The organism is Roseateles aquatilis (genome assembly GCF_002205645.1).
GTDB lineage: Bacteria > Pseudomonadota > Gammaproteobacteria > Burkholderiales > Burkholderiaceae_C > Roseateles > Roseateles aquatilis.
Window position 1 is genome coordinate 165,024 of the sequence record NZ_NIOF01000003.1, and the last position, 115,343, is coordinate 280,366.

96 protein-coding genes and 4 tRNA genes (2 of these 100 cut by a window edge) are annotated in these 115,343 nt (G+C 69.2%); 50 read left to right on the plus strand and 50 right to left on the minus strand.

Going from position 1 to position 115,343, the window contains the following annotated elements:
* The 6 genes from CDN99_RS09030 to CDN99_RS09055 all read left to right on the plus strand — a co-directional run.
* Nucleotides 1–222, plus strand: partial view of an AAA family ATPase gene (locus tag CDN99_RS09030; protein ID WP_088384536.1) — the 3' end only. 921 nt of this gene lie to the left of the window's left edge; 222 of the gene's 1,143 nt are visible here — the last part of the coding sequence; the start codon falls outside the window, past its left edge; the stop codon is at nt 220–222.
* A 47-nt stretch (nt 223–269) separates the two neighbouring features.
* A complete protein-coding gene (locus tag CDN99_RS09035; RefSeq protein WP_141100710.1) occupies nt 270–707 on the plus strand; it encodes a hypothetical protein in 438 nt (145 codons plus the stop codon).
* 98 nt (nt 708–805) lie between these two features.
* Complete coding sequence (locus CDN99_RS09040; protein WP_238139434.1) at nt 806–2,101, plus strand: DUF445 domain-containing protein; 1,296 nt, start codon at nt 806–808, stop codon at nt 2,099–2,101.
* A gap of 237 nt (nt 2,102–2,338) precedes the next feature.
* Nucleotides 2,339–5,104, plus strand: a complete 2,766-nt coding sequence (locus CDN99_RS09045; protein ID WP_141100711.1) for an Ig-like domain-containing protein — start codon at nt 2,339–2,341, stop codon at nt 5,102–5,104.
* 180 nt (nt 5,105–5,284) lie between these two features.
* Nucleotides 5,285–7,510 carry a patatin-like phospholipase family protein gene (locus tag CDN99_RS09050; RefSeq protein WP_158218792.1) on the plus strand — a complete coding sequence of 742 codons (2,226 nt, stop codon included), beginning with the start codon at nt 5,285–5,287 and terminating at the stop codon, nt 7,508–7,510.
* 73 nt (nt 7,511–7,583) lie between these two features.
* Nucleotides 7,584–8,108, plus strand: coding sequence for a DUF1697 domain-containing protein (locus tag CDN99_RS09055; RefSeq protein WP_088384824.1), 525 nt, complete (start codon nt 7,584–7,586; stop codon nt 8,106–8,108).
* A gap of 150 nt (nt 8,109–8,258) precedes the next feature.
* On the opposite strand, the gene CDN99_RS09060 is transcribed toward CDN99_RS09055, so the two are convergent.
* From CDN99_RS09060 to CDN99_RS28625, 3 genes are all read right to left on the minus strand, one after another.
* Nucleotides 8,259–10,181, minus strand: a complete 1,923-nt coding sequence (locus tag CDN99_RS09060; RefSeq protein WP_238139435.1) for a GGDEF domain-containing protein — start codon at nt 10,179–10,181, stop codon at nt 8,259–8,261.
* 64 nt (nt 10,182–10,245) lie between these two features.
* On the minus strand, nt 10,246–12,453 hold the full coding sequence (locus CDN99_RS09065; RefSeq protein WP_088384541.1) for a putative bifunctional diguanylate cyclase/phosphodiesterase: 2,208 nt from the start codon (nt 12,451–12,453) through the stop codon (nt 10,246–10,248).
* Nucleotides 12,450–12,857 carry an Hpt domain-containing protein gene (locus CDN99_RS28625; protein ID WP_158218793.1) on the minus strand — a complete coding sequence of 136 codons (408 nt, stop codon included), beginning with the start codon at nt 12,855–12,857 and terminating at the stop codon, nt 12,450–12,452. Before CDN99_RS28625 ends, CDN99_RS09065 begins: the two co-directional genes overlap by 4 nt.
* Before the next feature lie 259 nt (nt 12,858–13,116).
* Between CDN99_RS28625 and CDN99_RS09075 the strand changes: the two genes are divergently transcribed.
* Nucleotides 13,117–14,817: a sensor histidine kinase gene (locus CDN99_RS09075; RefSeq protein ID WP_141100712.1), complete on the plus strand. Its 1,701-nt coding sequence runs from the start codon at nt 13,117–13,119 to the stop codon at nt 14,815–14,817.
* Between the two features lie 12 nt (nt 14,818–14,829).
* Here CDN99_RS09075 and CDN99_RS09080 read toward each other — a convergent pair whose 3' ends face one another.
* The 16 genes from CDN99_RS09080 to flgB form a co-directional block, all read right to left on the minus strand.
* Complete coding sequence (locus CDN99_RS09080; RefSeq protein WP_238139436.1) at nt 14,830–15,444, minus strand: response regulator; 615 nt, start codon at nt 15,442–15,444, stop codon at nt 14,830–14,832.
* Nucleotides 15,445–15,539: 95 nt separating this feature from the next.
* Nucleotides 15,540–16,829, minus strand: coding sequence for a type II toxin-antitoxin system HipA family toxin (locus CDN99_RS09085; RefSeq protein ID WP_088384544.1), 1,290 nt, complete (start codon nt 16,827–16,829; stop codon nt 15,540–15,542).
* A complete protein-coding gene (locus CDN99_RS09090) occupies nt 16,819–17,151 on the minus strand; it encodes a helix-turn-helix domain-containing protein (protein WP_158218794.1) in 333 nt (110 codons plus the stop codon). The genes CDN99_RS09085 and CDN99_RS09090 overlap by 11 nt, the downstream gene beginning before the upstream one ends.
* An 87-nt stretch (nt 17,152–17,238) precedes the next feature.
* Complete coding sequence (locus CDN99_RS09095; protein ID WP_158218795.1) at nt 17,239–19,788, minus strand: sensor histidine kinase; 2,550 nt, start codon at nt 19,786–19,788, stop codon at nt 17,239–17,241.
* 207 nt (nt 19,789–19,995) lie between these two features.
* Nucleotides 19,996–21,141, minus strand: coding sequence for an HDOD domain-containing protein (locus CDN99_RS09100; protein ID WP_088384547.1), 1,146 nt, complete (start codon nt 21,139–21,141; stop codon nt 19,996–19,998).
* Nucleotides 21,142–21,154: 13 nt separating this feature from the next.
* The gene (gene flgL / locus CDN99_RS09105) at nt 21,155–22,402 is read right to left on the minus strand and encodes a flagellar hook-associated protein FlgL (RefSeq protein ID WP_088384548.1); all 1,248 of its coding nucleotides are present in this window, start codon (nt 22,400–22,402) and stop codon (nt 21,155–21,157) included.
* A 35-nt stretch (nt 22,403–22,437) separates the two neighbouring features.
* Entirely contained in the window at nt 22,438–24,414 is a 1,977-nt protein-coding gene (gene flgK / locus CDN99_RS09110; protein ID WP_088384549.1) for a flagellar hook-associated protein FlgK, read from the minus strand.
* A 42-nt stretch (nt 24,415–24,456) separates the two neighbouring features.
* Nucleotides 24,457–25,344 (minus strand): flagellar assembly peptidoglycan hydrolase FlgJ, encoded by an 888-nt coding sequence (gene flgJ, locus CDN99_RS09115; protein WP_088384550.1) that lies wholly within the window; start codon nt 25,342–25,344, stop codon nt 24,457–24,459.
* A gap of 1 nt (nt 25,345) precedes the next feature.
* Nucleotides 25,346–26,500: a flagellar basal body P-ring protein FlgI gene (locus tag CDN99_RS09120; protein ID WP_088384551.1), complete on the minus strand. Its 1,155-nt coding sequence runs from the start codon at nt 26,498–26,500 to the stop codon at nt 25,346–25,348.
* A 46-nt stretch (nt 26,501–26,546) separates the two neighbouring features.
* Entirely contained in the window at nt 26,547–27,269 is a 723-nt protein-coding gene (locus tag CDN99_RS09125) for a flagellar basal body L-ring protein FlgH (protein ID WP_238139437.1), read from the minus strand.
* Between the two features lie 67 nt (nt 27,270–27,336).
* Nucleotides 27,337–28,119 carry a flagellar basal-body rod protein FlgG gene (gene flgG, locus CDN99_RS09130; RefSeq protein WP_088384552.1) on the minus strand — a complete coding sequence of 261 codons (783 nt, stop codon included), beginning with the start codon at nt 28,117–28,119 and terminating at the stop codon, nt 27,337–27,339.
* A gap of 48 nt (nt 28,120–28,167) precedes the next feature.
* Nucleotides 28,168–28,896, minus strand: coding sequence for a flagellar basal-body rod protein FlgF (gene flgF, locus CDN99_RS09135; RefSeq protein WP_088384553.1), 729 nt, complete (start codon nt 28,894–28,896; stop codon nt 28,168–28,170).
* A 25-nt stretch (nt 28,897–28,921) separates the two neighbouring features.
* Nucleotides 28,922–30,325: a flagellar hook protein FlgE gene (gene flgE / locus CDN99_RS09140; protein ID WP_088384554.1), complete on the minus strand. Its 1,404-nt coding sequence runs from the start codon at nt 30,323–30,325 to the stop codon at nt 28,922–28,924.
* Between the two features lie 71 nt (nt 30,326–30,396).
* Entirely contained in the window at nt 30,397–31,056 is a 660-nt protein-coding gene (locus CDN99_RS09145) for a flagellar hook assembly protein FlgD (RefSeq protein WP_088384555.1), read from the minus strand.
* Between the two features lie 36 nt (nt 31,057–31,092).
* Nucleotides 31,093–31,509, minus strand: a complete 417-nt coding sequence (gene flgC / locus CDN99_RS09150) for a flagellar basal body rod protein FlgC (RefSeq protein ID WP_088384556.1) — start codon at nt 31,507–31,509, stop codon at nt 31,093–31,095.
* 36 nt (nt 31,510–31,545) lie between these two features.
* The gene (flgB, locus tag CDN99_RS09155) at nt 31,546–31,935 is read right to left on the minus strand and encodes a flagellar basal body rod protein FlgB (RefSeq protein ID WP_088384557.1); all 390 of its coding nucleotides are present in this window, start codon (nt 31,933–31,935) and stop codon (nt 31,546–31,548) included.
* Nucleotides 31,936–32,100: 165 nt separating this feature from the next.
* Here flgB and flgA point away from each other — a divergent pair, with 165 nt between their 5' ends.
* The 3 genes from flgA to CDN99_RS09170 all read left to right on the plus strand — a co-directional run bounded on the left by flgA (nt 32,101) and on the right by CDN99_RS09170 (nt 33,795).
* Nucleotides 32,101–32,904 carry a flagellar basal body P-ring formation chaperone FlgA gene (flgA, locus tag CDN99_RS09160; RefSeq protein ID WP_088384558.1) on the plus strand — a complete coding sequence of 268 codons (804 nt, stop codon included), beginning with the start codon at nt 32,101–32,103 and terminating at the stop codon, nt 32,902–32,904.
* Nucleotides 32,905–33,024: 120 nt separating this feature from the next.
* The gene (gene flgM / locus CDN99_RS09165) at nt 33,025–33,342 is read left to right on the plus strand and encodes a flagellar biosynthesis anti-sigma factor FlgM (protein ID WP_088384559.1); all 318 of its coding nucleotides are present in this window, start codon (nt 33,025–33,027) and stop codon (nt 33,340–33,342) included.
* A 63-nt stretch (nt 33,343–33,405) separates the two neighbouring features.
* Nucleotides 33,406–33,795, plus strand: coding sequence for a hypothetical protein (locus tag CDN99_RS09170; protein WP_088384560.1), 390 nt, complete (start codon nt 33,406–33,408; stop codon nt 33,793–33,795).
* A 255-nt stretch (nt 33,796–34,050) separates the two neighbouring features.
* On the opposite strand, the gene CDN99_RS09175 is transcribed toward CDN99_RS09170, so the two are convergent.
* Genes CDN99_RS09175 through kefF form a run of 3 tightly spaced genes read right to left on the minus strand, consistent with a single transcriptional unit; the run spans nt 34,051 to nt 37,017 of the window.
* Nucleotides 34,051–34,491 (minus strand): DUF1841 family protein, encoded by a 441-nt coding sequence (locus tag CDN99_RS09175; RefSeq protein ID WP_088384561.1) that lies wholly within the window; start codon nt 34,489–34,491, stop codon nt 34,051–34,053.
* Between the two features lie 25 nt (nt 34,492–34,516).
* On the minus strand, nt 34,517–36,385 hold the full coding sequence (kefC, locus tag CDN99_RS09180; RefSeq protein WP_088384562.1) for a glutathione-regulated potassium-efflux system protein KefC: 1,869 nt from the start codon (nt 36,383–36,385) through the stop codon (nt 34,517–34,519).
* A complete protein-coding gene (gene kefF / locus CDN99_RS09185) occupies nt 36,385–37,017 on the minus strand; it encodes a glutathione-regulated potassium-efflux system oxidoreductase KefF (RefSeq protein ID WP_088384563.1) in 633 nt (210 codons plus the stop codon). Before kefF ends, kefC begins: the two co-directional genes overlap by 1 nt.
* Before the next feature lie 61 nt (nt 37,018–37,078).
* Here kefF and CDN99_RS09190 point away from each other — a divergent pair, with 61 nt between their 5' ends.
* Nucleotides 37,079–37,708 (plus strand): ParA family protein, encoded by a 630-nt coding sequence (locus tag CDN99_RS09190; RefSeq protein ID WP_088384564.1) that lies wholly within the window; start codon nt 37,079–37,081, stop codon nt 37,706–37,708.
* 28 nt (nt 37,709–37,736) lie between these two features.
* On the opposite strand, the gene CDN99_RS28630 is transcribed toward CDN99_RS09190, so the two are convergent.
* From CDN99_RS28630 to CDN99_RS09215, 4 genes are all read right to left on the minus strand, one after another.
* Nucleotides 37,737–38,576: a hypothetical protein gene (locus CDN99_RS28630; protein WP_088384565.1), complete on the minus strand. Its 840-nt coding sequence runs from the start codon at nt 38,574–38,576 to the stop codon at nt 37,737–37,739.
* Nucleotides 38,566–39,273, minus strand: a complete 708-nt coding sequence (locus CDN99_RS09200; protein WP_141100715.1) for a hypothetical protein — start codon at nt 39,271–39,273, stop codon at nt 38,566–38,568. The genes CDN99_RS28630 and CDN99_RS09200 overlap by 11 nt, the downstream gene beginning before the upstream one ends.
* Before the next feature lie 100 nt (nt 39,274–39,373).
* Nucleotides 39,374–43,951: an Ig-like domain-containing protein gene (locus tag CDN99_RS29620; protein WP_158218796.1), complete on the minus strand. Its 4,578-nt coding sequence runs from the start codon at nt 43,949–43,951 to the stop codon at nt 39,374–39,376.
* 13 nt (nt 43,952–43,964) lie between these two features.
* Entirely contained in the window at nt 43,965–45,260 is a 1,296-nt protein-coding gene (locus tag CDN99_RS09215) for a MotA/TolQ/ExbB proton channel family protein (RefSeq protein ID WP_141100717.1), read from the minus strand.
* 271 nt (nt 45,261–45,531) lie between these two features.
* Between CDN99_RS09215 and CDN99_RS09220 the strand changes: the two genes are divergently transcribed.
* Nucleotides 45,532–45,984 carry a MaoC family dehydratase gene (locus CDN99_RS09220; protein ID WP_088384569.1) on the plus strand — a complete coding sequence of 151 codons (453 nt, stop codon included), beginning with the start codon at nt 45,532–45,534 and terminating at the stop codon, nt 45,982–45,984.
* 330 nt (nt 45,985–46,314) lie between these two features.
* On the plus strand, nt 46,315–47,061 hold the full coding sequence (locus CDN99_RS09225; RefSeq protein ID WP_088384570.1) for a response regulator: 747 nt from the start codon (nt 46,315–46,317) through the stop codon (nt 47,059–47,061).
* A gap of 105 nt (nt 47,062–47,166) precedes the next feature.
* On the opposite strand, the gene CDN99_RS09230 is transcribed toward CDN99_RS09225, so the two are convergent.
* The 4 genes from CDN99_RS09230 to CDN99_RS09245 all read right to left on the minus strand — a co-directional run bounded on the left by CDN99_RS09230 (nt 47,167) and on the right by CDN99_RS09245 (nt 51,528).
* Complete coding sequence (locus CDN99_RS09230; RefSeq protein WP_238139467.1) at nt 47,167–48,009, minus strand: segregation and condensation protein A; 843 nt, start codon at nt 48,007–48,009, stop codon at nt 47,167–47,169.
* A gap of 61 nt (nt 48,010–48,070) precedes the next feature.
* Nucleotides 48,071–48,274 carry a DUF3460 family protein gene (locus CDN99_RS09235; RefSeq protein ID WP_088384572.1) on the minus strand — a complete coding sequence of 68 codons (204 nt, stop codon included), beginning with the start codon at nt 48,272–48,274 and terminating at the stop codon, nt 48,071–48,073.
* 68 nt (nt 48,275–48,342) lie between these two features.
* On the minus strand, nt 48,343–50,388 hold the full coding sequence (gene metG, locus CDN99_RS09240) for a methionine--tRNA ligase (protein ID WP_088384828.1): 2,046 nt from the start codon (nt 50,386–50,388) through the stop codon (nt 48,343–48,345).
* Nucleotides 50,389–50,478: 90 nt separating this feature from the next.
* Entirely contained in the window at nt 50,479–51,528 is a 1,050-nt protein-coding gene (locus CDN99_RS09245) for a bile acid:sodium symporter family protein (RefSeq protein WP_202820244.1), read from the minus strand.
* A 910-nt stretch (nt 51,529–52,438) separates the two neighbouring features.
* Between CDN99_RS09245 and minC the strand changes: the two genes are divergently transcribed.
* From minC to minE, 3 genes are all read left to right on the plus strand, one after another.
* A complete protein-coding gene (gene minC / locus CDN99_RS09250; protein WP_088384574.1) occupies nt 52,439–53,383 on the plus strand; it encodes a septum site-determining protein MinC in 945 nt (314 codons plus the stop codon).
* Between the two features lie 220 nt (nt 53,384–53,603).
* Nucleotides 53,604–54,416, plus strand: coding sequence for a septum site-determining protein MinD (minD, locus tag CDN99_RS09255; protein WP_088384575.1), 813 nt, complete (start codon nt 53,604–53,606; stop codon nt 54,414–54,416).
* Between the two features lie 17 nt (nt 54,417–54,433).
* Nucleotides 54,434–54,697 (plus strand): cell division topological specificity factor MinE, encoded by a 264-nt coding sequence (minE, locus tag CDN99_RS09260; RefSeq protein WP_088384829.1) that lies wholly within the window; start codon nt 54,434–54,436, stop codon nt 54,695–54,697.
* Between the two features lie 476 nt (nt 54,698–55,173).
* On the opposite strand, the gene CDN99_RS29625 is transcribed toward minE, so the two are convergent.
* Together CDN99_RS29625 and CDN99_RS09270 are read right to left on the minus strand one after the other, a co-directional pair.
* Nucleotides 55,174–56,721, minus strand: coding sequence for a methyl-accepting chemotaxis protein (locus tag CDN99_RS29625; RefSeq protein ID WP_202820245.1), 1,548 nt, complete (start codon nt 56,719–56,721; stop codon nt 55,174–55,176).
* A gap of 250 nt (nt 56,722–56,971) precedes the next feature.
* Entirely contained in the window at nt 56,972–57,328 is a 357-nt protein-coding gene (locus CDN99_RS09270; RefSeq protein ID WP_088384831.1) for a 2Fe-2S iron-sulfur cluster-binding protein, read from the minus strand.
* Nucleotides 57,329–57,398: 70 nt separating this feature from the next.
* On the opposite strand from CDN99_RS09270, the gene CDN99_RS29245 reads away from it, so the two are divergent.
* From CDN99_RS29245 to CDN99_RS09295, 5 genes are all read left to right on the plus strand, one after another.
* Complete coding sequence (locus tag CDN99_RS29245) at nt 57,399–59,309, plus strand: M3 family metallopeptidase (RefSeq protein WP_238139438.1); 1,911 nt, start codon at nt 57,399–57,401, stop codon at nt 59,307–59,309.
* Between the two features lie 16 nt (nt 59,310–59,325).
* Complete coding sequence (locus tag CDN99_RS09280) at nt 59,326–59,850, plus strand: YgjP-like metallopeptidase domain-containing protein (protein WP_238139439.1); 525 nt, start codon at nt 59,326–59,328, stop codon at nt 59,848–59,850.
* A 250-nt stretch (nt 59,851–60,100) separates the two neighbouring features.
* A complete protein-coding gene (locus tag CDN99_RS09285) occupies nt 60,101–61,177 on the plus strand; it encodes a tRNA dihydrouridine synthase (RefSeq protein ID WP_088384832.1) in 1,077 nt (358 codons plus the stop codon).
* A 56-nt stretch (nt 61,178–61,233) separates the two neighbouring features.
* Nucleotides 61,234–63,510, plus strand: coding sequence for an alpha/beta fold hydrolase (locus tag CDN99_RS09290; protein ID WP_158218797.1), 2,277 nt, complete (start codon nt 61,234–61,236; stop codon nt 63,508–63,510).
* A gap of 23 nt (nt 63,511–63,533) precedes the next feature.
* The gene (locus tag CDN99_RS09295) at nt 63,534–63,878 is read left to right on the plus strand and encodes a translation initiation factor Sui1 (protein WP_088384578.1); all 345 of its coding nucleotides are present in this window, start codon (nt 63,534–63,536) and stop codon (nt 63,876–63,878) included.
* A gap of 22 nt (nt 63,879–63,900) precedes the next feature.
* Here the strand turns inward: CDN99_RS09295 and CDN99_RS09300 are convergent, their stop codons facing one another.
* Nucleotides 63,901–64,182 carry a hypothetical protein gene (locus tag CDN99_RS09300; protein WP_088384579.1) on the minus strand — a complete coding sequence of 94 codons (282 nt, stop codon included), beginning with the start codon at nt 64,180–64,182 and terminating at the stop codon, nt 63,901–63,903.
* A 204-nt stretch (nt 64,183–64,386) separates the two neighbouring features.
* Here CDN99_RS09300 and CDN99_RS09305 point away from each other — a divergent pair, with 204 nt between their 5' ends.
* Nucleotides 64,387–64,635, plus strand: a complete 249-nt coding sequence (locus CDN99_RS09305) for a hypothetical protein (protein ID WP_238139440.1) — start codon at nt 64,387–64,389, stop codon at nt 64,633–64,635.
* On the opposite strand, the gene CDN99_RS09310 is transcribed toward CDN99_RS09305, so the two are convergent.
* On the minus strand, nt 64,617–65,231 hold the full coding sequence (locus CDN99_RS09310) for a DinB family protein (RefSeq protein WP_238139441.1): 615 nt from the start codon (nt 65,229–65,231) through the stop codon (nt 64,617–64,619). The two genes, CDN99_RS09305 and CDN99_RS09310, sit on opposite strands and share 19 nt — an antisense overlap.
* A 70-nt stretch (nt 65,232–65,301) precedes the next feature.
* On the opposite strand from CDN99_RS09310, the gene CDN99_RS09315 reads away from it, so the two are divergent.
* Nucleotides 65,302–65,547, plus strand: coding sequence for a DUF3297 family protein (locus CDN99_RS09315; RefSeq protein WP_088384580.1), 246 nt, complete (start codon nt 65,302–65,304; stop codon nt 65,545–65,547).
* Nucleotides 65,548–65,550: 3 nt separating this feature from the next.
* On the opposite strand, the gene CDN99_RS09320 is transcribed toward CDN99_RS09315, so the two are convergent.
* The 7 genes from CDN99_RS09320 to CDN99_RS09350 form a co-directional block, all read right to left on the minus strand.
* Entirely contained in the window at nt 65,551–66,933 is a 1,383-nt protein-coding gene (locus tag CDN99_RS09320; RefSeq protein ID WP_088384581.1) for a sensor histidine kinase, read from the minus strand.
* Nucleotides 66,933–68,273, minus strand: a complete 1,341-nt coding sequence (locus CDN99_RS09325) for a sigma-54-dependent transcriptional regulator (protein ID WP_088384582.1) — start codon at nt 68,271–68,273, stop codon at nt 66,933–66,935. The genes CDN99_RS09320 and CDN99_RS09325 overlap by 1 nt, the downstream gene beginning before the upstream one ends.
* A 134-nt stretch (nt 68,274–68,407) precedes the next feature.
* Nucleotides 68,408–69,640, minus strand: coding sequence for an ABC transporter permease (locus tag CDN99_RS09330; protein WP_088384583.1), 1,233 nt, complete (start codon nt 69,638–69,640; stop codon nt 68,408–68,410).
* 10 nt (nt 69,641–69,650) lie between these two features.
* Nucleotides 69,651–70,964: an ABC transporter permease gene (locus CDN99_RS09335; protein ID WP_088384584.1), complete on the minus strand. Its 1,314-nt coding sequence runs from the start codon at nt 70,962–70,964 to the stop codon at nt 69,651–69,653.
* A gap of 13 nt (nt 70,965–70,977) precedes the next feature.
* Nucleotides 70,978–72,306, minus strand: a complete 1,329-nt coding sequence (locus CDN99_RS09340; protein ID WP_088384585.1) for a TolC family outer membrane protein — start codon at nt 72,304–72,306, stop codon at nt 70,978–70,980.
* Nucleotides 72,307–72,330: 24 nt separating this feature from the next.
* Nucleotides 72,331–73,053 (minus strand): ABC transporter ATP-binding protein, encoded by a 723-nt coding sequence (locus tag CDN99_RS09345; RefSeq protein ID WP_088384586.1) that lies wholly within the window; start codon nt 73,051–73,053, stop codon nt 72,331–72,333.
* 93 nt (nt 73,054–73,146) lie between these two features.
* Entirely contained in the window at nt 73,147–74,415 is a 1,269-nt protein-coding gene (locus tag CDN99_RS09350; RefSeq protein WP_088384587.1) for an efflux RND transporter periplasmic adaptor subunit, read from the minus strand.
* A 407-nt stretch (nt 74,416–74,822) separates the two neighbouring features.
* Between CDN99_RS09350 and CDN99_RS09355 the strand changes: the two genes are divergently transcribed.
* Nucleotides 74,823–76,571 (plus strand): Ig-like domain-containing protein, encoded by a 1,749-nt coding sequence (locus CDN99_RS09355; RefSeq protein WP_088384588.1) that lies wholly within the window; start codon nt 74,823–74,825, stop codon nt 76,569–76,571.
* Between the two features lie 153 nt (nt 76,572–76,724).
* Here CDN99_RS09355 and CDN99_RS09360 read toward each other — a convergent pair whose 3' ends face one another.
* On the minus strand, nt 76,725–78,566 hold the full coding sequence (locus tag CDN99_RS09360) for a glutamine--tRNA ligase/YqeY domain fusion protein (RefSeq protein ID WP_088384589.1): 1,842 nt from the start codon (nt 78,564–78,566) through the stop codon (nt 76,725–76,727).
* 185 nt (nt 78,567–78,751) lie between these two features.
* On the opposite strand from CDN99_RS09360, the gene CDN99_RS09370 reads away from it, so the two are divergent.
* Nucleotides 78,752–82,282, plus strand: a complete 3,531-nt coding sequence (locus CDN99_RS09370; protein ID WP_238139442.1) for an Ig-like domain-containing protein — start codon at nt 78,752–78,754, stop codon at nt 82,280–82,282.
* Between the two features lie 57 nt (nt 82,283–82,339).
* On the opposite strand, the gene CDN99_RS09375 is transcribed toward CDN99_RS09370, so the two are convergent.
* From CDN99_RS09375 to CDN99_RS09400, 6 genes are all read right to left on the minus strand, one after another.
* Nucleotides 82,340–83,158, minus strand: a complete 819-nt coding sequence (locus CDN99_RS09375; RefSeq protein WP_088384592.1) for a LytR/AlgR family response regulator transcription factor — start codon at nt 83,156–83,158, stop codon at nt 82,340–82,342.
* Nucleotides 83,159–83,250: 92 nt separating this feature from the next.
* Nucleotides 83,251–84,375: a sensor histidine kinase gene (locus CDN99_RS09380; protein ID WP_238139443.1), complete on the minus strand. Its 1,125-nt coding sequence runs from the start codon at nt 84,373–84,375 to the stop codon at nt 83,251–83,253.
* A gap of 104 nt (nt 84,376–84,479) precedes the next feature.
* Nucleotides 84,480–85,001 (minus strand): DUF6622 family protein, encoded by a 522-nt coding sequence (locus CDN99_RS09385; RefSeq protein WP_088384593.1) that lies wholly within the window; start codon nt 84,999–85,001, stop codon nt 84,480–84,482.
* A gap of 254 nt (nt 85,002–85,255) precedes the next feature.
* A complete protein-coding gene (locus CDN99_RS09390; RefSeq protein WP_088384594.1) occupies nt 85,256–87,691 on the minus strand; it encodes a hypothetical protein in 2,436 nt (811 codons plus the stop codon).
* Complete coding sequence (locus CDN99_RS09395; RefSeq protein WP_088384595.1) at nt 87,688–88,452, minus strand: hypothetical protein; 765 nt, start codon at nt 88,450–88,452, stop codon at nt 87,688–87,690. The genes CDN99_RS09390 and CDN99_RS09395 overlap by 4 nt, the downstream gene beginning before the upstream one ends.
* 7 nt (nt 88,453–88,459) lie before the next feature.
* Nucleotides 88,460–90,064, minus strand: a complete 1,605-nt coding sequence (locus CDN99_RS09400; RefSeq protein WP_088384596.1) for a helicase HerA-like domain-containing protein — start codon at nt 90,062–90,064, stop codon at nt 88,460–88,462.
* A gap of 104 nt (nt 90,065–90,168) precedes the next feature.
* Here CDN99_RS09400 and CDN99_RS09405 point away from each other — a divergent pair, with 104 nt between their 5' ends.
* The 9 genes from CDN99_RS09405 (at nt 90,169) to rng (ending at nt 98,034) form a co-directional block, all read left to right on the plus strand.
* On the plus strand, nt 90,169–90,894 hold the full coding sequence (locus CDN99_RS09405) for a YebC/PmpR family DNA-binding transcriptional regulator (RefSeq protein ID WP_088384597.1): 726 nt from the start codon (nt 90,169–90,171) through the stop codon (nt 90,892–90,894).
* A complete protein-coding gene (gene purD, locus CDN99_RS09410) occupies nt 90,891–92,171 on the plus strand; it encodes a phosphoribosylamine--glycine ligase (protein ID WP_088384598.1) in 1,281 nt (426 codons plus the stop codon). The genes CDN99_RS09405 and purD overlap by 4 nt, the downstream gene beginning before the upstream one ends.
* A gap of 39 nt (nt 92,172–92,210) precedes the next feature.
* Nucleotides 92,211–92,918 carry a 1-acyl-sn-glycerol-3-phosphate acyltransferase gene (locus tag CDN99_RS09415; protein ID WP_202820246.1) on the plus strand — a complete coding sequence of 236 codons (708 nt, stop codon included), beginning with the start codon at nt 92,211–92,213 and terminating at the stop codon, nt 92,916–92,918.
* Entirely contained in the window at nt 92,915–93,850 is a 936-nt protein-coding gene (hemF, locus tag CDN99_RS09420; protein WP_088384600.1) for an oxygen-dependent coproporphyrinogen oxidase, read from the plus strand. The genes CDN99_RS09415 and hemF overlap by 4 nt, the downstream gene beginning before the upstream one ends.
* Nucleotides 93,850–94,464 carry a nicotinate (nicotinamide) nucleotide adenylyltransferase gene (gene nadD / locus CDN99_RS09425; protein WP_088384601.1) on the plus strand — a complete coding sequence of 205 codons (615 nt, stop codon included), beginning with the start codon at nt 93,850–93,852 and terminating at the stop codon, nt 94,462–94,464. The genes hemF and nadD overlap by 1 nt, the downstream gene beginning before the upstream one ends.
* Nucleotides 94,465–95,277 carry a ribosome silencing factor gene (gene rsfS / locus CDN99_RS09430; protein ID WP_088384602.1) on the plus strand — a complete coding sequence of 271 codons (813 nt, stop codon included), beginning with the start codon at nt 94,465–94,467 and terminating at the stop codon, nt 95,275–95,277.
* A 4-nt stretch (nt 95,278–95,281) separates the two neighbouring features.
* Nucleotides 95,282–95,752, plus strand: a complete 471-nt coding sequence (gene rlmH / locus CDN99_RS09435; RefSeq protein WP_088384603.1) for a 23S rRNA (pseudouridine(1915)-N(3))-methyltransferase RlmH — start codon at nt 95,282–95,284, stop codon at nt 95,750–95,752.
* A 14-nt stretch (nt 95,753–95,766) separates the two neighbouring features.
* Nucleotides 95,767–96,447 (plus strand): Maf family protein, encoded by a 681-nt coding sequence (locus tag CDN99_RS09440; RefSeq protein ID WP_088384836.1) that lies wholly within the window; start codon nt 95,767–95,769, stop codon nt 96,445–96,447.
* A 102-nt stretch (nt 96,448–96,549) separates the two neighbouring features.
* Nucleotides 96,550–98,034, plus strand: coding sequence for a ribonuclease G (gene rng / locus CDN99_RS09445; protein WP_088384604.1), 1,485 nt, complete (start codon nt 96,550–96,552; stop codon nt 98,032–98,034).
* A 117-nt stretch (nt 98,035–98,151) separates the two neighbouring features.
* On the opposite strand, the gene CDN99_RS09450 is transcribed toward rng, so the two are convergent.
* Nucleotides 98,152–98,907 (minus strand): type 2 periplasmic-binding domain-containing protein, encoded by a 756-nt coding sequence (locus tag CDN99_RS09450; RefSeq protein WP_088384605.1) that lies wholly within the window; start codon nt 98,905–98,907, stop codon nt 98,152–98,154.
* Nucleotides 98,908–99,151: 244 nt separating this feature from the next.
* Between CDN99_RS09450 and tolB the strand changes: the two genes are divergently transcribed.
* The 8 genes from tolB to apbC all read left to right on the plus strand — a co-directional run bounded on the left by tolB (nt 99,152) and on the right by apbC (nt 104,925).
* Nucleotides 99,152–100,519, plus strand: a complete 1,368-nt coding sequence (tolB, locus tag CDN99_RS09455; protein WP_088384606.1) for a Tol-Pal system beta propeller repeat protein TolB — start codon at nt 99,152–99,154, stop codon at nt 100,517–100,519.
* A gap of 233 nt (nt 100,520–100,752) precedes the next feature.
* Nucleotides 100,753–101,289, plus strand: coding sequence for a peptidoglycan-associated lipoprotein Pal (gene pal / locus CDN99_RS09460; protein ID WP_238139444.1), 537 nt, complete (start codon nt 100,753–100,755; stop codon nt 101,287–101,289).
* Nucleotides 101,290–101,305: 16 nt separating this feature from the next.
* Nucleotides 101,306–102,115 carry a tol-pal system protein YbgF gene (gene ybgF, locus CDN99_RS09465; RefSeq protein WP_310732470.1) on the plus strand — a complete coding sequence of 270 codons (810 nt, stop codon included), beginning with the start codon at nt 101,306–101,308 and terminating at the stop codon, nt 102,113–102,115.
* Nucleotides 102,116–102,229: 114 nt separating this feature from the next.
* The gene (locus tag CDN99_RS09470; protein WP_088384609.1) at nt 102,230–103,171 is read left to right on the plus strand and encodes a tRNA threonylcarbamoyladenosine dehydratase; all 942 of its coding nucleotides are present in this window, start codon (nt 102,230–102,232) and stop codon (nt 103,169–103,171) included.
* 54 nt (nt 103,172–103,225) lie between these two features.
* Nucleotides 103,226–103,301: transfer RNA gene (locus CDN99_RS09475), tRNA-Lys, on the plus strand.
* A 24-nt stretch (nt 103,302–103,325) separates the two neighbouring features.
* Nucleotides 103,326–103,401, plus strand: a tRNA-Lys gene (locus CDN99_RS09480).
* A 188-nt stretch (nt 103,402–103,589) separates the two neighbouring features.
* Nucleotides 103,590–103,665, plus strand: a tRNA-Lys gene (locus tag CDN99_RS09485).
* A 156-nt stretch (nt 103,666–103,821) separates the two neighbouring features.
* Nucleotides 103,822–104,925 (plus strand): iron-sulfur cluster carrier protein ApbC, encoded by a 1,104-nt coding sequence (gene apbC, locus CDN99_RS09490; RefSeq protein WP_088384610.1) that lies wholly within the window; start codon nt 103,822–103,824, stop codon nt 104,923–104,925.
* On the opposite strand, the gene CDN99_RS28210 is transcribed toward apbC, so the two are convergent.
* A complete protein-coding gene (locus CDN99_RS28210; RefSeq protein WP_141100719.1) occupies nt 104,880–105,086 on the minus strand; it encodes a hypothetical protein in 207 nt (68 codons plus the stop codon). The genes apbC and CDN99_RS28210 overlap by 46 nt on opposite strands.
* 157 nt (nt 105,087–105,243) lie before the next feature.
* On the opposite strand from CDN99_RS28210, the gene fdnG reads away from it, so the two are divergent.
* The 8 genes from fdnG to CDN99_RS09535 form a co-directional block, all read left to right on the plus strand.
* Nucleotides 105,244–108,315 carry a formate dehydrogenase-N subunit alpha gene (gene fdnG / locus CDN99_RS09500; protein ID WP_141100720.1) on the plus strand — a complete coding sequence of 1,024 codons (3,072 nt, stop codon included), beginning with the start codon at nt 105,244–105,246 and terminating at the stop codon, nt 108,313–108,315.
* A 3-nt stretch (nt 108,316–108,318) separates the two neighbouring features.
* Entirely contained in the window at nt 108,319–109,275 is a 957-nt protein-coding gene (gene fdxH, locus CDN99_RS09505) for a formate dehydrogenase subunit beta (protein ID WP_088384612.1), read from the plus strand.
* Nucleotides 109,276–109,295: 20 nt separating this feature from the next.
* On the plus strand, nt 109,296–109,919 hold the full coding sequence (locus CDN99_RS09510; RefSeq protein WP_088384613.1) for a formate dehydrogenase subunit gamma: 624 nt from the start codon (nt 109,296–109,298) through the stop codon (nt 109,917–109,919).
* Entirely contained in the window at nt 109,916–110,995 is a 1,080-nt protein-coding gene (fdhE, locus tag CDN99_RS09515; RefSeq protein ID WP_088384614.1) for a formate dehydrogenase accessory protein FdhE, read from the plus strand. Before CDN99_RS09510 ends, fdhE begins: the two co-directional genes overlap by 4 nt.
* A 287-nt stretch (nt 110,996–111,282) precedes the next feature.
* Nucleotides 111,283–112,680, plus strand: a complete 1,398-nt coding sequence (gene selA, locus CDN99_RS09520) for an L-seryl-tRNA(Sec) selenium transferase (protein WP_375134431.1) — start codon at nt 111,283–111,285, stop codon at nt 112,678–112,680.
* Nucleotides 112,677–114,806 (plus strand): selenocysteine-specific translation elongation factor, encoded by a 2,130-nt coding sequence (gene selB / locus CDN99_RS09525; RefSeq protein ID WP_088384615.1) that lies wholly within the window; start codon nt 112,677–112,679, stop codon nt 114,804–114,806. Before selA ends, selB begins: the two co-directional genes overlap by 4 nt.
* A 17-nt stretch (nt 114,807–114,823) precedes the next feature.
* Nucleotides 114,824–114,919: transfer RNA gene (locus CDN99_RS09530), tRNA-Sec, on the plus strand.
* Nucleotides 114,920–115,097: 178 nt separating this feature from the next.
* Nucleotides 115,098–115,343: the 5' portion of a putative selenate ABC transporter substrate-binding protein gene (locus CDN99_RS09535; protein WP_088384616.1), read on the plus strand. 645 nt of this gene lie beyond the right edge of the window; 246 of the gene's 891 nt are visible here — the first part of the coding sequence; it begins with the start codon at nt 115,098–115,100; its stop codon lies beyond the right edge, outside the window.

Sequence of the window (115,343 nt, forward strand, 5' to 3'; positions counted from 1 at the left end):
GGGAAGTCGCCGGGCGACCGCGCCGCCCAGTTGTTGTTCAGCACGCATCAAGGCGACATCATGGATCTGTGCGGTCGCTACCGGACCACCTTCGTCAACAAGGAGCACAACCGCAGCTATGCGTATCGGCTCGACGAGATCCCCGGCGACTTGCTCCGCAATGACCGCACGCTCGTGACCCCGTACAACGACCGCAAGATCGGCGGTGTACCGCGGCTATGACGCGCTTCGGGAATTCGGGCAAGCAGCGCTTCCTGGCGGGCTTTCCGGTGGCCAGCCTGGAGGCGCCCGGCAGCGACCACGCGGCGCGCTGCAAGTTCAACTTCTCGTATTTCTGCCACGACCCTGCGGGCCAGCGTTTCTCCGATTGGTCGCACGACAAGCTGGCCGGCCTGCTCGACAAGCTCGCGCACTTCGGCAAGCAGACGCTCGATCACTGGAAGCAGCAATCGATCGGCAAGAGCGGACGGGTGCTTTCCATCTATGGCGGGTTTCCGCCCCATTCCGATTTCATCCCACCGAAGCACGTGCCCCATCAGGCGCAGTGGGGACGCTTTCGGCTCGATTGGGCCGGGCGCCTGTGCGGCTTCGTCGTGCCGCGGGACCTCGACGGCGTCGAGCATCCGCAGGGGGGACGCTTCTGCGCGAACACGTTCTATGTCGTGTTCCTGGACGAGCACCATCGTTTCTACAAGGGCCGCGACTGAGCCCGTTCCACGTCGCGCGGTGATAAAACCGGCACCTGTCGCACCGCTCCGCGGGTTCCGCCCCAGGCACCGAACCTGCCCGCCCGCCGCCGATGCCCGTGCTCAAGAACGCCGACCCCCTCGATCCCCGCGCCGCCGATCTCCGCCGCATGAAGCTGGTGGCGCTGGCCTGCCTGCTGCTGTCGCTGGCGGGGCTGGCGCTGAGCCTCGCGATGGGCGCACGAGGGCCGTGGGCTTGGCTCAAGGCGTTCTGCGAGGCGGCCGCCATCGGTGGCCTGGCCGACTGGTTCGCCGTGGTCGCGCTGTTCCGTCACCCGCTCGGCATCCCGATCCCGCACACGGCCCTCATCCCGCAGGGCAAGCGCCGCATCGCCGACAGCCTGGCCGGATTCGTCCGCGACAACTTCCTCCACCCCGACGTCCTGCTCCTGAAGTTGCAGGTTCTCAACCCCGCGGAGCGCCTGGGCCGATGGCTGCGCGAGCCGCGCAACCTCGCGCAGATCACCGGCTCGGTGCGCGCCATGGCGGTCGAGGCGCTGTCGCTGCTCAACGAGCAGGTCGTGCGCCGGGCCCTGGGCGAGTTCCTCATCGCCCGCGCGTTGTCCTGGAACGCCACCACCACCGCCGCTTCCGTGCTGGATGTGCTGACCAAGGCGGGTCGGCATCAGGATGTGCTGGACGGCGCCTTGTCCAAGCTGCGCGACTACCTCGCCACGCCGGAGGTGCGCACGCTCGTCGCCGCGCGGCTGGTGAAGTTCGCGCGTGCCCAGTGGCCCAAGGCCACGTCGCTGGTCGACACCATCGCCAACGTCGACAAGATGGCGGATAGCCTGTCCGACAAGCTTGCGTTGCAGTTGGTCGAGGAGGTCCAGACCGCGCTCTCGCAGCCCGATCATTCGGTGCGGCGCCAGTTCGACACCTGGATCGAGGAGTTCGTCGGGCGCCTGCGCGAGGACCCCGACTTCGCCCGCGACGTCAACGCGATGAAGGACCGCATCGTCCAGAGCGATGACGTCCGCGCCTACCTGAACGGTGTCTGGACCGAGGTCCGCGCGACCCTGGAGACCGACCTGCATCGCGACGATTCGGTGCTGATGCGGCACCTGGACCAGTCGCTGGGCGCATTGGGCGACCGGCTCAGCCGCGATCCCGGTCTCGTGCAGGCGATCAACGAGCACGTCATGTCCGCCGCCACCCGCATGGTCGACGGCATGCGCGAGGGTGTCACGCAGCACATCGCGTCGACGGTCAAGTCCTGGGACGATCCCAGCCTCGTACGGCAGATCGAGCTCAGCGTCGGGCGCGACCTGCAGTTCATCCGGTTGAACGGCACGCTCGTGGGCGGAGTGATCGGCGTGGGGCTCTATGCGATCACGGTGGTGATGCAGGGTTGATGGATCGCGTCGGACGTTGCCGAACAGGCGGCGCCTGAGGCGCATTCCGAAGCACGTGTTGCCGAACGGACAACGGGCCCGCGTTTGTGACGGGCATCATCTTCCAATCCTTTCGCCCATCCCGTGACCCCTTCGGGTGAAAGATGCCTGTCGACTCGGCACGCATGGGCTATCGAAGACCCAGAGCCTGCGGGCGAGACTGACTCATTCATTCCAGCGATTCAAGAAGGGTTCGTCATGTCCAAGCATCACAGCCGGTCGTCCGCACCGGTGCCGGGTCGTGTCCTCGACACGCCGTCGGCCCGTCGTCCGGGGCGCGGTGTCCCCGGATCACCTAGCGAGCCCGGCGTGGGGGTGGACGATTTCGATGGTGAGGCGGTCCAGGGAGACGTCGCCGTCGAATCAGACGCCGACGTCTCGTCCCCAGCGGAGCCTGCCGATGGCGATGCGCTGCCGATCTCGCCGGCTATCCCGGCAGAGTCCTTGCCCGCACTGGAGGCGAGCGGCGGTGCGAAGAATGGCGTCGCGGCCGGTTCGGCCACCCCCAGCACATGGACCTACGTCGGTGGTGCCGCGCTGATGGCGCTGGGCGTCGCCGGTGCCGCGTCGGGTGGCGGTGGGTCGGGCGCTGCCGCACAAGCGAAACCGGAAGAGAAGCCCCCGTCGGAGAAGCCCGAGGAGAAGCCTCCCGCCGACAAGCCCGACGAGCAACCGCCGGTGGGCAAGCCCGACGAAAAGCCACCGGTCGAGAAGCCCCCGGTCGGCAAGCCCGAAGAGAAGCCTCCCGTCGACAAGCCTGACGAGCAACCGCCGGTGGGTAAGCCCGACGAAAAGCCACCGCTCGAGAAGCCCCCGGCCGACAAGCCCGAGGAGAAGCCTCCCGTCGACAAGCCCGACGAGCAACCGCCGGTGGGCAAGCCCGACGAAAAGCCGCCGGTGGAGATGCCCGGCGACAAGCCGCATGACCCCGCGCCCGTTCGCCCGCCGCCGCCGAAGATCATCGTCCACCGCGATGGTGCCGTGGAGATCGGCGATCTCGTTGTTGGCGCCGTCTGGCAGTACCGGCTCGGCGGCGATTCGGCCTGGCGCGGCGGCGCTGCCGACGGCGTGATCCCCGCGTCGGCGCTCGGGCCGGACGGCCCCAAGGTGATCGAGGCGCGGCAGACCCTGACCGGCTTGGCCAGCCCATCGGCCATCGCCACCTTCATCCTCGACACCACGCCGCCCGAGGCACCGGTGGTGACCTTGATGCACGACTCGGGCATCAGCGGCTCCGACGGCGTGACGTACGACGCATCCGTGCGGGTGTCGGGCATCGAGCGCGGGGCCAACTGGCGCTATTCACTCGACGGCGGCGCCCATTGGTCCGCGGGCGTGGGCGACATGATTCCCGCCGGCCTGTTCGCCGCGGACGGACGATGGGCGGTGTCGGTGGTGCAGACCGATGCCGCCGGACACGACAGCCCCGTCGCTCGACTCGAGTTCACGCGAGACACGATCGCCGCGCCATTGACCGTGGCATTGCTCGACGACACCGGAGCGCCGGAGGCGGTGGACCCGGACGGGCGGTCGCTCACGGACCGTATCACCCGGATGGCCACGGTCATCGTCACGGGCATTGAGTCCGGCGCGACCTGGCAATACAGCCTGGACGGCGCACACTGGGTCGAAGGACATGGCGAAACGATCGATGCCAAGGTCTTCGGCGAGAACGACGGCGCGAAGGTCGTGCACGTCCGCCAGACCGACGTCGCCGGCAACATCGGCGAGACGCAGACGCTGAATTTCGTCCTGGCGAAGCAGGCCGGCGATGCGCCCCGCATCTCGCTCGTCGGGGACCACGGCGAGAGCTCGTCCGACAAGCTGACCAACTTCGCCCAGCTTCAGGTGGACGTCGAGAAGGGGGCGTACTGGACCTACGAGTTCGATTCCGGACATGCAGGCATCGGCGTCGGCACGATGACCGACGCGCAGATCCGCCCGCCCGACGGCGAGCGGACCGTGGTCGTGCGGCAGTACGACGGCGCCGGCAACATGACGACGTCGAGCTTCAACTTCACGATGGACGGAACGCGGCCCGCCAGGCTCGGCATCGAGCTCGTGAACGACACGGGGGCCAGCGCGCACGACGGCATCACCCAGGACGGGACGATGCGGGTCAGCGGGGTCGAGGCGAACGCGCGCTGGTGGTACAGCATCGACGAAGGCCAATGGTTCGATGGCGACAGCACGATGCGCATCGCTTCTTCCGCGCTGGGCCAGGACGGGCGCAAGCGCATCGACGTGATGCAGCGGGACCTCGCCGGGAACTTCAGCGAGAAGCAGTCCCTGTGGGTGGACCTGGACCGCGAGGCGGATGCGCCGCGTCTGCGACTCAAGCACGACACCGGTGGCAGTGCGATAGACAACGTCACCGCCGATTCGACGATTCTGGTGACGGGCATCGAGCATGGCGCCACCTGGAGCGGGTATGGAAATGTCGATATGGCGAGCTTCGAGGCCACGGGCACTGACTTGCAGTTCGAAACCAAGGCGCCTGGGGCGGGGCGGATGGACTTCCGTGTGCGGCAGACCGATCTGGCCGGCAACCTCAGTGACTGGGGCATGCTCCGCTGGCTGGGGACATCCGATGCGGTCGCCGACGCGCAACGCCCAACACTCGTCAGTCAGACGGATGTCCAGAACTTTCTGATGAGCGGGACGACCGGCGCCGATCATTTTGTCTTTCCTGCGAAAACCATCAGCGGGACCGCGAGAGGCGCCGTCACCAACTACTCGGGGGCCGAAGGCGACATCCTGGACCTGCGCGAGATCCTGACCGTGGCCCCGGGCAAAACGATCTCCGACTACGTGACCAAGTTTGAGTATCCGCCCACGGAGGGGCTGGCGCTGTTCCTGCATGAGGCCGGGGATCGCGCGCTGACCTACCGGATCGAGCTATGGAACGTGCACGCGGCCGACCTCATTCGGGTCCAGACGGCGGAGGGCATCTTCACGCTCTGAGCATGGCGGCCCCGCGGGCACTTGCGCGTATCCGAGGGTGGCGCCCAAGGTATCGTCGTCCTGCCCGGGCCCTGGTCAGCCCTGGTCCGGTCGAGTGGACGATCGAAAAGGAGCGGCATGACGGAGGCGGCGCGGGGATGTTGGGGGCATGCTCATGGCGCGGGCATCACGCACCATGTGATGGCCGGGTTGGTCGTGGCGCTGGCTGTCTTCGCGCTGCTCGTGCCTGCGGCGTCACGCGCCGATGACGAACTGGTCCCGCCACCGCGGCTGCCCGACGGGCGCCGCCCGAAGATCGGCCTGGTGCTGTCCGGAGGCGGTGCCAAGGGGGGCGCCCACCTGGGCGTGCTGAAGGTGCTGCGGGACCTGCGCGTGCCGGTGGACTTCATCGTCGGCACCAGCGCCGGCTCGATCGCCGGCGCGGCGTACGCGAGCGGCATGTCGCTGGAAGAGCTCGAAGAGCAGCTGCGCCCGCTGACCACGGCGCTGCTGCTGCGCGACGTCGACCGGCAAGATTTGCCCATGCGCCGCAAGGGCGACGACGCCATCAATTACATCGGTCCCGAGATCGGCATCAACGACCGCGGCCGGCTCGCGCTGCCCAAGGGCGCGGTGGCGGGGGTGTCGCTGGAAGCCGTGCTGCGGCGCTTCACCGTGCGGCAGCGTTCGCGTTCATTCGACGAGTTGCCGATCCCGTTCCGCGCGGTGGCCACCGACCTGACCACCGCCGAAATGGTCGTGCTCGACCACGGCGACCTCGGGCTGGCGATCCGCGCCAGCATGGCGCTGCCCGCGCTGGTGAATCCCGTCGAGATCGACGGCCGGCTGCTGGTCGACGGCGGCGTGAGCCGCAACCTGCCGGTGGACGTTGTGCGCGCGATGGGCGCGGACGTGGTCATTGCCGTCAACATCGGCACGCCGCTGCAGACGCGCGAAGGGCTGACGTCGCTGCTGTCGGTGTCGGAGCAGATGGTGCGCATCCTCACCGCGAAGAATGTCGCGCAGTCGCTGACGGAACTGCGCGAGTCCGACGTGCTGATCACGCCCGAGGTGAGCGGTATCGCGCTGACCGACTTCGACCATCTGCTGGACGCGTCGGTGGCCGGCGAGGCGGCGACCCGACGTCTGGCGCCGCGTCTGCGCGGCTTGTCCGTCGATGAGGGCACTTACGCCGCGCTCGAACAGCGGCGCCTCACCGATCGCGTCGCGGCGGGGCGCATCGACGCGATCGAGATCGACGGGCTGAACCGCGTCAACGAGGCGACGGTGCGCGCCGGCATGGACAGCAGGGTCGGAACCGACTTCGACGCCACCACGGCCGACGCGGACATCAAACGCCTGTTCGCGCGCGGCGATTTCGAGCGCGTCGGTTACGCCTACAGCGACATGCCGGATGGCCGGCGGGTACTGTCGGTGTCGCTCAACGAGAAGAGCTGGGGGCCGCAGTACCTGCGTTTCGGCCTGGGGCTATCGACGGACCTGGCGGGCAGTTCCTACTTCGACCTGCGCGTGGGGCACCGGGCGACCTGGCTCAACTCGCTCGGCGCGGAGTGGCGCAACGACTTGCAACTGGGCCACACCGACCGGCTGAGCACCGAGTGGTACCAGCCGTTGGTGCCGAGCCAGACGCTGTTTGCCTCCGCCAGCGCGCAGGTATCGCGGGAGCCCTTCGATCTCTATGACGACAGACTGCGCATCGCCCGCTACCGCAAGGAGAGCGAAGAGTTGCGCCTGGACGCCGGTGTCGCGCTGCGCAACACCGGCGAGTTCCGCATCGGCCTTCGCCGCGGCACCCTCCGGCTGGGCACCGATACCGGCCTGATCCCCGGCCGCGACCTGGTGCCGACGACCGACATCGGCGGCGTCGAGACACGCCTGCAACTGGACACGCTGGACAGTCTGCGGTTCCCGCGGCAGGGCTACGCGGTGGACCTGCGGCTGTATCGATCGCACACCGCGCTGGGCGCGGCGGACACGTACAGCAAGCTGGACCTGGCGTTGCGCGGTGCGATGTCGTGGGGCCCGCACTCGCTGCGCGCCGCGTACTTCGGCAGTCACGGGCTGGGCAGCGGCACCTTGCCGGACTACGAGCTGGAACAGCTCGGCGGCTTCCTGCGCCTGTCGGGCTACCGGACGGGGCAGTTCGTGGGCACCGGCATGCGCATGGGACGGTTGGTCTACAGCTACCGCGTGACCTCGCCGGGGCTGCTCGACGGCATCCACGTTGGCGCCTCGATCGAGGTCGGCCGCATCCTCGACCCGGCGGCGCTCACGCCGCGGACCGGCACGCTGCGCAGCAACGCGATGTACTTCGCCGTGGACACGCCGATCGGGCCGCTCTACATCGGCTACGGCCGGGCGAGCGCGAAGGACAGCGCGGTGTATGTGTTCCTGGGCGCGCCTTGATGACGCCAAGTCCGGGCCGGAAGTTTCCTGCAGAATCGCCGCCATCCCATTGCCGGCCACGGGCCCCGTCGACATGACCAGCACACACCGCTACGTTGCCTTCCTGCGCGGCGTCAGCCCGATGAACGCCAAGATGCCGGACCTGATCCGTGCCTTCGAGGCAGCCGGCTTCACGAAGGTGAAGACGGTGATCTCCAGCGGCAATGTGGTCTTCGACCACCCCGGCGCGCCGGTCGACGAGCTGGAGCGCCTGGCCGAGCAGGCGATGACCGACACGCTCGGCAAGAGCTTCGGCACCACCGTGCGCCCGGTCGAGCACCTGCGGGCGATCGTCGACGCCGAGCCGTTCGAGGTGTTTTCGCCGCCTGACAACGCGAAGCGGCTCATCACCTTCCTGAAGCGTCCGCACGAGCAGCCGGTGACCCTGCCCATCGAGGGCGATGGCGCCGCGATCGTCAAGCTCGACGGCGTGGAGGTGCTCAGCTACTACGTGCCCAACGACAGCGGCCCGCTGTTCATGGCGAAGCTGGAGAAGACCTTCGGCAAGGCCATCACCACGCGCACCGTCGACACGGTGCGCAAGTGCATCAAGGCCTGAACCTGAGCCTGACGCTGCGGGCCAAGACCTGAGACCTGAGACCTGAGACCTGAGACCTGACGTGAGGGGCGCGGCCGGGCGAGGCGGACCCGCCGGCGATGCCGATGGTGAAGGGGTGAGGGCGGTCCGGACGTCCGGGGCCTGTTGACCTCAGGCCACGCACGCCCGGTTCTTGCCGGTCCGCTTGGCCTCGTAAAGTGCCTCGTCGGCGCGGTCCAGCGCCTGCTCCATCGTTTCGCCAAGGCGGAACAGCGTCACCCCCGCCGAGAACGTGACGAACACGTCGCGCCCCTCGTGCATGAACAGGCTGGCCGAGAGCGAGCGCTGCAGGCGCAGCAGCACCGCCTGCGCCTCTTCCAGCGGAGCTTCCGGCAGGATCAGCACGAACTCCTCGCCACCCCAGCGGCCGACCTTGTCGCCCGGCCGCAGCAGCCCCGAGACACGCGCGGCGAGCGACTTCAATGCCTCGTCGCCGGCCGCATGGCCGAGGTTGTCGTTCAGCTTCTTGAAGTTGTCGATGTCGAGCAGCGCCAGCGCCAGCGGCTTGGGGTCGCGCTCCAGCTTGGCGCGCTCGGTCTCGAAGGTCGAGATCAGGCCGCGCCGGTTGGCGATCTGCGTCAGCTGATCGGTCTGCACCTCGCTGGACAGCTTGCGCAACTCGCCCTCCAACTGCTCGACGCGTTCAGCCAACTGGCTGGCGCGGTCGTGCTCGTCGCGCAGGCGGCCCTGCGTGCGCTGAACCAGCGACTGCACGCTGCGGCTTTCCTCGACCATCTCGCGCACGACACCGGCCAGGCTCTCCAGCGTGTCGGCCTGCTCGATGACCTCGGCGTACTTGCCGACGCTGTCGCTGAAGCGGTCGGTGTGCTGGCCGAGCTCGCCCAGCTCCTGCAACATCCGATTGATCAGGCCCTTGAGCGCGTCGCGGGCACGGCCGCGTTCCGCGCGCAAGCTGTGCTGGCGCTCGCGGGTGCTGTGCAGCAACTCGCTGACCGAGCGCACGCTGCGCGCCGTCAGGCCCTGCGCCAGCGTCTGGCCCATCGCCTCGCACTGGCCCTGCGCCCAGGAGTCGTCCTCGGCCAGATCGGCCAGGCTGCCGGTCAGCTCGGCGCAGAGCTTGCCCAGCTCGGTGAACGCGTGGCCGCGGTGGTCCAGCCAGCGGCGCGCGCGGATGCACAGCGCGTCCATCTGGGCGGCGCGCTCGGGCGTAGCACCGTCTCGGACGATCTCGGCGTGCGCCTGCGCCAGCTCCGTGATCAGCTCCTGCGCGCGGACATCGTCGGAGGCCAGCGCATGGCGCACCGTGCCGTTGAGGTGGGTGGCGACCTCGGGCCAGGACTGCGCGCCTGGTCCGTTCGAGCCGATCAGCGTGTCCAGCCCGCCGTAGCGCGCGCCCGATGCCGCGCCGGCGATGCTGGCGGCGACTTCGGCCGGCGCCTGGGCCGCTTCCTCGTCGTTGAAGAACTGGCTGGGCGTTCCGGCGCGGTCGTCCTCGTCGTCGTCCTGATCGGCGGCGTCGCGCGCGGCATCCCCCGGGCCGTTCCCCAGACCGTCGTCGAGCGGCGCCGGTTGCGTCTCTACGCGCACATCGCTGGTGTCGCCGTCCCAACTGCCCACCAGTTGCCTCAGGCGCAGCGTCAGGCGCTGCGGGTCGCTGCGGTTGCTGGACAGCACGCGTAGCACGCCGTCTTTCTTGCGCGCCAGCGTCCACTGCCGGCCGCCGCGTTCCAGGCCGCGCATCAGGCGTTCGATCAACTGCGCCAGTTGCTCCGCCTGGGCGCCGGGCCCGTGCGTCTGCTGCAGCGCTTCCAGCGCGCGCTGCAACTCGTCCCAGCGGCCGTCGCGCATCTGCGTCGCCAGGCCCTGGCGCTGCTGCGCGTCCGGCACCGCCAGGCCGAGCAGGCGCGCCATCGAGGCCTGCGCGCGCTCCGGCATCGCGCCGTTGTCGCGCGCGGGCTCGCCGGCTTCCTGCGCGTAGGCGCGGGCGTAGTTCTCGGGGGTTGGTTCCAGCTTGTCCAGCGCCAGTCGGCGCAAGGCCGCCTTGGCCAGGAGAGCGGGGGGCTGCTGCGGCATCGGTCGGGCTCGGTAAGACGTGAAGGGAGGGGAATTCGGTGGCGGGCCTGGACCGTCGCGCGGCTCAGCGCGGCGGGATGTCCTCGCCGACCTCGGAGGCGGGCAGGATCCAGGGCGCCTTGCGCGGCAGCACCGTCTGCGCGAGCCAGCGCTCCAGGTCGTCCGGCGGCAGCGGCTTGCTGAACAGGAAACCCTGCATCAGGCTGCAATCGAGCCGGCGCAGCACTTCCATTTGCCGCAGCGTCTCGACGCCCTCGGCGATCACCTGCAGCCCCAGCGACCGGGCCAGCGCGATGATGGCGGTGACCACGGCGGAGCTCTGCGGCGTGATGCCCAGGTCGCGCACGAAGCTGCGGTCGATCTTCACCTCGGAGATCGGCAGCGTCGTCAGATAGGCCAGCGACGAGTACCCAGTGCCGAAGTCGTCGATCGAGATCTCGACGCCGACCTCGTTGAGGCGGTGCAGCGACGGAATCACGCTCTGCAGGTCCTTCATCAGGCCGGTCTCGGTGATCTCCAGCTGGATCGCGCGGTGCGGCACGCCCCATTGGCTGACGAACTGGTGGATGTGCTCGACCAGGTCGGAGCGCTCGAACAGCCGGTTGGGCAGGTTGACCGCGATCGACTCGGAGAACCCGAAGTTCAGTTGCCAGACCTTGGCCTGACGCGCGGCCTCGCGCAGCGCCCATTCCGACAGCGGCACGATCAGGCCGGTTTCCTCGGCCAGTGGGATGAAGTCGCCGGGCGGCACCAGCGTGTTGCCGCGGCGCCAGCGCATCAGCGCCTCGGCGCCGACCATGCGGGCGGTGCGCACGTCGATCTTGGGCTGGTAATGCAGCACCAGCTCGTCGCGCTCGATCGCCTTATGCAGCGCGGATTCGAGCTCCAGTTTCTCGCGGCCCCGGCCAGCCAGCATCGGCGTGTACAGCGCGGACGCGTTGCGGCCCTGGTTCTTGACCGCGTACATCGCCACGTCGGCGTTGCGCAGCAGGTCGGCCATGGTGAGGCCGTCGCGCGGATAGAGCGAGATGCCGACCGAGGCCGTCACGAAGCATTCCTGGCCGGCGATGAAGATCGGCTCGCGCAGCGCCTCCAGCACGCGCTCGGCGACGCGTTCGGCATCGCCCTCGTCGCCGACCTCGGGCAGCAGCGCGACGAACTCGTCGCCGCCCAGGCGGCCCACCGCCTCCAGCGTGCGGTGCGAGCGCGTGCCGACGGACTCCAGCATGCCTTCCATCACCTGATCGGAGTGGCGCACGCAGGAGCGCAGGCGGCGGCCCACTTCCATCAGCAGGTCGTCGCCGGCGGCATGGCCGAGCGTGTCGTTGATGACCTTGAAGCGGTCCAGGTCGATCAGCAGCAGGCCGACCTCGTGGCCCATCCGGCGGCCGGCCTCGATGGCGCGCTCGGCGCGCCAAATCAACTGGCGGCGATTGGGCAGGCCGGTCAGGGCGTCGAAGTTGGCGAGCTCGCGGATGCGGTCCTCGGCCATGCGGCGGTCGGTCACGTCCTGGATGACACCGGTGTAGCCGCAGGCGTTGCCGTGCTCGTTGAATTCGGGTTCCGCCTCGATGTGGATGACGCGCTTGCGGCCGTCCAGCAGCGTGAAGGGCAGGTCCGTCACCAGCACCGAGTTGTGGGCGACGACGTCGCGCAGCAGGCGCATGAAGAGCAGCCGTTCCTCGCGCGGCACCATGCGCATCACGCCGATGAAGTCCAGCGGATCGAGCGGGCCGCGGCCGAAGACGCGCAGCGCCTCGTTGGCCAGCTTGAAGCCGTGGCCGGTCTGCCACTCGAAACTGCCCATGCGGGCCAGGTCTTGCGCGCGGGCCAGCTTGGCCTTGCTGCGCTCCAGCTCCTGGCGGGTGCGCGCGCTGCGCAGCAGGTAACGCAGGCGCCCGGCCAGCAGCCGCCATTGCGTCGACTTGACGAAGAAATCGGTGGCGCCGGCCTGGTAGGCGCGGTTGATGGAGGCCTCGTCGTCCAGGCCGGTCAGCATCAGCAGCGGCGCGTTCTCGAAGCCGGGCATCGCGCGCAGCCGCTCGCAGGTCGCGAAGCCGTCGAGCCCGGGCATCAGCGCGTCCAGCACGATCAGGTCGGGTGTCCACTGCGCGACCAGTTGCAGCGCTTCTTCGCCGCCGGTCAGGGCGGTGACGTCGAAGCCGTGCTCCTGCAGCGCGGCCTCGATCAGCATCAGGTTGACCGGGTCATCGTCCACCAGCAGGACGCGCGGCCGTTCGATCAGTTCGCCTTCCTTCACATCGCGGCTCATCGTGACGGACTGACCAGTTGCAGCATCGCCAGCCGGGCGGCGGCGATGTCGTCCAGGGCGCCTTCCAGCAGCGCCTTCAGGCCGTCCTCGCGGCCGGAGCGGGCCAGCGCCTCGATCTCGGCGCAGCGCTGCGACAGGGCGGTCGCCCCCAGGCTGGCCGCGGCCGACTTCAGCGTGTGAGCGACATGGCGCAGGGCGTTGAGATCGCGCGGCGCGTCCACGCCCTGGGACAGCACCAGCTCCTGCTGGTCGAGCGACTTCAGGAAGGCCGCCACGACACGTTCCAGCAGATGGTTCACGCCGTCCGGATCCAGCTCGCGCAGACGGGCGAGCGCTTGCTCGTCCAGCGCGGCGGGTTCGGGCTGCGGGCGGGATGGCATGGTCGTGACGTGGTCTGGTGACATCTTCTGATCATGGCGCCGCGCGAACGCTTTCACGCGGAGTTGCGGACCATTGTCGTTCACCGCAAGGATGGGATCGTGGGAAAAAGCAGTCAATTCTGGTGTTCTTGGAGAGGTGCCTCGGGGTAAGTCCCGGGGCGGTTGTGGCGTCCGCGCCCCGTCGGGGAGCCGCCGCGGCGGCCCGGGGGGATGAGGTGTCCCGGCAACGGGGGGCGGAACGGCGAGGGCCGTTGCGTCGAACAGCCTACATACAATGGCCCGCATGAACAGGTCGGGGGAAGCCGCCGCACGTCGGCGGCCATGGAAGGGACTCGCGCTGGCCTTGGGCCTGGCGGTGCTCGTCCTGTTGCTCCTGCTGGCGCTCAACCTGGACCCCACCGGCCCCGGGCTGGTGCTGACCTCGGTGCTCGCGGGCGCGGCGCTGATGCTCTTCGTCGCGGCGCTGACCTGGCACCTGGCCGTGCGGTTGGCGCGGGCGCAATTCGGTGAGCTGCTGCGCGAGACCCGTCAGCAGACCCAGGCGCTGACGCAGCTGGTGCCGGACTGTCTCTGGCAGACCGACGCCCATCACCACCTGATCCGCTGGCAGGCGTCGCAGGGCGCGCCCGCGTCCAACTGGGCCGGCACATCGATCAACGGCGCGGTGACGCAGATGCTGTGGGAACGCTTCGAGCCGCTCGAAGCCGGCGCGGACCTGAAACGTCGCGTGGCGTTGAGCCAATCCTTCGACGGCGTGCGGGTGCGCGATGCGCAGGGACGGCGCTGGGAACTGCGCGCGCAGGCGGTGACCGACGCGGCTGGCCGTTTCTCCGGCTATCTTGGGGCGGCGCGCGTGCTCGAGGAGGTCGAGGCCGGCATCCCGTCATCGTCCGACTCGGCGGTTTCCGCCGCGGCACCCGCCTCGACGCCGGCCGTCGCCTTGATCGCGACGTCGACGGAGCAGGAGCCGGCCTCCACCGAATGGCTGCAGGCCCTGCCCGGTCCGGCCTGGCTGATCAGCGATGTCCAGCCGGGCGCGCAGACCCGGTTGATCGATTTCAACGACGCGGCCGCCCAGATGATGGGCGGCTCCGAAGCCCGCGGGCAGCTGTGGCGTGCCTGCGAGGAGCGCCTGCCCGAGGAGCTCCGCGAGGCGCTGGCGCAACCCGACCTGCAATCCGGCAGCGCCTGTGGCGCGTGGTGGCTGTGCCTGACGGCGCTGCCGCATGGCGGGCAGACCTTGCTCAGCCTGTGGCCGCAGGGCGCGGCGGACACCGTGCCGGCCGCGCTGGCGATGCAGGCGGCGGAGCAGGCCCGGGCCGACCAGGCGTCCTTCAGCTACACGGTGTCGCACGACCTGCGGGCGCCGCTGCGCGTGGTGGAGGGCTTCACCCGCATCCTCAAGGAAGATTACGGCCGACTGCTGGATCGCGCCGGCAACGATCACCTGGACCGGGTGCTGGGCGCGTCGGCGCGGATGCACAGCATGATCGACTCGCTGCTGGCGCTGTCGCACCTGTCGTCGCAGACGCTGCGGCACGAGACGGTGGACCTGTCGCTGCTGGCGTCGCAGGTGATGGACGAGTTGCGCCGCGCGTCGCCGCAGCGCCAGATCGACGCGCAGGTGCAGCCCGGGCTGCGCGTGCAGGGCGATCCGACCTTGCTGCGCATGGTGCTGGAGAACCTGCTGGGCAACGCATGGAAGTACAGCGGCAAGCGCGACCAGGCGGTGATCCGCTTCGAGTCGCGGCAGCAGCAGGGCGAGCGGGTGTTCGTCGTGGCCGACAACGGCGCCGGTTTCGACATGCGTTTCGCCGACCGTCTCTTCGGCGTGTTCCAGCGGCTGCACAGCGCCAGCGACTTCCAGGGCACGGGCGTCGGCCTGGCCTCGGCGCGGCGCATCGTGCGCCGGCATGGCGGCGACATCTGGGCCGAATCGGAAGTCGGGCAGGGCGCCCGATTCTTCTTCACGCTGCCGGGCTGAGCCCGGGCCGGCTCAACTGCCGAGCGCCAACTGCTCGACCGCCTCGACCAGGCGGCGCGCCTGTTCCCCGAGGTCGATCTTCTGCTCGGCGGCCATCCGCTCCAGCCGCGACAGCGCCTGCGCGCGCGTCAGCGAATAGCGGTGCATCAGCACGCCGAGCGCCATCGCCTCGACGACCTGCAGGGACGAGGCCGGCTCGACCGTCACAGGCGCGGCCGGCGTCGCGGCGCCGGCACGCGCGGGGCGATTGGCGAAGGCGGCCTCGACGGCGGGGACGATCTGGTGGATGTCGAGCGGCTTGACCAGGTAGGCCAGCGCGCCGAGTTCCTTGACCTTGGCGACGGTCGCCTCGTCGGCGAACGCGGAGAGGAACATGAAGGGCAGCTGCAGATAGTCGCGCAGGTAGCCGGCGACATCGAAGCCGCTCATGCCTTCCATGCGGATGTCGAGCAGCGCGAGATCGGGGCGGTGCTGGCGGGCGATGAGGATGGCGTCGTCGCCGTTGTCGGCGTCCAGCACCTCGTAGCCGGCCTGCGCGAGCCCGTGCGTGAGCGTGGCCAGCACCAGCCGGTCGTCGTCCACGACCAGGATGCGGCCCTTGCCGCTTCCGCCAACATCTCTGCTCACGCTGTCCACGCTGCTCCCGATGCCATGAATCCCTCAGGGGTGATCGGGCATTGTCACCGAATTGCCTCCGGGGGGATTCCCGGGGTTGCGGGTGGTCACAAGTGGGGCGGACGACCGGTGCGCTCGTCGCGATGGGATTCCGGGATGCGCTGAACACAAGGGGCGAGCGCGCTTGTCGTCATCGCGTCCAGTCCCCGATCACGACAGCACGCGGTCCAATGATCGAGGGCAGCCTCCTCAACGTCGCGGATGATCTCGATCGCGGAGGTCGCGTCCAGATCGAAGCTGTCGATCGAGGACAGCATGTTCTCTCGTGTCGCCCAAGCGCCGACATCGCCGACGCCGAGCGCGAGCTGGCGGACCTTCGGCGGGCGCGGCGCCGGGACGATGTCGTAAGCCGGGGAGAGGCGGAAGGTGTCGGGTCTTGCCTCGTCGGCGAGCACCCCGTGATTGCGGTCGTGATCGTCGCCGTTGCCCACGACGGCGTTGAACACCATGCGGCGGAAGAGCGCGCGGCGGTCGGTCGTGCCGCGGGTGGACAGCCGGCCCAGTTCCCGGGCCAGGCGGGGGTACGAGCCGAAGAAGCTGTATTGCGGGGCACCGCCCTCGTGGCCGTTGGCGAGCAGCGTGCGCGCACTCAGGAAGGCATCTCGGGTCCACCCGCCGGCACGGGGAGACCGATCGAAGCGCCGGACCAGCAGCACGTCGGTGTCGCCGACCGAGACGACCTCGTGCCCGGCGACGTCGATGCCGCAGTGGCCGGCGAGATCAAGTGCCGCCGCCTCGACCCGCGCCATCGGAAGATCGGGTGCATCGCGACGGGAGGGGAACTTCACTAGCCATTGCCGATCTCCATCGACGATGGTGATCTTCGGGCGAGCGCCACCCAGTCCCGTGTTGGGCAGCAGCTGCCGAGCCAACTCGGGTGGCAGCGGGCGATGCAACTCCAGCGCCGCGATGGCGCGGCATGCGTCAGGCAGCCACGATCGATCCCAGGGGTCGAGCCACTCGGGGCGCTGGTCCGCGGCGCCGCTGAATGCCAGATGGCCGACATGGTCCTGCTGCGACTTGAGCAAATAGTCGACCGGGGAATCCTGTCGACCGTAGGCACGGTCGATCACGTAGCGGCCCCAATCGTCCGGCGATGCATCCGCGATTGCGCCGAAGAAGCCTTGCAGCCCGGTGGTGACCTGCGCCGAGCCGCTCAGCGGCAGTGCGATCGGGTCGATCGGCAGCGCATCATCGCGCTCAAGATAACGACGTCCGTAGACGAACGTGCCTTGCGCCTGTCCGTTTGCCGTGAGCTCATGCGTGAAGCGGCCGCACAGCGTGGGCTCGATGTCGCCAGGCAGAAAACACCAGACGAAGGCAGTCCTAGAAATCATTGTCGACAGCCTTCCTTACCCGCACGCGACGACCGTGCGCGCCAAGTTCGAGCGTCAACCCGGTCTGATCCAAACCTGCATCCGCCACCACGTCCATCTCTTGATTCAGTCCCATGGCCCACAACGCGCGCAGGTAGGCGCCGAGGCTGGTGCCCAGATCGCCGCGCTCGATGGCCATGATGGTCTTGACCGAAAGGTCGGCGCGCGCCGCGAGATCCTCCAGCCGCCAGTTCCGGCGGGTCCGAGCCGCGCGCACGCGCGCGCCCAGCGCCGCCGACTGCGCGATGAGCTGGTCCGGGTAGGGCTTGACAGCGGTTCTCACAGGGATGTCCTCGAAAGAAGGACATGTTAAGTTGTTGGCTTAATTAAGGATCTTACTTCCAGTAAAAATCCTTAATAAAGGAGTTTTTCACAACGCCTCCAGCAGCTGCACCCCCGGCGGCCACAGGCTCAACGCGCAGACGACGCGGTCGCCGTCCTGCGTGAGGTCCAGCAGCGCGCTGCGGCGCGGCAGCAGCGCGCGCACCAGGCCCAGGCCGGAGACGCCGCCGCGCACCTGCGCCAGGTCGAAGCCGGGCGGCAAATGCCCCTGGTTGACGATGCGCAGCTGCACCTGCTCCGGCTCGAACAGCAGCTCGCAGTGCACCGACGCGTCGCCGCCGTGCTTCAGGGCGTTGGTGAACAGCTCGTTGAGCGTCAACGCGATGGGGATGGCCTCGGCCTCCGGCAGGCCCCAGCGGTGCGACTGCTCCGCCATGCCGCCGCCGATGTCGACCAGGATCTCCCGCCCGAACATCCGCTGCACCGAACCCATCACCGCCTCGACCACCTTGCGCAGCCGCAGCGGCCCGGACATGCCCACCTGCAGCCCGTAGACCTGAGCGATCGCCTGCACCTGGCCGACCGCCTCGTTGATGACGGTGCGCACCTCCGGCCGCCGCGCCGCGATCTGCTGCAAGAGCCCGGCCACGCCTTGCAGGTTGTTCTTGATGCGGTGGTGGACCTCTCGCACCAGCAGCTCGCGCTGCGCGATCGCGGCTTCCAGGCGCGCGGCCTCCTGCGCGCGCTGCTGCGTCACGTCGCTGGCGACCAGCAGCAGTTGCTCCGCCTCCAGGTCGCCGCTCGCGTCGTTGACGCCGGACAGGTGCAGCAGCCGCGCGTCCCAGATCCGGGCTTGGCCGCGCACGTTCAACCGGTACTCGCGCTGCAGCACCTCGCTGCTCTGGAGCGCGAACTCCATGTCGGCCCGGATCGTCTCCGCCTGCTCGGTGCCGAAGAGCGCCTCGGGGCTCGCGCCCAGCAGTTCCTCCTCCGGCCGACCGGCCAGCGCCGCCGCGGCCTGGTTGATCTGCTGGACCTGCAGCGTCTTCGCGTCATGCAGGCTGATGGCGATCGGCGCGGCTTCGATGATGCGGCTCAGCGAGGCCTGCGCCTGCTGGCTCTGCGCCTCGGCCTGCCGGCGGCGCTCGATGTCGAGCAGCGCATAGGTCAGTTGCCGCGACCCGCCCGCGCCATCACCCGCCCCGCTGCCGGTCACCACCGCATTGCCGACGACCCAGAACTCGCGCCCGTCGCGCGCGACCACGCGGCATTCGAAGGTCTCGGCCTGGCCCTCGGGCAGCTCGTCCAGGTACTGCGTCTGGCGGAACGGGTGGTCCGGCGCCTCGGTCGCGACGCTGCTGATCGGTTGGCCGGCGAATTCCGCCAGGTCGCCGCCGAACATCCGTCGCGCCGACCGGTTCATCCACTCGATGCCGTGCCGGCCCACCGTCACGATGCCCACCAGCACGGAGTCCAACACCGCGCGCTCGCGTTCGGTTTGCAATTGCAGTGACTGTTGCAGCAGCTCGTTGCGCGCCTGCGCCTGCTGGTGGTCGGTGATGTCGACCGTCAGCACCGACGTCGTGCGTTGGCCGGAGGCGAGCTGGCCGATCTCGACCCGCGTCATCAGCCAGCGCAGCCCGTGTTCAGGATGGCGGACCGCGTAGCGCGCGACCGTGGGCGTGGCCTGCTTCAGCGCCTGCTGGAGCTTCTCGTACTCGGCGCGCGATTCGGGCTCGACCATGTCGCGGTTGACGCCCTGCAGCGCCGGGGCCGGTTTCGGGCCGTTGTCGTTGCCGGCATCGGACGAGGGCGCGGACGACGGCGCGCCGGTGCCGGGGCGCGACCAGCCGGCCTCCTGCTGGAAGGTGGCCAGGCCCACGCCGGCGGTGTCCATCAGCGTCTGCAACTGCTGCTGGGCGAGTTCCAGGTCCTGTTCGGCGCTGCGGTCTTCCAGCATCACCAGCGTGCGCGGCCGCGACCACGGCCCGCTGAGCCGGCGCGCGCGCACCCGCATCCAGCGGCGGCCGCCGCCTGCCTGCGCGACGAGCGCCTCACGCTGCGATTCCTCGCCCGGGCCCGGCGGCGGCACGGCGATCAGCGTGCGCCACTCCGGCGGCAACTCGTGCAGGCTGATCGGCATCTGCGGGCTCAGCCGCCGGCACAAGGTAGCGAACGCGCCGTTGAAACGCAACAGCAGCCCCTGGTCGTCATGCATCAGCGCCGGCAGCGGGCACAGGTCCAGCCACTGGTCGATCTCCGATTGCATCCGGTCGGCGCGCTCGCGGGCGGCCAGTTCGGTGCTGTGATCCTGCAGCAGCGCCAGGCCCAGGTCGCCGCCGTCCAGCGGATGCACCCAGGCTTGCAGGAGGTGTTCGCGGCCTTGGTCGTCGACCAGTCGCAGCTCCTGGGCCTTGCCGCTGGGCAACAGCCGCCGGCCTTTCAGGGAGACCTCGCCCATCAGGTCCTGCAGCCGTGCGTTGATCAGCAAGACCTGACCCCGCGCGTCCAGCACGAAGGCGGGCCAGGGGCCGTCCCACAGACCGGCGAGCAACTCGGGCAGATCCAGCGCGCGCGCCTTCAGCAGGGCGCGCAGCGCGTCGAGGTCGGGAGAGGCGAGGGGCAGTTGGGACGACACCTCGCGAGTGTAGGGAAAAGCGCCGGTGCCGGGCATCGGGCATGGCGCATCGAACGACGGGCGCTCGGCGTCCGTCGGGCGGTGATCGGATCGGCCGCGCATCGTCGCGCATGAGCGCGGTGGGGCCCATGACAACGGCCCCCGCGAGTCGGACTCGGCGGGGGCCGTGGCGGGCGGGATCCGCGGGGTGCGGGACCCTGTGCCTGTTTACTCCAGTTGCGCGGCCTTGTGCAGCGCGCGCAACACGGCGTGGTTGACCTCGTCCGCGCCCAGCATCAGCGTGTCCAGCGCGGCGCGGACGTCGAAGACGGATTCGTCCTCGATCGCCTGCACCAGCTGCAGCGCGCCGTGGTACGGGCCGGTCTTGTCCACCAGCGCCTGGCGCACGCGCTCCGGCACCGGAATGGACTGCAGCAGTTTCTCGAACGGCTGCTTCAGCATGTGATCCAGCAGGGAGAACAGGCCGCAGATGAACATCTCGTCGCGGACCTCGGAATCGCCCATGCCCTTGGACAGCTCCTCCATGACCAGGCCGCGACGCAGCGCGCCGAACATGACCGGGCGCATCGCATGGTCCTTGCTCGCCGTCGCCAGCAGCAGCGCCAGCCAGCGGCGCAGTCGCGCGTAGCCCAGCAGCATGATCGCGTGACGGAACGACGACACCTCGACCGACAGGCCGAAGGCGGCGGAATTCATGTAGCGCAGCAGCTTGAACGCCAGGCTGGGATCGCGCTTGAGCGTCTGCTCCAGGCGCTCCACGTCCTCGCCCTGGTCGACGCGCGACATCAACTCGACGATCACCTGCAGGTCCGCCTGCGCGTCGTTGCGGGCGGCCGAGGCCGGCGGGGCCTCGAAGTCGCCATGCACCGTCCAGCCCAGCACGCCGGCGGCGCCGCCGTCGAAGGCCTGCTTGAAGTCCGCGGCGCTGCGCGCTCCGGCGACCAGCACCGACTTGCCCGCCGGCAGCGGACCATTGGCCAGGTCCGGCAGGTCCAGCACCAGTTGCTTGAAACCGGCCGCGTCGGAGCGCCCCTTCAGCAGCGCGCCGCGCGCTTGCGCCTGGGCGGCGAGCTCGGCGTCCGACAGCAGGAAGGCTGGCACTTCGATGCGCACGTTGGCCGGCAGCGGGGCCGCCAGCAGACCCTTCAGCAAGCCCTCGTGCGCGACGTTCAGCTGCACCGCCTTGGTCGGGAAGGCCTCGCTCAGCGCGGCGAGCAGCTCGCCCGCGTCGGGCGACCCCTCCGGGCGAAGCGCGAACACCGTGACGCGCGTGGCCTCGATGTCGAGGGACTTGGAAACCAGGGGCGCGTACCCCAGGGCCAATTGGCCCAACACGGCGTGGGTCGAGTTCATGCGGATCGGCGCTTCAGTTGTTGATGTACTGGAACAGCGACATGCGCTGCACCATCGAGTAGGTCTTCAGCGCCGCATCGTAGCCCGTCTGCTGGTTCTGGAAGTCGGAAATGCCCTGCGTCATGTCCAGGTCCTCTGCGGCAGATTGCTCAGCCTGGTTGTAAACCTTCAGCGTCTGCAGGCGGGACTCCGATCCGTCCAGGTTGTTCATCTGCTCGCCGACCTGGCTGCGCACGTTGGTCAGGTTGCCGGCCACCGCGTCCAGGTCGCGCAGGTTCAGCAGATTGGCCTGCGTGACCTCGGTGCCGGTGCGACCCGTGGTCTTGAGCGATTCGATGGTGCGGTCCAGCACGTCGAAGAGCTTCAGGTCGTTGGTCGACGGCTTGGCGGTGAAGGTGTCGCCGTCCGACGGCGCGCCGGAGATGGTCATCGCCATGCCGTCGAACTTCACCGTGTTGCCGGTGCTGAAGTTGTCGCTCGCGACGGGCACATGACCCTGCGTTTCGTTGAACACCGTGTAGGTCTGCGACGGCGCGGTGCCGCTGATGACGATGCTGTAGCTGTCGCCGGTGATCGCGGTGGGGTCGGTGACGCGGCCGGCGTCGACCCAGCCGGTCGCGGACTTGTTGGTGAGCGCGTTGGGTGCCACGCCGGTCTCGAAGGTGCCGTTGCCGCTGCGCGCCTGCTCCCAGGCCATGCGGCCGTCGACGCTGAGCGGGTAGTTCTCCAGGTTGCCGGTGCTGACGTTGCCCGACACGCCCTCGAAGCCCACGCCCCCGCCGATGCGGTTGCCCGCGGCGTCCCGTTGCACCGGGTTGTCGAGGAACGGCGTGCCGTTGGTGCCCTGGCCGGAGAACAGGAAACCGCCGGCGCCGTCGCTGCGATTGGCGATCGACAGCAACTGATCGCGCAGGCCCTGGATCTTGGTGGCCAGGCTCTTGCGTTCCGGGTCGCTGTAGCTGGCGTTGCCGGCGGCGAGCATGGTCTCGCGGATCTGCTGCATCAGCTCGTTGGCGTCGCCCAGCGCGCTTTCCGCCAGCGTCATGCTGTTGCGGCTGGCGTCCAGCGCGCGCTGGCTGGCGTCGACCTGGCCGATGGAGGTGCGCGCGCGTTCCGCGCGGGCGGCGCCGGTGGGGTCGTCGCTGGCGCGCTCGACGCGCTTGCCGGAGGTCAGGCGCTGCTGCGCGTCCTGCATTTCCTGTTGACGGCGCTGCAGCGTGGCGATGCTGGCGTCGAACATGTTGGCGGTGGAGAGTCGCATGGGTCGGTCCCTCTAGATCGATGACGTCGCGCCGCTCAGCGGCCGACGACGCTCAGCAATTGGTCGAACAGGCTTTGCGCGGCCTGCAGCATCTTGGCCGCGGCCTGGTAGCCCTGCTGGAACTGCATCAGCTTGGCGGCTTCCTCGTCGAGGTTGACGCCGGCCTGGCTGGAGCGGGTGGCCTCGGCGTCGCTGGCGACCGAGGTCGACACCTGCGCCAGGTAGTCCGCGCCCTGCACGCGCGAGCCGATGTCGGCCATCGCCGCGGCATAGGCCTCGGTGACGGTCTGGCCGCGCGAGGTCGTGCCGTCGGCCTGCAGCTGCTTGCCGACGAAAGGCGTGGTCTGCAGCGCCAGGAAGGCCTTGGCGTTGCCGTTGTTGGTGGAGACCACCTTGTCGGACACGTCCAGCGCGATCTTGTCGCCCTCGCGCGGCACGCCGTTCATGCGCAGCTCGAAGCCGAGGTCGACGCCGTTGGCGGGATCGTTGCCGATCGCGCCGCCGGCCTTCCAGGTGCCGCTGACGCTGGTGTTGTCCGACAGCGTGATCGTGTAGTTGATGCTGTTGTCGGCGTTGACGGTGCCGAACTGCACCGTCGCCGGCTGCTTGCTCTTGTCGAACTTGGCATTGACCGCGTACAGCGAGTCGACCGTGGCCGTGCCCTTGTTGTCGATGCTGGTGGTGGCGACGATGGGCGAGGCCGCGGCCAGGCCGGCCGGATCGTCCAGCGCGCGCTTGAAGCTGCCCGCCGCGCCGGCCACCGGTTCGAGCAGGAAGCTGTCACCCTGCTGCATGGTGCCGGTCATCGACAGGCTGATGCCGTAGGCGGCCTTGATCTGGTCGTTGGACATCAGCGTCGGCTGACCGCCCGGCCGCACCGCGATCTGGTAGCTGTCGGGCGTGCCGGTCGGGTCCGGCGTGATCGTGAAGGACAGCGCCGGCACCAGCGCGCCGTCGCTGACGGACGCGGTGACGCGCGCGTCGCCGCGGTTGGTCACGGCCGGCAGCACCGTCGGATTGGCGATCGTGAACAGCGGTCCGCCGGCCTGCGCCTTCAGGTCGACGCCCAACTTCTGCTGCTCGTTGACCCGCGTGGCCAGCGCCGTGGCCATCTGGCCCAGCATGTTGCGGGCGTCCTGAAGATGGGTGTTCTGGTAGCGCAGCAGCGCCGTCAGCGACCCGCCGGTGAGCGTGCTGTCGTCCAGCACGCGCGTGCCGCTGGCGTCGCTGATCGACAGCTGCGCGCGGGCGCCGTCGTAGGGGTCGGGGGTGACCTTGAGCTCCTGCGCCTGGCCGCCCAGCACGAGGCGCTGGCCGCCGCCGATGAACACGCCGACGGTGCCGTCCCGCGCGTTGTCGACGGTGGTGACCTGCACGTACTGGCTGAGCTGCGAGACCAACTGGTCGCGCTTGTCCAGCAGGTCGTTGGGCGTGTGGCTGGTGCCGGCGGTACGGGCGATCTGGTCGTTGGCGGCGGCGATCTGCTTGGCCAGTTCATTGACCTGCTTGACGTTGGCGTTCAGGTCGCTGACGACGCCGGACTGCAGGTCGGCCAGTTGCTGGCCCGCGCTCTGGAAGCGCGCGGCCAGATCGTTGGCCTTGCCCAGCACCACCTGGCGCGCGGATGGGTCGGACGGGCGGCTGGCCACGTCGACCAGCGCGTTGAGGAAGTCGTTGGTCGCCTGGCCCAGGCCGTCGGAGCCGGTCGGGAACAGCTTCTCCAACTGGCCCAGCTGCGATTGCATGGAGGTGTCCATGAAGGCCTGCGACTTGGCGGCCGCGGCTTCACGGGTGAGGAACTCGTTGTGGGAGCGGGTGACCGTCTCCACGTTGACGCCCTTGCCGAAGTAGCCCGCGCCGGTGAACTGGCCCTCGGGCGTCGTCAGCACCACGTCCTGGCGCGAGTAGCCCGGGGTGTTGGCGTTGGCGATGTTCTGCCCGATGGTCTGCAATGCCGCCTGGTTGGCGAACATCGCGCGCATGCCGAGCGAGAGCAGCGGAGAGGTACTCATGGGCTCCTCCTCAATCCTTCCTGTGCCGGCTCAGGCGCGCGCTCACGCCATCGCGCGTTGCACGCGCATGGTCGTGTTGATGGTGCGCGCCAGCTTGCTGGCGTACTCGGGGTCGGTGGCGTAGCCGGCCTTCTGCAGGCCCTTGGCGAAGCCCTCGGCGTTGCCGGTGTTGGCCTTGGCCACCACGTCGCGGTAGCGGTCGTTGTTGCCGATCAGCTTGGCGTAGTCCTTGAAGGCTTCCTCGTAGCTGCCGTAGGCGCGGAACTTGGCGGTGACGCGCGTGGGCTTGCCGTCGACGTACTCGGTGGTCTGTACCTCGGCGACCTTGCCGCTCCAGTTGGCGCCGGCCTTGATGCCGAAGACGTTGAAGCTGGTCGAGCCGTCCTTGTTCAGGATCTCGCGCTTGCCCCAGCCGGACTCGTGCGCGGCCTGCGCGATCATGAAGCTGGCCGGGATGCCGGTCTGCGCCTGCGCGGCCTTGGCGGCGCCGTCGTGCTTGAGGATGAAGTCCTGCACGTGGGGCTGCACGTTCTTGACCGCGAGCTGCGGCAACTGCGTCGTGGCGGCGGCGTTCTTCGCGCTCGGCAGCTCGCCGTCCTTGACGCCGAGCTGGCGCTGCAGGTGGCGCTCGATCGCCTGCGACAGCCCGCCGGGCAGGCCGGTCAGCTTGCCGGCGTACTGCTGGTCCAGCATCTCGGAGCCCATCTGCGTGGCCGAGTTGTCCAGCATGCCGGAGCTCATCGTGGCCTGGCGCATGCTCTTCATCACCTCCTGCATGAAGAGGGACTCGAACTGCCTGGCGGTTTCCTTGATCGCGGCCTTGGGATCGCGCGACGCGGTGGACTTGAGCTGCTCGACCGAGCGCGTGTCCGCGCTCAGGCCGTTCATGCCCATGCCCAGGGTGGTGCTCAGCGGGGTGGAGAGGGCCATGTCAGATCACCTCCAGCTCGGCCTGCAGGGCGCCGGCGCTCTTCATTGCCTGGAGAATGGCCAGCAGGTCCTGCGGCGTGGCGCCCAGCGTGTTGAGCGCCTTGACGACGTCGTTCAGGCGCGCGCCGGCCGGCAGCTGGATCAGCGAGCCGGGCTCCTGCTTGATCGAGATGTCGGTCTTCTCGGTCACCGTGGTCTGGCCGCCCGACAGCGCATTGGGCTGGCTGACCTGCGGCGTGCTGGTGATGGTCACCGCCAGGTTGCCGTGCGCCACCGCGCAGGGCTGCAGCGTGACCGCCTGGTTCATCACCACGGAGCCGGTGCGCGCGTTGATGACGATGCGCGCGGCGGGGATCTCCAGGTCGAAGGGCAGGTTTTCCATGTCGGCCAGGAAGGCGACGCGTGCGTCCGGCGCCAGCGGCACGCGCACCTTCACGACGCGGCCGTCCAGCGCCATCGCGGTGCCGTCGCCCTTGGCCTTGTTGATCGCCTTGGCGACCGCGCGCGCGGTGCCGAAGTCGGAGGCGTTCAGGTCCAGCTGGAGGTATTCGTTCTGCTGCAGCGGCGTGGGCACGCTGCGCTCGACCAGCGCGCCGCCGGGGATGCGGCCGGCGCTGAGGTGGTTGATCTGCACCTTGGAGCCGCCGGCCGACGCGCCCGCGCCGCCCACCACCAGGTTGCCCTGGGCGATGGCGTAGACCTGGCCGTCCGCGCCGCGCAGCGGCGTGGCGATGAGCGTGCCGCCGCGCAGGCTCTTGGCGTTGCCCATCGAGGACACCACCACGTCCAGCGGCTGGCCGGGCTGCGCGAAGGGGGGGAGGGACGTGGTGATCATGACCGCCGCGACGTTGCGCGGCTGCATGGTCACGCCGGGCGGCAGCAGCACGCCGAACTGCTGCAGCATCGCCGTCATGCTCTGGCCCGTGAACGGGGCCTGGGTGGTCTGGTCGCCGGTGCCGTCCAGCCCCACCACCAGGCCGTAGCCGGTCAACGGGTTGGAACGCACGCCTTGCACCGCCGCGACTTCCTTGATGCGCGTGGCCTGGGCCGGGGTGGCCGCGGACAACAGCGCCATCAGGCTCAGCAGGCCGGCCGCCAGTTGGCGGGCGGAGCGGGAGGAGCGGCGAAGGAAGAGGGGGAATGTGGTGGGGTACATCTCGGTCACACGGTTGGCAGACTCGTGTGGCCGATTGTGGGGAAACTTAAATGGGCGAAAGGTTCAAGAAGAAGCGGGATAGCCAGCCAATTCCATGCGCATCGGCGGTGGCGCCGCGACCGCGCTGCTCGACCCGGACATTGGCGATCGCGGTCGAGGCGACGGTGTTGCCCTGGCGGATCGACTGCGGGTCGACCTGGCCGTAGAAGCGCAGCACGTCGACGTTGTTGTTCACGCCGACCTGCTTCTCGCCCGAGATCAGCAGGTGGCCGTTGGGCAGCACGCCGGTGACCACGGCGGTGACGGTGCCGGAGAAGTCGTTGGTGTTCTCGTTCGTGCCCTTGCCGGTGCTCTTGTTGGACGAGGAGCCCGACACCTCCGCGCGGCCGTTGGCGAACGAGTTCGGCGCGAAGCCGGGGATGGCCGTCACGCCGGCCGCCAGCGCGCCGGTCTTGTCCAGCTCGGAGCTGGACTTCTGCGAGGCGCTGACCTTCTCGACGATCTGCACCGTGACGATGTCGCCGACCAGTCGGGCGCGATGGTCCTCGAACAGCGGGCGGTAGTTGGCGTTCTGGTAGATCGCGCCGTTGTTGGCGGCGGCCGGGATCGGCTCGGGCATCTTGACGACCGGGGCCGGCTGCATGTCCACGCGCGGCTGCGGGTACATGGCGCCGCAGGCGCCGAGCATCGCGGCGGCGGCGGCCGGGGCGGCCAGCCGGGTCAGGCCGGCCAGGCCGGCCAGGCGGGAGGTGACGAGGGACAAGGTCATGAACAACTCCTTGGATCTCAGGAACGGGGGGCGCGGGGCGTCGCGGCGGACGGCGACGCTGGGGGCATCAGATCTGCGACAGCTTCTGCAGCATCTGGTCGGTCGTCTGGATCGCCTTGGAATTCATTTCGTAGGCGCGCTGGGTCTGGATCATCTGCACCAGCTCCTCGACCACGTTGACATTGGACGTCTCGACGAAACCCTGCTGCACCGTGCCCAGGCTGTTGGTGCCCGGCGCGCCGGTCTGCGGCGTGCCCGAGGCGACGGTCTCGGCGTAGAGGTTGCCGCCCAGCGAGTCCAGCCCCGGCGGGTTGATGAAGTTGGCCAGTTGCAGCTGGCCCAGCGTGGTCGGCGTGGTGCTGGCGGCGGTGGTCACGCTGACGGTGCCGTCGGCGCCGATGGTCAGCGACTTGGCGTCGGCCGGCACGATGATGCCGGGCAGCACCGTGTTGCCGTTGTTGGTCACGACCTGGCCGTTGGCGTCGAGCTGGAAGCTCCCGTCACGGGTGTAGGCGGTGGTGCCGTCCGGCATCTGGATCTGGAAGAAGCCGTTGCCCTTGACGGCCACGTCCAGGTAGTTGGACGTCTGCGTCAGGCTGCCCTGCGAGTGGCTGCGCGAGGTCGCCACCGCGCGCGCGCCCAGGCCGACCTGCATGCCGGTGGGCAGCGTGGTCTGCTCGGTGTTGTTGGCGCCGGGCTGGCGCAGGGTCTGGTACATCAGGTCCTCGAAGACGGCGTGCGACTTCTTGAAGCCGTTGGTCGAGACGTTGGCCAGGTTGTGGGAAATGACATCCAGCTGGGTCTGCTGGGCTTCCATGCCGGTCTTGGCGGTCCACAGGGAACGAAGCATCGGTAACTCCTAATCCGTTGACTGGGCGAGCAGCGCGGCGCTCCGCGGTCAGCTGTCGGACAGCAGCTTGGAAGCGGCTTGTCCATGGGTCTGGGCGATCGAGAGCAATTTCATCTGCTGCTCGAACTGGCGGGCGGCGGCGATCATGCCGACCATGGTCTCGACGGGGCTCACGTTGGAGCCCTCGAGCGCGCCCGATTGCAGGCGCGCCGCCGGGTCGGCCGGCAGCGGGTCGCCGCCGGCGGCCACGAACAGGCCGTCGTCGCGGCGGGTGAAGCGGCCGTCCTCGGTGACGAGCTTGATGCGGCCGATGTTCACCGGGCGCTGGCCGTCGGCCTTGGCGACCACGGTGCCGTCGTCGCCGATGGAGATGGTGGAGTTGGGGGGCACGGTGATCGCGCCGCCGTCGCCCAGCACCTGCAGGCCGTTGCGCATGCGCAGCACGCCGTCCTGGTCCACGTCCATGGAGCCGGCGCGGGTATAGGCCTCGGTGCCGTCCGGCGCCTGCACCGCCATCCAGGCCTTGCCCTTCATGGCGACGTCCAGGTTGCGGTCGGTCGTGGTGATCGGGCCGGCCGACAGGTCGTGGCCGGTGGTCGTCTCCAGCGCGAAGGCGCGCGTGCTGGCGCCGTCGCCCCGGATGGGCACGGCGCGGAAGGCCTGCAGCTCGGCCCGGAAGCCGTTGCTGTTGGCGTTGGCCAGGTTGTTGGACAGCACGTCCTGGCGAGACATCGCCGCCTGCGCGCCGCTCATCGACAGGTAGATCATGCGGTCCATGGCCGGGTCTCCTCAGCGGGCGCGATCAGCGCAGGTTGACCAGGGTCTGGAGCACCTGATCCTGGGTCTTGATGGTCTGCGAGTTGGCCTGATAGACGCGCTGCGCGGTCATCATGTTCACCAGCTCCGAGGTCAGGTCGACGTTGGATTCCTCCAGCGCGCCCGGCGTCAGCGAGCCCAGGTTGCCGTCGCCGGGCACGCCCACGACCGGATCGCCGGACGCGTTGGTGCGCGACCAGACGTTGCCGCCCAGCGGTTGCAGGCCCTGCGGATTGCGGAAGTTGGCCAGCTCGACCTGGCCGGCCGGCTTGGACTCGCCATTCGAATACCGGGCGGTGACGATGCCGTTGTTCTCCAGCTTGATGCCGACCAGTTGGCCCGGCGCGTAGCCGTCCTGCGTCAGGTCGGTGACGGCGAAGTTGGAGCCGTTTTCGGTCGCGCTGCGCAGGTCGAACTTGATGCCCTGGACCGACGGATCGGACGGGTCGGCGGGCGGCGCGGGGATGGGCAGCGTCGGGGCGCCCTGCGCGTTCGTGCCGGCGGGGATCTTGAGGTTGAGGAAGGTGCTGGGGCCGGGCGACACCGGCTTGCCGCCGGTGGGCAGGAAGGTCATCTGCGTGAACGGCGTCAGCGGATTGCCCTTGGCGGTGCCGTCGTCGGTCTCGATCGGGTTGCCCTGCGCGTCGAACTTCACCGCGCTGCCGTTGGCGGTCAGGTAGACGTTCCAGACGGTGTTGCCGTTGGCGTCGTCGTTGTTGGCGCGCTGGAAGTACATGGTCAGCGCGGTGGGCTGGCCCTTGGCGTCGTAGACCGTCATCGACGTCGCGTTGTTGTACGAGGTCGGGTCGTTCAGCGTGATGCCGGTCTTGTCGATCTTGGCCGAGTTGGGGTCGGCCGGATCGGTCAGGTCGTAGGCGGCGGTCGGGCCGGCGCGGGAGTCCAGGTTGAACTCCATCTTGATGTTGTCGGTGACCTTGGGGTCGATGCCGCCGGTGGGCAGCTTCAGGCCCTGCGCCAGGCCCGGCTGGATCACGCCGTTGGCGTCGGCCGGATAGCCCATCAGCTTGAGCTGGGCGTTGTTGACGATGTTGCCGTCCTTGTCGACCTTGAACTGGCCGTTGCGGGTGTACACCGTCGGGCTCTTGCCGTCGGACACCTGGAAGAAGCCGGCGCCGTTGATGGCCAGGTCCATCGGGTTCTCGGTGATCGAGATGTTGCCCTGCGTGAACTGCTGGGCCACCGTCTGGATCTGCACGCCGATGCCGACGTCATTGGAGCCGGCACCGTTGAGCGAGGCGGCGTACATGTCCGCGAACTCGGCCCGCGACGCCTTGGCGCCGTAGGTCTGGGAGTTGGCGATGTTGTTGCCGATGACTTCCAGGTTCTTGCTGGAAGCGTTCAGTCCGGAGAGGCCTTGTTGGAAGCTCATGGGATGTCCTTGGGCGGTTCAGGCGGGTAAGGCGGTGATGCGGCGATGCGTGGGGGAGGGCGGCCGGGCGGTCAGCCCAGCGAGCGGACCTTGTCGTAGTCGACCAGGCCCGAGTTCTTCAACTCGAGCTGCAACTTCGACCCGCTGGTGTTCACGGCGTTCACCACATCGCGGGTCATGGTGGTGGAGGCCACCGCGGCGCCGCTCTTGGTGGCGGTGACGCGGAAGGTCAGGTTGGCGGTCTCGGTGGCCTTGGAGGCGTCCCAGTTGAAGGTCTGGGCGCCGCTCTTCTGCGCGCCCAGGTCCTGCGTGGAGACCACCGCGCCGGCGCCGTTGAGGATCTCCAGCTTGACGGTGTCGGCCGGGCCGGAAAGCTCGTAGTTCAGCGTGGCCTTGCCGTCCGCGACCGAGACCTTGTTGCCGGGCACGGTCACCGAGCGGCCGACCAGGCTGACGCTCTGCAGCGCCTGCATCTGGCCGAACTGGTTGGCCAGGCCCTGGATGCTGGTGTTGAGCGTGCTGACGCCGGTGACGGTCTGGATCTGCGCCATCTGCGTGGTGACCGCGGCGTTGTCCATCGGGTTCATCGGGTCCTGGTTCTGCAACTGCGCGACCAGCAGCTTCAGGAAGCGGTCGGAGGTCTCCTGCGCGCTCGTGCCGGTGGCGCTGGACGCCGCCGTGTTGGAGGTCGCGCCGGTGCTCGAATTGACGTTCAGGTTGGAGAAATCCATGGCGGGCTTTCCGTTCGGTTATTCGGGAGCGGGCGGTCAGCCCTGGCCCATCTGCAGGGTCTTGAGCAGCAACGACTTGGCGGTGCCCATGACCTCCAGGTTGTTCTGGTACGAGCGGGAGGCGGAGATCATGTTGACCATCTCCTCCACGCTGTTCACGTTGCTGTAGGTGACGTAGCCGTCGGCGTCGGCCAACTGGTGGCTCGGGTCGTGGACGCGGCGGCCGGGGGTCTGGTTCTCCTGCACGCCCACCACCTGCACGCCGACGTCGGTCTGGTCGGTGCCGTTCTGCGCCATGACGCTCTGGAACACCACCTGGCGCGCCTTGTAGGCCTGGCCGTCCGGGCCGGCGACGGTGTCCGCGTTGGCCATGTTGCTGGCCACGGCGTTCAGGCGCTGGCTCTGCGCGCTGACGGCGCTGCCGGAGATATGGAAGATGCTGAACATGGACATGACGGGCTCCTGGGCTCGGGTGGGGCGTCAGGCCGCTCAGGCCGCGTTCGGCGACTTCATCGCATCCATCATGGTGCGGATGCTGCCGTTCAGGAATCGCAGCGATGCCTCGTACTTCACCGTGTTGTCGGCGAAGCTGGCGCGCTCGCGGTCCATGTCCACGGTGTTGCTGTCCATGCTGGTCATGGCGCTGAGGCTGTTCTGCAGCGCGTTCTGGGTGCGCTGGGTCAGGGTCTGGTTGCTGTCCGCCGGGCTGGCCATGGGCGAGGTCGCCTCGCGCAGCGCCTTGGCGAAATCCATGTCCCGGGACTGATACCCCGGCGTGTCCGCGTTGGCGATGTTGCTGGCGAGCAGACGCTGGCGCTCCGCCCGCAGGGTCAGCGCCTGGGACTGGAAGTTCATCGCTTCGGTCAGTTTGTTCAGCATTCGTATCTCCTTCGGGACGGCGGGGCGGGGTCCTGGGACGCGCCCTCGGTTTGTCACGTTCGGGCATTGTGGGCAGCAGGCCGGAAAACATGAGCGCGATAAGACGGGTGTTCGCGGCGCATTTCGACGCCATCGGCGACAGGCCGGGCCGTACAGTTCCGTCCCATGTCGACACCCTGCCGCCACACCCACGTGCAAACGCTGCCTGCCTTCCTGGCCGGCGCGCTGCTGTCGGTCTGGCTGATGTTCGGGCTCTGCGGCGAGGCTCGCGCCCAGGCGGCGCCGGGCACGGCGGCGTCGGTGATCGTTCCCGGCAGCGAACCCAGCGGCCTCGGCGCGCTGGACGCCACGCTGGAGCAGCGCCTGCAGGTGCTGGCGATGGCCGGCGCGCGCCAGGTGGCGCCGACGCAGGCCCGCGTGGAAGTCGAGCTGGGCCGTCTGGACCCGCGCCTGCGCCTGGCGCCGTGCGGCCAGATCCAGCCCTACCTGCCGCCGGGCCAGAAGATGTGGGGTCGCACCCGCCTGGGCCTGCGCTGCCTGGCCGGCGTGACCAAGTGGAATGTGACGCTGCCGCTGACGATCCGGGTCTATGGGCAGGCGTATGTCGCGGCCTCCGACCTGCCGGCCGGCACGCTCCTGACTCAAGATCACCTGCGTTTGGCCGAAGTTGATATTGCGGGCGAAGCCGGGGCCATCTATACACAACCGGATGCCTGGGTCGGCCGCCACCTGGCGCGGCCGGTCACCGTCGGCGACGCGCTGCGGTCGTCCGATCTGAAACTGCGCCAATGGGTGCAACCGGGCGACCGGGTGCAGGTCTTGGCGACCGGAACCGGTTATGCCGTGGCCGGGGAGGGCCAGGCGATGGGCGTCGGACTGGAAGGCCAGGACGTCCGTGTGCGCTTCGACAACGGGCGCATGGTCACCGGGCGTACCATCGGTGAACGGCGGGTGGAGGTGCTCCTGTGATGCATGTCACCCTCCAGGTTGTCGGATTTGTGAAGCTCGTCCCTAAAGTCGCCCGCCCGCGGGCCGATATACCGAGTATTGGAAGTGGTCCGGCGTGTGTCGGACCCATGGAGATTTGCCATGAAGATCGGTAATAGCCCTGAACTGAACGCCTACACCAAGCTGAGCAACGAGCGCCCCGGCGCGACCGATGCCGGCCGTGCGCAACCGGGCAAGGCGGGCCAGACGGATGCGGGAGCCCAGGTGGAACTGTCCAGCACGGCCAGCAGCCTGATCGCCGGTGCCGGCTCGGACGAAGGCAGCTTCGACACCGAGAAGGTGCAACGCATCGCCAAGGCCATCGAGGACGGCAAGTTCACCATCAACGCCGATGCGATCGCCGACAAGCTGATCGCCAATGCGACGGAGATGGTGGGCCGCTCGATGCCCTCGCATTGATCGCTGATGAGTTCGGTTAAACCTGAGCCAAAGCGCCCGTAGACGAAGTTTTTCGTTGCCGCCATGACCGCCACGCCCTTGACCTCGACCCCCGCCGACCTGGAGCAACCGCTGCAGGACGTCGAAAGCTGCCTGAACCTGCTGGGCGACGCGCTGCATCGGCGCGACTCGCAGGCGATCGAGTTGCACGCGGCATCGCTGCATGCGGCGCTGGCCCGTGCGATCGAGCAATTCAGCGCGGCGGCCCGTACGGGCACCGTGCCGCAGGGCTTGCGCACCCGTCTGATGCAGGCCGGCGGCCGCGTCGCCGCCCAGCGCGAATCGCTGGCCCGCGCCACCGCGGCGCTGGATCGCGCGATCGACGTGCTGATGCCGGGGGAGTCGACCGGGCTGTACGGCGCATCCGGCAAGAACGAGCGCAAATCGGCGTTGGGTGGATCGATTCAGGCGTAAGCCGGTTCTCTCTCTTGAACGGCGAAGGCCACGCGATGTGCGTGGCCTTTTTGCTTCTTGGGTTTGCTCTTTGCTCTCCGGCGACCGCCTGCCTGCCGGGGCCAGGCGTTGGCCGCCGAGGCATGGGGCCTTGGCCTGCGCCAAAACCCCATGCCTCACCGTCCCCAACCACTCCCGCCCTTCCACGGTTTCGCCACCGAGGACGTCAACCGTTGCGTCCTTTGATGGTTCGGTGACCGGGTGCGTGGTCGGTCGTTATGCGGGTGTCTTGGTCGCCTTGCGCCGCAGGCAATCCAGGTAGGCGAAACCGTCCGGCGGCGTGCCGCTGCGCTGGGACGTCCAGATCATTTCGCCCAGACACTCCATCGCTTCATGGTGCGCCTCGTGCAGCGACTGCCGGCGCGCCGCCAGCAGGTCCAGTGCCTGGCGGACGCCGCGCGGCTGGTCGATCTGGTGCTGCTCGATCAGGCTCAGATGCATGGAAAGGTGCAGGAACGGATTCGTCCTGCCGTCCTCGACGGTGTAGACCGCCGCCAGCGCGGCGGTCTCGTCGGCCAGGTCGTCGTGGTACTCCGGATGCTGGGCGATCCAGTCGGAGGCGATCGCCTCCATCGGCGTGAGCGGCATGCCGTCGCGCTGCTTGCGATAGGTCTGGCAGAAGAAGCGGCGGACCTCGAGTTGGGATGGGGCAAACATAAGTCCGTGATTGTCGCCGGCAAGCTCAAGCCTTGTCCGGCCGGGGCTGCTCGGCGGCCGCGGGGGGCGCCCCGGGCGGGCCGGCCGGTTCCTGCCAGGGTTGTCCGCCGCGGCCGTCGGCGAGCGCGCGGCGCTCGGCCGCCAGCCGTTCTTCCAACTGGGCCTGACCGCGCTTGGACATCGCGATCAGCGTGTCCAGATCGCCCCGGTGCGGCCGCATCCGCTCCATTTGCTCGACGCTGTGGCGGCGGAAGCGCCATGCCAGTTGCCGCGCCGCGTGCGGCGTCCAGCCCAGCTTCTCCAGCACGCTGCGGGCGCTCATCAGCGCCGAGTCCAGCGTCTCGCGCTCGATCAGCTCGACGCCCAATTCGCGCAGGGTGTAGTAGTGCTGGACGTTGCGGGCCCGCGCCACGATGGTCAGGTGAGGGAAGTGCTGCCGGGCGATCTCTGCGATCTTGACGCTGTGCTCGATGTTGTCGACGGCGATGACCAGCACATGGGCGGTCTCTGCGCCGGCGGTGCGCAGCAGTTCCAGCCGCGAGGCGTCGCCCCAGAACACCCGCCATCCGAAGCGCCGCAGGGACTCCACCATGTCCGCGTCGTGGTCCAGCACCGTCGCCGACATCCCGTTCGCGTTCAGCATCCGGCCGATGATCTGACCGTAACGGCCGAAGCCGGCAATGATCACGGGCCGGTCCTGCTGCTCCTTGAGCTCGTGGGGCGACTGCTGCTCCACCTGCCCCGCGCGGCGCTGCGCCCAGGCCAGCAGCGCGGGCGTGAGCGCCAGCGACAGCGCCACCGCCGCCACCAGCACCGAGCGTTGCCCGCTGTCCAGCAGCGTGGCCTGCTCGGCCAACTGGAAGACGACGAAGCCGAACTCGCCACCTTGCGCCAGCAGGATCACGAACACGGCGCGGTCCGCCTTGGGCAGGCCCATCATCCGGGCGAGCACCGCCAGCACCAGGCCCTTGCACAGCCACAGCGCGGCCAGCAGGCCCAGCACGGCGAACGGCCTCTGCCACAGCACCGTCAAGTCCAGCCCCATACCGACGGCGATGAAGAACATCCCCAGCAGCAGGCCCTTGAAGGGCTCCAGGTCGGCCTCCAGGGCGCGGCGGTATTCGCTCTCGGCCAGCAGCACGCCGGCGGCGAAGGCGCCCAGCGCCATCGACAGGCCGACCTGCTGCATCAGCGCCGCGGTACCCAGCACCAGCAGCAGCGAGGCGGCGGTGAAGATCTCCGGCGTGCCGCTGCGCGCGATCCAGCGCAGCACCGGCCGCAGCAGCAGCCGGCCGCCGAGCACGATCGCCACCAGCGCGCCCAGCGCCAGCCAGAGCTTCGCGCTGGAATGGCCGGCCGCCGGGCGGCCCTGGCTGGCCAGCAGCGGCACCAGCGCCAGCACCGGGATGGCGGCGATGTCCTGCAGCAGCGCCACGCTGATGACGCTCTGCCCGGCGCGCGTGTTGCCCAGGTTCTTCTCGCTCAGCACCGCCAGCGCCACCGCCGTCGAGGACATCGCCAGGCCCAGCGCCGCGATCACCGCGGCATGCCAGTCGGCGTCCAGCCAGAACGACGGGATCAGCAGCAGCGCCGCGCAGCCCAGCATCTGCGCCGAACCCCAGCCGAAGATCGGCCGGCGCATCGCCCACAGCCGCTTGGGCTCCAGCTCCAGGCCGACGAGGAACATCATCAGCACGACACCGAACTCGCCGATTTCCAGCACCGTCGCCGGATGGCTGATCAGCCCCAGCACCTGCGGGCCCAGCAGCACGCCGGCGACGAGGTAGCCGAGGATGGAGCCGAGCTTGAGCCCCCGCGCCAGCGGCACCGCGAGCACCGCCGCCGCCAGCAGCACCAGCGGGGTCAGCAGCCAATTGCCATGCGTCGCTTCCATCAGACCGGCACTCCTTCCTGGTTGGCGGGACGCTCGTCGTCGGGGACGGCCTCCTGGGCGGGCTCGGGCTGGCGCTCGCACCATTGGGGCAGTTCGCGCAGCCCCTCGGTGAAGGCCTGCGCGTGGGCCTGGACCTGCGCCGTGTCCGCCTTCTGCGCGCCATGCAGGATCAGCGGCGGCAGGAAGCGCATGCCGCACAGCGCGGCGGTCTGGGCATAGGGCAGCAGGAAGTCACCGACCGGGTGGCGGTTGTAGCCCTCGGCGCTGTACGAATGCGCGCTGCCGCCGGTGGAGCTCACCAGCCACAGGTCCTTGCCGTGCAGCGCGTGGCCCGCCTGGCCGTAGGCGAAGCCGACGCTCAGCACCTCGTCCACCCACAGCTTCATCAGCGCCGGCATGCCGTACCAGTGCATCGGGTGCAGCCAGACCAGCAGCTCGGCGTCGCGCAGCGCGTCCTGCTCTGCCTGCGTGTCGATCGAGTAATCGGGGTAAAGCGCGTACAGGTCCCGCACCCGCACGTTGGGCAGGTCGTGCGCGGCCGACAGCATCGCGCGGGTGATGCGCGAATGGGCCAGGTCCGGATGGGCGGCCAGGATCAGGATGGATGGGGCGGGGCGGGACGGGACGGTCATGGCGGCGCATTTTGCGGTATCGCCTAAGATCCCGCGCACCTCATCGAGGAGAGGAGAGGCCATGCCGGTGATCCTGATCGCCAACCCCAAGGGCGGGGCGGGCAAGAGCACGCTCGCGAGCAACATCGCGGGCTTCCTGGCGCATCGCGGCCATGCCGTGATGCTGGGCGACATCGATCGCCAGCAATCCTCGGCCCGCTGGCTGGCGCAGCGGCCGGCCACGCTGCCGGTCGTGCGCGGCTGGGCGCTGGAGTCGACCGAACAGTTGCGCACGCCCAAGGGCGTGTCGCACGCGGTGCTGGACACGCCGGCGGGGCTGCACGGCAAGAAGCTGTCGCAGGCGCTGAAGGTCGCGGATCGCATCGTCGTGCCGCTGCAGCCGAGCCTGTTTGACATCCAGGCGACCTATGACTTCGTTCGCGCGCTGCGAGACGAGCTGAAGGATCGTCGCGGACCCGAGATCGGACTGGTGGCGATGCGGGTGCGCGACGGGACGCTGTCGCAGCAGCAGCTGCATCAGTTCATCGATCAGCTCGGCCTGCCCTTGCTGGCCGAGCTGCGCGATACCCAGAACTACGTGCAACTGGCCGCGCGCGGCCTGACGCTGTGGGACATCGCCCCGGGCCGCGTGGCCCGCGATCTGGAGCAATGGCAAACGCTGAGCGCCTGGCTGGAGGCGAAGACCGCTTGAGCGTCGGGCCCGCCTGTCGCCCCGGGAGTCAACGGGTCGAGGCCGTCCTCGTCGACGCCTCCGAAGTGGTCAGCCAGACCACCCCCGAGCTGGCTTCGGGCCAGATACCGCCGCCCGTCACCCGGACGTCGATGCGCGCTGAGTCGATGCCGGCATTCGACAGCTCGTCGCGCAATGTCATCACGCGCTGCGTGACTGTCTGCCGCGCGCCGGACTGACGCAGATCAGTCGCGGCCCACACCGTCAGTTGCCTGTCGGCGAGCGTCGACGTCGCCAGCGCCTGCAGTGCCTGCTTCGCGTCGGCATCGAGAGCGACCGCGCCTCGTGTGTACGTGACCTTGAACCCGGGGCTCGTACCAGTCGTCACTGGGGCGATAGTCACCGCTGGCGCGACCGTCGCGCCCGCAGCGGCATGGACGATCAGGCGCACATTCAGCAGTTGCGACGGCGAGAAGCCGGCCTCGTTTCCGGATCGTTCCGCGACACCGCCGGGATCGGCAGGCGCCGCCTCGGATGCCAGCTGAGAGGGATGTTTTGTCGAGGTGGGCGTAGAGGCTGTCGCTCGCTCCCCGGCGGTTGCCGCCTGTTTCGTGGTCACGATCTGGGTGCCCGAGCCCGTCGCAGTGCCAGCGCCAGTGCCAGTGCCAGCGCCAGCGCCAGCGCCAGCGCCAGTGCCAGTGCCAGTGCCACTAGCGGCCGCCGCGGCGTTTTCATTTGCCGTGCGGGCGTACTTGTTGATGGTGAAGCCGGTGGTGGCGATGGCGATGGCGAAGATCGACACGACGAACAGCAGGTTCAGCACCACGTTGATCAGCGCGTCCACGTAGCCGGGCCAGAAGTCTGGCGCGCTGTTGGCGTTAGTCTGCATGAGCAGTCTCCTTCTGAAGAGAAGCCGACAGGATGGGGGAGGGCGCGCGCGGTTCGAGTTTGATCACGACGATGCCGGCGTCCCTGGGACCGACAGTCGGCGCTGTCGAGTCGGCCGGTTGCACGGAGGGACGGATCCCGTCCGCGGCGAAACCCAGATCGAGCAGTGCGTTGCGGACAGCCATGACACGGATGAAGGCGGCTCGCTTCGATGACGCAGGGCTGTCGGCGCGCACCTGGGCCGTGACGGACAGGGCTCGTCCGGAATGAGCGACCAGCGCGGCGCGAAGTGCATCGCGGACGGGCCCATCGAGGGCGTAAGCATCGTGCTCGAACTCGAGAACGATGCGCCCGTCAGCCTTCGACGCGCCCGTCGCGCCTCGCTCGGCGTCCGAAGGCGCCTTGCTCGCGTCCCGCGTCGTGCTCTCGCCCGCGGTGTCCGTTGGCTTGACCATGGGCGCCTTGGTATTGGTCTTGCTAGCGATTTCGGCGCCGTTCGAGGAACTCGCGAGCTTGTTTGCGGTGTTCACTTCTTCAGCCAAGGTCGCAGCGGCCGCGAGAACTTCCGCCGCGCGCGGTCCCATGACGAAGAGGTTGGCGCCCATGAATCCGGTCAGAAGCAGTAGCGTGATCGCCAACGCGGCTGTGGCGCCCACATATCCGGGCCAGACATTCGGGGCCGATGAAGAGGCTTGCATGGGGAGGTGGGGGAGAGGAATGAGGCGGGGCTCGCCCGCGATATCGCAGTCGAGCCCAAGCTTGAGGAAGGAGGCGCCGGTGCGGGCGCCCGGCGCCAGATCAGATGATGATGCCCTGCACGATCAGCGCGTTCACATCGTTGGTCGGTAGCGTGACGCCGACCAGGAAGATCTGTTGCGTGACGTGACCGGGGCCGCTGCCGTCGATATCGATGACGATCATGGTGCCGATGGCTTTGGCGTCGGCGCCGGGGAGGCTCGCCGGGGCCTCGACGTTGTTGGCGATGTGGATCCATCGAGACAGGTCGTCGGACGGTCCGGTGCGGCCTTCCAGCAGGCCCAAGATATCGAGACGGTCCCGGTTGCCATCGCTTGTGCCGAAGTCACGGATGATGTCGATCGCTCCATTCGGCCCCGCGTCGTGGCGATGCCAGACGAAGGTGTCGTTGTCCTCGACGGTCGCGTCGGGCGCCGCGCCTCCGCGGCCGTACATCACGTCGTTGCCGGTGCCTCCAATGATCGTATCGTTGCCTCCGCCGCCCATGATGCAGTCGTTGCCGGCGCCACCGTCGATCCAGTCGTTCCCGGAGCCCATGCGCTGCGTGAACATGCGGTTCTCCGCGTTGGAGCCACCCGGGCCGTCAAGGAATGCGGCGCGCGCGGCATCGATGGCTGTTTTCGCGCTACCGGTGTTGTCGAAGTGGTTCAGCGATGCGTTGGCGCCACCATCGAACTCGCCGCTGTACGCGTCGCCATTGCCTACGCCCGCGCCGCCGCCGCCAGACGTCCGACCGCTCGAATAAGGGCCCTTCCAGCCTGATTTGCTGGCTCCGAGCGAGGTGGCACCTCCGGCAGCGGGGGGGGCGCCGCCGTTGCCACCACCGACCCCGCCGATCCCGGGGGCGGCGCTGTACATCGCATTGCCGCCGCCGCCGCCGCCGCCGCCATATCCGCCTGCGCCTCCTGTACCTCCTGTACCTCCGCCGATGTCGCCCGTGAAGCCGTCCCCGAAGATCACGTCGTCGCCATCACCCGATTGGATGATGTCATTGCCGCCGCCGCCGCCCGCGCCGCCGGCGCCACCGCCACCGCCGCCCCACGAACCGCTGCCGCCGCCCGAGCCGTCGCCGAAGATCAGATCACTCGCGGACGTGCCAAGCACCTGGTCATTGCCTCCGCCGCCCGCGCCGCCGGACCCGGCAACTGCCCTGCTGAGCGGAACGGTCGCGCCACCGTCCCCGGACCCATCGGCAAAGATCACCGCGCCGACGCTGTGCCGCATGGCGAGATCAAGGTGACGAGTCTCGGTGTCCGCGGTCGCGCTGGGGCAGCCGATCGTGAAGTCCACGTTGGCAAACGTGCCACTGGCTCTCAGCGACGCGTCGTCCTGGCTGTAGCGAACGGTGATGTGGCCGTCGAGAACCTCGCGCAGGGAAAACGAATCCGAAAGGGCCAGCGCCTGATCGTCCCGGAACACTGTCATGTTGGTGGTGTGGCCGAGGGTGATCCGCACCAGGTCGGGGTGCGCACTTTCACCGATGCCGAAGTGAGCCGCGCCAAGCTGTTCGCCGGACCCTGCGCCGTTGAACAGGACGCCGTCGGTGGCGTTCCCATCGTTCAGGCGCCGTGCGTCGAGTTGCAGCAACTGCGGCGACACGGTGGGCGGAAGACCGTCAATGATCTGGACGTCGATCGCGTTCGACGCGCCGACATTGCCCGCGGGGTCCTGGCTGGAGACCACGAACCGCGCCTGGGCGGCGGGTACGTTGACTGGCACGAGGGTGGCGTCCCCGGTCAGCACGCCGGAGGTCCGCCACTCGTCGGCATCCATCACGCCGTTGCGGTTGGCGTCGTTGTACAGCGTGTATCGCGCACCGGATTCGCCCCGGACCTGCAACGTGAGGTCATGGACCGATGTGATGTTGTCGCCGGCGGTGCCGGTGTCGGTGTCCGTGGTGAGTTCAAGGGTGGGCGCGGCAGGGGCCGTCCGGTCGACCGTGACAGGTAGCTCCGCCGACAGGCCGCTCGTGCGGCCAAGCGCGTCGGTCTGGTAGGCCCGCAGGTGATGCGCTGCTTCCGACAGCGTCACCATGAACTCCTGCGTCGTGGTGCCGTTCTGCAGCGTGCTCGCGGTCAATCGTTCACCCTGATCCTCGACGCCGTTCTGGTTTGCATCGTCGAACACGACCACCCGCGCATCGGTCTGGCCCATCACCTGCAGTCGAATAGACGATCGATTGGTCAGCCCATCGGAGGCGCTGTCGCCGGTGTCGTCGGCCGGCAGCATCTGCAGCGAAGGCGCCGGCAGCGATTGGGAGGCGACGATGAAAGTTCGCGGCGCCAATACCACCTGATTGCCAGCGGCATCGGTGGACACCGCGCCGATGGCGTAGCTGCCGTCGCTGAGCGTCAGGGTGGAACGGACGGACTGTTGATCGGAGGTCTGCACGAAGTCGGCCAGCACCCGGTCTCCGTCGTTGAATGTGCCGTCACGGTCGACATCGATGAAGAGCGTGACCTTGCTGTCTGTCTCCGCCGTCACGCGGAATGTCGGCGCACTGTCCGAGGTGACCGACGTGCCGTCGTTGGCGACCGAACTGGTTCCATCCAGCCGAACCCGTGGCGAGGCCGGAGCCTCCGTATCGACGATGATGGACCTTGTCTGGGAGGCCGGGCCGGAGAGTCCCGTGCCGTCGGTCTGGAATGCGCCGAGCGCGTGCTTTCCGGAGGTCAGCGTCACCGTGACGGGCGTGGCATCGGTACCCGCGATCACTGGCGCGGACCCGATCACTTCGCCGTCATCGACACGGCCATTGCCATTGCGGTCCTCGAAGACATGGACCGTGTTGCCCGCCTTGCCCGTGACGTTGATGTGCAAGGTCGACATCCGAGTGATGCCATCCGCCGCATCCCGGCCAGTGTCCTCTCCTGGGGACAGTGACCAATCGACGGCGCTCACCTCGGTGCCGACCGCCGGCGGCTGACCATCAACGGCCGGCCAGTCCGAGGTCGGCACGAGGCCAGAAGTGTTCGCGAGGCCGGTGCCGGCTTGGTCCTTCATGCCTGCCACGGAGAGATCCCCGGCCTTGACGAAGTCTCCGTTCCCGACCGTGTATTCGAACCAGAGTCGTCCGTCTGCCTGCATCCCTGCAAAGGTCGCATCCACAGTTTTCTCGCCAAGATGCAGTGATACCGCGGCATTGCCCAGGACATACAGCGCCGCGTCGGCCGTCAGCACGACGCGCACCTTGTCTCCAGGGCTCAGGGGGGTGGTCTTGTCCATGCCCAGGGCGTCGATGCCAACGATGGATGCCGTGGTGACGTGCGGCGCTGCGGCGGCATCGACGAGGCCGAATGCGCTGTGTGCCAGCGCGAGGACATCGCCGGTGCGCTGGCTGGTTGGCATGGCATTGAATGCCTTGACGATGGCATCATCGAGCGACTGCACGCCGGCAGGCGCGGCCTTCCATTGGAAGTTGGTTTCCGTCGTGTCGATGAGCGCGTTCAACTGCTGCAGCGCGGCGTCGTCGCCGCCGCTGTTGGCGGAGAGACTGGACAGCAGGGCCAGCAGGCGGCCGTAGTTGTTGGCATCCGCGCTTGCGCCGTTCTGATCCAGCACCGTGTGAGGGCTCTGCTTGGTCAGGTCGACCTCGCCGAGTTGCAGCAGCTTGGCCAGTGCCGTGTTGGTCTTCTCGACTTGCGGTGCATCGCCGGGGGCGGTCTCATTCGTGACGCCGAGAAGGCGCGCGGCCAACTCGGTGAGCGGCGTCACGTTGACTTTCAACTGCGCCTCGTCGTTGCGCGCGGCAACAGCGCGCCATTCGCCTTGCAATTGAACGACCCCGCCGGAATGCTCGTCACGAAAGTCCCCCGCGCTGCCAGCGCTGGTCACCGTGACGAGGATCGCACCTCGCCAATCGCCGCTCAGCCCGGTGACTTGGTATCGGCCGCTGGCGTCCACCGCAGAAGCGCCAAGCAGTTTTCCGTTGCTGTCGTGAACCTCCACCCACAGGTCATTGCCCGCCACGGCGGGCCCCCCCGTCACGGTGCCGGACACAGCGAAGGGAGTAGGAGTAGGAGTAGGAGTAGGAGTAGGCGTGGGATCGGGGGACGGCTGTGGCGTCGGATCGGGGGATTTGTCCTGCGCCACTGGCGGTGGCGAGACCTGAGGGGCCGACTTGCCGCCAGCAGCGCTGAGGGCCGCTCCCACCACGCCACCCAATCCACCCAGTAGGGTGGCCAACGGGCCGGATTTCTCGATCCAGGTCCGGGCGGTCGGCGACGAGGCGTTCGAACCAACATCGAGCGAGTCATGGGACTTGCCCGTGCCATCCGTGGAGTTCGAGGCGCTACCGTTCTGCCAGAGCGCGCCATCCTTCGTCGGCGGCGTGGCGACAGAGACAGTGGAGAGATCGCCGATCTCCATGCGACCGGCCTGCCGCAGCATGCTGCCGCCCGAGACCTCGGTATCGTCGAACTGCAAGGCGTAGTCCGGATCCGTCATGGAGCGAATGGCGCCATCCGGCACCACGGTGGTGTCGCCTGACTCGAGCGTGATGACCAGGTCGGTGTCAACCACCCGGATGTTGCGAACCTTGGAGAGCGAGGCGGAGACCTTGGTCACATTGGTGCGTTTGCCGGTCGGCGCCGCGGCGGTGTCAGTGGAGGGAGTAGTCATGATGAAGTCGCTTTCAGCGGGAGGTCATACCGGTCACCTGCAGAGGCGAGGCCTCCTGGCGAGTGGGCGCTTCGAGGAAAAGCAGAATGCCGCGGAGTCGGCCAGAGATGTCTTCGAATGCGAGACGGCAGTCCTGCAACGACTGATGGAGAGACGCGTCGCGGAGATCCCGCTCGCCTGCGATCGCCTGGTCGTGCTCCCGGGCGCTGGAAGTCAGTTCGACAAGGCGTTGCATGGACTGCTGCTGCGCCTGCAGCGCGTGGAGGATGGCGCGGGAGGACGACTCCTCGTGTGCGCGCATCACCCCCAACTGTTCTTGAAGCTGCGACCACAGGTCCAGCCAAAGTGGCGTGCGGTCCGGCGATGCCGTGGCGGACGGCGAGGCGAGACAGTCATGCAGGCGATCGATGGCCTGTTCAACACGGGCGATTGGCGCCTGAGCAGAAATGACGCCTGCCTGATGCTGATCATGCAGGCGTTGCAGCGCGCCCAGAACGGCGGTCCAGCGCGCATGTTCCGCCTCGGATTCTTCGGGCAGGCGCGGCAGCGTCGGCACGGTGTCGGCGGCAGTGATCGCGCGGTCGAGGGCGTTGAGCAGAACGTCGTGGACGTTGGCCGTCACGCGATGCCGAATCTTGTTGATGGCCACCAGCGTGCTGCCCAGCACCAGCGACCCCAACAAGCCATAAAGCGAGGCAATGAACGCGGTCCCCATGCTCTTCATGGGCGCTTGGAGCTTGGACATCATGCCGCCCAGCATGGCGATGGGGTCCGTGCCCGCGCCGCCGGTCATGCCGGAGAACAATTGCGCCAACTCGTTCAGCGCCCCGAGCAGGCCAATGAAGGTGCCGACCAAACCTAGGCCGACCAGACCGCCGGCAATGAAGCCGGGAAAGGAAAGCCGTTCGCTGTAGGCGCGCTCGGCGGCGTTCAAACGTCGCTCAAGTTCGCGGCGGTCCTTGCCGACGAGGCCGTGACTCTGTTCCGTCAACAGCGCATAAGCGTCGCGGAACGAGGATCCACGATGCACGCGGAGCAATTCGTTGGCGAATCGAGTGGGCTCCAGCGTGTTCCAGCGCCGTGCGATCTGTTCCTCGCGATGCAACTGCAGAAGGACTCGCCACGTCGACAGCACGGCGATCGCGAGCGCGCCGAAGATGATGTAAACCAGGGAGGGATGGGGTGTCGATCGTATGGAATCGACGATCGCATTTGCGAAGAGCAACGCGCCGCCGCCGACGGTCAACGTGACGGGCCATGCCACTTGAGTCCAGTCACTGACCATTTCGAGTTGATGTCGTGTCTTCATAGGTGTGTTGATGGGGTGGAAGTTCGAGACGGGTGATTCTCAAAAACAAGCCTCGAACCGTGAATGGCTGATAGATGCTGGTGATGCTTCTTTATTTGGCCTTTTGTGGGCATCAACTAAACATTTGCCAGACGCAGGAAACCCGTCGCTTGCCGTTGAATGGCTTGCCACATGTGGGCGAATGACATGGGACGGGGATGACGAGTTCGCGACACTGGAGTGCGCGGCGATGCGGCACCATCTTTTCGGTCTTCAGCCGAGGAATTTGCCCATGCATGTGTTTGAACGACTGGAAGAGTTGAGCGCCCTGGTGGGGCGGGAGATCGGTGTGTCCGACTGGATCGAGGTGGACCAGTCCCGCATCCAGGCCTTCGCCGACGCGACGGAAGATCAGCAATGGATACACACCGACCCGGCGCGCGCCGCGGCCGGTCCCTTCGGCACGCCGATCGCGCACGGCTTCCTGACCTTGAGCCTGCTGCCACGCTTCTACGAGACCGGCTTCCGGGTCGCCGAGGTGCGCATGGGCCTGAACTACGGCCTCGATCGCGTGCGCTTCCCGGCGCCGGTGCCGGTCGGCAGCCGCCTGCGCGGCCGCTTCACGCTCAAGCGTTTCGAGGCGATCGAGGGCGGCGCGCAGATGACGGTGGAAGTCAGCGTCGAGCGCGAAGGCAGCACCAAGCCGGTCTGCGTGGCGGAATCGCTGACGCGGCAATTCCGCTGACGCCGGCTGCTCCGGCGTGCGATCCGCGCCATGGTGCGATGGGGCGCCTTCCGGGCGTCAGGCGCCCGACAGTGTCACTTCCATCATTTCCCTCACCCCTTTTATCCATTGCAACACTCGAAGGAAGCCGGTCACGAGGGGATACCCGGGCGTGCGAAAAATCGTCAATAAGATCGCTAATCGAACAAGAACGAACGTTCGATGCCACCGTAAGGGGGAGTGCCGGTCGTGAGGGGCGCGCCTATGATCGCGCCTTCCCCACCGAAACCCACGAACCGGCGCGGCCCATGAGGCGACGCCCGGCATTCGACCAACGAAGGAGACACCCGCGTGAGGGTTCTGCTGATCGACGATCACCCATTGATCCTGGCCGCGCTTCAGACCGTCATCCAGGGTCTGGGAGAAGATGTCCAGGTCCTGGGTGCCGACAGCGCGGCTCAGGCGCGTGACACGCTCAAGGCCCGACAGGATTTCGATCTGGTGCTGCTGGATCTGAACCTGGGCGACGCCAGCGGTTTCGACGTCCTGGAAGAGTTCCGCGCCCAATATCCGTCACTGCCCGTCGTGGTCATTTCGGCCTCGGACCGCGCCAGCGACGTCATCCGCGCGATCGACCAGGGCGCCATGGGTTTCATCCCCAAGCGCACCGGCAACGACGTACTGGCCCAGGCGCTGAAGCTGGTGATGTCGGGGGGCATCTATGTGCCGCCGATGTCGCTGGGCTCGGAGGCGCCGCCGGAGCCTCAACCGGTCGCGCTGGCCGACGGCCCCGCGCACACGGGCGGCAGCAAGCTGCAGCAGGTCCATGCGCTGGCCAGCCAGGCCGGCTACCAGACCACCGTCGGCCTGGAGAACCTGCAACTGACGCCGCGCCAGACCGACGTGCTGGCGCTGCTGCTGCAGGGCAAGCCGAACAAGATCATCGCCCGCGAGCTGGGCGTGTCCGTCGAGACCATCAAGGACCATGTCGCTGCCGTGCTGAAGGCGCTGGGCGTGAGCTCCCGGACCCAGGCCGTGCTGGCGGTCGGCCAGATGGTGCAGCGGCAGCCGAACGCGGCGTTCACGACCTTCCGCTGACGCGCATTCCGCTGACGCCACCTTGCCGGCGCGCACCCCGCCGGCTCCGGAAAGACGAAACGACCTCCTCGGAGGTCGTTTTGCTTTGAGGCCCCGGCCCCGGTTTCAGGTCGGCGAGTAGGCCAGCCGCACGTAGATCGGCGCGAAGGCCTCGGCCTGCGTGATCTCGATCAGGCGCTCCCGCGACAGTTCGAGCATCGCGATGAACGACACCACCAGCACTTGCGATCCGCGGTCCAGCTCGAACAGGTCCTCGAACTCCACGAACCGCTGCCCTTGCAGCCGGCGCAGCAGGTGGCTCATGAACTCCCGCACCGAGAGCTGCTCGCGGGAGATCTTGTGGTGCTGGTTCAGCTTCGCGCGCCGCATCAGATCGGCCCAGGCCGCGCGCAGGTCGTCGACGTGCACGTCCGGCAGCCTCGGCGCCAGCGACTGCTCGATGTGGATCTGTGCCCGCAGGAAGTCCCGGCCCAGCACCGGCAACTGATCGAGGCGCATCGCCGCCTGCTTCATCTGCTCGTACTCCAGCAGGCGCCGCACGAGCTCGGCGCGCGGGTCCTCGGGCTCGGCGCCGTCGTTGGACTTCTTCGGCGGCAGCAGCATCCGCGACTTGATCTCGATCAGCATCGCCGCCATCAGCAGGTACTCGCTCGCCAGCTCGAGGTTGTGGCGGCGGATTTGCTCGACGTAGCTGAGGTACTGCCGCGTGACCTCGGCCAGCGGGATGTCGAGGATGTTGAAGTTCTGCTTGCGGATCAGGTACAGCAGCAAGTCCAGTGGCCCCTGGAAGGCTTCCAGGAAGACCTCCAACGCATCCGGCGGGATGTAGAGGTCCTGCGGCATCGCGAACAGCGGCTCGCCATATAGCCGCGCCACGGCGACGTTGTCGACGATGTCAGGCGTGGAAGCGCCGCCGCCCTGATCGTCCGGCGGGGCCGGCAGATTCAGGGCGGTGTCGGAGGTGTCGGCGGGCTTGCTCACCGGATCCGGAACGGGCGTCGCGAGACGCTCACTCGGACTTGGTCTGGTAGACGTACGGCTGCTGGGGCACGGCCGCGGCGTTGTAGCCGCTCTGGGCGGAGCGGTCCTGCTCGCGGTCCCACAGCAGTGCGCGGCCGGCGCGCTGCTCGGCTTCCAGCGTCGGCTTCTTGGCCTTCAGCTCGTCGATGAAGTTGGTGATTTCGGACTTGTACGGCTTCCAGAACAGCGGCATGGCGGGCTCTTGATAGGGATCTTGAAACTGGGTGGGATTCTAGGCGGTCGTCTCGTGACAACCCGTGCTCAACGCACGCGCATGCCCGGCTGCGCGCCGGGGAAGGGCTCCAGCACGTAGATGCCGGGATTGACCTTCTCATCGGCGTGGCTGGCCGCCAGGACCATGCCCTCCGAGACGCCGAACTTCATCTTGCGCGGCGCCAGGTTGGCCACCATCACCGTGAGCTTGCCTTCCAGCTGTTCCGGTTGATAGGCGCTGCGGATGCCGCTGAAGACATTGCGCAGGCGGCCTTCGCCGACGTCCAGCGTCAGGCGCAGCAGCTTGTCGGACCCTTCGACGAGCTCGGCCTTCACGATCTTGGCGATGCGCAGGTCGACCTTGGCGAAGTCGTCGATCTTGATCTCGGGTGCGAGGTCCTCGCCGCCGGGCACGACCTTCGGGGGCGCGGGCGGCTCGAACAGTGCTTCCAGCATCTTCGGGTCGACGCGCTGCAGCAGGTGCTCATAGCCGCCGATGCGGTGCGCGCCCAGGGCGCGGTCGGCATCGTCGAAGCTCAGCGGCGCGATCTGCAGGAAGCTCTCCACCTTCGCCACCAGCGCCGGCAGCACCGGCTTCAGGTAGAGCGACAGCAGCCGGAAGGCCTCGATGCAGACGGTGCAGACGTCCTGCAGCACCTGGTCCTTGCCCTCTTGCTTGGCCAGTTCCCAGGGCTTGTTCTGGTCCACGAACTCGTTGACGCGATCGGCCAGTGCCATGATCTCGCGCAGCACCTTGCCGAACTCGCGGGTCTCGTACAGCTCGACCACGGTCGCCTTGTGCGCCCGCAGACCGTCCAGCAGCGCGCGGCCCTCGACGCCCACGTCGGCGGACAACTGGCCGTCGAAGCGCTTGGACAGGAAGCCCGCGGCGCGGCTGGCGATGTTGATGAACTTGCCGACCAGGTCCGAGTTGACGCGGGCGGCGAAGTCCTCGGGGTTGAAGTCGACGTCCTCGACCTTGCTGTTGAGCTTGGCGGCCAGGTAGTAGCGCAGCCACTCGGGGTTCATGCCCAGGCTCAGGTACTTCATCGGGTCGAGGCCCGTGCCGCGGCTCTTGCTCATCTTCTCGCCGCCGTTGACGGTCAGGAAGCCGTGCACGAACACGTGGTTGGGCGTCTTGCGGCCGCTGAAGTGCAGCATCGCCGGCCAGAACAGCGTGTGGAAGTAGGTGATGTCCTTGCCGATGAAATGGATCTGCTCGGTGGACTCGTCCTTCATGAACGCGTCGAAGTCCTTGCCGATCTTGCCGAAGTAGTTCTTCAGCGACGCGAGGTAGCCGACCGGCGCCTCCAGCCAGACGTAGAAGTACTTGCCCGGCGCGTCGGGGATCTCGATGCCGAAGTAGGGCGCGTCGCGGCTGATGTCCCAGTCCCCCAGGCCGCCGTTGCCGTCCTCGTCCTTGGCGAACCACTCGCGGATCTTGTTCAGCACCTCGGACTGCAGGCGGCCGGTCTCCTGCGTCCATTGCTCCAGGAACTCGACGCAGCGCGGATCGGAGAGCTTGAAGAAGTAATGCTCCGAACTCTTCATCACCGGCGTGGCGCCGGTCAGCACCGAGAACGGATTCTTCAGCTCGGTCGGCGCGTAGACGGCGCCGCAGACCTCGCACGAATCGCCGTATTGGTCCTTGGCACCGCACTTCGGGCACTCGCCCTTGATGAAGCGGTCGGGCAGGAACATCGACTTCTGCGGATCGAAGAACTGCTCGATGGTCTTGACGGCGATCAGCTCGTTCGCGCGCAGCGCGCGGTAGATCTCCTTCGACAGCTCGTGGTTCTCCTGCCCGTCGGTGGTGTGCCAGTTGTCGAAGTTGATGTGGAAGCCGTCCAGGTACTGCTTGCGGCCGGAGGCGATGTCGGCGACGAACTGCTGCGGCGTCTTGCCGGCCTTCTCCGCCGCGATCATGATCGGCGCGCCATGGGCGTCGTCGGCGCAGACGAAGTGGACCTCGTTGCCCATCATCCGCTGGAAGCGCACCCAGATGTCGGCCTGGGTGTACTCCATGATGTGGCCAATGTGGAAGTTCGCATTGGCGTAGGGCAGGGCGGTGGTGACGAAAAGCTTGCGGGTCATGGCGCGATCGGAGCGAGCGGTGGTCCCGGCGCGGGTCGTCATGCGGCGCATGCCGACCGGCACCAGCGGAGGAGCCGACGATTCTAGGCGTCAGACGGCGCGCCCGTCGGCGTTCTGCGCCCCGGTCGGGGCGGCGGACGGCGCGGTCGCCGGTGCGGCCGCGGGCGACAGGCGGGCCGCGTAGCGCTGCGCCAGCCACGAGCACAGGATCAACTGCAGCTGGTGATAGAACATGATCGGCAGCACGATCACGCCGACGGCGGGATTGGCGCCGAACAGCAGCTTGGCCATCGGCACGCCGGACGCCAGCGTCTTCTTGGAGCCGCAGAAGACCGCGGCGATCTCGTCCTCGACCGACAGACCCATCGCCCTGGACGCGAAGCGGCTCAGCACGATGACGGCCGCCAGGAACAGCGCGGCGCCGATCGCCGCCTTGACCAGCAGCTCCGCGCCGTGGTCGCGCCACAGGCCCGAGGCCACGGAATCGCTGAAGGCGGAGAGCACCAGCAGGATGATCACGCAGCGGTCGATCAGCGAGATCCGTGACTTGTGCCTTAGATAGAAGCCCAGCAGCAACGGCCGCAGCAACTGGCCGGCGACCAGCGGCAGCAGCAGCAATTGCGTGAGCTTCCAGACCGCCTCGCCGAAGGGCAGGGTGGCGCCGCCGGCGCCGGCCATCAGCGTGACCAGCAGCGGGGTGAGCACGATGCCGAGCAGGCTTGACGCGCTGGCGTTGAAGATCGCCGCGGGCACGTTGCCCTTGGCCAGCACCGTCATCGCGACCGAGGAGGAGATCGTCGACGGCAGCGCGCACAGGTAGGCGAAGCCCAGGGCCAGGTCATGCGGCAGCCAGCGCCCGAACAGCGCGGTGAAGCCCCACCAGAGCAGCGGGAACAGCGCGTAGGTGCTGAGCTGCACCAGCAGGTGCACGCGCCACTTCAGCGCGCCGTCGCGCAGCGCCGAGGCGGACAGGCCCAACCCGGTCAGGAAGAACACCAGCGCCACGCCCCAGTTGCTGACCGCTTGCAGTTGCAGCAGGCCGCCGCTGCGGCCCAGGTCCGGCCACACGCTGGCCAGGCCGACCGCGCCGACCAGCGCCAACAGAAACCATTCCTTGCGGACCCACGCGCGCACGCTCATCGCCATCGCCTTTCCTTCCGGGCGGCGACGCGGGCTCGTGCGCCCGTCACGCCGCGCCGGCATTGACCGAACAGGGACTCTAGCGGGATCGCTCCTTGCCGACCTTTCCCCAGGCTTTCCCAGGCGGCGATTTGCTCCGTGAAGGAACGCTGAACGCCCTCGATGTCAGATTCGTGACCTGTCGCGGTGCATTCATGACGGCATCCGCACGCCGCATGGGTCTTTCGCGCGTGATCCGGCCGGGAGTTGTAACGGTCCAGCACCGGTCTGCGTCATCCCGCGCCACGTTCCCGCCCGCTCGGCGGGTTGTCGGACCTCGTCCTGCGGTTCAAGGTGAGCCGCTAAACCGTTGATTTCAAAGACCCCCGAAAGCTATCCACCGAGGCTGTGGATAACTGTGTGGGAAACCTGCCCGCGAGCGCTGTAAACCGTTGATTGACCGACTTGTGAAGTTCCGTGCCACATTTCCGGGCAGGCGAAATCCTTCTATATGAATCAATCACTTAGCGGTGTTCCGGGAAAACGAGCAGCTGCGATGCAGCACGGTTGTTCGGCGAGTGCCAGGTGTTGCGCGATGGGGATAAGTCAAGCCCCTGGTCGATGATTTTTAGGTTGACAACGTGGTTCTGACGCTGGAAGAAGTGACCCGGCGGCGACTTGCCGGGCACGTCCGCCGGGCAAGCTATCCCCCGCCGTTGTGGACAACCATGTGGGTCTCCTGCTCACGGCTGTTGCAAGTGCTTGTCACGACCGGTATTTCGGTGGCTTGCTCGAAATAGTTGCAGTGCCATGGCGGCCAATGACCGCGCCGTGGCCGAAATCATCGATGGATTCCAGGAAGGCCCCTAAAAGAAGGCCCTCCGCGCACCGCTAAAATCCGCGACTTTGCAAAAGCAATCCTCATTCCTTCATGACCCAGGCAGCGGCGGGCAATTTCTCGGGGCGTTCGGCATCGACCGGCAAGGCCGTGGAACTTTTTGAATTGAAGAGCGCCTCGCTGAGCCTGCTCGCGCTGGTCCTGAAGACGGCCGATCCGGCGGCGCTGGACCAGGAACTGACAGCCAAGCTGGGCGACACGCCCGACGCTTTCCACCACGATCCCTTGCTGCTGGACCTGAGCCAGCTGCCAGCGGCGGTGGACGGCGCGCCGGACGACGCGCAGGCCGTCGATGCCGCCGCGGCGGCGCAGGCGCAAGGGCAATTGAGCCTGGAGGCCGTGGAGGCGCCGGCCGAGGCGGCGAATGCGCCGTTGGCGGAAGCCGCCGGTCCCGCCGCCCGTGTCGACCTCGCCGCGGTGCTGCCCTTGCTGCGGCGTCATCGCCTGCAGCCGGTGGGCGTGGTCGGCGCGAATGCCGCCGAGCTGGCGCAGGCCGCGGAACTCGGCCTGGCCGAGGCGCCCGACGAGCCGGTCCGCGCGGAGCCGCGTGAACCCCGCGAGCCGCGCGTGCAGAAGGTCGTGCAGCAGGTGATCAAGGAAGTGGTCGTCGAGCGTCCGGTCGAAGTGCCGGTGCCCGCGGAGTCCCGCACCGTCTACGTGGACAAGCCCTTGCGATCGGGCCAGCAGGTCTATGCCAAGGGGGCCGATCTGGTCGTGCTGGCGGCGGTCAACCATGGCGCCGAGGTGATCGCAGACGGCAACATCCATGTCTATGCGCCGTTGCGAGGCAAGGCCATCGCCGGCGCGCGCGGCAACACGCAGGCGCGGATCTTCGCGCAGGTGCTGGAGGCCGAGCTGATCGCCATCGCCGGCATCTACCGCACCAGCGAGAACCCGCTGCCGGACAACGTGCGCGGCAAGGCCGCGCAGGTCCGGCTCGACGGTGAGAAGCTGCTGATGGAGCCGCTCGGGGCATGATGCCGCTGGCCCGCCCTCGGTCCGACGCCGGCCCGCGCGCCGGTCGCGCCGCCGCCGCTCGTTTTTCCAGTTCTCCCGTTTTTCCCTTCTCCCCTTTCCCCCGACATGGACGGCGCGTTCCCCGCGACGCCGTCCGGACGACCGCCGCCATGGCCGCGGTCGCCTCGATCAAGCTTGAGCTGCGACGACAGCGACCGACACACTGAAAGGACCTCGCTCCATGACCAAAATCGTTGTGGTGACTTCCGGCAAGGGCGGCGTGGGCAAGACCACGACCAGCGCCAGCTTTGCCACCGGCCTCGCGATGCGCGGCTACAAGACCGCGGTGATCGACTTCGACGTCGGCCTGCGCAATCTCGACCTGATCATGGGGTGCGAGCGGCGCGTCGTGTATGACCTGATCAACGTCATCAACGACGAGGTCAAGCTGGGCCAGGCGCTGATCAAGGACAAGCAGCTGGACAAGCTGTTCATCCTGGCGGCCTCGCAGACGCGCGACAAGGACGCGTTGAAGCAGGAGGGCGTGGAGCGCGTGCTGGAAGAGCTCAAGGCGATGGAGTTCGATTACATCGTCTGCGACTCTCCGGCTGGCATCGAGACCGGCGCGCTGATGGCCATGCACTACGCCGACGAGGCGCTGGTGGTGACCAACCCCGAGGTCTCCTCGGTGCGGGACTCCGATCGCATCCTGGGCATGCTCAACAGCAAGACCAAGCGCGCGATCGAGGGCAAGGAGCCGATCAAGGAACACCTGCTGATCACGCGCTACAACCCGAACCGCGTCGAAGGTGGGCAGATGCTGTCGCTGGAGGACATCCACGAGATCCTGCGCACGCCGCTGATCGGCGTGATCCCGGAAAGCGACGTGGTGCTGCAGGCCTCCAACCAGGGCCTGCCGGCGATCCACATGAAGGGCACGGATGTTGCCGAGGCGTACACCGACGTCATTGCCCGATTCCTGGGCGAAGACAAGCCGATGCGTTTCGTCGAGGCCGAGAAGCCGGGCTTCTTCAAGCGTCTGTTCGGTCGCTGACATCCACGGGAGTGACCATGGGATTCATGTCCTTCTTCCTGGGTGAGAAGAAAAGCACCGCCAGTGTCGCCAAGGAGCGCCTGCAGCTGATCCTCGCCCATGAACGCAACGGTCGCGGCGCCAGCCCCGACTATCTGCCGCAACTGCAGCGCGAGCTGCTGGCGGTCATCTCGAAGTACGTCTCCATCAATCCGGAGGACATCAAGGTCCACATGGAGCGGCAGGACGATCTCGAAGTGCTCGAGGTCAAGATCGAATTGCCGGAGATCCGCAAGACCTGACCCCGTCCATGTCGAAGGGCCTGATGGCTCCGATGTTTCCGAAGGCCTTGGGTCTGGAAGCCCCTCGAAGGTCCCGAACGCCCGGAACGGCCGAAACGCTAGGAAGCGCACTTGAAAGTGCGCCTCACTGGAGGCAGCGGAAGCCGGGGGCCCCGGGGCGATTTGGGGACTTATGAGCCCCGGGGCCCCCGGCTTTCGCTGACGGGCTGAGTGCTCCGACTGGTTTGGGGGGGGCGCCCACCTGCCGTGTTCGGCGCGTTGGCCGCGAGGGCACGGGGCCTTTGCCTGCGCAAGAACCTCGTTCCCTCTCGTCCCCGGCCGTCGTGGCGTGCCAAGGTTTTGCGACCGAGGGCTGCGTGGCCCGGGGGCCGTGGATTGCCGTGGTCTGCGACCGAGGAGTACCGTGGCCAGCGGCCGTGGACTGTCATGGTCCGCGGCCGTGGACTGTCTCGGTTTCGTGCCGAGGTTCCTTCGGGTTATGCCAGCTTGAAGCTGGCCACCGTTTCCACCAGTTGCGCCGATTGATCCTTGAGGGATTCCGCGGCGGCGGCTGATTCCTCGACCAGCGCGGCATTCTGCTGCGTCATCTGATCGAGTTGCCGCACGGCCTGGCCGATCTCGCCGAGCGTGAGCGACTGCGAGGCGCTCGAGGCCGAGATCTCGCCAATGATCCGCGTTACGCGTTCGACGCTGTCGACGACCTCGCGCATCGTGCTGCCGGTCTCGCCCACCAGGCGCGAGCCGCCGTCCACGCGTTCCACCGACGCCGAGATCAGCGTCTTGATCTGCTTGGCCGCCTCGGCGCTGCGCTGCGCCAGCGAGCGCACCTCGCTCGCGACGACCGCGAAACCGCGCCCCTGCTCGCCGGCCCGGGCCGCTTCCACCGCCGCGTTCAGCGCCAGGATGTTGGTCTGGAAGGCGATGCCGTCGATCACGCCGATGATGTCGGCGATCTTGTTGGACGACTGCTGGATGTCGTTCATCGTGCTGATGACCTGCGCGACCATCTCGCCGCCGAGGCCCGCCACCCGCGAGGCCGTCTGCGCCAGGCCGTCGGCCTCGCGCGCCGCCTCGGCGTTGAGCTTCACGCCCTCGCTGAGCTGGGCCATCGCCGCGCCGGTTTCCTCCAGGCTGCTGGCCGCCTGCTCGGTGCGGTTGGAGAGGTCGGCGTTGCCGGTGGCGATCTCGGTCGACGCGTGGCGGACCTGGTCCGCGGAGGCGCGCACGCCAGCGATCGTCGCGGCCAGCCTGGCCTGCATCTCCTGCAGCGAGCGGCGCAGCGCGGCCACCTCGTCGCCGCCCTCGGCCGCGCGCTCGGCGCGGCGGCTCAGGTCGCCATCGGCGATCGCCCGGCTCAGCGATTGCGCCTGGGCCAGCGGCTCGGTCACCGACCGCGTGATCACCAGCGCGATCCCCACCCCCAGCACGATCGCCACCACCATCAGCGCGATCACCAGCGTCCGCGTGCTCTCCGCTTCCGCCTGCGCCTCGGCGCGCGCGGCCTGCAGCAGGTCGCGGGTGTGCTCGGCGAAACGATCGATCGCCACGAGGTACTCGTTCATCGCCGGGATCAGGTCGGACGCGGCCCGCGCCTTGATGTCGTTGCCCGCGGCCTTCTCCTTGATGACCAGATCGCGCGCGTCCTGGTACTTCTTGCGCGCCGCGCCGATCTCGTCGATCAGCTTGGCGCCGACGGGTTCGGTGACGCTGCCGTCGAGCTCCTTCTGGATCGCGTCGATCCGCGCCGACAGCTCCTTGGAGCGCGACGTGAAGGCCTTGACGAAGTTCTCGTCGTCGACGACCAGTTGCACGATGCGCCGCTGGATGTTGCCCTCCGTCAGGCCCGACCACTGCCGCGCGATCTCCAGCACGTGCATGTCGACCTCGACCAGGCGCTCGATGCGCTGATGCAGCATCGACACGCGGATCACGCCCACCGCCGAGGCGACCGCCATCAGCACGATCACCAGCGCGAAGCCCGCCAGCACGCGGCTGCGCAGCCGCCATTGATTCAACTTCAACATCCCGATGTCCTCTCGTCCTTCCGTCGCGCGCCGGTCGACCGCGTGGCGGGCGCCCGTGACCGCGCATGTCCTGGCCGGGTCCGCGACCGGCTCACCCCCTGTCCGGAAAGGCTTGCATCGCTTCCCGGGCGGACAAGGCGTGATGCTGCCGCCGCCGCGCGGCAACCGATCGATCGAAATGAGGGTTTGCCCGTGAACTACGGCGCGGAAGCGATCCCGGCGAGGACATTTGTCGGGTTTTCGCGTCGCGTCAAAGTGTGCTTGCACCAGAAGCGGGCGCCGCCGGATCGTCGAAAAGCGAGGTCGCCTGCGGTTGATGCAGCACGAGGTCGGACCGCGCGCAGGCCACGCAGGGCAGGATCCAGCCCTCGTCCTTTTCCTCGCGGGACAGGCCGGGCCATTCGATGCGGTACTCGATGCGGCCGGCCTCCAGCCGCGCGATGCAGGCCCGGCAGGTGCCGTTGCGGCAGGAATGCGCCAGGCGCAGCCCATGGTCCAGCGCGGCCAGCAGCAAGGTGCGGTCCGCCGGCGCGTCGAAGGACCAGCCCTGTGGTCGCAGCTCGACGGTGAACACGTCGCCGGGCGTCCCGCCACCTGGCTGCGGCATGTCCTTGTCCACGGCGTTGTGCTCGTTGTCTTGCATGGCCGCCATGATGCCTGTGCGCTAAGCTCGCCCGATGCTTGAAGCTCCTATCGCGGTCACCGCCGCCCGTGCTTTCTTCGACCAGTTGAATCGCGACTACATCGCGGTCCACAAGCGCAAGGAGGACCTGTTCTGGGCCACCTACATGGCCACCAGCGACGATCACGAGGCCTTCGGCCGCGCCGAGACCGACTACAAGGCCTTCATCTCCGATCCGGCGACGCTTGCCGCGACGCGCGGGCACCTCGCCGCCATCGAGGCCGCGCCACCCGGCGCCGACCGCGACGCGCTGGCGCACGGCCTGCGCGGCTGGCTGGCGCTGTTCGAGGCCAACATCGTCGACAACGACGAAGGCCGCCGCCTGATGGCCGAGCTGATCGAGGCCGAGCGCGTGCTCTTCGCCAGGCGCAAGGACTTCGCGCCGACCCACGTCAACGACAGCGGCGAGACCGAGGCCGCGACGCTGACGATGCTGTCCACCAACCTGTCGACCAATCCGGACGAGGCGCGCCGCCGCGGCTCGTTCGAGGCGTTGCAGTCGGTCGAGCGCTGGGTGCTGGACAACGGCTTCCTGGAAATCGTCCGCCTGCGCAACCGCCTCGCGCGGGCGCTGGGCTTCCCGGACTACTTCGAGATGAAGCTGCGCAAGAACGAGCGCATGACGCCGAGGCAGCTGTTCGACATCCTCGACGACTTCGTCGCCCGCACCGAGGCCGCCCAGCGCCGCGGCCACGACGCGCTGATCGCCGCGCATGGGCCCGACGCGCTCGAACCCTGGAACCTGCGCTTCCACAGCGCCGGCGACGTGACGCGCCGGCTCGACCCGTACATGCCCTTCGGCCCGGCGCTGCGCCGCTGGGTGCGCAGCTTCCGCCGGCTCGGCATCCAGTACCGCGGCGCGACGATGCGGCTCGACCTGCTGCAGCGTCCCGGCAAGTACCAGAACGGCTTCTGCCACGGTCCGCTGCCGAGCTGGTTCGACGAACGCGGCCGGTGGCACGCGGGCGAGATCAACTTCACCGCCGAGGCCAAGCCCGATCAGGTCGGCAGCGGCGCGCGGGCGATGATGACGCTGTTCCACGAGGGCGGCCACGCGGCCCACTTCGCCAACGTGACGCAGAACTCGCCCTGTTTCTCGCAGGAGTTCGCGCCGACCTCGATGGCTTACGCCGAGACGCAGTCGATGTTCTGCGACAGCCTGCTCGGCGACGCCGACTGGCTCAAGCGGTATGCGCGGACCGTCGACGACGCGCCCATGCCGGACGAGCTGATCCGCGACCGCATCGCCGCGACCCAGCCCATGCGCGCCTTCGACGAGCGCGCGATCGCCGTCGTGCCGTACTTCGAGGCCGCGCTCTACGCGATGCCCGACGACGACCTCACGCCCGAGGCCGTGCTCGCGCTGGCCCGCGCGACCGAGCGCCGCGTGCAGGGCGTCGACCACGCGCCGCGCCCCATCCTCGCGATCCCGCATCTGCTCAACCAGGAATCGGCCGCGTCCTACCAGGGCTACCTGCTGGCGCACATGGCGGTCTACCAGACGCGGGCCTTCTTCCTGCGCCGCGACGGTTATCTGACGGACAACCCGGCGATCGGTCCGGCGCTGGCCGAGCATTACTGGGGACCGGGCAACAGCATCGATCACGACGCGACGCTACGCCGCCTGACCGGCGAGGGTTTCAGCGCGCGTTACCTGGCCGAGGCCTGCGACTGGACCGTCGAGCAGGCCTGGGCGTCCGCGCGCGACACGCTGGCGGCGGCCGAGCGCCGCGGTGTCCGCGATGACGAGGGCCTGCCGCTCGATGCCCATGTGCGCGTGGTCGATGGCGACGAGGTCCTCGCGGACAACGGCGACGGCAGCGCGGCGGCGGAGCAGGCGATGTTCGAGCGCTTCGAGCAGTGGGTCGCCGCGCGTTACGCCGCGCCGGCGACGGCCGCGCAGTGAGCGGGGCGCGGCGCCCGTGAAGTACCTGCAGGGTTATTCGCCGTCGCTGATCGCGCAGGCGCAGCGGCTGCTCGACGACGGCGAGCTCGCGCCGCTGCTGGCGCGCAAGTATCCGGAGATGCACGAGGTCCGCAGCGACAAGGCGCTGTTCGACTACACGCAGGCGCTCAAGCAGCGCTTCATGCGCAACGCCGGTCCCATCGCGCTGGTCTGCTACGACGCCAAGCTCAAGGTGATCCAGCATGCGCTGGGCACGCACACGCGCCAGTCGACGGTGCAGGGCAGCCGGCTCAAGACGCGTCGCGAGATCCGCGTCGCGACGCTGTTCCGCGAGGCGCCGGCGGAATTCCTGAAGATGATCGTCGTGCATGAGCTCGCGCATCTGAAGGAGCTGGAGCACGACAAGGCGTTCTACGCGTTGTGCCATCACATGGAGCCGGCCTACGGGCAGCTGGAGTTCGACGTCCGCCTGTGGCTGAGCGTCCGGGATGCCGAGGAGAAGCGCCTGAAGCGCGAGGCGAAGTCGCCCGTGCCCTCCTGAGCGCTCCGGCAGGCGGCCCGCCGCCCGCTGCCCGCTGCCACTTTTTGCGGCAGGGCAAGCGACCGCCTTTGGGATCAATGAGTTGCGCGCGCCCTGCGCAGGCTGTGCACCTGTTTATCCACAGGCGATGTGGACGATCCGCTATGCTGTCGGGCTTTTCGAACGCCTCCATCCACAGGCCGCGCGCCACGAGCCCGCCGTGCCTGTTTCCGGACTGACCACCTTGCCTCCGACGATTCTGCTGGCGCCCATGGAGGGCCTGCTGGACCACATGCTGCGGGACACGCTGACGCGTGTCGGCGGCGTGGACCGCTGCGTCTCCGAGTTCATCCGCATCACCGACCGCCTGCTGCCGCGTCGCGTCTTCACGCGCATCGTGCCGGAGCTGTTGACGGGCGGACGCACCCACGCGGGCGTCCCGGTGCGGGCGCAACTGCTGGGCTCCGACCCGCAGTGCCTGGCCGAGAATGCCGCGCGGCTCGCGGAGCTTCATCCCGAAGGCATCGACCTCAACTTCGGCTGCCCGGCCAAGACGGTGAACCGGCATCGCGGCGGCGCCGTGCTGCTCGACGAGCCCGAGCTGGTCGGCGAGATCGTCGCCGCCGTGCGCCGCGCGGTGCCGGCGCGGCTGCCGGTGTCGGCCAAGATGCGGCTGGGCAACGAGGATCGCGGGCGCATGCTCGACTGCGCCCGCGCCATCGAGGCGGGCGGCGCGTCGGAACTGGTCGTGCACGGCCGCACCAAGCGCGACGGCTACAAGCCGCCGGCCTACTGGGACCAGATCGCCGCGGTGCGCGAGGCCGTCGCGATGACCGTCGTCGCCAACGGCGAGGTCTGGACCGTCGAGGACGCCCGGCGCTGCCTGTCCGAATCCGGCTGCACGTCGCTGATGCTGGGCCGCGGCATGGTGGCCGACCCCGGCCTGGCGCTGGCGGTGCGCGCCGACCTGATGGGGCAGGGCGCCGCGCCGCTGCCGTGGGACGACGTGGTGCCGCTGATGGCGGGCTTCTTCGCCCAGGTGCGGCGCAACGTCGCGACGCGCCATCAGGCCGGCCGGCTCAAGCAGTGGCTGCATTACCTGCGGCGCCGGTATCCCGAGGCCGAGGAGACCTACCAGCGCGTGCGCACGATCAATGCGCCGGACGAGCTGGCGCTGACGCTGTTCGGCCGCGCGCTGGATCCGAAGACGCCGCCGGCCGACGAGGCGGAGGGCCTGGGCGTCGATGCCGACACCGAAGTCGATGTCGAGAACGACCTCGATGCCGACGCCGTTCGTGCTCCCGACACCGATCAACAACAAGACCGCGACACGCTGATCGCCGCGTGAGTCGCCCCTCGAGTCGCCACAAGAGTCGCCGAATGAATCACCGACCTCATCGCCGCATGACTGCCTCCACCCTGACCACGCGCCTGGCGGCGCTCGCCGCCGCGCTGCTGCCGGCGCTGTCGCCGGCCGCCACGCCCACCGCGCCCGTTCAAGATGTCACGCCGCTGACGCTGGAGCGCGTCTTCGGCGAACCGCCGCTGCAAGGCCGCCTGACGCGGCAGGCCGAGATCTCGCCCGATGGCGCCTGGGTCAGCTACCTGCGCCCCTCGGCGACGGACAGCGATCAACTGGAGCTCTGGGCCCAGCCCGCGGCCGGCGGCGCGCCGCGCAAGCTGGTGTCGGCGGCGGAGGTGCTCGGCGGTCGCAGCCAGCAACTGACGGAGGCGGAGCGCATGGCGCTCGAGCGCAAGCGCATCACGCAGGGCGGCATCACCAGCTACCAGTGGTGCGGCCCGTCCGGCAAGACGTTGCTGTTCCCGCTGTCGGGCGATCTCTACCTGGTGCGGCTGACCGAGCAAGGCCCGAAGGCGCAGCGCCTCACGAATGACGAGCAGGTGCCGGAGCAGGACCCGACCTGCTCGCCCGACGGCCGCCAGATCGCCTACGTGAAGGGCGGCGACCTGTGGGTACAGCCGCTGGACGGCGGCGCCGCCCGCGCGCTGACGCGCGGCGCGACCGAGACGCGCTACTGGGGCCTGGCCGAGTTCATCGCGGCCGAGGAGCTGAGCCGCCAGCGCGGCTACTGGTGGTCGCCGGACGGCCAGCGCCTGCTCGCGCTGCAGGTCGACGAGAGCGAGGTGCCGGTCAAGACGCGCGCTCAGATCTTTGCCGACCGCACGACGATGACCCAGCAGCGGTATCCGGGCGCCGGCGAGCACAACGCCCGCGTCACCGCCTGGACGCTGCAGATCGCCGACGGCCGCGCGACGCCGCTGCCGTTGGCCGCCGATGCCGAATACATCGCGCGCGCCGGCTGGTTCGGCGACGGCACGCCCTGGCTGCAATGGCTGACGCGCGATCAACGCCGTCTCGCGCTGACGGAGTACGCGAACGGCACCGGCGCGGGCCGCGTCGTCATCGACGAGCGCGACCCGGCGTGGGTCGAGGTGCACGACGACCTGCTGGAGATCGACGGCTTGACCTTGTCCGGCCAGCCGGCGCTGCTGTGGTCGAGTGAATCGTCCGGCCGCCGCCAGCTGGTGCTGGTGGACCGCCGCACTGGGGAGCGCCGTCCGCTGACGAACGAGCCGGAGCCCGTCGCCCATCGCGTCTGCAGCGACGGCAAGACCGTGGTCTATGCGGCGGCGCGGGACCGCGGTCGCACGCGGGAGCTGTTCGCGATCGATCTGCAAGGCCATGCCCGGCCGCTCGACGGCGCCCAGCCGCGCCAATGGCGTGACGCGCGCGGCGACGGCGATTGCGCGCAACTGCTGGTGACGCGCGGTGCCTGGGGCGAGCCGCCCGCGCTGTCGCTGCAGTCGGTCAAGCCGGGCGCCGCGGCGGTGGCGCTGCCGGGCGACGCGCCCGATCCGCTGCTGGCGCGCATCGTGCCCAGGCCGGAGGTGGTGGAGATCGTCGCCGCCGACGGCCGCACGCCGCTCAACGCGCTGTACTTCGCGCCGCTGGACGGCAAGGCCGGTCCGCACGCGGTGATCACGATGGCCTACGGCGGTCCCGGCATCGGCCTGACCAACTGGAACTGGAGCCGCGACACCGCGCTGATCGCCTACTGGCAGCGCCGCGGCTACGGCGTCTTCACGCTGGACACGCGCGGCATGCAGAACCGCGATCGGGAGTTCACGCGGGCGCATCGCCATGCCTTCGGCGTCGTCGACGCGGCCGACCTGTTCGCGGCGGTCCGTCAACTGCCGCAGCGCGTGACGGGGGTCGATCCGAAGCGCATCGGCTTCTTCGGCTGGTCCTACGGCGGCTTCCTGGCGGTGCGGGCCATGCTGGACACCGACACGCCCTTCGCCGCCGCCGTCGCTGGCGCGCCGCCGACCGACTGGACGCTCTACGACACGGCCTACACCGAGCGCTACCTCGGCATGCCGCAGGACGGGCAGGGCGGACAGACCGCGCCGTATCGCCAGGCCAACCTGGTGCTGCGCGCGGACCAGTTGAGCAAGCCGCTGCTGGTGATCCACGGCACTGCCGATGACAACGTGTTGTTCGAGCACACGTTGCGACTGGCCGAGGCGCTGCAGAACCAGGCGGCGCCGTTCGAGCTCATGATCTATCCCGGCAAGGCGCACGGCATCGCGGGACGCGGGCCCAAGCTCCACCTCTACCGCACCATCGACGCGTTCTTCGCGCGCAGCCTGGCGCCCTGATCGGCGGGAACCCGGAGAACGACATGGCGCTGGTTTATTCGACGCAGGGTGGGCGCGTATGCCCGCAATGCAGGCAGGCGCAAGCCGATTGCCGTTGCAAGGCGCTGGCCGCTTCGGCCGTGCTGGGCGACGGCAAGGTGCGGGTGCGCCGCGAGACGGCGGGCCGCAAGGGCAAGGGCGTGACGGTGGTGCTCGGGCTGCCGATGACGGCCGCGGAACTCACCGACGCCGCCAAGAAGCTGAAGGCCGCCTGCGGGACCGGCGGCACCGTCAAGGACGGCACGATCGAGATCCAGGGCGATCATCTGGACAAGGTGATGGCGTGGTTGACGCAGGCCGGTTTCGCGCCGAAGAAGGCGGGGGGCTGAGGCCCGCGCCGGTCTTGCCGCACTAGCCGTTGTCGGAGGTCGTCTCGCGGCCCCGTCCTACGCCCTGACGCGGCCCGCGCCGCGCCAGCCGCTTCGTCATCTCGCCCTTCGCGGTCAGCCGCCAGGCGCCGGAGTCGGCAGCCTTTTCCACGTAACCCAGGCGCTGCAGCCGAGCCATGGTGGCGAGCGTCAGGACGCTCACCCGCGAGGGGTCGAACGGCATCGCGCCCAGGATCTGCAGGTCGGCCTCCGTGAGGTCGAAGCCGTAGCGATCCTCCTTGGGATCCGCGATGGAAGGCGGCAAGCCAGGCTTGTGAAGTGGCATGCCCGTCACGAGGCAAGCGCGGTGCCTTGCGCGGCCCGGCCGTGCATTCCAGGCGATCGACACGCAGGCGCGGGGAGGGGCTGGAAACAGTCGCGGAAAGCGCGACGTTTGCACGCGCGAGGCCGCGGGCACGGGTCTAAGGTTGCTCCGTCGGCCCGACCTCCCGCGGGCCCGGAGCCCGTCATGAGTCCGTCCCAGTTCAGCGCCCTCCACGCCGAAACACCCCTGCGCGCCGGCCATTGCTGCGATCGATTCCTGCTGCGATTCGAGTCGCTGTTTCATGCGGGGCGGGGCCTGTCCTTCCCCTGCGATGAACATGGGCAGGTCGCCATCGATCAGCTCAGCGAACAGGCGCGAGAGAACTATCTTTTTGCTCGCGCCGTCGTGGGGCACGAGTACGCGACGCCGGTGGTTCAGCGCTGCGACGGCTGAGCGGCCGCGGCCGCGGCGCTCTCGTCCGCTGGCCCAGCGGCATCGGCGCGCGCGGCATCGTACTGGCCTAGCACCCATTGCAGCCCCGCCAGATGCTGCTGGTCGTGGCTGCACAGGTAGTGGATCAAGGCCTTGAAGGTCAGCGGCCCATATCCCTCGAATCGCGCCCGTCGACCCAACTGCTCCGGCGTGATCGTCGCCAGCAGCCGCAGCGTCTCTCGCCTGGCCTCGGCGAACGCCGCCAGCGCCGCCACGGGATCATCCTCCCCGTACCGGCGCTCCAGCACCAGCGCGTCGGTGTCCAGCGACGGCAGCAACGGGTCGTCCTCGCTCAAGATCCGACGGATCCGCTGTTGATACCCGTCGATCTCGATGTCGCGCACGTGGCAGAGCTGCTCGATCGCGGTCAGCGCCTCGCTCGGGACACCCGCCCAAGAAGGCGGCGCCCAATGCCGCGCCTCCTCGGGGAAGAGCGCGAAATGCGCTTCGAGTTGACGGGGGAACGCGGCCAGCGTCTCAAGCGTGACGGCGTCGATCGCCGATCGGCTGGAGGCTGAGTTGGCGGGGTAGGGGGCGTTGGAGGCGGCGGCGGTCATGCGGCCGATGTTAGAGCGGACGTCTGCGAGACAATGCGCGGTTTCCGAATACTCTCACCGCGATACGTTCATGAGCGATACCTCCCGCCCCGACCTGCCTGACCACCTGTCCGTCGACCCGCGCAGCCCGCATCACGTGGCGGCCGTGTTCGAACACGACATCGGCATCCTGTTCAACGGCAAGGAGCGCCGGGACGTCGAGGAGTACTGCGTCAGCGAAGGCTGGATCAAGGTGCCCGCCGGCAAGACCGTCGATCGCAAGGGCCAGCCGTTGATGATCAAGCTCAAGGGGAAGGTGGAAGCCTTCTACAAGTGATGCTCAGGCGCGCGGCCAACTGACCGCGACCCAGAGTCCGCCGCCCTCGCGATTGCCCATCGCGATGCGGCCGCCATGCGCCTCCGCGATTTCGCGCGCCAGCGCCAGGCCCAGGCCGCTGCCGCTGCGCTTGGTCGAATAGAACGGCAGCAAGGCCTGCGACAGTTGCGTCTCGGTCATGCCGGGGCCGCGGTCGCGGACCTCGATCCGCCAGTCGTCGCGAGGGGCAGTGACGGCCACGCTCACGTCTTCCGGCTGGCCGCCGGACTCGTGCGCGTTCTTCAGCAGGTTGATGAGCGCCTGCTCCATCTGCGCCGGGTCGAAACGGCCCGGCACCGCCGGCAGCTCACCGTCCACGGCGAAGCCGTAGTGCGCGCCCAGCGAGTCGATGAAGGCGCGCCAGGCCACTGGCGCGAGCACCGGCGCGGGCAGCTTGGCGAAACGTGCGTAGCCGGACAGGAATCCGTGCAGGTGCTGAGCGCGCTCGCCGATGCTGGCGAAGACGCCGGGCACGCGCTCGAACTGGCCGCGGCGCGCCAGCTCGGCGCCGCTGTGTGCGAGCGACGAGATCGGCGCGAGCGAGTTGTTCAGCTCATGGCTGATGACGCGGATGACGCGTTTCCAGCTCGCGACCTCCTGTCGCGACAGCTCGCGGGTCATGCGCCTGAGCAGTCGCAACCGGTGCGGCTGGCCCTGCAGCCGGAAGTCGCGCATCGAGAGGTGGAAACGCTCTTCCTGCCCCTCCAGCACCACGCTGAACAAGCCGTCCTGCGCGCCGGCGAAGGCCTGGCGCATGTCGTCGGGGCCCGCCTCCAGGACTTCGTCGAGTCCCCGGCCGGCCAGGCTGCGGCCCTGGTCGAGCAACTGCCGCGCGGCGATGTTGGCGTAGGCGATGCGCTCCAGCGGGTCGGTCAGGATCAATGCCACCGGGGTGTTCTGCACCACCGTGTCCAGCAGCAGCTCCCGTTGCGCGAGGTGGTGGCGCTGCTCGCGCAAGGCCAGGCCCAGCTCGCTGTGCAGTTGCATCAGGTCCGCCAGCTCCGACAGGCCGCCGGGCGGGTCGGCGGCGATGGCGCTGCCGAACTCGCCGTCGCGATAGCTCAGCACCGTGCTCTCCAGCGCGCGCAGCAGGCGCGTCAGCGGCGCCAGCAGCACGCTGGCCATGCCCAGCGCGAGCGGCACGATCAGCACGAAGGTCAGCGCCAGCATTTCGACGCTCCAGTACGCGGGCACCTCGCGCCCCACGGCGGTCAGCAGCGCCGGCAGCGGCCACGTCGTCAGGCCGGCGTGGATCAGCAGTCCGGCCACCGCGGCCATGATCAGGAACAGCGTCAGCCGCAGCCGCAACGAGCGGCGCCAGCGCCTGGTGCCCGGCCACGCTTCCATCAGGCGTCCAGGCCGTAACGTTCCATGCGCCGGTACAGCGCCTGGCGCGACAGGCCCAGCGCCTGCGCCGCGCGGCTGACGACGCCGGATGCCGCCTCCAGCGCGGCCACGACCGTGTCGCGGCTGGGTTCGTCGAGGTTGCGCAGCGCGCCGGAATGCGCGGCCGCGGCAGGCAGCGCGAGGTCCTGCTCGCCGATCGAGTGGCCGTTGGCCAGCAGCGCGGCCCGCTCGATCGCGTTCTTCAGCTCGCGGACGTTGCCCGGCCACGCATGCGCCATCAGCGCGTCGCGCGCGCCGTCGCTCAGGATCGCGCGGCCTGCCAGAAAATGCTCGGCCAGCGGCAGGATGTCCTGCGGCCGATCGGCCAGGCCCGGCAAGGCGACCTCGATGACGTTCAGGCGGTAGTACAGGTCCTCGCGGAAGGTCCCGGCCCGCACCATCGCGCGCAGGTCGGCGTTGGTCGCGGAGATGACCCGCACCGTGGTCTGCCGCGTGCGGCTGGAGCCGAGCCGCTCGAAGCGGCCGGTCTCCAGCACGCGCAGCAGCTTCACCTGGCCGGCCAGCGGCAGGTTGCCGATCTCGTCGAGGAACAGCGTGCCGCCGTCGGCGCTTTCGAAGCGGCCTTCGCGCGCCCGCGCGGCACCGGTGAAGGCGCCGCTCTCCGCGCCGAAGAGCTCGGCTTCGATCAGGTCGCCCGGCAGCGCGCCGCAGTTGACGGCGACGAACGGGCCGTCCGCGACCGAGGAGTTGCCGTGCACGATGGCCGCGATCCGCTCCTTGCCGCTGCCGTTCGGGCCCGTCACCAGCACCGGCGCGGCGGAGCGGGCCACCTGGCAGGCCAGCTCCAGGCAGCGCAGCAGCGCCGGTGATTCCACCACCAGGCCGTCGAGCCGGTAGCGCTGCCGCAGCGTGTCCAGGCGCTGGCGTTGCTCGTGCCGGCTGCGGCGCAACTCGCGGCCGCTTTCACCCAGCTCCAGCAGGTTCTCCACCGTGGCCAGCAGCTTCGCGTCGTCCCAGGGCTTGGCCAGGTAGTCGGCGGCGCCGGCCTTGACCAGCGCCACCGCCTGCTCCAGCTGCGTCCACGCGGTCAGCAGGATGATGGGCAGGTCGGGGTGGCGCTCGCGGATCTGCTGGAACAGCGCGCGGCCTTCCTCGCCCGAGGTCGTGTCGGCGCTGAAATTCATGTCCTGGATCACCAGGTCCACGCGGTGCGCGGCCAGCCGCGCCAGGCCCTCGTCGGGCGAGGCGGCATACAGCGGATCGATGTCGTGCAGCGAGAGCAGCAGCGACAGCGCCTCGCCGACGCCGGCATGGTCATCGATGATCAGGACGGTTCTCATGGGCTGCGCAGCATAGCAAGGCGACAGGGGGCAGGACCGATGTCCGCCGGGGATCGGGCGGCGCGAAGGCGGGGTCGACGGGCCCGCCGATGCGCCCGCCGATGTGTCCGCCGACGGGCCCGCCGGCACCGCGGTCAGCCGCCTCGCAGCGCGGCCACCGGCGGCAGCGCGGCGGCGCGGCGCGCGGGCGCCAGCACCGCGATCTGCCCCAGCGTCCACAGCACCAGCGCGCCGAGCGGCAGGTACAGGGCCGGCAGCCGCGGCAGCTCGTAATGCTGCATCAGCAGCACGCTGATGCCGTAGGCGCCGACCATGCCCAGCACGATGCCGACGGTGGTGAGCAGCAGGTTCTCGGTCTGGAAGTACCGCAGGATCTGGCCGCGCGTGGCGCCCAGCGCGCGCCGCGTGCCGATCATGCGCGTGCGCTGCTGCACCCAGAAGCTGGCCAGCCCGACGATGCCGAAGGCCGTCACCACCAGCAGCCCGACGCACACCCCGATCAGCAACTGCACCATCGAGCGATCGCGCCGGTAGTAGTCGTCACGCAGCTTGAGGAAGGTGTCCTGCTCCCGCACCATCCGGCGCAGGCCGGGGCTGTTGCCCAGCAGCTTCTCGCCCGCGGCCTTGAGCACGGCCTGAGGGTCGGCGCCCGGCGCGACGCGGATCATGAAGGTGCCGCCGCGGAAGCTGGGCTGCACCGGCATCAGCATCGTGTGCAGGTCGCTTTCGTCCTGGGAGCCGGGGCTCGTCGACGGCAGGCTCTCCAGCACGCCCACGATGCGCTGCGGCTCGTTGCCGTAGACGTAGATCCCCTTGCCCAGTGCCGATTCGCCCGGGAACAGCCGCTGCGCGAGACGCTGGTTGACGATCACCGCCGGCACGCGCGGGTCCGGATTGGCGTCCAGCGTCGAGCCCATCACGAACTCGTCGGGCTGGAAGTCGCGGCCCTCCGCCAGTCGCAGCCCCATCGTTGAGATGAAGCCGGGGCCCGCCGTGGTGTGGTTGGCCACGACGCGGGTCGACGTGTTCCGGTCCGCGGTCAGGCGCACGCCGGAATTGTTGTTGTTGCGGCCGAACGGGAACTGGTTGGTCAGGCTTGCCGAGACCACGCCCGGCACCTGCTTCAGCGCCGCCAGGTCGGCCTGCGTCTGCGGCTCGGGGTTTTCGACCCGCGCCATGCTGGACAGCGACAGCACCACCAGCTCGCTCTCGGCCATGCCGGTGGGTTCGTTGATGCGCTCGACGCGCTGGAAGATCAGGAAGAGCGCGTTGCAGACGATCGCGCAGGTCAGCGCGATCTGCAGCACGATCAGGCCCGCGGCGGTCTTGTGACGCTTGAGCGTCGACAGGATGGGAAGGATGTCCATGGATGTCTCCTTACTGCGTCTTGAGCTGGATGGCCGGCGTGATCTGGCACGCGCGCCACGCGGGCAGCAGGCCGGCCAGCAGGCTGGCGAGCAGCGACACGCCCAGCGTCGTGGCCAGCATCTGCCAGTCCAGCCGCGCCAGTTGCGCGTACTCCTCGGGGTTCTGCCGCACCACCCACAGGCCCGCCCAGGTCAGCCCCAGGCCGAGCAGGCCGCCGGCCACGCCCAGGCTGCCGGCCTCGACCAGGAACTGCAGGAAGATCTGGCGCCGTGGCGCGCCCAGCGCGCGGCGCACGCCGATCTCGCCGCTGCGGCGCAGGCACTTGGCCAGCAACAGGCCGACGGTGTTGGTCAGGCACACCACCAGGAAGCCGAACGCCAGCCAGACCTGCAGCTTGATGTCGCTGGGCACGACCCGGCGCATCTCCAGCCAGGTCATCACCGAGCTCAGCTTCGGGTTGGACGGGCGCTCGAAACGGCCCGCCTGGCGCTGCTGGTCGGAGTACTGCGTCAGGTAGGTGCGGTAGTCCGCGACCTGCTGCGGCGTGTCCAGCTGGACCCAGTACTGCAGCCACGCGCACGGGGTGTTGAGGGCGCGCAGGTCCTGTCCGGAGGCGCTGCCCCAGCAGTTCATGTTGCCCGCGCTGCCCAGGCGCAGCCCGAAGGAGGTGGCCAGCGGGATGTAAACGTCCGCCGGCTTGGCGTAGGAGCCCAGCGTCAGGTCGAAGTAGTGCGGCGCGGGGCGCCACGGCTTGAGGACGCCGACGACGGTGAAGTCCTTGTCGCGCAGCCGCACCATCTTGCCGCGGCTGTCGGCGCCGCCGAAGAGCCGGTCGTTGAGCTCGCCGGAGATCACCGCCACGCGGGCTTCCGCCGCGTCGTCCTTGGCCGTCCAGCCGTTGCCGAACTGGAAGGGCGTCTCGAAGATCGCGAAGAAGTCGGCCGACGTGAATCGCGCCGGGGCGAAGAACGGCGGCTGGGCCGCGTCGCCGGAGCCGGCCGGATCGATCGCCATGAACGAGCCGGTCATCATGACCTGGTGCACGCCGCGCTTGTCGCGCAGCAGCGATTCGGCGTCGAAGCGGGTCAGCTGCAGCACCGGGTCCTCGCCGGGTTTCCAGTCCCGCTTGGGGCCGGCGTCGAGCTGGACGTTGAAGAGCCGATCGCTCTTGTGCGGGATCGGGTCGCCGGACATGACGTGGAACAGCGTCAGCGTCGTCATGCAGGCGGCCACGCCCATCGCGATCGACAGCAGCATCAGCACCGTCAGCCCGCGGTGCGCGCGGAAGGCGCGGAAGCCCAGCTCGAGGTAGTAGGTCAGCATGGTGGGTCCTTGTTTACTTCGCCGCGCTCAGCAGCGTGTTGACGGCGGCCAGTTGCGGCTCGCCGAGCGCGCCGGCCGCCTGCTGCAGCAGCAGCTTGGACAGCACGTAGCGGTGCCGCGCCTGCTCCCAGGCGTTGCGGGCATTGCTCTGCGTCTGGATCGCCAGCAGCAGGTCGGTCATCGTGCGCGCGCCCAGGTCCAGCCCGCTGCGCGTGGAGGCCAGCGCCCGCTCCGCCGCCTGCACCGCGGCGCCGGCCGTGCGCATCTGGCTCAGCGACGACAGCACCGCCTGGTACTGCGCCTGCGTCTCGCGGGTCATCGCGCGGCGCGCGCCTTCCAGGTCGTCGCGCAGTTGCTCGCGCTGGTAGATGGCTTGGCGCTTCTGGGATTCGATGGCGCCGCCGGAGAAGATCGGGATCGTCAGCTTCAGGCCGACGACGGCGTTGTAGCGGCCCGCGTCCTGCGGCGCCAGCGCGTCGCCGGCGCGGCGCTGGCCGTCCAGGCCCACGCTCAGCGTTGGCAGGTGCGCGGCGCGCGCCGCGGCCACGCGCTGGTCGCTCGCGGTCACGCCCAGCGCGGCGGCCTGCAGCGCCGGGTTGTCCCGCAGCGATTGCGCGACCCAGGCCTCCGGGTCGGCCGGGTCGGGCATCAGCATCGCCAGGTCGGGCGTCAGCGGCAGCAGCTCGCCGGGCATGCGGCCGGTGATCTGCGCCAGCGCCTGGCGGGCGTCGAGCAGCGACTCCCGCACCTGCGCCGTGTTGCCGCGCGCCAGCTCGTAATAGGCGCGCGCCTGCTCGACGTCGAGCGACGCCGACAGCTGCGCCTCGAAGCGCGACTGCGCCTGCGCGACCTGCTGGCCGTAGACGTCCTCGATCGCCTGCGCGGTCGCCAGCGACGCCTGCTGCGCCAGCACGCCGAAATAGGCGCTGGCGACGCGGGCGCACAGGTTGGCCTCGGCGGCGCGGACGCGGGCGTCCTCGGCCGAGACCAGCGTCTGCGCGGCGTCCCAGCTGCGCAGCCGGCTCAGGTCGACCAGCACCTGGCTCAAGCTGTGCGTGAGCTGGTGCTCGCGGCTGCCGTCGTTCTGGTTGCGCAGCTCGGCGAGCTGCGCGCTCCACTGCGGCAGCAGCGCGGCGCGGGCCTGGACGGCCAGCTCCTGCTGCCCGCCGCGGATCGCGCGCGCGGCGGCCAGCACCGGGTCGTTGGCGCGGGCCTGCGCATAGACCTCGATCAGGTCCTCGGCCTGTGCCGCGATCGGCAGGCCGCCGACGGCGAAGAGCAGCGCGGCCGCGATGAGCGTCGAGGCACGTCGCTCACGCGGGAAGGGGAAGGGCAGCTTCATGGTGTCCGAAGGCAGGAGGCGGGCTCAGGCCGATGCCGGGGCGGCCGCGCGCAGCAGCGCCGGGTCCATGTGCAGCTCGGCCGCGATGTCGACGACCTGTCCGTCGATCACGTGCACGTTGCGCTGCGCGCGCGCCGCGAGTTGCGGGTCGTGGGTGACCATGACGATGGTGGCGCCCTCGCGGTGCAGTTCCTCCAGCAGGTCCATCACGCTGCGCGCCATCGCGCTGTCGAGGTTGCCGGTCGGCTCGTCGGCGAGCAGCAGGCGCGGGCTGCCCGCCAGCGCGCGGGCGATCGCCACGCGCTGCTGCTGGCCGCCGGACAGCTCGGCGGGGTAGTGGCGCTCGCGCGCCGACAGGCCGACGCGGGCCAGCGCGTCGCGGGCGCGCTGCTGGCGCTCGGCGGCCTTCATGCCGCGATAACGCAGCGGGACCTCGATGTTGTCCAGCACGTTCAGGTCGGGGATCAGGTTGAAGGCCTGGAAGATGAAGCCGATCTTCTCGTTGCGCATCTTCGAGCGCTGCGTGTCGTTCATGCCGCTGACGTCGACGCCGTCGAGCTCGTAGCGGCCGCCGCTGAACGCCTCCAGCAGGCCGGCGATGGTCAGGAAGGTGGTCTTGCCGGAGCCCGACGGGCCGGTCACGGCGACGAACTCGCCTTCACGCACTTCCAGGTTGAAGTCGCGCAGGGCGTAGGTCTCGATCATTTCGGTGCGGTAGACCTTGGAGAGCGATTGCATCTTCAGCATGGGGTTCCTCGCGGGGGCAAATGGGAATCGGAGATTCGGAGATTCGGTTGGGAGATCGGACGGATGCCGGGACGGGAGCGGGGCGCCTGGCGATCAGGGGCTGAGCGTGGCGCGCTCGACGTTCTCGAAGGCCGAGCCGCCGGAGATGACGACCTTGTCGCCCGGCTTGAGGCCTTCCAGCACCTCGACCTTGGACAGGCTCTGCGCGCCGAGCCGGATGGGGCGCTTGACCGCCTGGCCGTCCTCGATCACGTAGGCGAAGCGGCCGCCGCCGTCCTCGACGAAGCTGCCGCGGCTGACGGTCAGGACCTTGTCGCGCTTGTCGAGCAGCACGCGCACCGACAGGCGCTGGTTCTGGCGCAGTTGATCGGGGGTGGCGCCGTCGAAGCGGATGCGCGCGGCGACCTCGTTGTTGACCACCTCCGGCGACACCGAGCTCACCAGGCCGCGCCAGTCGCGGCCGTTGCCCGAGATCTCGCCGGGCATGCCGATGGCGAGGTCGCGGGCGAAGCTCTCCGGCACCTGCATCTGCACTTCCAGCGCCGTCAGATCGACGACGGTCAGCAGGCCGGCGCCGGCGGCGACGTTGGCGCGCTCGGCCACCAGCAACTGGCCGACCTGGCCGTCCACCGGCGAGCGCAGCTCCAACTCCGCGACCTGGCGGTCCAGGTCCTTCACCAGCAGCGTCTGGCGTTGCAGCGCTTGCTGCTTGGCTTGCAGCTCGAACTTCAGGCTGTCGTCCTTCAGGCCCAGGCCGGCCTCGGCGTGGGCCGCGGAGATGCGGGCCTTCTCGAGCGCGTCGCGGGCCTTCTCGACCTGCATGCCGGCGACGGCGCCGGCCTCGAAGGCCTTGGTCTGGCGGGCCAGGTCGTTGCGGGCGGTCTGCAGGTCGATGGCCGCGTTCTCGTAGGCCGAGCGCAGCGAGGCACGCTGCTCGCGGCCGTCGACCTCGGCGCGCAGCGCCTCGGTCCGCAGCGCGTCGGCGTTGCTCTGTTCCTGGGCCAGCTTGGCGCGCAGGTCGGGGCTGTCGATCTCGCCGAGCAACTGGCCCTTGGCGACCTTGTCGCCGGCCTTCACCTTGAGCACCAGGTTGCCGCCGTGCAGCGCGTAGACGGTCGGGCTCATCGCCGCGACGACCTTGCCCTCGCCGGCGATGTCGCGCACCAGCGGGCCGATCTCGACCGTGGCCACGCCCAGGCGCTGCAGGCTGACCGAATTGCCGCTGCCCATCATCCGCTTCACGGCGGGCGCGGCGGCGAAGGCCGCGATCAACAGCCCCGCGCCGGCCAGCGCCAGCCACAGGCGGCGGCGTCCAGGGGAGCGGGTGACGGGGCGGTCCTGTCCGGAGGTGTCGCGAATCATGAGGGTGTCCGAAGGCTGTCCGAGTGAGATTGGCCTCATGGATCGCAAGCGCCATGCCAACCCCGGAATCGCCGGGAATGCCTGTCGAATCAACGGCTTGAGAACATGGCGGACGCAAGGCGGACTGTCCGCGGACACTCGGCCGGACAGGTGCCGGACAGGCACCGGACAACCGGAGCGGACAGCGGACAGCGGCACGACGGGGACCGCGGAACGCGAGGCGAGGGAGTCGGCGCAGCAGATGGGGGGCGCAGGAGCGCTGGGGAGCGGACGGCGACCCTGACGGACGCGAGTCGGTCCGCCTACTGGAGTCCGTGTGGCATCGGCGCGCGTGTACTGGAGTCGGCTGGTGCCCGACGCGCGATGGAGGAGAACACTGAGGCTCCTTTCACTTCGTTGGATTCACCATGTTCAGCTCCCGATTCCTGATGAACTCGCTGGTGCTGCCGGCCGCGTTGATCGACAGCTGGGCCACGTTGGCGGGTTTCGATGCGGGCCGGCGCGATCGCTCGGCCGTGTGGACGTCGCGGTGGCGAGCGGCCTCGCCCAATGGCCGAGGGCGGGGTGGCGGCGACGCGGAGGGCTCGACCGGCGAGGGCGACGCGGAGGCCGAGACGGCGATGCAAGCGACGACGCCTTCGTCGCCCACGCCACCCACGATGACCACGAAGGATGCGTCGGAGGACCGCGATGACGCGCCCCTGATCCCGCTGCTGCTGCCGGACGCGTCGGCGAGCGCCGCGCCGGGCTGGCTCTCCGTGGGAGGCGCGGCGGCGGCGGTCGGATTGCTCGGGATCGGCGCCGCCTCGGGTGGCAGTACCGCGGCGAGCATCGCGGCGCCTGTGTCGACGACACCCGGGCCCAGACCTTCGCTCACGCCCGCACCCACGGAGCCCACCGCACCCATGGAGCCCACCGCGCCCACCGTGCCCGGCCCCGCGATGCCTGAACCCGATTCCCCGCGTGCGCCGACCTTGCTGATGATGGCGGGCGGCGGCCTTGCGATGCCTGGCGGACGCCTGTTGACGAACGACGGCACGGTATGGGTGAGGAACCTCGATCCCGACGCGACCTGGTGGTACAGCCGGGACGACGGCGCCACCTGGACGCAGGGCACCGGCGACCACATTCCCGCCGACGCGTTCGGTGCCGATGGCGACAAGACGGTGCGGGTCCACCAGACCGATCCGGCCGGCAACGACGGCCCCGACGCGTGGCTGGAGTTCGCCCTCGACAAGACGGCGCCTGCCGGGCCCACGCCGCGATTGACCCATGACACGGGCCTTGCCGGGGACGGACTCACCCGGGACTGGAGCTTCGCCGTCGATGGCGTGGAGCAGGACGGCGACTGGAAGTTCAGCGTGGACGGCGGGGCCTGGCAGGCCGGTCACGGCGCCGGCCACGATGTCGGCGCGGCGGACGTCGCGCTGGCGGATGGCGAGCACCTGGTGCGCGTCGTCTCTCGCGACAAGGCCGGCAATGAAAGCGCCGAGGCCGAGCTCCACTTCAGGACGGACACGGTGGCGCCGACCGGCGCGCCGGGCGTCCGGCTCGATCAGGACACCGGATCGGCCAGCGACGGCCTCACCAACGAACCTGGCCTGATCGTCAGCGGGCTCGATCCGGACGCGCGCTGGTCGATCAGCACCGACGACGGCGTGACCTGGGTCACCTCGGACCTCATGCCCGACACCGCCGACCTGTTCACGCATGACGGTGAATGGCACGTGCGCGTCCGGCAGGAAGATGCGGCGGGCAACGTCGGCCCCGAGGCGCCGCTGTTCTCGTTCGTGCTCGACACGACGCCGCCGGCGGCCCCGGCGCCCCGCCTGAAGCGCGATACCGGGCGCAATGCCACCGACGACATCACGAACGATGCGACGGTGGTCGTGGATGCCCTGGAGCCGGGCGTGAGGCTGCGCTATCGCATCGATGGCGCGAGCCAGTGGTGGGAGGCATCCACGAACGAAATCCCCGCCTCGGCCTTCCTCGGCATCAACGGCAGGCGCACCGTCGAGGTCGAGCAATGGGACGCAGCGGGCAATCGAAGCCAGTCCGCGGTGCTGCAGTTCACGCTGGACACCGTGCCGCCGGGGACGCTGACGTTGGGATTGGCGCCGGAACCGCATCCGGCCGGCGCGGTGTTGCCGGTCTGAGCGGGCGCCCCCCGCGCGGCCGCACGGGGCCAGGTCGCATGGCATCGCACGGCATCACGCGGCAATGACGAGAGGCCCCTCGGGGCCTCTCGTCGATGCAGTCATCCGGCGGCCGCACGCGACGTCGCGTGCGGCCGCGGGTGCCGATGCGGATCACTTCCCGAAGCTGTCCCTCAGGCCCGTGATCTTGTTGAACACCGGCGACTGGGCGCGATGGTCGACGCGATCCGCGACGAAGTAGCCGTGGCGCTCGAACTGCACCTTGGTATCCGGCGGGGTGTCCTTCAACGACGGCTCCAGGTAGCCACGCACGACGCGCTTGGCGTCTGGGTTCAGCAACTCCAGGAAGTTGCGGTCGCCCGCGTCGGGCTGGGCCTCGGTGAACAGCCGGTCGTACAGGCGCAGCTCGGTGGCGATGCCTTCATGCGCGCCCACCCAGGTGATCACGCCCTTGACCTTGACCGCGTCCGCGCCCGGCGTGCCGCTCTTGGTGTCGGGCACCAGGTTGGCCAGGACCGCGGTGATGTTGCCGTCGGCATCCTTCTCGCAACCGGTGCACTCGATCACGTAGCCATACTTCAGGCGCGCCTTGTTGCCAGGGAACAGGCGGTGATAGCCCTTGGACGGGACTTCCATGAAGTCCTCGCGCTCGATCCACAGCTCGGGGCCGAGGCTGAACTGGCGCTGGCCGAGTTCAGGCACATGCGGATGGGCGGGCGCCGAGCACGGCTCGCGGTGCTCGATCGAGCCGAAGATGTCCGCGTAGTTGCCCAGCTTCAGCGGCACCGGGTCCAGCACGGCCATCGCGCGCGCGGCCTTGCCTTCGAGGTCGGCGCGCAGGTAGCCGTCCAGCACCGCGTAATCGATCCAGGCGTTGGTCTTGGACGCGCCGGTGCTCTCCACCATCGCGCGGATCGACTCCGGCGTGTAGCCGCGGCGGCGCATGCCGACCAGCGTGGGCATGCGGGGGTCGTCCCAGCCGTCGACGTGGCCCTCCTGGACCAGTTGGCGCAGCTTGCGCTTGGAGGTCACGACGTAGCTCAGGTTCAGCCGGCCGAACTCGTACTGGTGCGGCAGCGGACGGGCCAGCAGGCCGCCCTCGGCCAGGCGCTCCAGCAGCCAGTCGTAGAACGGGCGCTGGTCTTCGAACTCCAGCGTGCAGACGCTGTGGGTGATGCACTCCAGCGCGTCCTCGATCGGATGCGCGTAGGTGTACATCGGGTAGATGCACCACTTGTCTCCGGTGTTGTGGTGCGTCGCGCGGCGGATGCGGTACAGCGCCGGGTCGCGCATGTTGATGTTGGGCGACGCCATGTCGATCCTGGCGCGCAGCACCATCGCGCCGTCCGGGTGCTGGCCGTCGCGCATCTCGCGCAGGCGGGTCAGGTTCTCTTCGGGCGAGCGGCCGCGGAACGGGCTGTCCGTGCCGGGCGTCGAGAAGTCGCCGCGGTTGGCGCGCATCGCCTCGGGGGTCTGCTCGTCGACATAGGCCAGGCCCTGCGACACCAGGTACTCGGCGGCGCGGTACATGAAGTCGAAATAGTTGCTGGCGTAGAAGAGGTGGCTGGTGGTGCCGCCCGCGCCGTCACCGGCCTCGGGGCTGTCCCAGGTCCAGCCCAGCCACGCCACCATTTCCTTGATGGCGTCGACGTACTCCTGCTCTTCCTTCTCCGGGTTGGTGTCGTCGAAGCGCAGGTGGCAGATGCCGCCGTAGTCGCGCGCCAGGCCGAAGTTCAGGCAGATGCTCTTGGCGTGGCCGATGTGCAGGTAGCCGTTGGGTTCGGGCGGGAAGCGGGTGCGGATCTTCGCGGGGTCCAGCGGCCCGGCGGCGTGGTGCGCCGCGTCGCCGGGGCTGCCGCCGAAGTGGCGCGCCGGCTGGAAGCCCTGTTCCAGGTCGCGCTCGATGATGGCGCGCAGGAAGTTGCTGGGCTTGACGACGCTGGCGTCCGTCTTGTCGGACGCGTGAGCGCCGGCGGTCTTGTCGTGGCTGGACATCGATGGATGGATTCTCGAAGGAGGCCGCAGATTCTACGTGGGGAGACACGGCCTTCGCGTTCTAGGGAGCGCGCCCCCTGAATCGGCCAAAGGCGTCAGCACAAATGACTGAAAGCGGCGATGGAACGAGTGGCCGGCGCCCTGAAAACTACGAGATTTTGTACTTGATAAGCGAAGGCCCCGGCATGAAGCATCCCAGCACCACTCCGAACCGAACCCTCGGTGACAACGACTCGCCGGTCCCGGTCTCGGCCATTGATGCGGTGGCGAGAGCTCGCGGACATGCTTTCGAGTCCGATGAGGAGGCGACTCCCGACATCGACGAAGCACCCACGCAGCCGCCGGCGGCCGCCGAGGCGGCCCCGCCGTCACCGGATCCGACGACGAGCGCCCAACTGCCCGCGGCCGGAGACACGGCCCCCGCCGGTGACGGATCGACGGAAAAGGACGGGCGGTCCACCGAGAAGTCCGTCGCGGCGATGCTGACCTGGTTGTTCGGGGCCACGCTGGCAGCGGGATCGGCGGTCTTCCTTTCGTCGGGATCCAGCGAGGACGCGCCAACGGCGCCCAAGCCCAAGCCGGAAGGCGAGACGGACCTGAAACCGGACACCGGTACGAAGCCTGACACCGGCACGAAGCCCGATACCGGCACCAAGCCCGATACCGGCACCAAGCCCGATACCGGCACGAAGCCTGAAGAGGGCAGCAAGCCCGACGTCGATCCGCCGCACCAGCCGGCTTCGCCCACCTTGACGCTGCATGCGCCGGGCGCACTGCACCCCAACCTCCTCGGGGCATCGGGCGAGGTGCGCGTGGGCGCTCTGGAGACGGGCGCGCGGTGGGAGTACTCGCTGAATGGAGGCGAAACCTGGCTCGCGGGTCGGGGCTCGGCGCTGACCCCAGAGGGGCTGGGCGGAGATGGCGGCAAGGCCCTGCAGGTCGTCCAGATCAGCGCCTCGGGCGTTCGCAGCCTGCCGAAGGATCTGGTGTTCTTGTTGGACACGGAGGTCTCCGCGCCCTTGACCCAGCTGGCGCAGGACACTGGCATCGAAGGCGACCGGATCACCCATGATCCGACCTTGACGATCACCGGCCTGGAACCGGCGGCGATCTGGGATTTCCGCATCGATGGCGGAGAGTGGCGGCGCGGTGAGGGCAGCCGTGTCGAAGGGCGTGCGTTTGACGGCACGGCAGATGGAGCACACCGCGTGGATATCCGCCAGACCGACGCTGCCGGCAACCAGGCCGAGTCGGCGCTGGAGTTCGTGCTGGACCGCACGGCACCCGCGCCTGCCGTCGTGGCGCTTGCCAACGACACCGGCCTGAGCGGTGACCGGATCACGCAGGACGGCACGCTGGCCGTCAGCGGCGTGGCGGCGGACGCGACCTGGAGCTACCGGATCGACGGCGGCGACTGGGTGGCCGGTGGCAGCGGCGGCGAAATCGCCGACGCGGCGCTGAACGTGGAAGGCGCGCATCGCGTCGAGGTCCGGGTGAGCGACGTGGCGGGCAACCAGGCCCAGTCGGCACTGGAGTTCGTGTTGGACCGCACGGCGCCTGCGCCTGCAGTCGTGGAACTCGTCAACGACACTGGCCTGCGCGGCGATCGGATCACGCAGGACGGCACGTTGGCCGTCAGCGGCGTGGCGGCGGACGCGACCTGGAGCTACCGGATCGATGGTGGTGACTGGGTGTCCGGTGGCAGCAGCGGCAAGATCGTCGACGCGGCGCTGAACGTGGAGGGCGCGCATCGCGTCGAGGTCCGTGTGAGCGACGTGGCGGGTAACCAGGCCGAGTCGGCGCTGGAGTTCGTGCTGGACCGCACGGCGCCCGCGCCAGCGGTCGTGGCGCTCGTCAACGACACCGGCCTGCGCGGCGACCGGATCACGCGGGACGGCACGCTGGCCGTCAGCGGCGTGGCGGCGGACGCGACCTGGAGCTACCGGATCGACGGCGGCGGCTGGGTGGCCGGTGGCAACGGCGGCGAGATCGTCGACGCGGCGCTGAACGTGGAAGGCGCGCATCGCGTCGAGGTCCGTGTGACCGACCTGGCGGGCAACCAGGCCGAGTCGGCACTGGAGTTCGTCCTCGACCGCACGGCGCCCGCGCCTGCGGTCGTGGAGCTTGTCAACGACACCGGCCTGCGCGGCGATCGGATCACGCGGGACGGCACGTTGGCCGTCAGCGGCGTGGCGGCGGATGCGACCTGGAGCTATCGGATCGATGGTGGCGACTGGGTGGCCGGTGGCAGCAACGGCGAGATCGTCGACGCGGCGCTGAACGTGGAGGGCGCGCATCGCGTCGAGGTCCGGGTAAGCGACGTGGCAGGAAATAGTGCGGACACCGCCATCGATCTTCACGTGGCCCGCAGTGCGGCGGCGCCGGAACTGGCGCTGACGCGCGACACCGGCGTCAGCGCCACCGACCGCGTCACGAGTGACGCACGGATCGGCGTGTCGGGCCTGGCGGCCGGAGCGAGCTGGAAGTACAGCCTGGACGGCGTGCATTGGATCGACGGCACCGGCAATGGCATCGCGGCTTCTGCATTTGGCTCGGACGGGCTCAAGACAGTCCGCGTGCAGCAGACCGATGGCGCAGGCAATGTCAGTCCGCTGGCGCAACTGGACTTCACGCTGGACACCTCGTCCCCGTTGCCCACGGTGACCCTGGCAAGTCCGGCCCGCGATCGCTTCGCGGCCTTGCGCGGCGACGGTACCAACTTCTACGAGAGTTCCCGCGTCAGCGCGGACACGGTGCTGCAGTGGGGTCTGGAGGACGGTGCAAGTTGGCGCTACCGAATCGACGGGGAGGCGGGCGACCATGCCGGCGTAGGAAGGAACCTGTCATTGAGCGGGCTGAGCGAAGGCCAGCACGAGGTCCGGATCCGCCAGCAGGACGTGGCGGGCAACTGGAGCGCCGAGACGGCCGTGCAAGTGACGGTCGATCGCACCGCTCCGATGGTGACCGGCCTCTGGATGCTGAAGAATCAAGACATGGCGTTCGGTTGGACATTCCGGTCGAACGAGGACGTGCAGATCGCACTGGTGCCGGTGGGCACCATGAACGATGGCACGGCACAGAGCTATCTTGCCAATGCCACGGCGTCGAAGAGTCTGATCGTTCTCGCCGGCACGGACCGCGGGGCATGGTTCGACGGCGCGAATGACATCTACATGGCGCTGGCGATCGATACCGCCGGCAACGCGGCTTTCGTGTCCTTGAGCGGATCCGGTCCGTCGAATGGCCTGGTGGCCCACGCGCTTGAAACAAGGTACTTCGCGTCACCACCAGACATGAACCTCGTGACCTCACAACTGGATCCCGTGCGCCACAACTGGACCGCCTTCGCGACGGTGGATAAGACCGACCACCTGTTCGGCAGTGCCAACGCCGATCACTTTGTCTTCTCCAGCATGTCGACTTCAAGCAAGATCGACTGGATTCACGGCTACGACAAGCAACAGGGCGATGTGATCGAGATCACCGACAGTGCCTTCACCACGCTGGACACCAGCCAGGCGGCGAGTCTCGCCCGCTACTTCCGCAAGGAGGTGTTGGCGGACGGGACGATCTCGCTGTGGATTGACAAGGACGGGCTGGGACAGACCTACCCCGACAACAGCGCGGGCGGCTACGACCACCGGATCCTCGTCAGCGCCGCGCAGGGCACCGAGTTGCAGATCCTGCTGGCCACCGGCGGGACCTTCGTGATCTGAACGCCTTGGCTACGGTGCATTGAGACCTCCCGCGGCCGGCGTGCGCCGGTCGGCGGTTCACATCGCCTTGAAAAGGTGACCGTACATCCTGCTCACCGCCAGCCGTTCCGGCCGGCGGTGCAGCCGGAGCGTCAGCTTGCCGGCCTCGTCACGGTGCACTCGGTCGATGGCGTCGACGTGCACGATGTGACCGCGATGCACCTGCCAGAAACGCTGAGCGTCGAGTTGCGGGAGCAACTCGCGCAGCGAGATCCGCACCAGGTATTCCTGATCGGCGGTCAGCACGCGGACGTACTTGTCCGCCGCTTCCATGTAAACGATCTCGTCCAGCGGCACGAGGACGATGGCGTCGCCGACCCCGACCTGCAGATGGCGCAGCGGCGCCGTCGTGCCGGATGAGACGCTTGAATCGACGCCAGCCGTCGCGCCGCTCACGCCTAGCAGCCCCCGCAATTGCTCGATCGCCGACTCCAGCGCCGCCGGCGGTGTCTGCCGCCCCGCGAGCGCCGTCCGTAGCCGGTCGACCGTCTGCGCCAGTCGCTCACGCTGCACCGGCTTGAGTACGTAGTCGACCGCGGCCCGCTCGAACGCCTGGAGCGCGAACTGGTCGTAGGCGGTCACGAAGACCAGCAAGGGGAAGGGCTCCCCGTCCGGCCACTCGTCGGCGAGTTGCGCCGCGGCCTCCAGCCCGGTCATCCCCGGCATGCGGATGTCGAAGAAGCAAACTTCCGGTCGATGCCTCAGCGCCAGCGTGATCGCCTCCTCGCCATGCGTGGCCATTGCGACCACCTCCAGCGCGGGCCACAGCGCCTTCAGTTCCTGCCGCAGATGCGCGGCCAGCAGTTCTTCGTCTTCGGCGATCAGGGCGGTGGGCATTCCAGATCCTCCTGGCAGGGTGGGGTGGCGTAGGGCTTGGGGGCGTGAAGGGTCAAGCGCGAGTCGTCAGGCGAGCGGGGCGCGGGGCGCGGTCAGGCCGCCGGAGCCGGGGCTGGCACGGGCATCCGGATCCGCGCCAGCGTACCGCCGCCTTCGCGCCGACGGATCTCCAGCCGGGCGTCGGGACCGCAGGCGACGGCCAGGCGCTCGCGCACCTGCGTCGTCCCGAAACCGCCGCCCGGCGTGGGCACCGCGGACGGATCGAAGCCGGCGCCGTTGTCCTCGACGTCGAGCAGCAGATCGTCCCCGTCCCGCGCCGCCCGCACCCGCAGCGTGCCGCCGCCGACGTGGGCTTCCAGGCCGTGCTTGATGGCGTTCTCCACCAGCGGCTGCAGCAGCAGCGGCGGCACGGTCACATCGGCCAGCGTCTCCGGCAGGTCGAAGTCGAAACGCAGCCGCGCGCCCATCCGCACCTGCATCAGCGCCAGATAGTCGGCGATGCGGGCGAACTCGTCTTGCAGCGGATGGCGCTCGGCGCGCGATCCGGCCAGCGTGGCGCGCAGGAAGGCGATCAGGTGGTCGAGCATCGTCTGCGCCCGGGCCGGGTCCATGCCGATCAGCACGCGCAGGTTGGCGAGCGTGTTGAACAGCATGTGCGGCTCCAACTGCGATTCGAGCAGCCTCAGCTGGGTCTCGGCGGCCTGGCGGCGCAGCGTCTCGGCGTGGGCCTCCACGTCGGCCATGCGGCTCTGGTAGAGGAAGAAGAAGGTGGCGCCGAAGCCCGGGATCAGCGAGATCACCATCACGCTCAGCACGCGGCGCAGCGGGCTGGACAGCAGGCTCTGCTCGCGCATGCCGGTGAAGAAGTTGGCGGCCTCCACCCCGAGGCTGTAGCCGATCAACGTGCCCAGCACCAGGGTGACGATCATCAGCGGCCAACCCGGCCAGCCGGTCCATTCGTCGCTCGCGCGGACGGCGGCGCCGAGACGGCGCCGAACCTGGTGCCGCAGCCATCCCAGCGCGTAGCGCAGCAGGTTGATGCTGGCGCTGCAGAACAGCGAGATGAAGAAGCAGTAGATCAGCGTCGGGCCGAGGGACTGGTTGAACACCGCCACCAGGCCCAGCGAGATGACCACGGTGAGGAGGATCACGATGGTCGCCTGCCGGAGCAGCCAGCGCAGGGGCGAGGGCAGGGGCAGGAGGTCGGCGGTGGTCATGGCGGGATCGGAAGGGGCGGCGAGGGGCGGATGCGGAGCGACCGTGGGGTCGGGGCGCGGGCAGTGGGCGTGGGGGGCGATCATCGCTGATGGCACCGGCTGGATCAGGCGGCCACCGCGGCGAGGGCCCGGGGGCGGGCGCCGAGGATGTTGATCGACCGGCCGAGGAAGGCGCCGCTGAACAGGCCGAACACGGCACTCGATCCGACGGCGAAGCTCAGGTGGCGGGCGATCTCGGGATGCAGCGCCAGGCTCATGCCGGAGGCGAACTTCAGCGTGAAGATGCCCAGCATCAGGCCCAGCGGCACCCAGCTGCCGGGCACGACGAAACGCTGCGTCGCGTCGTCGAAGCGCGCGTTGCCGGGCCACTTCAGCGCCCGCACCGCGGCGACGCCGCCGGCCAGGCCCAGCACCCAGGCCAGGCCGGCCGCGCTGACCAGGCCGAAAGCGCTGTCCACGCCCCAGGCGCCGAAGCAGAACCACGCCAGCGGCAGGATCATCAGGCGCCGGGCGGTCATCGCGGTGGTCCGGGTCTGCCTCAGGCCCATCACCAGGATGAAGGCGAGGATGCCCCAGACGAAGAGGGGGATGTGGCCGAGGATGTCGAGGAGGGAGGGGTGGTGCATGGCGGGCTCCGGTCGGTTGGGGCGGGGCGCCGAGTCGCTTTGGGGCCCGGCATGGACGCGACTGTCGCGATCTCGCGCCGGCGCGGCCAGCGGGCTGCGACGAAGCGCTCCGACGCGGCGCGAGCGGCGGGCCGGCGGCGCCAAGCGCGGTATTCGGCCCATGCCCCTTCACCCGCGGCGCACCGTTCCGCTCCCGCCCCTCCCGTCCGCGGCTCGGCCGACCCGACCCGACTTGTGCTCGGGCCTCGGGCGCTTCAGTACCAGACCTTCGCCTTCGTCGCCCAGGGCGACTTCGGATACAGCTTGTGCAGCGCCATGTACATCGCCTTGGAGGAGGCGCTGTTGTCCGCGTCGACGCAGCCGCCCCGCGTCGACTGGATGCCCACGTACAGCAGCCAGTCCAGGTCGGCCGGCCGGTCCGGGCGGCGGCTCTCCGCCAGGACCCAGCGGGCGAAGGCGCCGGTGGCGGAGCCGGCGGCCTTCAGGGCGGCGCGCTCGTTGGCCAGTCCGGCGGGCACCGGGAAGTCCGCGGGCAACGGCGGCGCCTCTTCCAGGGCGGCCATCTGTCCATTGGCCGGCCAGCCTTCGCTGGCCTCGTAGGTGTCGTCCAGCCGGCACCATTGGTTTGCCACGGCTTCCCCGGCCGCCGAGGTGCGCGTCAGGCCCTCGGCGGTGACGCCGCCCAGGCCCGACTGCATCTGCGCGGACAGGGCGCGTCCCTGCAGCGACGCTCGCCACAGCGCGGCCCGGCGCGCGGCCGGCGTCTGCGCCCGCAGGTAGGGCGCCACCAGGGCGTCGCCGTTCGGCACGGCGGCGGCCAAGGCCTGGGCGGCCTCGCGCGCCAGGGCGGGCTGGGCGAGCAAGTCCGCCCGCCACCACAGCCCGTAGGCGAGTTGCGCCCGCAGCGGCGGCGCCAGCAGCGGCGACTGGACCGCGCGCAGCAGGTCCGTCAGCGTGAAGCGCTCCGACAGCAGGCGGGCGCCATCGGCGGCCAGCGAGGTCCTGGGTTGCGGCTCCTGGGCGAAGACATAGCGGGCCCAGTTGCCGTACTCGCGCTGAAGCCAGGGCAGCGCCTCTTCCGGCGTGCGCGCCAGCCACAGCGCCTCCTGCGCGATCTGGTTGCGGGCGCTCGGCGTCGGCGCCTGCGCCACCTGACCGGTGACCAGCGGCGTCAGGCGTTCGCGCGCCCCCTGGCTGTCGCCGGCTTCACGCAGCAGGCGCACCTGCTGCCAGCGGATCGTCAGCCAGGCCGGATGCGTGGCGGGAACGCGGTCGGCCGCCGTCATCAGGTCGTGCCGCAGCGCGCGGTCAACGCCGAGCTTCGCGCCGTCGGCGCAAGCCAGCGCCGGCACCAGCCACAGCGCGCGATCCGGCGCGGTGCGCCAACGGGCCACCGCGATGCCGAAGCCCTGAGATCGCGTCGGCCAGGACTCGACGTCAGGTCGGGGCGTCGGCCGCGTCGCCGGGTCCGGCCGCGCGCACGAGGCCATCGTCTCCACCCAGTCGAGGATGGGCAGCTTGCCGCGCTCGGCCACCGGCACCGCCTCGGCCACGAGGCGCCAATCGACGAGTGGCTGCGGTTCCGGGGCGCGGTCCAGGTCGGACAGGGCGCGTGTCAGCCGCGCCAGTTGCCGCGCCGGCTCGAAGCGCGAGCGCGCGATCTGGATCAGCTCGCGCGCGGCACGCTGCTGCACGGTCCAGTCCGGATGGGCGGCGATGTTGGCCGCCAGGGCTTCCATGCGCGGCACCACCACCAGATCGGTGCGGCTCAGGCCCATCGCCGGCCCCAGCGTGGCCAGCCGCAGTTGCGTGCGCATTTCCGCCAGCGCGGCCCAGGCCTGCCAGGCGTGTCCCTCGCGCCGGGCGATGGCGGAGAACAACGAGTCCGCCGCGGGGAAGTCACTGGCATAGAACGCCGCCGCCGCCCGTTGATATCCGCGGGCCTGGCGCCAGTGGCCGGGCTCGGAGTCCGGCAGCGGCTCGATCGGCGGTGGCGGCGGCACCGGGGCCTCGCGGGCCGCCGCGCCGTAGCGCGGGCTGTTCTTGTCGCCGCAATGGCCGAAGACCCGGTCCTGCGTCTCGATCCAGGCGCCCAGTCGTGCCGGCGTGGCGTCGTCGCGGCGGCGCAGCGCGGTCAGCGTGTCGGCGGCGAATTGATAGGCGTCGTCGCCGCAGTTGAGAAAGTCCTGCCAGTCCTTGTTGGGCACGCGCTTCATCCGCACGGGCCGCCAGCGCGGCGCGTCGGTCACCACCGCGCCGCGGGCCGCGAGCCAGGCGGCGATGGCGGGGCGCTTCTCCGCCTCCCAGTCACCGTTGTACTGCGTCCCGTTGTCGCAGCAGCCGCGCTCCAGCGCGTCGGCGGGCACGGCGACCAGCGGACGTCCGGCGTCCGCGCTGGCGATGGCGCGCCAGGCGGGGTACAGCATGACGCGGGAGTAGGTCGGCAGCACGATGCCCAGTTCCCCGCGGCCGAAACGGTCCAGCGGGATCTCGGTGCGGCTGCGCGTCACGAATTCATCGACGACGGAGTTGCCGCTGGCATGCGCGCCGAGCGGCGTCAGCAGCGCGGCGATCACGCCGGCGACGGCGGCCGCGCGCGCCGCGATCGGGGCCGCGGTGGACGTGGCGCGCGCGGCGCCAGGGGTGCCATGCGCGCCGTCGGGGCGTGCGGGATGGTCGGGCAGGCTCATGGTCGGGCGGACATCGAGGGGTGATCGTGGGACGCGTCGTTCGGACGTGCTGGGGCGGTGGACCAGATGCGGGATTCGGCTTCGACCGGCCAGACGGTCGAGGTGCCCGCGGCGAGGTTGAACCAGTAACGCCGGGGCCAGCGCCGTTGCCAGTCGGCGGGCGGCGTCGTCTGGGGCGCGAAGCCGGCGGCCTCGTCGCGGCAGCGGGGGTGCAGCGCCGGGGCGCCGCGTTCCAGCTCGGCCAGCCAGCGCCGCGTGTCGGGGCCGAGCCGGAAGAACATGGGCACCACTTCATCGGCCGCGATCGGCGCGATCCAGGCGGCGCTGCGGCACTGCCAGGCCAGCACCGTGACCGAGAGTCGGCGGTCCGCCGGCAGCGCCGCACGGATGCGCCGCACCAGCGCGTGATAGCTGTCCCGCTGGGAGGGCCGGGCCTCGAAATCGAGTTGCACCCAGCCACTGGTGGAACGCTGGCTGGCGTCCAGCATGCGGGCGACGATCGCCGACTGCTGCGCGTCGTTCAGCGCGACGGTCAGCGTCGGGGCGTCTGGCGGCCGCCGCGGCGGCACGGGCACCGGGTCGACATGGACCACCGGCGTCACCCGGCGGTCCAGCGGCGCCGGCAGGCCGCGCAGGCGCGGGCGCTCGGTGATCGAGGTCGGCGTCAGCTGCATCTGCACGACGGTCACCGCCCAGGCGTTGGCGCTGGCCGGTGGGGACTGGTGGTCCCAGACCCAGGCGATGTCGGCGCCGGCCGTCACCGTCCGCTCAACGGCGACGCTTGGAACCGCCGAGCAGGCTGCCCAGCACGCCGCGGACGATCTCCCGGCCGACCGACGATCCGATGGAGCGCAGCGCCGACTTGGCCGCCGTTTCCGCCAATCCCTCATGGCGCCCGCCGCGCGGGCCGGTGCTGCCGAACAGCACGTCCTTGAGCCCGTCCAGCATGCCGCCCTCGTTCTGCTGGGGGGCTTGGGGCTGAGGCACCGTGCCGCGGCCGGAGCGCAGCGCGCCGTCGGCCTCGTCCGCCAGGGTGCCGCCGGCGTTGCCACCGTTGGCCTGAGGCGCGGGCGCCCGGCCCGCGGCGGCCGGCGTGGCGGCGGCGCGGCCGGTGAGCTTTTCGTAGGCGGACTCGCGGTCGACCTGCTTCTCATAGACGCCGGCCACCAGCGAGCCCGCCATCAGCGCCTGGCGCTGCTCCGGCGAGATCGGTCCGATCTGGCTGCCCGGCGGCAGCACGAAGACGCGTTCGGTGATGCAGGGCCGGCCTTTTTCGTCCAGCAGGCTGATGAGCGCCTCGCCGACGCCCAGCTCGGTGATCGCCATCGCGATGTCCAGCCCGGGCTTGGGGCGCATCGTGTCCGCCGCCGCCTTGACCGCCTTCTGGTCGCGCGGCGTGAACGCCCGCAGCGCGTGCTGCACGCGGTTGCCCAACTGGCCCAGCACCGTGTCCGGGATGTCCAGCGGGTTTTGCGTCACGAAATAGACACCGACGCCCTTGGACCGCACCAGCCGCACGACCAGCTCGATGCGCTCGACCAATGCCGCCGGGGCGTCCTTGAACAGCAGGTGCGCCTCGTCGAAGAAGAAGACGAGCTTGGGCTTGTCCAGGTCGCCGACCTCGGGCAGCGTCTCGAACAGCTCGGACAGCATCCACAGCAGGAAGGTCGCGTACAGGCGCGGCGCCGCCATCAGCTTGTCGGCGGCCAGGATGTTGATCACGCCCAGGCCGTCCGCCGTCTGCATGAAGTCGTGGATGTCGAGCATGGGCTCGCCGAAGAATTTGTCGCCGCCCTGCGCCTCGATCTGCAGCAGGCCGCGCTGGATCGCGCCGACGCTGGCGGCCGAGACGTTGCCGTACTGGGTCGTGAACTGGCTGGCGTTCTCCCCGACATGCTGCAGCATCGCGCGCAGGTCCTTCAGGTCCAGCAGCAACAGGCCGTTGTCGTCCGCGATCTTGAAGACCATCTGCAACACGCCGGCCTGCGTCTCGTTGAGCGCCAGCATGCGCGACAGCAGCAGGGGGCCCATGTCCGAGACCGTCGCGCGCACCGGGTGGCCCTGTTCGCCGAAGACGTCCCACAGCGTGGTGGGGCAGGCCAGCGGGGGCGGCGGCTCGATGCCGCGCTCCTTCAGCACCGCCAGCAGCTTGGCCGACGCGTGCCCGGCCTGGGAGATGCCGGTGAGGTCGCCCTTGACGTCCGCCATGAAGACCGGGACGCCCATGCGGCTGAACGATTCGGCCAGTTTCTGGAGACTGATCGTCTTGCCGGTGCCGGTGGCGCCGGTGATCAGACCGTGGCGATTGGCCAGCGCGGGAAGCAGCTGGCATTCGATGTCGCCGTGGCGGGCCAGCAGGATCGGGTCGGCCATGCGGAGATCTCCAGAGGCAAAAAGCTAAAATCGCAGTCTAACGAAGCAACCACAGCGCCGGACCGGAGTTTTTCTTCCGCGTCGCGTCACAGGAGAACGAGAACATGGCAGGGCATTCCAAATGGGCGAATATCCAGCACCGCAAGGGGCGGCAGGATGAAAAGCGCGGCAAGGTCTGGACCCGCCTGACCCGTGAAATCATCGTCTCCGCGCGCGCCGGCGGTGGCGACATCAACATGAATCCGCGCCTGCGCCTGGCCATCGAGAAGGCCAAGGCCGCGAACATGCCGGCCGACAACATCAAGCGCAACGTCGACAAGGCCACCGGCAACCTGGACGGCGTCACCTACGAGGAAATCCGCTACGAGGGCTACGGCATCGGCGGCGCCGCCGTGATCGTGGACTGCATGACGGACAACCGGGTCCGCACCGTGGCCGAGGTCCGCCACGCGTTCTCCAAGTACGGCGGCAACCTGGGCACCGAGGGCTCGGTGGCGTTCCAGTTCAAGCATTGCGGCCAACTGTTCTTCGCCCCCGGCACGTCCGAGGACAAGGTCATGGAAGTGGCCCTGGAAGCCGGCGCCGAGGACGTCCTCACCGACGACGACGGCGCCATCGAGGTGCTGACCGCGCCGGCCGACTTCGAGGCGGTGAAGAACGCGCTGGAGGCCGCCGGCCTCAAGGCCGAGATCGCCGAGGTGACGATGCGCGCCGAGAACAGCATCGAGCTGGCCGGCGACGACGCCGCCCGCATGCAGAAGCTGCTGGACGTGATCGAGGACCTGGACGATGTCCAGGACGTGTTCCACAACGCGAGCATCGGCGAATGAAAGTCCTCGTCCTCGGAAACGGCGGCCGCGAACACGCGCTGGCCTGGCGCCTCGCCCAGGGCGAGCGCGTCAGCCAGGTCTTCGTGGCCCCCGGCAACGGCGGCACGGCGCGCGACTCCAAGCTCAAGAACGTCCCCATCACCGACGTGAAGGCGCTGGCCGATTTCGCGCAGGAGCAGAAGATCGCGCTGACGGTCGTCGGTCCGGAGGCCTTCCTGGCCGCCGGCGTGGTTGACGAGTTCCGCGCCCGCGGCCTGCGCATCTTCGGACCGACCAAGGCGGCCGCGCAGCTGGAGAGCTCCAAGGCCTTCGCCAAGGCCTTCATGAAGCGCCACGGCATCCCGACCGCCGCCTACGACACCTTCACCGACGCGGCGCTGGCGCATGCCTACGTCGACGCGCAGGGCGCCCCCATCGTCATCAAGGCCGACGGCCTGGCCGCCGGCAAGGGCGTGGTGGTGGCGATGACGCTGGCCGAGGCGCACGAAGCCATCGACTGGATCCTCGCGGACAACAAGCTGGGCGTGGTGCACAACGAGGGCGGCGCGCGCGTCGTCATCGAGCAGTTCCTGGAAGGCGAGGAAGCCAGCTTCATCGTCCTGTGCGACGGCCGGAACGTGCTGCCGCTGGCCACCAGCCAGGACCACAAGCGGCTGCAGGACGGCGACCAGGGGCCCAACACGGGCGGCATGGGCGCCTACTCGCCGGCGCCGGTGGTGACGCCCAACGTGCACGCCAAGGTGATGCACGAGATCGTCATGCCGACCATCCAGGGCATGGCCCGCGACGGCACGCCGTTCACCGGTTTCCTGTATGCCGGTCTGATGATCGACGCGCAGGGCCAGCCGCGCACGGTCGAGTTCAACACCCGCATGGGCGACCCCGAGACGCAGCCGATCATGATGCGTCTGAAGAGCGACCTGTTCGAGGTGCTGATGCACGCGACCGACGGCACGCTGGACCAGGCGGAGCTGCAGTGGGACCGCCGTGCCGCGCTCGGCGTGGTGATGGCCGCCAGCGGTTATCCGCTGTCGCCGCGCAAGGGCGACGCGATCTCGGGCCTGCCCGAGGACGCCGAGGACGCGATGGTCTTCCACGCCGGCACCGCCGAGCAGGACGGCCAACTGGTCACCAGCGGCGGCCGCGTGCTGTGCGTGACCGCGCTGGGCGAGGCCGTGCGCCATGCCCAGCAGCGCGCCTACGAAGCGGCCACCTCGATCCAGTTCGACGGCAAGCAGTACCGCCACGACATCGGTCACCGCGCGATCAAGCGCTGAGCGTCCTTCTCGGCATCCTCCGGCTTCCCTTCGTCGATCTTGAGCTTCGAATCCCCGTCGACCACCGCCGCGCCGCCGTCCTTTCAGGAGGGCGGCGTGCCGGGTCTTGCCCGGCGCCCCGGTCCGCGCCGCTGGACCGGCCCGCTCACGCCGATGATCGGCGGCAGCGCGCTGGCCCGGGCGCTGCTGCGCTGCTTCGGCTGGCGCATCGACTGCCGCGGCCTGCCGGCGCGGCAGGGCGTGGTGATGGTCTATCCGCACACGTCGAACTGGGATTTCCCGATCGGCGTGCTGACCAAGTGGAGCCTGAACTTCGAGCTCAAGTTCTGGGCCAAGGACAGCCTGTTCAGGTCGCCGATCTTCGGCCGGTGGATGCGCGCGATCGGCGGCGTGCCGGTGAACCGCCGCGCCGCCAACGGCATGGTCGGCGAGACGGCGAACCGCATGCGCGAGGCCAAGGCGCGCGACGAGCACTTCTGGCTGATCGTCGCGCCCGAGGGCACGCGTGGATACGTCGATCACTGGAAGTCGGGCGCGTACCACGTGGCCGTGCAGGCGAACGTGCCGGTCGGGCTGGCGTCGTTCGACTACGCGACGAAGACGGTGGTCTTCACCGATTTCGTCGAGGTCAGCGGCGAGCCGGACCGGGATTTCGCGCTGTTCGCCGAGGTGCTGAAGGGCCGCCAGGGGAAACACGCCGACCAGGCCGGCCTGATTCGCCTGAAGGCCGACGGAGAGAAACGATGAATACACAGTTGGTGCGCGACTACCTGCTCGGATTGCAGCAGCGCATCGTCACGACGCTGGAGCGGCTGGACGGTCAGGACTTCATCGTCGACGCCTGGCAGCGCGAACCCGGCGGCCGGCTCGAAGGCGACGGCCTGGTGCGCCTCATCGAGAACGGCGCCGTCTTCGAGCGCGGCGGCGTCAACTTCTCGCATGTGCGGGGCCGCGTGCTGCCGCCGTCGGCGACCGCGCATCGGCCCGAGCTGGCCGGCGCGCCGTTCGAGGCGATGGGCGTGTCGCTGGTGCTGCACCCGCATAACCCGTTCGTGCCGACGGTGCACATGAACGTCCGCATGTTCGCGGCGCTGCCGCCGGACGCCGAGCCGGTCGTGTGGTTCGGCGGCGGCATGGACCTGACGCCGTATTACGGCTTCGAGCGCGACGCGCAGCACTTCCACCGCACCTGCCGCGCGGCGCTGGAGCCGCACGGCCCCGAACTCCATCCGCGCTTCAAGCAGTGGTGCGACGAGTACTTCTATCTGAAGCACCGCAACGAGCCGCGCGGTGTCGGCGGCATCTTCTTCGACGACTACGCCGACGGCGGTTTCGACAACGCGTTCGGCATGCTGCAATCGGTGGGGGACGCCTTCCTGCCCGCCTACGAGCCGATCGTGGAGCGTCGCCACGGCCTGGCCTACGGCGAGCGCGAGCGCGATTTCCAGGCCTATCGCCGTGGGCGGTATGTCGAGTTCAACCTGGTCTTCGACCGTGGCACGCTGTTCGGGCTGCAGTCGGGCGGGCGCACCGAATCGATCCTGATGTCGATGCCGCCGGTCGCGCGCTGGCGCTATGACTGGCAGCCGGAGGACGGCTCGCCCGAAGCCCGGCTCTACAGCGATTTCCTCCGCCCGCGCGACTGGGCGGACGAGACGCCGACCCACCTGTGGTTCTGATGCGGAGCGGGCAGCGGCAGATCGGCTGGTTCGGGGGCTCGTTCGATCCGGTGCATCGCGCGCACCTGGCGCTGGCGTGGGCGGCGCTGGACGGCCTGGTCCTGGACGAGGTGCGCTGGGTCGTGGCCGGCCGGCCGTGGCAGAAGGCCGGGCGGCGGATGGCGCCGGCCGAGGATCGTGCCGCGATGGTGCGATTGATGATCGAGGGCGAGGGCGGCGATCCGCGCTTCGTGCTCGACGATCGCGAGATGAAACGCGCCGGGCCGAGCTACACGCTCGACTCGGTGCGGGAGTACCAGCGGGAGCGTCCGGACGACGCGCTCTGGCTGGTGCTGGGACAGGACCAACTGGACGGCTTCACGAGCTGGCACGGTTGGGAGGAACTGGTCGAGCGCATGGGGCTGGCGGTGGCCGCCCGCGCGCAGGACGAGGTGAAGGCGCCGGCGGCGCTGCTGGACAGGCCGCATCGGCTGGTCCGGCTGGCGATGCCGACGCTGCAATGGTCATCCACCGAGGCCCGCCGTCTGGCGGCCTCGGGTGCTGACGCGAGCCCCGTGGTGGGCGACACGGTGGCGGGTTATATTGCCCGGCACCGTCTCTACAGTGAGAACTGAATGGACATCAAGAAGCTGCAACGTGCCATCGTCGATGGTCTGGAAGATGTGAAGGCGCAGGACATCCTGGTCTTCGACACCGAGCGCCTGTCGCCGCTGTTCGAGCGCGTGATCATCGCCTCGGGCTCCAGCAACCGGCAGACCAAGGCGCTGGCCTCCAGCGTCCGCGAGACCGTCAAGAAGCGTGGCATGCAGGTGATGCGCACCGAGGGCGAGGACAACGGCGAATGGATCATCGTGGACTGCGGCGCCGCCGTCGTGCATGTGATGCAGCCCGCGATCCGCCAGTACTACCACCTGGAAGAGATCTGGGGTGGCAAGCAGGTCAAGATGAAGGTCGCGAGCGGCGAGGTGCGGCTGGTGAAGGCGTCCGAGCCGATGAACGACGACGAGGACGAGGCCCCGGCCAAGCCGAAGAAGTCCGCGGCGAAGAAGGCGGCCGCTGCCGCCGCGCCGGCCGCCAAGAAGGCGCCGAGCCGCGCCACGGGCACGAAGTCGGCCACCGCCAAGGCCACCGGCTCCAAGGCTGCCGGCACCCAGTCGGCCACGGGCAAGACCGTCGGCGCCAAGTCGACCGCGGCGAAGGCCTCGACCGCCGCCAAGCCGGCGGCCAAGCGTCCCGCCGCCAAGCGCGCGGCGAGCGCGCCGGTGGAAACGGTGAAGGTCGGCCTGAAGAAACCGGCGACGAAGAAGGCCGCGCCCAAGGCCGCAGCCAAGCCGGCGACGAAGTCCGCCGCGCGTCCCGCCGCCAAGGCCGCCAAGCCGGCGGCGAAGAAGACCACGGTCAAGACCGGCACCAAGTCCAAGGCCTGATCCCGTGCGTCTGGTGCTGTGCGCGGTCGGCCAGAAGATGCCGGCCTGGGCCGACGAGGCCTATGAGGATTTCGCCAAGCGTTTTCCGCCCGAGATGCGGCTGGAGCTCAAGGCGGTGAAGGCCGAGCCGCGCACCACCGGCAAGACCACCGAGCAGTTGATGGCCGCCGAGGCGCAGCGCCTGGACGCCGCGTGCCCGAAAGGCGCGCGGCGGGTCGTGCTCGACGAGCGCGGAGACCGCGTCACCACTCGGCAGCTCGCGCAGCGGATGGAAGTCTGGCGCGGCGACGGTCGCGACGTGGCGATCTTCATCGGCGGCCCGGACGGGCTGGACGACAGCATCAAGTCGCGCGCCGACGAGAAGCTGCGACTCTCCGACCTGACCTTGCCGCACGCGTTCGTGCGGGTACTGCTGGCCGAGGGGCTGTACCGGGGCTGGTCGGTGATGGAAGGTCATCCCTATCACCGCGAATGAACCGCAGGATCGCGATGCCTGAATCCGCTTCCGTTCCCGCCGCTTCCGACGCTTGCGTTGTTTCCGCTGCCGCCGCCGATGGCGCCGAGTCGGATGCCTTCGTTTACCTCGCGTCGCAGAGTCCGCGTCGCCGCCAGTTGCTGGAGCAGATCGGCATCCGCCACGAATTGCTGCTGCCCGGCGCCGAGGAGGATGCGGAGGCCCTGGAGGCGGTGCTCGACGGCGAGTCGCCCGACGACTACGTGCGCCGCGTCACCGCCGCCAAGCTGCAGGCGGCGCTGCGACGCCGCGAGCGTCGCGGCTTGCCGCCGGCACCCGTGCTGTGCTCCGATACGACGGTGGCGCTGGGGGCGAGCATCCTGGGCAAACCTGACGACGCCGCGCACGCGATGGCGATGCTGGCCAGCCTGTCCGGCCGGGAGCATCGGGTACTGACTGCAGTGGCCGTCGGCCTGCCTGGCGGCGAGCGGCTGAGCGCGGTCAACGTGTCGCGCGTGCGCTTCGCCGAGATCGGCGAAGCCCGCCTGCGCGCCTACGTGGCCTCGGGCGAGCCGATGGGCAAGGCCGGCGCCTACGCGATACAAAGTCAGGCGGCGGCCTGGATCGAGCACATCGACGGCAGTTATTCGGGCATCATGGGGCTGCCGTTGTTCGAGACGGCGCAGTTGCTGAGGCAGGCCGGCTTCGTCGTCTGACATCGCCGGACCGGCGCTTCGGCCACCGATACAAGCGTGCAGGAGAGGACTCGAGCGTTGCCGTCAGCCCCGAGGCTGACGAGAGCGCTGGAGCACAAGAATATGGAAGACATCCTCATCAACTGGACCCCGCAGGAGACGCGGGTGGCCGTCGTCGAGAACGGGGCCGTGCAGGAACTGCACATCGAGCGCACGCTGGAACGCGGCCTCGTCGGCAACGTGTACCTCGGCAAGGTGGCGCGCGTGCTGCCCGGCATGCAGTCCGCCTTCATCGACATCGGGCTGGAGCGCGCGGCCTTCCTGCACGTCGCCGACCTGCACCTCAACGGCAATCACCCGCGCGGCCACCATGGCGACAGCGGGCAGGCCGTGCCCATCGAGCGTCTGCTCTACGAGGGTCAGGCCTTGACGGTGCAAGTGATCAAGGACCCGATCGGCACCAAGGGCGCGCGTTTGTCGACACAGGTGTCGATCGCCGGGCGGCTGTTGGTGCATCTGCCGCAGGACAACCACATCGGCATCTCGCAGAAGATCGGCTCGCCCGAGACGCGCGACGCGCTGCGCGCGCGGATGCAGGCGCTGGTGTCGGCCGGCGTCGAGGACGGCAACACCGGCGGCTTCATCCTGCGGACCAACGCGGAGGAAGCCAGCGACGAGGAACTCGGCGCCGACATCGGTTACCTGCGCAAGACCTGGAACTCGATCCGCGACAAGTCGCTGACGTTGTCGCCCGGCAGCCTGCTGTACCAGGACCTGAGCCTGGTCGAACGCGTGCTGCGCGATCTGGCCAGCGAGCGGACCAACTCGATCCGCATCGACTCCAAGCTGCAGTACGAAGTGGTGCGCCAGTTCGGCGAGAGCTACATGCCGGCCGCGACGGCCAAGCTGGAGCTGTACCGGGGCGAGCGGCCGATCTTCGACCTGAACAACATCGATGCCGAGCTGGTCCGTGCGATGGCGCGGCGCGTCGACCTGAAGTCCGGCGGTTACCTGATCATCGACCAGACCGAGGCGATGACGACGATCGACGTGAACACCGGCGGCTTCGTCGGCGCGCGCAATTTCGACGACACCATCTTCAAGACCAACCTGGAGGCGGCCGGCGCGATCGCGCGCCAGCTGCGGCTGCGTAACCTGGGCGGGATCATCATCGTCGACTTCATCGACATGACCCGCGAGGAGCACAAGACCTCGGTGCTGCAGGAGTTCCGCAAGCAGCTCAACCGCGACCGCACCAAGGTCACGATCGGCGGCTTCACGCAACTGGGGCTGGTGGAACTCACGCGCAAGCGCACGCGGGAGTCGTTGTCACGGATGCTGTGCGAGCCTTGCCCGACCTGCGAGGCGCGGGGGCAGGTGAAGACCGCGCGCAGCATCTGCTACGAGATCATGCGGGAGATCCTGCGCGAGTCGCGGCAGTTCAATCCGAAGGAGTTCCGCGTCGTGGCCGCGGCCAACGTCGTCGAGATGCTGCTCGATGAAGAGAGCCAGCATCTGGCCGGCCTGTCGGACTTCATCGGCAAGCCGATTTCGCTGACGGCAGAGCCGACCAACCAGACCGAGCATTACGACATCGTGCTGATGTGATCGCAGATGTGATCACGCTGATGTCGACGTTTTGGTGTGATCGCGCTGATCTGATCGCGCTGATGCGAGCCGGCCGGTCGCCGTCTCGGCGTGCGCTGGCCTCGATGGCCGGTGGCGTCAGCGCGGTGGCAGCGGCACGGTCTGGGCGGGCGCGGACGCGGGGACGACCTCCCAGAGCTCCGTGCCCGTCTGCGCGAGGGCGAGCCGCACGCGCGGATCGGCCAGGACCTCGCGCAGCTCCGCGCGCAGCCGTTCGGCCAGTCGAGGCGGCATGCGCGGGGGCGCCAGCAGGGCGTTCCACGGCCCGTCACGCAGGTCGCTGAAGAGGGCGGGCGGCGCCGGGGCACGCATCGTGACGGGCAAGGCCTGAGGCGCCGTCAGGGGCGTCAACCGTCGGCCGAACAGCCCGGCCGGCAATACCGTCACGAAGGGGAGTTGTCCGACCCGCGCCAACGGCGTGAAGTTGGCGGCGGTCAGCGTGACCGGCGTGGCTTCGTCGCTGGCGCGGCGCGGCGGTGGGTGGAGCAGGACGTCCGACGTCAGCAGCAGGAGCCGGCCGTCGGCGCGCGCGGTCGATACCCAGCGGGCGGCGGTGTAGCCCTGGCGATCGGGCATGTTCTGGACCTCCACCGGCTCGCCGATCCGTTCGGACCAGCATTGCGCGATCACGCGCGCCACCTGGTCGGGGCCGCTGCCGGCGCTGAACGGGGTCACCAGTGTCAGGCCTTGCCCGACGCCGTCGGGCGGTTCTTCCGCCTGAACACCCTGGCACAGGCTGGCCAGGACCAGCCACGCCAGCGCGATGAGCCATGGCCGCAGGCCATCGGGAATCCGCAGGAGGGAGCACCACGTGGGGCGCTTCGGATATCGCATCGATCAATCCCTGCCCGCTGCACAGTCGGCGGGCGAAACAGGCATTCTCGGCAGCGCTGTCGCGGCCAGCCATGGCAGGAAATGGGGAGCTTCTTCAGATCAGCGCCCGATTTGAGTCGGGCGCTGACTCGCGCGCGGGGGTGGGCGCGCGCCTTGCCCGGGCTTTGCCCTTTGTAACCACAGCGACCTGTAACAACGACATGGGCCTCGGGCACAATCGGGGCTCCATTCGTTCTGCAAGCCAATGAGCACCAAGACGATTGCCTCCTCTTCCGGCGTTGCCGCCCAGGCGGACGCCGCGACCCCCTCCCAGACGCCCTCGTCTTCCCGAAACCTCGCCGCGCTGACGCGCCGCTCGCTGCTGGGCGGTGTCGCCGCCGGCATGGCGTTGCCGACGTGGGCGCAGTTCCGCGTCGAGATCGCCGGCGTCGGCGCCAGCCGCGTGCCGATCGCGATCAGTGACTTCCGGGACGAGACCTCCACCGGCCAGCCGCTCGCCGCGATCATCCGCGCCGATCTGGAACGCAGTGGCCAGTTCAGCATGGTGCCTGGCCAGGCCGGCATGACCGAGACCTCCGCACCGCAGTTCGTCGACTGGCGCGCGCGCGCCGCCGACGCGCTGGTGGCGGGCTCGGCGACGCGCCTGGCCGACGGCCGCTTCGACGTGCGCTACCGGCTGTGGGACGTGGTCAAGGGCACCGACCTGGGCAGCGAAAGCGTGCCGGTCGTGCCCGCCGACCTGCGCCTGGCCGCGCACAAGATCGCCGACGCGATCTATCAGAAGCTCACCGGCGACCGCGGCGTCTTCGCCACGCGCCTGGTCTACGTGAACAAGGCCGGCCCGCGTTATTCGCTGCGTGTCGCCGACGCGGACGGCGAGGGCGAGCAGACCGTGCTGGCCAGCCCCGAGGCGATCATCTCGCCGGCCTGGTCGCCCGACGGCAACGAGATCGCCTACGTGTCCTTCGAGACCCGCAAGGCGGTGGTCTGGATCCAGGACCTGCGCAGCGGCCGACGCCGCAAGATCGCGGACTTCCGCGGCAGCAACAGCGCCCCGGCGTTCGCGCCGAGCGGCCAGCAACTCGCGATGACGCTGTCGCGCGAAGGCGGCTCGCAGCTGTTCCTGATCAACAAGGACGGCTCCGGCGTGAAGCGGCTGACGCAGAGCTCCGCGATCGACACCGAGCCTGTGTTTTCGCCGGACGGCGCGACGATCTTCTTCGTCAGCGACCGCGGCGGCGCGCCGCAGATTTACAAGATGCCGGCATCGGGCGGCAATCCGGAGCGCGTCACCTTCTCCGGCAACTACAACATCAGCCCGTCCATCAGCCCGGACGGCCGCACGATGGCCTACATCACCCGTGTCGGCGGCGGCACCTTCAAGCTCTGCGTGATGGACCTGGGCAGCGGCCAGGTCCAGCAGATCACCGACACCAGCGACGACGAGAGCCCGAGCTTCGCGCCCAACGGCAAGCTGATCGTCTACGCGACACGCGCCGGCGGACGGGACGTGCTGATGACCTCGACGCTGGACGGCAAGGTGAAGGCCAAGCTGGCCACGCCGACCGTCGCCGACATCCGCGAGCCGGCCTGGGGGCCGTACGGAAATTGATGGTTTTTCGGCGCACCGGGCACGTGTTTTGCCTACCTTGGCGTCGCGCTTCGCCCGCCGCGTGCGAGCCATGAGCGCGCCGAGCCGTCGGTGCTCGGGCGAGGCGCGGTTGGCCTCGCATACGTGATAGCCGATGATTCACAATTGCTTTTTTGTGGCTTCACCGGCGGCGCAGTTGGCCGCCATGTCCTGCCCGTAACCCGCCTGCCTTTGATCAATAGGAGCGAATGCCCATGAAACTCGAAAAACTGATGCTTGGCCTGGTGGCCGCGGCAGCCCTGTCCGCCTGCAGCTCGACCAAGCTGGACGAGCCCACGCCGGTGGAAACCAAGACGCCGGTCGTCACCGCCCCGCAGCCGACCCCGGCCGATCCGAACGCCGGCTCGCAGAACAAGATCACGACCGTCGACCTGGGCGCCCAGTTGGACGCCGCCGCCGCCAAGGCCGGCAACACCGTCTTCTTCGACTACGACAGCTATGTCGTCAAGGACGACTACCGCAACGTGGTCGAGGCGCATGCCCGCCGCCTGAACAACCGCAAGACGCTGCAGATGAGCCTGGAAGGCCACACCGACGAGCGCGGCGGCAGCGAGTACAACCTGGCGCTGGGCCAGAAGCGCGCGGAAGCCGTCGCCAAGTCGCTGACGCTGCTGGGCGTGGCGGCCAGCCAGGTCGAGCCGGTGAGCTTCGGCAAGGAGCGTCCGGTGGACCCGGGCCACAACGAGGCCGCCTGGGCGAAGAACCGCCGCGTCGAACTGCGCGACAAGTGAGATCGATGACATGAGCATGCTGCGACTTTCCCGTGTCACCCGCGGCTTCGATCTGGGCGCCGTCGCCCAGGCCGTGGCGCTGACCGCCGTGCTGGCGCTGGGCGTGGCGGGGCAACCTGCCCGCGCCGCGCTGTTCGAGGATGACGAGGCCCGCAAGGCGATCCTCGACATCCGCGCCAAGCAGGCGCAGAACGAGGAAGCGCAGCGTGCCCGTGTCGCCGACCTGCAGAGCCAGCTCGAGACCGCCCGCCGCGGTCTGCTGGACCTGTCCGGCCAGATCGACGCGCTGCGCGGCGAGCTGGCCAAGATGCGCGGCCAGAACGAGCAACTGGCCCGCGATCTCTCCGAGACGCAACGCAAGGTGGCCGACCAGTCGGCCACGCTCGACAACCGGCTGCGTCCGCTGGAGCCGCAGAAGGTGTCCCTGGACGGCAAGGAATTCCAGGCCGATCCGGAAGAGAAGCGCCAGTTCGACGCCGCGATGGGCCTGATCCGGCGCGGTGATTTCAACGAGGCGGTGTCCGCGTACACCTCCTTCCTGCAGCGCTTCCCGGCCAGCGGTTATGCGGATTCGGTGCGCTTCTGGCTGGGCAATGCCCAGTACGGCAAGCGCGACTACAAGGGCGCGATCGCGACCTTCAAGGCTTTTGTCGCCGCCAATCCCGATCACCCGCGCGCGGCCGAGAGCCAGTTGGCAATCGCCAATTGCCAGATCGAGCTGAAGGACACCAAGGGTGCCCGCAAGACGCTGGAAGACCTCGGCAAGGCCTATCCCGGCACCGAGGCGGCGAAGGCCGCCAAGGAACGGTTGACCGCGCTGCGCTGAGCTGAATCACGGGAGGCCGCGCGGCCTCCGACGTCCTGAAGCCTCGTCGGCGCGTCGACGGGGCTTTGTTGCTTCTGACGCCCATGTCGGGCGGACCCGGGAAAGAATGTCGGCATGACCATCAACGATTCGCGCCCCTCCGCCACCGAGCCGACGGCGCACGCGGCACCGGCCGAGCACGGACCGCTGGACCCTGACGACGAGGCGGTCGAGGCGCGTGTCGCGCAGGCCGCGGCCGCCGTGGTCGCGAAGACCACCGGTCATGCGCCGACCGCGGCCGATGTCGACGCCGAGCGTCGCTTCGGCGGCCTGCGACGCCTGCACGGTGACCGCGACTATGCGCGGCTGCGCGCGGCGCGGTTCTGCGTCGTCGGGCTGGGCGGCGTGGGCTCCTGGGTGGTGGAGGCGCTGGCCCGCATGGGCGTGGCGCGGCTGGTGCTGATCGACCTCGACCATGTGGCCGAGTCCAACATCAACCGCCAGGTGCAGGCGCTGGGCAGCACGCTGGGCATGGCCAAGGCCGAGGCGCTGAAGCAGCGCGTCGCCGACATCCACCCGGGTTGCGAGGTGATCACCATCGAGGACTTCGTCGACGAGGCCAACTGGCCCGCGCTGCTCGGCGACGTCCAGGTGGACGGCATCGTCGACGCCTGCGACCAGGTGCGCGCCAAGGCGCAGGTGGCGGCCTGGGCGAGGGCGCTCAAGCTGCCGCAGGTCTGCATCGGCGCGGCCGGCGGCAAGCACCGGCCGCAGGACGTGGAGATCCTGGACCTGTCCGAGACCACGCATGACCCGCTGCTGTCGAGCCTGCGTCAGCGGCTGCGCAAGTTCCATGCGGCGCCGCGGGAGGGGCGGATGGGCGTGCGCTGCGTCTTCTCCCGTGAGCCGGTCACGCGGCCGGCGGGTGTCGAGGCCTGCGACATCGACGGCAACCTCAATTGCCACGGCTATGGCTCGAGCGTGGCGGTCACCGCGGGCTTCGGCATGGTGGCCGCCGCGGAGCTGGTGACGCAGTATGTGAAAGCACTTGCGCGCTCCGAAAAAACCAGCCTATAATCTGCGGCTCTGCTGAGGGGGCACACCCTCGAAGCGAAGGCTTTAAACAGCTTCGGGTCGTTAGCTCAGTCGGTAGAGCAGCGGACTTTTAATCCGTTGGTCGCAGGTTCGAATCCTGCACGACCCACCATCCATCTCCGATGGATACCCTTGGGGGCTCTTAGCTCAGTTGGTAGAGCAGCGGACTCTTAATCCGTTGGTCGAAGGTTCGAATCCTTCAGGGCCCACCAACCGATCTCCTCTGGAGATCGTCTCGAAAGAGATTCGACGCGAGTTGTCACGTTGATCGAAGCGTTAGCGACGATTGTGCGATTCCTGCAAATCGGATCGATATCGATGAGGGAATCAGGTCGGGACGGGTCGAATATCTGACATAATCGCTGCTTCGCTTGGAAACTGGCGGACACGAAAGAATTCAGGGCTCTTAGCTCAGTTGGTAGAGCAGCGGACTCTTAATCCGTTGGTCGAAGGTTCGAATCCTTCAGGGCCCACCAAAGTCGAAAGGGACTGCAGCTTGCTGCAGTCCCTTTTTGCATTTCCCGTGCCGATCCTGCGCGCGGCCGGACCTTCCGCCGCCCCAGGGGCTTTGCTCGCTCGGCTAGACTGCCGGCCGCATTCACCGCACTCGTTTCACCGAGGCTCATCGCGCCATGTCCCAGACGTCCCAGATCCAAGAAGCCACGTTGCTGCAGGCCCTGCAGCAGGTCGTGGACCCGAACACCGGCCGCGACTTCGTCACGACGAAGCAGTTGCGCCACCTGAAGGTGCAGGGCGACGCGGTCAGCTTCGACATCGAACTGGGTTATCCCGCCGCCAGCCAGATCGACGGCCTGCGCGCGGCGCTGGTCGCCGCGGCGCGGGCGGTGCCGGGCGTCGGCAATGTCAGCGTGGGCGTGAGCAGCGTCATCACCGCGCACGCGGTGCAGCGCGGCGTGCAACTGCTGCCGGGCGTGAAGAACATCGTCGCGGTTGCGTCCGGCAAGGGCGGCGTGGGCAAGAGCACCACGGCGGCCAACCTGGCGCTGGCGCTGTCGGCCGAGGGCGCCAAGGTCGGCCTGCTGGACGCCGATATCTATGGTCCCAGCCTGCCGCTGATGCTGGGCGTCAGCGGCCGTCCGGAAAGCACCGACGGCCAGACGATGGAGCCGCTGGAATCTCACGGCCTGCAGTTGATGTCGATCGGCTTCCTGGTCGAGGACGACCAGGCGATGGTCTGGCGCGGCCCGATGGCCACGCAGGCGCTGGAGCAACTGCTGCGCCAGACGCGTTGGCGTGATCTGGACTACCTGGTCATCGACATGCCGCCCGGCACCGGTGACATCCAGCTGACCCTGTCCCAACGCGTGCCGGTGAGCGGCGCGGTGATCGTGACCACGCCGCAGGACATCGCGCTGATCGACGCGAAGAAGGGCCTCAAGATGTTCGAGAAGGTCGGCGTGCCCATCCTGGGCATCGTCGAGAACATGGCCATCCACGTCTGCAGCCATTGCGGCCACGCCGAGCACATCTTCGGCAGCGGCGGCGGCCAGCGCATGGCGGACCAGTACGGGCAGGAGCTGCTGGGCTCACTGCCGCTGGCGATGGCCATCCGCGAGCAGGCCGACAGCGGCAAGCCCACCGTCGTGGCCGAGCCCGACAGCCCGCACGCGCAGGCCTACAAGGCCATCGCGCGCAAGGTGGCGGTGAAGCTGGCGGGGCAGGCGAAGGACTACTCGTCGAAGTTCCCGACGATCACGATCTCGAAGAACACCTGACGCGAGACGCGACGCGCCTCGGCGCGCGCGACCGCCGCGCCATCACCGGCCGCCGACGGCAACGTCGCCGGCCGGTTTTTTCTGGGCGCGATCATCGCGACCAGCGACCAGCGATCAGCGCTGCTCGCCGCGGTGCACAAAACTTTGCCTCCCACCGGCACGCGACCTGCCGTGTGCGCCCTGCATCCGCTCCCTGCGGACAGGGGTGACTACGGATTGGACAAACCCCGGGCTTTGTGCCGAAATAGGCCGGCGGGCCGCGTGCCGGCCGTGTGATTCACCCAGGTCGGCCACGACGCCGAACCCAGGAGGCATCAGATGGACATGAACCGGAGGCACTTCTTCCGGGTGAGCGGGGCGGCCGTGATGGGCTCCAGCCTCGTCGCGCTGGGGTTCTCCCCCACCGCCGCGCTGGCCGAGACACGCCAGTTCAAGCTCGCCCGGGCGACCGAGACCCGCAACACCTGTCCCTACTGCTCGGTAGGCTGCGGCGTCATCATGTACTCGCTCGGCGACAAGGCGAAGAACGTCACCGCCGACATCGTCCACATCGAGGGCGACCCCGACCACCCCGTCAATCGCGGCACGCTGTGCCCCAAGGGCGCGGGCCTGCTGGACTTCGTCCACAGCCCCAACCGCCTGAAGTACCCGGAGATCCGCGAGGCCGGCGCCAAGGAGTGGAAACGCGTCAGCTGGAACGAGGCGATGGACCGCTTCGTCAAGCTGCTCAAGGCCGACCGCGACGCCAACTTCATCGCCACCAACAGCGACGGCAAGACCGTCAACCGCTGGCTGTCCAGCGGCATGATCTGCGCCTCCGCATCCTCCAACGAATCGGGCTACATCACCCACAAGGCGATGCGCTCGATGGGGATGCTCGCGTTCGACAACCAAGCCCGCGTTTGACACGGACCGACGGTGGCCAGTCTGGCCCCGACGTTCGGCCGCGGCGCGATGACCAACCACTGGGTGGACATCAAGAACGCCGACCTGGTGCTGATCATGGGCGGCAATGCCGCCGAGGCGCATCCCTGCGGCTTCAAGTGGGTGATCGAGGCCAAGCATCACAACAAGGCCCGGTTGATCGTGGTGGACCCGCGCTTCACGCGCTCGGCCGCGATGAGCGACTACTACGCGCCGATCCGCGCGGGGTCCGACATCGCGTTCCTCGGCGGCGTCATCAACTACCTGCTGAGCAACGACAAGATCCAGCACGAGTACGTGCGCCATTACACGAACGCGCCTTTCATCGTCGGCGAGGGCTACAAGTTCGACGACGGCATCTTCTCCGGCTACGACGAGACCAAGCGCGCCTACAGCAACGCGTCCTGGGCCTACGAGATGGACGAGAAGGGTTTCGCCAAGGTCGACATGACCATGCAGCACCCGCGCTGCGTGCTGCAGGTGATGAAGCAGCATTACGCGCGCTACACGCCGGAGATGGTCAGCCAGATCACCGGCACGCCCAAGGACAAGTTCGTCGAGGTGTGCCGCCAGATCGCCGAGACCTCGGCGCCGGGCAAGGTCATGACGGTGATGTACGCGCTGGGCTGGACGCAGCACAGCCAGGGCTCGCAGATCATCCGCACCGGCGCCCTGATGCAGCTGCTGCTGGGCAACATCGGCCTGCCGGGCGGCGGCATGAACGCGCTGCGCGGCCACAGCAACATCCAGGGCCTGACCGACCTGGGCCTGCTGTCCACCTCGCTGACCGGCTACATGAGCCTGGCCAAGGACAGCGAGCAGGACCTGCCCACGTACTACAAGAGCCGCGCCACCCAGCCGCTGCGGCCCAACCAGATGAGCTTCTGGCAGAACTATCCCAAGTTCTTCGTCAGCCAGCAGAAGGCGTGGTGGGGCAAGGCCGCGACCAAGGACAACGACTGGGCCTTCCATTACCTGCCCAAGTGGGACAAGGGCTACGACGTGCTGCAGGCCTTTGAGCTGATGCACCAGGGCAAGGTCAACGGCTACATCTGCCAGGGCTTCAACCCGGTGGGGTCCTTCCCCAACAAGCAGAAGATCGTCGAGAGCCTGTCCAAGCTCAAGTTCCTGGCCATCATCGATCCGCTCAACACCGAGACCGCCGAGTTCTGGAAGAACTTCGGCGAGCACAACGACGTGAAGAGCGAGGACATCCAGACCGTGGTCTTCCGCTTCCCCAGCACCTGTTTCGCGGAGGAGGACGGCTCGCTGACCAACTCCGGGCGCTGGCTGCAGTGGCACTGGAAGGGCGCCGAGCCCCCCGGCGAGGCCAAGGGCGACGCCGAGATCATCGCGGAGATCTTCCTGCGCATGCGGGCGATGTACCAGAAGGACGGCGGCGCGTATCCGGACCCGATCGTCAACCTGACCTGGCCGTACAAGATCCAGAACAGCCCCTCGGCCGAGGAGCTGGCGATGGAGTTCAACGGCAAGGCGCTGAGCGACGTCACCGACCCCAAGGACCCGACCAAGGTGCTGGCCAAGGCCGGCGAGCAGCTGTCGGGCTTCGGGCTGCTGCGCGACGACGGCTCCACCAGCAGCGGCTGCTGGATCTACGCCGGCGCGTGGACGCAGGCCGGCAACCAGATGGCGCGGCGCGACAACAGCGATCCGTGGGGCATCGGCCAGACGCTGAACTGGGCCTGGGCCTGGCCGGCGAACCGGCGCGTGCTCTACAACGCGGCCTCCTGCGATCCGACCGGCAAGCCGTGGAACGCCAGGCGGCGGCTGATCAGCTGGAGCGGCGACAAGTGGGGCGGCTCCGACGTGCCGGACATCCGGCCCGACGCCAACCCCAACGACGAGGACGCGGTGCGGCCCTTCATCATGACGGGCGAGGGCGTGGCGCGGCTGTTCGCGCCCAGCGGCATGGTGGACGGTCCGCTGCCGGAGCATTACGAGCCGTTCGAGTCGCCACTCGACAACAACCCGCTGCATCCGACCAACCCGAAGGCGAAGAACAACCCGGCGGGCCGCGTGTTCAAGGGCGACTTCGCGCAGTTCGGCAAGCCGGACAAGTTCCCGTACGTGGCCACGAGCTACCGGCTGACCGAGCACTTCCATTACTGGACCAAGAATGTGCGCACCAGCGCCATCATCCAGCCGCAGCAGTTCGTGGAGATCGGCGAGGAGCTCGCGAAGGAGAAGGGCATCGCCAACGGCGACCAGGTCAAGGTCAGCTCCAACCGCGGCTTCATCAAGGCCGTGGCGGTGGTGACCAAGCGCGTGGCGTCGCTGGACGTGGGGGGCAAGCGGGTGCATACCGTCGGCTTGCCGAATCATTGGGGCTTCGTCGGCGTGGCCAAGCCCGGTTATCTGGTCAACACGTTGACGCCGTTCGTCGGCGACGCGAACACCCAGACGCCGGAGTTCAAGAGCTTCACCGTCAACATCGAGAAGGCTTGAGCCATGTCCTCACTGCAATCCCTCGACATCGCCAAGCGCTCCGCCACCACGCTGCCCAGCCCCGACGCGCGGCGGCACATCCCGGAGGTGGCCAAGCTCATCGATGTCTCGTCCTGCATCGGCTGCAAGGCCTGCCAGGTGGCCTGCATGCAGTGGAACGACCTGCGCGACGAGGTGGGCGAGAACCACGGCACCTACGACAACCCGCGCGACCTGACGCCGCAGTCCTGGACGGTGATGCGCTTCTCCGAGGTGGAGGTCGTCGAGAACAAGCTCGAATGGCTGATCCGCAAGGACGGCTGCATGCATTGCGACGATCCGGGCTGCCTCAAGAGCTGTCCGGCGCCGGGCGCGATCGTGAAGTACCAGAACGGCATCGTCGACTTCATCTCCGAGCACTGCATCGGCTGCGGCAACTGCGTGACGGGCTGCCCCTTCGACGTGCCGCGCATCTCCAAGGCCGACAACAAAGCCTACAAGTGCAGCCTGTGCTCGGACCGCGTCGGCGTCGGCCTGGAGCCGGCCTGCGTGAAGGCCTGCCCGACCGGGGCGATCCGCTTCGGCTCCAAGGAGGACATGCTGGAGTTCGGCGCCGAGCGCATCGTCGACCTGAAGGAGCGCGGCTACGCCAATGCCGGCGTGTACGACCCGCCGGGCGTCGGCGGCACGCACGTGGTCTACGTGCTGCAGCACGCGGACCAGCCCGGGCTGTACCACGGCCTGCCCAAGGATCCGCGCATCAGCCCGCTGGTGTCCCTGTGGAAGGGCGCGGCCAAGCCGTTGGCGGTGGCCGCGATGATCGGCGCCGCGGTGGCGGGCTTCTTCCATTACATGAAGGTGGGACCGCTGGAGTCCGGCCATGACGAGCCGGACGAGGACGAGGAGTTCGCCGACGAGGCGCGCCGCGACGGCCGCCCGGCATCGCGTGCCCCGATCGCTCCGCCGGACGGCGGCCTCTGAACCCCACACGGGAGATCGTCATGGCCTTGCTGCAACGTTATCGCGACAGCCAACGGATCAACCACTGGATCGTCGCGCTGCTGTTCCTGTGCGCCGGGCTCTCGGGCCTGGCCTTCTTCCACCCCAGCCTGTTCTTCCTGACCAACCTGTTCGGGGGCGGCCCGTGGACGCGGGTGCTGCACCCCTACATGGGCGTGGCGATGGTAGTGGCCTTCGTCTTCCTCGCGCTGCAGATGTGGCGGGACAACCTCTGGACCGGCGCCGACTCGCAATGGATGCGCCAGAGCGCCGGCCTGATCGCGGGCAGGGACAAGGCGGCGGCGCACCCGGCCTACAAGTACAACGCCGGACAGAAGATCGTGTTCTGGATCATGGTGGTGTCGCTGCTGATCCTGTTCGTCACCGGATTCATGTTCTGGCATGCCTGGTTTCCGGAGGGCAACATCCTGATGCGGCGCATCGCGGTGGTGCTGCACTCGGCCTCGGCGGCGATCCTGATCCTGACGATCATCATCCACGTCTATGCCGCGATCTGGGTCAAGGGGTCGATCCGGGCGATGACCCGTGGCACAGTCACCGAGACCTGGGCCGCCCACAACCACCCGTTGTGGCACCGGGAAGTGAAGGAGCGCCCCCCCGCATGACCGACAGCCGTCCCGTCCGTCTGATGACACCCGAGGAGATCGCGGTGAACGCCGGCGCGCGCGCCGCGCCGCTGCATACCCCCGACATCGGCCTCTTCGCCGAACGCGCGCTGCGGCTGCGTCAGCTCGCTGAGGGCCACGCGATGCGGGACTACCTGATGTTCGCGGCCGAGCTGGTCCAGCGCCAGGATGGGCTGCTGAAGCAGCCGCGCGTGCTCAAGCTGCCCGACGAGACCGCGATCAACAGCGCGATGGTCGGCGGCGAGCCGCCGCTGGACGCGCAGCGCTTCCCGCGCGACCCGGTGTGGCGCGAGGAACTGCGGGCGCTGCTGGCCGCGTTGGCCCAGGCGACGATTCCCGAGCCGACCCGCGCGCTCGTGCGGCAATGGGCCGATGCCGACGACGACCTGCTGGAGAAGCAGGCCACGGCGTTGCTGGCCGGCGGCGGGCCGGGGCTGGACCCGGCCGGCGCGCCGTTGATCGCCGCCGCGCTGCAGGTGTACTGGACGCGCCTGGTGCGGCAGCTGCAGGACCGTTACGAGCAGGGCGACCGCGGCCAGAACGTGCCGCCGTTCTGGCAGATCGACGACCCGACGGTGTGCCCGTGCTGCGGCTCGCGGCCGGTGGCGTCCATCACCCGCGTCGCGGCGGAGCTGTCGGGGCAGCGTTTCCTGGCGTGCTCGTTGTGCGGCACGCAGTGGCATTACGTGCGCATCAAGTGCACGCATTGCCAGGGCACCAAGGGCATCAGCTTCCAGGGCCTGGTCGGCGAGGACGGCAGGAAGTCCGAGGCCGTGCAGGCCGAGTGCTGCGAGACCTGCGGGCATTACCTGAAGCAGGTCCACATGGAAAAGGACCTGCGCGTCGAGCCGCTGGCCGACGACCTGGCGACGCTGACGCTGGACCTGCTGGTCGGCGAGCTGGGCCTGGCGCGGCGGGGCTTCAATCCGTTGCTGATCCTGGGCGAGCCGGAGGCCGCGCACGACGGCCGGCACGCCGCGCACGGCGCCGCCGCCGACACGGCGCCCGCCGTGTACCAGGAGGGCGCGCCGCCGCCCGATCCCGGGAGACATTGAGCATGAAGCCCGAGGCATCCATGGTTCATGGTCCGACGGCAGGCTCCCCAGTCAGCCCTCCCGTCACGTCATCGATCTCCGCCGCGTCCGGCGACGCGGCCACGGCCGTGCGCGTTCCGGAGGTGGATGCCGAGGCCGTCCCGGCGATCCCTGCGATCCCGGCGGATCTTCCGGGCCCTTCGGTGGAGCGTGCGGCCGCGACGCGGGTGACGGCTCCGGATGACCGGCCGGTCGGCGACGGCCCGCGGCGCGATCACGCCGCCCCGCATGCCGCGGCGCCGAAGGACCTGCCGTCCGTCGACCGCCTGCTGCGCGACCACGCCGTGACGCATCTGATGGCCCGCCACGGCCACGCATTCGTCGCGGCCGAGGCCCGCGCGCTGCTCGACGACTGGCGGCGCCTGGCACTGGACGGTGCGTTGCCGGCGGAGCGCCTGCATCGGCTGCCCGACGAGCTCGCACGGCGCTGCGCCGGGCGGCTCGCGCCGCGGATGCGGCGCGTGATCAACCTGACTGGCACGGTGCTGCACACCAACCTGGGCCGCGCGCTGCTGGCCGACGAAGCGCTGCAGCAGGTGCTGGCCTGCATGGGCTCGCCGAACAACCTCGAGTTCGACCTCGCGCGCGGCGAGCGTGGCGACCGCGACAGCCTGGTCGAGGACCTGATCCGCGAGATCACCGGCGCCGAGGCCGCGACGGTGGTCAACAACAATGCCGCCGCGGTGCTGCTGGGCATCGCCGCGCTGGCCGGCGGCAAGGAAGCGATCGTGTCGCGCGGCGAGCTGGTCGAGATCGGCGGCGCCTTCCGCATGCCCGACGTGATGGCGGCGGCGGGCGCGCGGCTGGTCGAGGTCGGCACGACCAACCGGACCCACGCCCGCGACTATCAGGCCGCCATCGGCCCGCACACGGCGCTGCTGCTGAAGGTCCACGCCAGCAACTACGCGATCCAGGGCTTCACGGCGTCGGTCGCCGAGGCCGAGCTGGCGCCCATCGCCCGGGCCGCGGGCGTGCCGCTGATGACGGACCTGGGCAGCGGCTCGCTGGTCGACCTGGCGCGCTGGGGCCTGCCCGCCGAGCCGTTGCCGCAGGCGATGCTGGCCGACGGCTGCGACGTGGTGACCTTCAGCGGCGACAAGCTGCTGGGCGGTCCGCAGGCGGGCCTGATCGTCGGGCGCAGGGACCTGGTTCAGCGGATCCGCAAGTTCCCGATGAAGCGTGCGCTGCGGCTGTCCAAGCTGCCGCTGGCGGCGCTGGAGGCGACGCTGCGGCTCTATCTGCAGCCGGACCGGTTGACGCGGGACCTGCCGACGCTGCGCCTGCTGACGCGGCCGGTCGAGCAGATCGAGGCGCAGGCGGCGCGGCTGCTCGCGCCGCTGGCGGAGGCGGTGGCGCCGCGTTTCGCGGTGCGGGCGGCGGCGATGCGCGGGCAGATCGGATCGGGCTCGCTGCCGGTCGAGACCTTGCCGTCGGCGGGCCTGGTGCTGGCGCCGTGCCTGCCCGGCAAACGTGGCCTGGGGCGGGCGCTCGACGAGCTGCTGACGGCGCTGCGCGCGCTGCCGCTGCCGGTGATCGCGCGCGTGCAGGCCGATGAACTGTGGCTCGACCTGCGCTGCCTGGACGAGGTCCACGAGGAGCCCGGGTTCGTCGCGCAGTTGCCGCTGCTGCGGGAGTCGCTCGCGTGATCGTGGGCACCGCCGGCCACATCGACCACGGCAAGACGACGCTGGTCAAGGCGCTGACCGGCGTCGACACCGACCGGCTGCCGGAGGAGAAACGACGCGGCATCAGCATCGCGCTCGGATACGCGTTCCTGGAGGTCGCGGCCGATGAGGGAGCCGCGGAGGCGGCGCCGGCCCTGCCGTCCATGTCCGCCGCGCCGACCGCGCCAATCGCTTCGGCGGCTTCAGCGGCGCCGGCGAGCGGCGCTGGCAGCGCGGGCGGGGACCCTCGGCTGGACGAGCCGGGAGAGCTTCGCGCGAGGCCGGCATCGGTGCGCATCGGCTTCGTCGACGTGCCGGGCCACGAGCGCCTGGTGCACACGATGCTGTCCGGCGCGACGGGCATCGACCATGCGCTGCTGCTGGTCGCCGCCGACGACGGCGTGATGCCGCAGACGCGCGAGCACCTGGCGCTGCTGTCGCTGCTGGGCATCGGGCGCGGGACGGTGGTGATCACGAAATGCGATCGGGTCGACGCGGCCACGCTCGCCCGGCGTCGGGAAGAGATCCGGGCGCTGATCGCGGACAGCGGGCTCGCGGGCGCGCCGCTCTTCGAGGTCGCGGCGACGACCGGCGAGGGCGTCGCCGCGCTGCGCCGCCACCTGATCGACGAGGCGAGGGCGCTGCCGTCGCGCGGGGTCGACGGTCAGGGCTTCCGGCTCGCGGTGGACCGGGTGTTCAGCCTCGCGGGCGTCGGCACGGTTTGCACCGGCACCGCCCACGCGGGCGAGGTGGCGATCGGCGACGAGTTGGTGGTGCTACCGCCGGACCCGGGGCAGACGCCGAAGCGGGCGCGTGTGCGCAGCCTGCATGCGCAGAACGTGGCGGCGACGCGGGCCGTGGCCGGCCAGCGCGTCGCGATCGGCCTGGCGGGCCTGGACAAGGACGAGGTGGCGCGCGGCCAGTGGCTGGCCGCGCCGGACGTGGCGCAATGGACCGATCGGCTCGACGCCCGGCTGCGGCTGTGGTCCGCGGAGGCGCGGCCGCTGCGTGGCGGCACGGCCGTGCACATACACGTCGGCGCGGAGCAGGTCACCGGCTCGGTGGCGGTGCTGGGCGCGATCGACGGCGCTGAGATGGACAGCCTGCCGCCCGGCGGCGAGGGCCTCGTGCAACTGGTGCTGCATCGGCCGATCGGTGCCTGGGCCGGGGACCGCGTCGTGCTGCGCGATGCGTCGGCGACGCGCGCGCTGGCGGGCGGCGTCGTGCTGGATCCGCAGGCGCCGGCCCGGTATCGGCGGACACGGCAGCGGCTCTCGGAGCTCGTCGCGTTGTCGGAGCCCACACCCACCGAGCGGCTGGGCGGTCTGCTGAGGCACGCGCCGATGGGGGTCGACGTGGCGCGGTTCACGGCGGCTCAGGGCCTGACGCGGGCCGCGCGCGCGGCGCTGCTGCAAGCCGGCGACGCGAAGGACGACGTCGGCGCGGTGGTGATGGACGCGGACGGTCCGGCGTGGGTGCTCGGCGCGTCGCGGACGCGGCAGTGGGAGGACGCGGCGCTGCAGCGGCTGGACCGTCATCACGAGGAACAGCCGGAAGAGCTCGGGCCCGACCTCGCGCGCTGGCGCCGGTTGGCCGCGCCGCGTCTGGCGGAGCCGTTGTGGCGGGCGCTGGTGCAGCGGATGGCCGCCGCCGGCCAGGTGGTGCTCAGCGGCGCGGCGGCACATCGGCCGGCGCATGGCGTGCAGCTGTCGGCGCTGGACGAGCGGCTGGCGCAGAAGGTGATGCCGCAGTTGCTGGCGTCGAAGTTCGAGGGCGCCTGGGCGCGGGACCTCGCGCGGGACACCGCGGAGCCCGAGGCGCTGATGCGCACGACGCTCGCGCGGCTGGCGCAACGCGGCGAGCTGTTCCAGGTGGTGAAGGACCTGTACTATCCGCCCCCGACCCTGCAGGCGCTGGCGCGGATCGCGCGGGCGTCGGCGGGCGACGGCGACGTGACGGCGGCGGCGTTCCGCGACCGCACCGGGCTCGGTCGCAAGCGCGCGATCCAGGTGCTGGAGTTTTTCGATCGGGTCGGCTTGCTGCGGCGCGTCGGCGACGCGCACCGGCTCAGGACGGATTGCCAGTTGTTCATGGACACCACGCCATGAATGCGCGGAGATCTCTTGGAAGGGCAACGATCCCGGTGGATCGGCCGGACTTCAAATCCGGTGGACGATGCCATGCATCGTCGGGTGGGTTCGACTCCCACACTCTTCCGCCAGGAACATCGGCTTGCCGGCTGCGCGGCCCGATCTCGCGCCTGCGGTGCTCGCCGTACGTGCGTACGGCTCCGCGCCTCGGCGCGACCTCGGGCCGCTCGCTGCGGCAATCCGACGGTCCTCGTTCTTGCGGCCGCCTTGGGGGCGGCAGTGCCTTGACTTCAACCAACGGAGATATCGATGACCAGCCTCTTCCATCTCGTCAGCCGTGCGCTGCTTGGGCTCGCCACCGTCACCGTGCTGTCCGCGGGCGCGGTGAGCGTCGCGCGGGCGCAGACGTCCCCCACCGTGCTGCGCGTCACCGCCATCCCCGATGAGTCGCCGACGGAGCTGGCGCGCAAGTTCGCGCCGCTGGGCAAGTACCTGGAGAAGGAACTGGGCGTGAAGGTCGAGTGGACGCCCGTCACCGACTACGCCGCCGCCGTC

Bases quoted from the DNA above. Each gene is read 5' to 3' on its own strand.
- flgK (WP_088384549.1), bottom strand. From the start codon at position 24,414: ATGAGTACCTCTCCGCTGCTCTCGCTCGGCATGCGCGCGATGTTCGCC.
- CDN99_RS09295 (WP_088384578.1), top strand. From the start codon at position 63,534: ATGGCGCTGGTTTATTCGACGCAGGGTGGGCGCGTATGCCCGCAATGC.
- flgG (WP_088384552.1), bottom strand. From the start codon at position 28,119: ATGCTTCGTTCCCTGTGGACCGCCAAGACCGGCATGGAAGCCCAGCAG.
- minE (WP_088384829.1), top strand. From the start codon at position 54,434: ATGGGATTCATGTCCTTCTTCCTGGGTGAGAAGAAAAGCACCGCCAGT.
- CDN99_RS09335 (WP_088384584.1), bottom strand. From the start codon at position 70,964: ATGCTGACCTACTACCTCGAGCTGGGCTTCCGCGCCTTCCGCGCGCAC.
- rng (WP_088384604.1), top strand. From the start codon at position 96,550: ATGGAAGACATCCTCATCAACTGGACCCCGCAGGAGACGCGGGTGGCC.
- flgL (WP_088384548.1), bottom strand. From the start codon at position 22,402: ATGCGACTCTCCACCGCCAACATGTTCGACGCCAGCATCGCCACGCTG.
- CDN99_RS09200 (WP_141100715.1), bottom strand. From the start codon at position 39,273: ATGCAAGCCTCTTCATCGGCCCCGAATGTCTGGCCCGGATATGTGGGC.
- CDN99_RS09285 (WP_088384832.1), top strand. From the start codon at position 60,101: ATGGAGGGCCTGCTGGACCACATGCTGCGGGACACGCTGACGCGTGTC.
- CDN99_RS29245 (WP_238139438.1), top strand. From the start codon at position 57,399: ATGCTTGAAGCTCCTATCGCGGTCACCGCCGCCCGTGCTTTCTTCGAC.
- CDN99_RS09065 (WP_088384541.1), bottom strand. From the start codon at position 12,453: ATGAGCCGCGATGTGAAGGAAGGCGAACTGATCGAACGGCCGCGCGTC.
- flgE (WP_088384554.1), bottom strand. From the start codon at position 30,325: ATGAGCTTCCAACAAGGCCTCTCCGGACTGAACGCTTCCAGCAAGAAC.
- flgC (WP_088384556.1), bottom strand. From the start codon at position 31,509: ATGTCCATGTTCAGCATCTTCCATATCTCCGGCAGCGCCGTCAGCGCG.
- CDN99_RS09060 (WP_238139435.1), bottom strand. From the start codon at position 10,181: ATGCCGCAGCAGCCCCCCGCTCTCCTGGCCAAGGCGGCCTTGCGCCGA.
- nadD (WP_088384601.1), top strand. From the start codon at position 93,850: ATGCGGAGCGGGCAGCGGCAGATCGGCTGGTTCGGGGGCTCGTTCGAT.
- CDN99_RS28630 (WP_088384565.1), bottom strand. From the start codon at position 38,576: ATGCAGACTAACGCCAACAGCGCGCCAGACTTCTGGCCCGGCTACGTG.
- CDN99_RS09305 (WP_238139440.1), top strand. From the start codon at position 64,387: ATGAGTCCGTCCCAGTTCAGCGCCCTCCACGCCGAAACACCCCTGCGC.
- CDN99_RS09440 (WP_088384836.1), top strand. From the start codon at position 95,767: ATGCCTGAATCCGCTTCCGTTCCCGCCGCTTCCGACGCTTGCGTTGTT.
- purD (WP_088384598.1), top strand. From the start codon at position 90,891: ATGAAAGTCCTCGTCCTCGGAAACGGCGGCCGCGAACACGCGCTGGCC.
- CDN99_RS09345 (WP_088384586.1), bottom strand. From the start codon at position 73,053: ATGCTGAAGATGCAATCGCTCTCCAAGGTCTACCGCACCGAAATGATC.
- rsfS (WP_088384602.1), top strand. From the start codon at position 94,465: ATGGACATCAAGAAGCTGCAACGTGCCATCGTCGATGGTCTGGAAGAT.
- CDN99_RS09220 (WP_088384569.1), top strand. From the start codon at position 45,532: ATGCATGTGTTTGAACGACTGGAAGAGTTGAGCGCCCTGGTGGGGCGG.
- apbC (WP_088384610.1), top strand. From the start codon at position 103,822: ATGTCCCAGACGTCCCAGATCCAAGAAGCCACGTTGCTGCAGGCCCTG.
- CDN99_RS09055 (WP_088384824.1), top strand. From the start codon at position 7,584: ATGACCAGCACACACCGCTACGTTGCCTTCCTGCGCGGCGTCAGCCCG.
- CDN99_RS09320 (WP_088384581.1), bottom strand. From the start codon at position 66,933: ATGGAAGCGTGGCCGGGCACCAGGCGCTGGCGCCGCTCGTTGCGGCTG.
- minC (WP_088384574.1), top strand. From the start codon at position 52,439: ATGACCCAGGCAGCGGCGGGCAATTTCTCGGGGCGTTCGGCATCGACC.
- CDN99_RS09215 (WP_141100717.1), bottom strand. From the start codon at position 45,260: ATGAAGACACGACATCAACTCGAAATGGTCAGTGACTGGACTCAAGTG.
- CDN99_RS09405 (WP_088384597.1), top strand. From the start codon at position 90,169: ATGGCAGGGCATTCCAAATGGGCGAATATCCAGCACCGCAAGGGGCGG.
- CDN99_RS09170 (WP_088384560.1), top strand. From the start codon at position 33,406: ATGACCGCCACGCCCTTGACCTCGACCCCCGCCGACCTGGAGCAACCG.
- CDN99_RS09380 (WP_238139443.1), bottom strand. From the start codon at position 84,375: ATGACCACCGCCGACCTCCTGCCCCTGCCCTCGCCCCTGCGCTGGCTG.
- CDN99_RS09085 (WP_088384544.1), bottom strand. From the start codon at position 16,829: ATGATTTCTAGGACTGCCTTCGTCTGGTGTTTTCTGCCTGGCGACATC.
- CDN99_RS09190 (WP_088384564.1), top strand. From the start codon at position 37,079: ATGCCGGTGATCCTGATCGCCAACCCCAAGGGCGGGGCGGGCAAGAGC.
- CDN99_RS09400 (WP_088384596.1), bottom strand. From the start codon at position 90,064: ATGGCCGACCCGATCCTGCTGGCCCGCCACGGCGACATCGAATGCCAG.
- CDN99_RS09450 (WP_088384605.1), bottom strand. From the start codon at position 98,907: ATGCGATATCCGAAGCGCCCCACGTGGTGCTCCCTCCTGCGGATTCCC.
- CDN99_RS09330 (WP_088384583.1), bottom strand. From the start codon at position 69,640: ATGGACATCCTTCCCATCCTGTCGACGCTCAAGCGTCACAAGACCGCC.
- CDN99_RS09050 (WP_158218792.1), top strand. From the start codon at position 5,285: ATGGCCGGGTTGGTCGTGGCGCTGGCTGTCTTCGCGCTGCTCGTGCCT.
- CDN99_RS09370 (WP_238139442.1), top strand. From the start codon at position 78,752: ATGAAGCATCCCAGCACCACTCCGAACCGAACCCTCGGTGACAACGAC.
- kefC (WP_088384562.1), bottom strand. From the start codon at position 36,385: ATGGAAGCGACGCATGGCAATTGGCTGCTGACCCCGCTGGTGCTGCTG.
- CDN99_RS09385 (WP_088384593.1), bottom strand. From the start codon at position 85,001: ATGCACCACCCCTCCCTCCTCGACATCCTCGGCCACATCCCCCTCTTC.
- CDN99_RS09355 (WP_088384588.1), top strand. From the start codon at position 74,823: ATGTTCAGCTCCCGATTCCTGATGAACTCGCTGGTGCTGCCGGCCGCG.
- CDN99_RS09045 (WP_141100711.1), top strand. From the start codon at position 2,339: ATGTCCAAGCATCACAGCCGGTCGTCCGCACCGGTGCCGGGTCGTGTC.
- flgJ (WP_088384550.1), bottom strand. From the start codon at position 25,344: ATGGCCCTCTCCACCCCGCTGAGCACCACCCTGGGCATGGGCATGAAC.
- fdhE (WP_088384614.1), top strand. From the start codon at position 109,916: ATGACCGACAGCCGTCCCGTCCGTCTGATGACACCCGAGGAGATCGCG.
- fdxH (WP_088384612.1), top strand. From the start codon at position 108,319: ATGTCCTCACTGCAATCCCTCGACATCGCCAAGCGCTCCGCCACCACG.
- CDN99_RS28625 (WP_158218793.1), bottom strand. From the start codon at position 12,857: ATGTCACCAGACCACGTCACGACCATGCCATCCCGCCCGCAGCCCGAA.
- minD (WP_088384575.1), top strand. From the start codon at position 53,604: ATGACCAAAATCGTTGTGGTGACTTCCGGCAAGGGCGGCGTGGGCAAG.
- CDN99_RS09290 (WP_158218797.1), top strand. From the start codon at position 61,234: ATGACTGCCTCCACCCTGACCACGCGCCTGGCGGCGCTCGCCGCCGCG.
- CDN99_RS09325 (WP_088384582.1), bottom strand. From the start codon at position 68,273: ATGAGAACCGTCCTGATCATCGATGACCATGCCGGCGTCGGCGAGGCG.
- CDN99_RS09510 (WP_088384613.1), top strand. From the start codon at position 109,296: ATGGCCTTGCTGCAACGTTATCGCGACAGCCAACGGATCAACCACTGG.
- CDN99_RS09470 (WP_088384609.1), top strand. From the start codon at position 102,230: ATGACCATCAACGATTCGCGCCCCTCCGCCACCGAGCCGACGGCGCAC.
- CDN99_RS09125 (WP_238139437.1), bottom strand. From the start codon at position 27,269: ATGACCTTGTCCCTCGTCACCTCCCGCCTGGCCGGCCTGGCCGGCCTG.
- CDN99_RS09235 (WP_088384572.1), bottom strand. From the start codon at position 48,274: ATGCCGCTGTTCTGGAAGCCGTACAAGTCCGAAATCACCAACTTCATC.
- metG (WP_088384828.1), bottom strand. From the start codon at position 50,388: ATGACCCGCAAGCTTTTCGTCACCACCGCCCTGCCCTACGCCAATGCG.
- CDN99_RS09315 (WP_088384580.1), top strand. From the start codon at position 65,302: ATGAGCGATACCTCCCGCCCCGACCTGCCTGACCACCTGTCCGTCGAC.
- flgA (WP_088384558.1), top strand. From the start codon at position 32,101: ATGTCGACACCCTGCCGCCACACCCACGTGCAAACGCTGCCTGCCTTC.
- kefF (WP_088384563.1), bottom strand. From the start codon at position 37,017: ATGACCGTCCCGTCCCGCCCCGCCCCATCCATCCTGATCCTGGCCGCC.
- CDN99_RS09120 (WP_088384551.1), bottom strand. From the start codon at position 26,500: ATGTACCCCACCACATTCCCCCTCTTCCTTCGCCGCTCCTCCCGCTCC.
- pal (WP_238139444.1), top strand. From the start codon at position 100,753: ATGAAACTCGAAAAACTGATGCTTGGCCTGGTGGCCGCGGCAGCCCTG.
- CDN99_RS09390 (WP_088384594.1), bottom strand. From the start codon at position 87,691: ATGAGCCTGCCCGACCATCCCGCACGCCCCGACGGCGCGCATGGCACC.
- CDN99_RS29625 (WP_202820245.1), bottom strand. From the start codon at position 56,721: ATGTTGAAGTTGAATCAATGGCGGCTGCGCAGCCGCGTGCTGGCGGGC.
- CDN99_RS09310 (WP_238139441.1), bottom strand. From the start codon at position 65,231: ATGACCGCCGCCGCCTCCAACGCCCCCTACCCCGCCAACTCAGCCTCC.
- CDN99_RS09360 (WP_088384589.1), bottom strand. From the start codon at position 78,566: ATGTCCAGCCACGACAAGACCGCCGGCGCTCACGCGTCCGACAAGACG.
- hemF (WP_088384600.1), top strand. From the start codon at position 92,915: ATGAATACACAGTTGGTGCGCGACTACCTGCTCGGATTGCAGCAGCGC.
- CDN99_RS09075 (WP_141100712.1), top strand. From the start codon at position 13,117: ATGAACAGGTCGGGGGAAGCCGCCGCACGTCGGCGGCCATGGAAGGGA.
- CDN99_RS09270 (WP_088384831.1), bottom strand. From the start codon at position 57,328: ATGCCGCAGCCAGGTGGCGGGACGCCCGGCGACGTGTTCACCGTCGAG.
- CDN99_RS09350 (WP_088384587.1), bottom strand. From the start codon at position 74,415: ATGATTCGCGACACCTCCGGACAGGACCGCCCCGTCACCCGCTCCCCT.
- ybgF (WP_310732470.1), top strand. From the start codon at position 101,306: ATGCTGCGACTTTCCCGTGTCACCCGCGGCTTCGATCTGGGCGCCGTC.
- CDN99_RS09145 (WP_088384555.1), bottom strand. From the start codon at position 31,056: ATGGATTTCTCCAACCTGAACGTCAATTCGAGCACCGGCGCGACCTCC.
- flgM (WP_088384559.1), top strand. From the start codon at position 33,025: ATGAAGATCGGTAATAGCCCTGAACTGAACGCCTACACCAAGCTGAGC.
- CDN99_RS09100 (WP_088384547.1), bottom strand. From the start codon at position 21,141: ATGAACTCGACCCACGCCGTGTTGGGCCAATTGGCCCTGGGGTACGCG.
- CDN99_RS09340 (WP_088384585.1), bottom strand. From the start codon at position 72,306: ATGAAGCTGCCCTTCCCCTTCCCGCGTGAGCGACGTGCCTCGACGCTC.
- flgF (WP_088384553.1), bottom strand. From the start codon at position 28,896: ATGGACCGCATGATCTACCTGTCGATGAGCGGCGCGCAGGCGGCGATG.
- tolB (WP_088384606.1), top strand. From the start codon at position 99,152: ATGAGCACCAAGACGATTGCCTCCTCTTCCGGCGTTGCCGCCCAGGCG.
- CDN99_RS09245 (WP_202820244.1), bottom strand. From the start codon at position 51,528: ATGAGCGTGCGCGCGTGGGTCCGCAAGGAATGGTTTCTGTTGGCGCTG.
- CDN99_RS29620 (WP_158218796.1), bottom strand. From the start codon at position 43,951: ATGACTACTCCCTCCACTGACACCGCCGCGGCGCCGACCGGCAAACGC.
- CDN99_RS09175 (WP_088384561.1), bottom strand. From the start codon at position 34,491: ATGTTTGCCCCATCCCAACTCGAGGTCCGCCGCTTCTTCTGCCAGACC.
- flgB (WP_088384557.1), bottom strand. From the start codon at position 31,935: ATGCTGAACAAACTGACCGAAGCGATGAACTTCCAGTCCCAGGCGCTG.
- CDN99_RS09375 (WP_088384592.1), bottom strand. From the start codon at position 83,158: ATGCCCACCGCCCTGATCGCCGAAGACGAAGAACTGCTGGCCGCGCAT.